We start from the raw sequence: 115343 nt of genomic DNA, 5'->3' as shown, positions 1-115343 counted from the left end.
GCTGGAGCCGGAGGAGATGGCGACGCTGATCAATGCCGACTCGCCGGAGCTCGCCGAGGAAATCTTCGAGGGTGCGCGCAGGTTGAAGGAGCTGGTCTACGGCAACCGCATCGTGCTCTTCGCGCCGCTATACATCGGAAACGACTGCGTAAACAACTGCCAATACTGCGGCTTCCGCTGCACCAACAAGGAAGTGGCACGCAAGACGCTGACCATGCCGGAGCTCGATAGCGAGATCAAGGCGCTGGTCAACAAGGGGCACAAACGCCTGATCCTGGTCTACGGCGAACATCCGCAATACGACGCGCAGTTCATCCACGACACCGTGATGGAGGTCTATGCCCAGAAGCACGGCAACGGCGAGATCCGCCGCGTGAACATCAATGCCGCACCGCTGGATATCGAAGGCTTCAAGTTGGTCAAGTCGGCGGGCATCGGAACGTATCAGATTTTCCAGGAAACCTACCATCGCGAAACCTATGCCAAGGTGCATCCTTCAGGCCCCAAGAGCGATTTTCTCTGGCGGCTCCACGGCCTCGACCGCGCGCAGGAGGCGGGCATCGACGACGTGGGCATCGGCGCGCTGATGGGGCTGGGCGACTGGCGCTTCGAAACGATGGCGCTGCTCTACCATACGATCCACCTCGAGGAGCGTTTCAAGGTTGGGCCGCATACGATTTCGTTCCCGCGCATCGAGCCCGCCATCGGAACGGATACCGGGCAGTATCCGGGCGTTAACGATTTTGACTTCAAGCGGTTGGTTGCAATTCTGCGCTTGGCGGTTCCGTACACGGGGCTGATCCTGACGTGCCGCGAGTCGGTCGAACTGCGCAACGATATCATCAAGTTTGGCGTGTCGCAGATCGATGCCGGCTCGGATATCGGCGTCGGGGCCTATTCGACGCAGGACGAGGAGTCGTACAAGAAGAGCCAGTTCGTCCTCAACGACGGACGCTCGCTCGACCAGGTGATCCGTGAACTGTGCGAGGCCGACTTTATCCCGTCGTTCTGCACCGGGTGCTACCGCCTCGGCCGGACGGGCGAGCATTTCATGGAGTTCGCCGTGCCGGGCTTCGTCAAACGTTTTTGCACGCCCAATGCGATCCTGACCTTCCTCGAATACATGGAGGACTATTCCTCGCCCGAAACCAAAAAGGCGGGCATGATCCAGATCGAACGCGAACTCGAACGCATGCCCCAAAGCGACCAAAAAGCAAAGCTGACCGAGCGCATCCAGCAGGTGAAGCAGGGCGCCCGCGATCTTTATTTTTAAACGGAAACTTCGAACATTAGGTCCTGAACATCGGAGGAAAAGGTGAGTAAAATGGTTTTGAATATATTGGAGAAGGCGAAGCGGAAAGAAAATCTTTGCGTGGAGGAAATCGAGGCGCTGCTGACAATCTCCGACCCGGACGAGCTGCAGGCGCTATACGATGCGGCCTACTACATCAAGGAGCAGTATGTCGGGAAGATCGCCTATTTCCGCGGGCTGATCGAGTGCAGCAACCTGTGCATGAAGGATTGCTACTATTGCGGCATCCGCAAAAGCAACAAGAACGTTGAGCGCTTCCTGATGGACGAGGAGGAAATCTTCAAGGAAGCCTTGTGGGCCTACGAAGCGGAATATGGCTCCTGCGTTATCCAGTCCGGCGAGCGCCAGGATACCGCCTACATCGAAATGATCGAGCGGGTCGTGAAGCGGATCCATGAAGCATCCAACCGCGAACTCGGCATTACGCTTTCGCTAGGGGAACAGACGGAAGAGGTTTACCGCCGCTGGCGCAAGGCCGGAGCAAGCCGCTACCTGCTGCGCATCGAAACCACCAATCCGGAACTCTATGCCCGGATTCATCCGGAAGACCATTCGATGGAAACCCGCAAGGAATGCCTGGCCGCATTGCGCCGCACGGGCTACCAGGTTGGAACGGGCGTCATGATGGGATTGCCTGGGCAGACGATGCGCGATCTGGCGAACGACATTCTTTTCCTGAAGGAGATCGATATCGACATGGTCGGAATGGGGCCCTACATCCCGCATTCCGACACGCCGATGGGCGAGGAGGTTCCGCCCTATACCGACGAGCAGAAAAAGGATGCCCTCACGCTGGGCCTAAAGATGATTGCCGTAACCCGCATCGTGCTGAAGGATATCAATATTGCAGCAGCGACGGCGCTGCAGGCGTTGGAATACACGGGCCGTGAGCAAGGCCTCAAATGCGGCGCCAACGTCATTATGCCCAATGTGACCGAAACCGAATTCCGCCCGAAATACCAGCTTTACGACAACAAGCCGTGCACCGATGAAAACTCGTCCATGTGCCGGGGTTGCCTGAGTGGCCGGATCTCGGGGATTGGCGAGGAGGTTGGCTTCAACGAACGCGGCGATTCGCCGCATTTCCATAAGCGGGTAAAGGGGGCGTAGTTGCGCCCTTTATTCCGTCTTTTCCCAAACGATCATGCCGGGTGCGGGCTCCGCTTCCTTCCCGGCTTCCGCCTTCTTGGGTGCGGCCTTGGCCCTTGGTGACTCTCGGGGGTCGAGCAGGTGGCTGATGCCATCGATGGTAATCCCAAGCAGAATGACGATCATTGAATAAAGGAACAGGGTCGAGCTTCCGCCGGGTTCAAGGAACTTGAAGAAGCTGAGCGGGGCGAGGCCCAGAATCAGCGAAAGGCGCGTGAAGGGGAAGCTTCTGGCCATCCGTTGGAGAACGAGCGAAAGAATTCCGCCGACCGCCACTAGGGAAAATACGGCAAAGAGTCCACTCAGGAACTCGCTAATCATACTGTCGCTCAAAGAAATCTGCATCACTCCCTATGACTTCCCGGTCATCTCCCTTGACCGATATGCAAGCTAGCACCTGGCAGTCGACCAATCCAGCCAAAAGCTTTCCAAGGACCAGCGGAATAGGCATAGTAGGGATTCTTTGGAGGATTGCATGCTGACGACGCTGTTACTTGTTGCGGTTCTGGTGGTTTTGGGGGTTGTTTTATTGCTCCAGCTGACCGGGGCCACCCGAATAAACACCCGGATGGACGAATCCTCCCGGCAGGGCGAAGAACGCTTCCTGCGCCTGGAAAACTTTTTCCAAACCTTGGAAAAGGAGCTTCGCGAGGATGTCGAGGGTGTGCGCAGGAAGGTGGACGAATCGTTGGAGCGCAACAACCGCCAGTTGGGCGAGCGCGTCAAGGAGCTGATCGAGACCAACGAACGCCGCCTGGGCGAAATCAGCGGCAAGGTTGAGGAGCGTCTCGATAAGGGTTTCGAAAGAACCACCTCCGTCTTCAGCGATGTGCTCAAGCGGTTGGCCTTGATCGACAAGGCGCAGGAAAAGATTGCGGAGCTTTCCGGCAACGTGGTTTCGCTGCAGGAAGTACTTTCCGACAAGCGCTCGCGCGGGGCCTTTGGCGAGGTGCAGCTGAATGCGCTCATCTCCAACATCATGCCGGAAAACAGCTATTCGCTGCAGCATACGTTCGAAAACGGCGTGCGTGCGGACTGTGTGCTTTTCCTTCCCGAACCCACCGGCACCATCTGCATCGACTCCAAGTTTCCACTCGAAAGCTACCAGCGCATGGTCGATTTCGAACTGGGCGATGCCGACCGTAAATCGGCCGAGCAGCAGTTCCGCCAGGATATCAAGAAACACATCCGGGACATCGCCGGCAAATACATCATCCCGGGGGTAACCTCCGATGGCGCCATGATGTTTATTCCGGCGGAGGCCGTCTTTGCCGAAATCCACGGCCACTATCCGGAACTGGTCGAGGAGGCGCAGCGGGCTCGCGTTTGGCTGGCATCGCCGACCACGATGATGGCCGTGCTCACCACCTCCCGCGCCGTGCTCAAGGATGCGGCGACACGCAAGCAGGTGCACATTATCCAGGAGCACCTCGTGGCGCTCTCGAAGGATTTCGAACGGTTCCAGGGTCGCATGGATTCCTTGGCCAACCGCATCCGCATGGCCCACGATGATGTCGACAAGGTCAATGTTTCGGCCCGCAAGATCTCAAACCGTTTTTCTAAGATTGAAAAGGTGGAACTCGAAGGCGAGGAGGATCTCCAGGCGTTGGCGATTGGGGAAGAGCCCGAAGATTAGCCAAGGTCTGCTGCATAAAAAAAAGCCCGGCGGATGCCGGGCAGGTGAATTTCGGTTTGGGGTTGGCTAAATTCCGAAGTCGTCGGCCAGCACCATCTCGGGCTCGACGCCCAGTTCGTGCACCATGTCCTTCACGCATTTGAGCATGATGGGCGGCCCGCAGAGATAATATTCAATCTCGGTCGGGTCTTCGTGCTTGTCGAGGTATTCGTTGAGCACGACGTTGTGGATGAATCCGGTCGGGCCGTCCCAGTTGTCCTCGGGCAGCGGATCGCTGAGGGCGACGTGCAGGGTGAAGTTGGGGAACTGCTTTTCGAGTTCCTTGAATTCATCCATGTAGAACAGTTCGGTTACGGAGCGCCCGCCATACCAGAAGGTAATCTTGCGCTTGGTGCCGATGCGCTTGAGCTGGTCGTAAATGTGCGAGCGCATCGGGGCCATGCCGGCGCCGCCGCCGATGAAGCACATTTCGCGTTCGGTTTCCTGGGCGAAAAATTCACCGTAGGGGCCGGAGATCGTAATCTTGTCGCCCGGCTTCAGGTTGAACACATAGCTCGAACAGACGCCCGGCGGATAGCTGGTGCCCGGCGGCGGGGAAGCAATGCGGATGTTCAGCATGATGATGTCGTCTTCCAGCGGGAAGTTCGCCATGGAATAGGCGCGGAAGCACGACTCGTCGTTGTTGGCCACATATTGCCATTGGTCGAATTTGTCCCAGTCGCCGCGGTACTCCTGTGCGATGTCGAAGTCCTTGTAGGAAAGCCCCTTGTAGGCCGGGACATCGATCTGGATGTAGCCGCCGGCACGGAAGTCGAGCTTTTCGCCCTTGGGTAGCTCAACCACGAGTTCCTTGATGAAGGTGGCCACGTTGTCGTTGGATCGTACGGTGCATTCGTATTTTTTGATGTCGAGGATTTCCGGCTCGATATCCAGCACCATGTCTTCCTTGACCTTCAGCTGACAGGCCAGGCGGACGCCTTCCTTGGCTTCGGCCTTGGTGACCTGTCCGGCTTCGGTCGGCAAAAGCTCACCGCCCCCTTCGAGCACCTTGCATTTGCACATGGCGCAGGTTCCGCCGCCGCCGCAGGCGGAGGGCAGGAAAATCTTTTCGTTGGAGAGGGCGGACAGCAGGGACGATCCCGGCTTGACCTCCAGTTCGCGACTGCCTTCGTTGATGCTCAGCTTGGCGAGTCCCTGCGGAACCAGCTTCTTGGCCGCAACCATCAGCATGATCACCAGTAACATGATGACGAAGCTGAAAACAACGACGCTCGATACAATATAAGTTACGTTATCCATTTTTTCAGTCCCTTGGTAGGGGCGGGATGCATCCCGCCCTTACAGATTGATTCCCGAGAAGCACATGAAGGCCATGGCCATGAGGCCGGTCATGATCATCGTGATGCCAAGCCCCTTGAGGCCGTCCGGCAGGTGCGAGTAGCGCAGCTTCTTGCGGATGGCCGCCATGGCGGCGATGGCCAGCAGCCAGCCCACGCCGGAGGCGAAGCCGAAAACCGCCGATTCCGCGGCGCCGTATTCGCGTTCCACCATGAAGAGCGATCCGCCGAGGATGGCGCAGTTCACCGTGATGAGCGGCAGGAAGATGCCGAGCGCGTGGTAGAGTGCCGGGAAGAATTTATCGAGAATCATCTCAACGAGCTGCACCATGGAGGCGATCGTTGCAATGAAGCAGATAAAGTTCAGGAAGCTCAGGTCCAGATCGGCAAACTTGGGGTTCAGCCACACCAGCGCGCCTTCGCGCAGCAGGAAGTGGTGGATGGCCCAGTTGGCCGGCAGGGTAATCGTTAGAACGAAGATCACGGCGAATCCGAGGCCGATGGCCGTGTCGACCTTCTTCGAACAGGCGAGGAAGGAGCACATGCCCAGGAAGTAGGCCAGCAGAATGTTTTCAACGAAGATCGCTTTGATCGATAGACTTAACAGTTCCATGGTTCTACTCCTCTACGTACTTGCTAACGGTGCGTTGGGCCCAGATCAGCAATCCGAGAATAATGAAGGCGCCCGGGGCGAGCAGCGCGAGTCCGTTGCCCATGAAGTTTTCGGGCATCAGGTTGAATCCCAGCCAGGAGCCGAAACCGAGCACTTCGCGGATCGAGGCCACGGCGATCAGGATGATGCCGTAGCCCAGGCCGTTGCCGAGACCGTCGAGGAGCGACTCCTTCGGCGGGTTCTGCAGGGCGAAGGCTTCCGCGCGTCCCATCACGATACAGTTGGTAATGATCAAGCCAACGAATACCGAAAGCTGTTTGCTGATATCGAACAGGAAGGCTCGCAGCAGCTGGTCGGCGATAATCACGAGCGAAGCGATGACCGCCATTTCAACGATCATGCGGATTCCGCTTGGAATCACGTTCCGCAACATGGAGATCACCACGTTCGAGAGCGTGACCACCGATGTGAGGGCGAGCGTCATGACGATCGCCGTGTCGACCTTGACCGTAACCGCGAGTGCTGAGCAGATGCCGAGTACCTGCACGGTGATCGGATTGTTGTCCGAAAACGGATCCATCAATAGTTTCTTTGCAGCAGAAGCCATGATTAGTTCCCCTTGATTGATTTGAAGTATTCAGCGTAGGCCGCGGCATCCTTCTGGATCAGCGCCTGCACACCCTTGCCCGTTAGCGTTGCCCCCGAGATGCCGTCGACCGACGTGTCGGTGAGCGGCGTGCCGGGCTTGACCACCAGGAACTCCGTGGCGGCACCATCCTTGTAGAGCTTCTTGCCCGCGAACTGCGAGAGGAACCATGCCTTCTCGATTTCCGCGCCCAGGCCGGGGGTTTCCCCGTGCTTGTAGAAGCTGATGCCGGCGATGGTTTCGAGGTCGGCCTCCAGCGAGAGGTAGCCATAGAGCATGCTCCAAAGCCCTTTGCCCGAAATGGGGAAGGCATATTTGGAAGGTTGGTCGGCCCCGTCGTCCGTCCAGGTGAACAGCGCCAGCTCGCCGGCCTTTTCCTCCTGCACGTGTTTTTCGAAGGTGGACTCGATCGTCGGGCGGTCCATCGCACCGATATCGATGCCGAACGCTTTCACGATGTTCCGCTTCACGTCGAATGCCTCGTTGGCCTGCTGTCGGCTCTTGAGCCCGGCGGCGGTGCCGGAGAGCAGCAGGCTGCAGGTCACGCAGACCACGGCTGCGAAAACCAAGGTTCTAGTATCTTCACGCATTGTTCAAAGCCCTCGCATAAGCAGTTCTCTTTTTAATGTGCGACTGCACAACAAAGTGGTCGATCAGCGGTGCCATCACGTTCATGAACAGGATGGCGAGCATGGCGCCCTCGGGATAGGCCGGGTTGGCCACGCGGATCAGCACGGTCAGCGCGCCGATCAGGAAGCCGTAGATCAGCTTGCCGGTGTTCGTGGCCGAGGCCGAAACCGGGTCGGTGGCCATGAAGACGATGCCGAACAGGAAGCCGCCCATCACCAGGTGGTAGACAAACGGAAGGGCCGCGAACGAATTTTCCAGCGGAAGCACATTGAACAGCCAGCCCATCGCCACGCAGCCCACCACGCCGGAGACCATCACGCGCCAGGAGGCGATCCCGGTGGCAATCAGGAAGAGGGCGCCCAGGACAATGGCGACCGCCGAGGTGGAGCCAATGCATCCCGAAATGTTGCCCATCGTCATGTTGAAGAGGGTGAAGCCCGCATCGTTCAGCGCGGCGACCGCATCGGTGCCGGCTTCGGCCGCGGACGCAACGGCCAGCGGAGTGGCCATCGTTACGCCATCGACATTCTCGGCAACCGTTCCGAAGAAGATGTTGTTGTCGAATGCGGTGTGGGCCGTGCCGACCCAAACCTTGTCGCCCGAAATCTGCGCCGGGTAGGCGAAGAAGAGGAACGCGCGCGCGGTCAGCGCCGGGTTCAGGATGTTGTATCCCACCCCGCCGAAGATTTCCTTGCCGATCACGATGCCGAACGAGATGCCGATCGCCACCTGCCACAGCGGAAGGGTGGGGGGAAGCACCAGCGGGAACAGCATGCCCGTAACCAGGAAGCCTTCGTTGATCTCGTGGCGGCGGGTGATCGCGAAGAGCACCTCCCAAAGTCCGCCGACGAGGTAGGAAACGAAGATGATCGGAAGCACCATGGCCGCGCCGCGGACCAGATCGGTCATCAGCGTGGCATCCTCAACCTTGTTGGCAAGGTTGAACTGGTTGCCCGCGTTCCAGATCCCGAACAGGATGCAGGGGATCAGCGCATAGATCACGAAGATCATCAACCGCTTCTGGTCGATCGAGTCGCGAACGTGTGGAGCGCTCGGCGTAACATCCCCGGGCGTCCGGTTAAAGGTGTCGCCGGCTTCCCAGAGCGGGTAGAGCCGCTCGAACTTGCCGCCCTTTTCAAAAAGGGGGCCAATTTTGTTATCCATGAAGTCGAATAAAGCTTTCATTAAATTCCTTCCTCCTCGATCTCCTCAAGCCCGCGCTTGATGATGCCGCAGACATCGGTCTTGTGCGGATCGACAAACGAGGCCAGCGCAAAATCCTCAGGATCCGTTTCCAGGATGCCGAGCTGGACCATCTCGTCGGTATCGTGGGCGAGGCAGGCGCGCATGAGAAAGTCGGTCATGATGTTGAGCGGTTGGTGTTTGTCCATCCACCCGGTCACGACCATCGCGCGCTTGCTGCCATGCATGCTGGTGCCCAGTTTCCACTCGTGGGCGAAGCCCATGACCGACGACAGGTTGACGCGATGCGAGCTGTATTGGAACAGCCCGGGCATCGTCCAGCCCATCAGGTGGCGGGAGCGGTCTTCCTCGAGGGCGAACAGTTCGGAGCCATAGTAGGGCACGCAGGTGTCGGCCTGGACCTTTTCTCCCCAGAGAATGTTTCCGTTGATGATGCGGACTTCTTCGCCCTCGAGGGTCTTTTCAAGCAACGGCTGGAGGCTGGCGCCAAGCTGCACCTTGTAATACTGGCGGAACTCCTCCTTGACCGCGGGGCCCGCAAGGGCGATCACCTTGGTTTTCGGAAGCTCGCCGGTGGTGAGCAGCTTGCCGATCAGAATCACGTCCTGTGCCGCCAGGGTATAAACCGTGTCGTGCGGCAGGATGGGGCTGATGCGGTTGATGTGAACGCTGGTGTTGCCCGACGGATGCTTGCCGGCAAAGGTGTGGCTTTCCGCATGCTGGAAATCCGGAATATCCGAACCCGCCGATTTGCACAGGTGCACCTTGCCTTCGGTGAGTCGGGCCAGTGCGTTGATGCCGGTCTGGAAGGCGTCTTCGTCGCCTTTCAACACCACGCTGAAGTCCGCCTGGAAGGGGGCGGAATTGGCGGCGTTGATGAAGACGGCCTTCGGGGCCGTGTCCGGATCGGCGATCTTGCTGAACGGGCGCTGCTTGATCAGCGGCCAGAGCCCGGCATTCAGCAGATGGTCGGCCATCTGTTCGCGGGAGAGCTGGCCAACGGAATCCTGGGTGTAGGTTTCGAAGGTGACGTTCTCGGTGCTTTGCAGATCGCGGTCGATCAGGATCTCGACCGGGAAGCGGCGCGCGCCCAGGTTGACGGCCCGGATGGTGCCGCTGCACGGGGAACGGAAGACCATCTTCTCGTTCTTCTTGTTTTCGAACAACACGTCGCCGCGCTTCACGGTGTCGCCTGCCTTAACCAAAAGGCGGGGCTTCAGCCCTTCGAACTCGGAAGGGTAGACCGCGAAAAGCTGCTGGCTCGCATATTCCTCAACGGTGGTTTTCGGTCGGCCGATCACCTTCACGTCGAAGCCTTTTTTTATTTTGAAGTTAGCCACTCTGTTTTCACTCCTCGATTTCTTGTACAAAACCCACTCTTTTCAGTTCATTGAAAAGCCCGTGATCCTATTCGTTTCAAGTTAGCTTGTCTTGTAGCAAATGGTCTCGAATTTGTACAATTTCATCACTCGTTTGTGCAGTACGCATCGTTCATGGAGAGCTTTGGACTGCTTAATGGGTATCTCTATACCGATTCATTTCCATCGTTAAAAGCAGAAATTGTTATAAAGTAGCTCATGTATGCTTTTTTCGCTTAAAACCGATTCCTTGAACCGCTTAGCTAGCGGCAAGATGTTTACTAAGCACGGGTTTCATTGTCACGTTTAAAAACGTATCCCAGGCTCCCTGTATTTCCGGCCAGGCCGCGAGCTGGGCGGAAGAGGCATCCAGCAGCGCATGGATATAGTCGACCGGGTCGGCCGGCGCATGTTCCGTGGCGGTGATGGCCGTTGTTTTTCCGCGATCGTGGTCGGTGCCCAGGGTCTTGCCGGAAACCGCTTCGTTTCCGGAGGCGTCCAGCACATCGTCCGCCAGCTGGTAGGCTGTTCCCAGAATAAAGCCCGCCTCGCGCAAGGCTTCCACTTGGCCGGGATCGTCCCGTCCGCCGGCCACGGCCGCAAAGGCGAAGAGCGATCCGGTTTTATAGCGGGCCACCCGCTCGCAATTCCCCCAGGTGCCCGGTGAACCGCGCAGGATCAATTCCTGCTCGACTTCCGAGCGGCAAACCTCGCCCGTGCGGTCGATCAGCTCCTGCAGCAAATCCGCGCGCCCCACCGTGGTCAGCAACGACAGCGCCTTGAACATGAGCAGGTCGCCGAAAAGAATCGCTCCGTTCACCCCGTATTTTTTCCAGAAGGTCGGCGCGCCCCGGCGCAGGATGCCGCCGTCGATCACATCGTCGTGCAAAAGACTTGCGCCATGGATAATGTCTATGGCCGCCGCCGCGTTCACCATGACCCGCTCTTCGATCGCGTTGGCATTGCCCAAGGCGAGCGTCAACCGGGAGCGCAGCATTTTTCCATTGCCAATGAGGCTCTTCTTCGCGGGGAGGAGTTTTGAAATGCTGGTATCATTCAGGCAATCGGCCATCACCTGCTTAACGAGCCTTAATTGCTTCTCAATCTGTTTTTCTTCCGTAGACATCCGCGTATAATGCCGACCAATATTCTCATGTCAATCGTCGGCAACCATGAAAGGGTGCCCGACGTATTTTTTTGGATTCGGCCATATATGAACATGCACGATTGGAAATGGCAGATTGCCAACCGCATCTCGACCCGTGGGCAGCTTGAAGAAGTCGTCGAGCTGACCGATGCCGAGCGCGCCGCCTTCGAGGGCGATGTTCCGCTCGCCTTCGCCATTACCCCGCACTATGCGTCCTTGCTGGGGAGCGATGCCCTGCGCCGGACGGTGGTTCCGACCGCGGCCGAAAACCAGGTTGGCACCGGCGAGCTGGCCGACCCCCTGGGCGAGGAGGGCCACCGCGCCACGCCGCACCTGATCCACACCTATGCCGACAAGGTGCTTTTTCTCGTCACGACCTTTTGCTCCACCTATTGCCGCTACTGCACCCGCTCCCGCATGGTCGGGAAGCCGCAGAAGGTAGCCGCGTCCACCTTCGGGCAGACCTTTGAATACATCGAATCCCATCCCGAAATCCGCGATGTGCTCATCTCCGGCGGCGACCCGCTGACCCTGACCGACTCCGTGCTCGACGACTTGCTTGGCCGGCTCCGGGGCATCCCGCATGTGCGCACGGTGCGCATCGGCTCCAAGGTACCGGTGGTGCTGCCCATGCGCATTACCGATGAACTTTGCGCCATTCTTCAAAAACACCGCGTTTGGTTGAGCCTGCACTTCATCCATGCCGACGAGCTTTCGCCCGAAACACAGGCCGCCTGCCGGCGCCTGTCCGGCCACGGCATCGGGATGGTCAGCCAGACCGTTTTGCTCAAAGGCATCAACGACGACGCCCGAACGCTGATCGACCTTTTCTACGGCCTCCTGGAAATCAACGTCAAACCCTACTACCTGTTGCAGTGCGATCCCGTCCGCGGCTCGGAACACTTCCGCACATCGGTGGCGAGGGGGATCGAGCTCATCCAATCGCTGCACGGGAGCATTTCCGGCCTCGCCGTTCCGCAATATGTCATCGATGCCCCCGGCGGAGGCGGCAAGGTGCCGATCCTTTCGCACGACCAGATTCGTCGCGTTGGGAACCGCATCGTTTTCCAGAACCACGAGGGCCGGGAATATGCCTACCCCGATCCAGGATAAGGGCTATTTTTGTGGCGATTCGTCGTCAAGGTTGGGCGCTAGGCAGCGTTCATTGGTTTTAACTAGGAGCGGGATTCATGAATCGTAGGTTTTTCATCGGTGCTTTGGGCGCGGCGACCACATCGCTGTGCATGGGGGGCGGCCAGCCCGGCAAACCCAGGTATGTTTTCTTAATGATTGGCGATGGCATGGGCGTTGCCCAGCGCGAGGTTGCCGAACGCTATGCCCGGATGAAATATCCGGCGCGAAAGGGGGGGCTGGCGATGAACCAGCTTCCGGTCAAGGCGCTCACCACGACGAGCGAAATCGAGGGCAAGGTGACCGATTCGGCCGCGGCCGGAACGGCGCTGGCCTGCGGTGCAAAGACCGTCAATGGCGCATTGGGCGTCGGTGCCGACTTAACCACGCCGCTCCGTTCCGTGGCCTTCGACGCCAAGGATGCCGGCATGAAGGTCGGTATTGTGACGTCGGTTCCGATCGACCACGCCACGCCGGCCGCGTTCTATGCCCAGGTGCCCAAGCGCTCCATGTATTACGAGATCGGTGAATTCCTGGTGAAGTCGGAGTTCGACTATTTTGCGGGCGAGACCATGTTGGGGCGGAAGAAGGCCAAGGACAAGGTTCCGCAGGATACCCTGGTGAAGGACGCGGGATACACCCATGTGCGCGACCGTGCCGGGTTCGACCGGCTGAAAAAGGGTGCCGTCAAGGTTTTGGTCGAGCACGATCTGGGCTATGCCATTGAGGGGAAGCCGTCCATCTCGTTGGCCGACTACACCCGCAAGGGGATCGAGCTGATGATGGGCGATGCCGGATTCTTCATGATGGTCGAAGGCGGAAAGATCGACTGGAGCGGGCACGCCAACGATCTCGCCACCAATATCCACGAAACCCTCGCTTTCGACGAAGCGGTCGCCGTGGTCTTGGAATTCTGCAAAAAGCATCCGGCGGAATCGGTGCTCGTCGTCACGGCCGACCATGAGACCGGTGGGCTTGAGCTGGCGGGGAACGCCCCGAAAAAGATGGTTGCTGCGCTTGATCGGCAGGAATACCAGTCGGCGCATTACGACACCCAGGTGAAGCAATGGAAAAAGGGCGGGGCGGTTGCGCCGGAGGTGGCCTTTGATCGCCTGGTGGATGCATTTGGGTTTGCACCCCTGGAGAACGATGCCCGGACGCGGCTGAAGGATGCGGTCGCTGCAAGCCTGGCCGACGATGCAACCGATGAACGTAGCCTTGAAATCCAGAAAATGTATGGAAAAAAGAACGCCGCAGTGGTGAGCTGCCTGCATGAGCTGGCCGATCGTGCCGGTGCGAAGTGGACGAGTTTTGGCCACACCGACACGCGGGTGTCCACCACGGCCGTGGGCCGCTGGGCGGATCGGTTCGCCGGCGAAAACGACAATACGGATATTGGGAAGCATCTTAGGGAATTGATTACGAAAGGCTAGGTAGGGGAATTGCGATGAATAAATATGGATTGTTTGCGGTGGGTTGTTTGGTGGTGTCGGCTTCGATGGCGGATGTTCGTCTAGGGGCGTTGTTTTCGGATGGAATGGTGATCCAGCGTGAGACGCTGGCCTCGATGTGGGGCTGGGCGGAACCGGGCGAAAAGGTGCAGGTCTCGGCGTCGTGGGGCGCGAAGGCCGCAACCACCACCGGCACCGATGGGTCGTGGCAGGTCGTGCTCAAGACACCGGAAGCCGGAACCGGGCTCTCCATCACGGTCGTGGGCAACAACACGGTCGAGATCAAGGATGTGGCATCGGGCGAAGTGTGGTTTTGCGGCGGGCAGTCGAACATGGATTTCACCATGCAGCAGATTGCCGGCAATGCCAGGGAGCCTCAATACCAGCCGGTTTCCGACTATGTGAAAAACGAGATTGCCACCGCCAACGATCCGCTGCTCAGGCATATCGAGGTGCCCCACAAAACATCGGCCCACGAAAAGCTGTACGATTTCGAAGGTTCGTGGAAACCGGTTGCCCCGGCCAACACGCCGGCCATCACCGCGACGGGCTATTTCTTTGGCCGGGAGCTGCGCAAGCATTTGAAGGAGGTGCCGATTGGGCTGCTGGAGTGTTCCTGGGGCGGCACCCGCGTTGAACCTTGGATTTCCAAGGCGACCTACATGGCCGATCCGGAGCTTGCCGAATATTATCAGGGCGAAATGGTCGAGTTGAAAAAGCAGTCCTCGGCCTGGAGTCCGGAAAAGGCGGCCGAAAAGCATCAGGCCGCCTTGGCCAAGTGGGAGGCCGGTGGAAAGAAGGGGCGCAAGCCGCAGCGGCAGGCTGATCCGGCCATGGGCAACAAGTGGCCATCCACCCTGCACAACGGCATGGTTTCCGCGGTGGTGCCCTACGCCATCAAAGGCGCCATCTGGTACCAGGGCGAATCCAATGCCGGCTACATGAAAGAATCCTACGAAAACCATTTCAGCACGCTTATTCGTGGCTGGCGCCAGGAGTGGGGCCGGGGCGACTTCCCGTTCTACTGGGTGCAGCTCGCCGCCTTCAAGGCCCCGAACGCCGAACCGCTGGAAAGCGACGACTGGGCCAGCATCTGCGACCAGCAGCGCCGCTGCCTCAAGCTTCCGAACACAGGCATGGCCGTCATAACCGACATCGGCGAAGCCAAGGATATCCATCCGCGCAACAAGGTGGATGTGGGCAAGCGCCTCGCCTTTTGGGCGCTGGCGAACGATTACAACATCAAGCTTCCCGTCCATAGCGGCCCGCTCTACCAAAGCCACGAAGTGGTTGGCGGCAAGGTGGTGGTCAAGTTCAGCCAGGTCGGCTCCGGCCTGATGGTGGGCCACAAGAACCTGCTCGACGATACCCTGGCGGTGGATGAAGCCCTGAAGCGCTTCCAGATTTGCGGCGAGGATCGCGCATGGAAATGGGCCGACGCCAAAATCGTCTCCAAGGACACCATCGAGGTTTCCCATGGCGAGATTCCGCATCCGGCGGTGGTTCGCTATGCCTGGTCGGCCAACCCGGAAGGCGCCAACCTCTACAACAAGGAAGGCCTGCCGGCCTCCCTCTTCACCACCGAATAGGGTTCCCGCCCCGCCTGAAACCGGGCGGGCTTTGTCCAATGAATCCACCGTATTGCGTCCCTTCCCTAAGGGAATCATATCGAAAAAACCATAGGGAAGGACGGATTCATGACGGAACAGGAAAGACTTGAAAAACGAAAGGCCCAGGCGGGCTTCACCCTGCTCGAAATCCTCATTGCCATTGCGCTATTGGCGGCGATCGCCGGCCTGCTGGTAACCAACCTCGACCGTATTCTTGGCGGCGGCCGCGAACAGGTGGCCCGTTTGTTTGTTGAGGAAACCCTCGAAACCCCGCTCACGGCCTACCGCGTGAACATGGGGCGCTACCCTTCCACCGAGGAAGGGCTTGAAGCGCTAGTGAAAAAACCGTCCGACGAAGCCGTTAACTGGCGCGGACCCTATGTGAAGAAGCTCAATCCCGATCCGTGGGGCACGCCCTATCAATACGCCTATCCGGGGGAGCGCAATGCATCGGGCTTCGACCTCTGGTCGCTTGGGCCGGATGGCATCGAGAGCGAAGACGACATCGGCAACTGGGTGGCCGGTTCCGGTGAAGAACTCTGATTAATGAAGAATTAAGAATCCGGATTGAAGAATGAATTGCCTGTGGGGAGGGGAGACCGTTCTTAATTCTTAGATCTTCCTTCTTAATTCCGTTGGATGAACCTAATGCATCGGTCTCATAAAACGGGTTTTACGGTCGTCGAGGTGTTTCTTGTGATCACCTTGCTGGCCATTGTTGCCGCCCTGATGGTGGTGCCGGTGCAGCGGCTGGTGGAGGCCATGCACGTACGGCCCTTGGGCGAAGTGTTGCTTTCGACCGTGCGCAAGGCCCACATGGAAGCGCGGCAGCGCAACGAAACGGTGTTCATGAGCTATTATGGGGAAAGCAATGTCTTGGAGCTGAGCACCAGCGATGGCACGTTCCTCGGGCAGGTGGTATTGGCGCCGCAAGCGGATGGGGATGGGCAGGAAGCCCTGTTGGAATTCTACCGGCTGGTTCCCGAAGACCCGGAAGCCGACGCCAACGCCTATGAACCCGAAGAGGAGCCGGTCGATTCAATCGCATTCCACCCGAGCGGGGCCTCGACCCCCTTTTCCGTTGGCTTGCTCGATAGCAAGGATTCGGTGCGCCTGGTCATGGATCCGTTTTCCAGCGAGCCGGTCCTGCGCGAAGACGAAGGCGGTGAATCATGAGGCGCGCCGGATTCACCCTGCCCGAAACCGTGGTGGCCATGAGTTTGTTCGCCGCCGCGGCCGCTGCGCTCTGCCAGGCGGCCATCAACGCGCGCCATGGCTTGTTGCGGCTGGAGCGCAAGGATGCCGCCCACCTGCGGATCGAATGGTTGCGCGACGATATTCTTTCCATCACCGACCGGGCAACGCTGGAAGAGGGCGGCGAAATGGTGTTCCCCCAGCACATTCGGAAAAACCCGAAGGAAGACGAGGAGGGGGACGGGGACGCGAAGGACGATGTCCGCGCGCAATGGGAAGTCGAGATCTTCCCGACGCCGTTGTTGGACGTGCACCAGCTGGTGATTACGCTCAGCGTGGAGCAGGGCGAGGAAATGAAGGAACCGCAGGTGGCTTCCTACTATGTCTACCGCCCCGGTTGGTATGAGGAAGAGGACGGGCGCGGCAGCCTCATGACCGACAAGCAGGATGCCTGGGACCGCGAGCAAATGGGCAAGGGGCTTTGATGGGAAAGCGGACTCCAAAGGCCGGTTTGACGTTCCTGGAGCTCTTGCTGGCGGTTGCCGTTTCCGGGCTGATCCTGACGGCCGCCGCGCAGCTCATGTTCACGTTTGCCCACTTTTGGCAACAGTCCGAAAAGGAACCGCGGTTCATCCACCACGTCGATGGCGTTGTTTCGTTCATCCAATATTGCCTCGACCAGTCCGAAAACCTATCCGGCGACAGCATCAGTCCATTCAGTTGGGGGCCGCCACCGGGAGAAACCGCGCCCGCCATCCATTTCCGCCTGGAGAGCGCCACCCCCTTTTTCGTGACCGGGATCCTCCCGTCGCCACAGGTCGATGGCTGGCTTGTTTTCGATGGCGACAAGGGGCTTTCCATGCTCTGGCATGTTCCCCGCAAGCTGACCAAGGGCAAGCTGGAACTGCATCAGTCGCCGGTGTCGCCCTGGGTGGAGGATTTTGAACTGGGCTATTTCGATGCGGAGAAAAACGTGTGGGAATACGAATCCTACGCCGAGGAAGGCGAAGGCGAAAAACGCGCCGAGCCACAGGCGCTTCGCATCCTATTCAACCAAAACGGACGTAGGCAGGTGCGGCATATCCGTATGCGCCGCCATGATCGCCATGTGCTTGTATATTGAACAGAAACAGGATGCTGAAGCGCGGAACCCGGACCGGAAGCACGGCGCGGTGCTGCTGATTGTGCTCGGGGTGATCCTGCTCGCCAGCTGGATGCTGGTGCAGATTATCGGGCGCGTCACCGAGGAGGTCGCCCTGCGCGGGGTCGACGATCAAAACGATGCCATCCGGGCCGCCGCGTTCCAATCCTTGGAAATCACGATCGGGGTGCTGGCCGAAATCCAGCTGCTCGACGGCGGGCTGTACAGTCCGGCGCAAGGGTGGGCCAGCCCCTTGGGATATGCCGGCTTCCCGATGGCCGCCGTTTCGAACGAGCTGGCCCTGGGCAGCGGCGGGGAATCCGAAATCCGGGGCGTGGATGAAATGGCGGAATTCGCCTTCCCGCCCGGCATCGAGGTCGATGTCGAGATTCGCGATGAATCCGGCCGCCTCCCGCTGAACCAAACCTCCGGGGAGCGCTGGAAGCTGTTGTTCGAGGAGATGGAGATCCAGCCGGCCGACGCCGCCACCCTGGCCGACTGCCTGCTGGATTGGATCGACCGCGACAACGAAACCCGGCTCAACGGTGCGGAGGCGGGCGTCTACCAGCGGCGCGATCCCGCCTACCTGCCGGCCAATGCCCCGATCGAGGATTTGCTGGAGCTGCGGCTGGTGGAAGGGTTCGACCGGCTCTTTTTCGATGAACACGGGGTTCCGAACGATCTGTTCCGGACGTTCCGCAACTGCGTCTCCATGATGGAAGCCGGCAAGGTGAACCTGAACACCGTTCATCCGCTGGTGCTCGAAGTGCTGGCCGAAGAGCTGGATTTCGAGGCGCAGCGCGTGGCCGACTTCGTGAGGGGCGTCGACCTCGAAGCCGGAACCTCCGACGACCTGGTGCTGCGCCCGGGCCTCGACGATCCCGATGTACCGACGGACAACGATGGCGAACCGCTCGACTTCAGCGCCACCTGCCGCTACCTCACCGTGCACATCGCCTCGCGCTCCGCCGGAACCGTTTTCAACCTGTCGGCGCGGCTCGATACGGAAACCCCCTCCGGGGAACAGATCTATCCCATGACCATCCTTGACCTGCAGACGAAAGGGTCGACCCTGTGACCGAAAAAAACATAACCGAAGAACCCGCCGTGAACCGCACGGGGAAAAGGAAGAAGGCGCGGACCGCTCCGCCACTGCCCCCCGATCCGGTGCGCCTGGTTGCATCCGCCCGCTTCTACGCCGAATCCATCATGGTTCCGCCGGGCATCTCATCGCGCGACAAGTCCGGCTTCCTGGAAGGCGAGGTGGAGGAGCTTTCCCTCTTTCCGCTGGAATCGACCTCGTGGGGCTATATGGAAAACCCGCGCAAGCTCTCCGGGGCGCAGGTGCTGCTCTATGCCGCGTTTCGCGAGCATGTGAACGGGGCAACCGATCCCGACCATGCGCGCCGTTTCGCCGTCTTGCCCGGGTTTGCCGTTTTGCTGGGGCGCCAGTGGCGGAAGCCCACCTGGCTGGTGCTGCTCGAACCCGAATGCGTGACCCTGGTGCGGATGCAGCCCAAGGCCAACCTGCCCGATTTCGTGCGTAGCCGCTACGGAACCCGGCTCGACGAGGATTCCGAAGCCGCCTGGGAACTCCGCGAACGGTTGCTCGACGAGGTGGCCATCGACGAAGACGGCGAGCGGATCGAGGAGGGGCTGGTGCGCGCGGGCCGGCCGGCCATCGATCGCCGCGGCGCGGTGGTCTTTCCGCTGGAGCGCCAGCGCACGCCGCAAGCGGGGTGGAAGCGTTTCGGGTGCGGGAAGCTGGCCTCGGAGGCGGCGCTGCTGGCGGCCGATGTCCGCGACATGCATTTTCTGGCGGACGAGCGCAAGCGCCGCCGCGCCGTTCGCCAGCTGCGCGCCTTCCTGCGGATTGCCGCGGTGGTGCTAGTTTTGTTGGGTGTCTTTCAATATCTCTACCTCAAGCGGGTCGGCGCAACCGAGGCCCTGGCGGCCCAGTCCAAGGCGCAGCGTCCGGCGGTCAAGGCCTTGCAGGAGCAGGAATCCCTGGCCAAGTCGGCGTCCAGGCTGGCCAACCCCCCGTTGGAAATCTTTGAATGGCTCTCCGTGGTGAACGATCCGCGCCCGGACACCCTGTTCTACACCACGGCCTATGCCGATCGCGAAGCCAACCTCGGTTTCAGCGGCGAGGCGCCCAGCGTTGCGGTGGTCAACCAATACCGCGAGGCGCTCGAAAAGACCGGCCGTTTTTCCATGGTCGAGGTCAAGGAGCTCAACAGCGCCAAGCAAGGGGTCAAGTTCACGATCCAGGTGAAGGTCAAGCCCGCCGCCGAGGTGGAGCCGCCCCCTGCCGAACCGCAAGCGGAGGTGGGCGCATGAACCTGGTTAACGCATTGTCGCGCGTCTCCGCACGGGAGCGCACCATGCTGGCGGCGCTGGTGCTGGTGGGCACCTTGATTTGGCTGAGTGCCTTGTGGCGGAACTGGGAGGCCGTATCGGTGAGCCATCGCAAGGTCCGGCACGAGCTGGCCCGGCAGGCCGTTTGGCTGGCCGATGCCGACCGCTTCCAGCGCGAACTCGACGATACGCTGGCACAGCTCGATCCCGCTCGGACCTACGATGCCTCCGAGCTCATTGCGCTGATCGACGAGATGGCGCGCAAGGGCGGGCTCAAACACGATCTTGGAACCCCGGTGACGGTGGAGCAGGAGGTGTTTTTGCAGCATACGCTCAAGGTCAGCATCAAGAATGCCCAGCTGGCCAAGCTGATCGCTTTCGAACGCGGCATCGGCACCAACCATCCCTATGCCGCCATCGAGGATTTCACCATCACCGCCAACAAGGCCGACCCCCGGTTGCTGAATGCCCGCATGACGGTTACCGCATACCAGCTCGCATCCGAAGTCGATGAAATGGAACCCTGGTACGACTAGCTTTTTTTACGAAGGAATAACTATGAAAATCAAACACACCCTCTTGCTTCCCGCCCTCCTGCTTGCTGCCTTCGCCGCGCAGGCGCAGACCAACGGCACCGCGACGGTTCCGCCCCGCATTGTGTCGGAACCGGTGGGGGCGCTCGATCCCGCCGAACAGGTGGGGCCGATCGTGCTGCGGAAAATGGCGATGAACCAGGTGTTCGACCTGCTGCAAACCTACAGCGGCCGGATCGTGATTCCCGCCGCCGGCCTGCCTTCGGTCACCTTCACGTTCCAAAGCAGCGGCACGCTGCGGCGCGACGAAGCCATCCTGGCGCTCGAAACCCTGCTCAACCTCAACGGCGTCATGCTGGTGCAGCAGGAAAACGGCTTTGTCCAGGCCATCCCGCACACGCAGGCGCTGCGCCGCGGGCCGGCCATGCTGGATCCCGATACGCCCGTCGGCGATGCCGAGCAACAGGTCTACGGGCGCGTGTTCGAACTCAAGCACCTGGATTCGAGAACCATGTATTACCAGGTGCGCAACCTGCTTTCGACCGGCGGACTCGCCACCGCGCTCGACCTCGAATGGCGCAATTCGTTGCTGATCTTCGACACCGACCACAACCTGGACTCCATCGGCAAGGTGATAGACATGCTCGACCAGCCGCCGGGGCATCGCGCCGAGGTGTTCGTGGTTCCCATCAAGAACGGCCGCGTGCACAACGTCTTCTATGCGCTCGTCCACGCGCAGCGCTACCGCGCCAATGCGGCGCTCTTCCGCGCGCGCTTCCACATCGATACCTCCGCCAACCACCTGGTCGTGGTTTCGCCGCCGGAAAGCAAGGCCTACATCGAGGAGCTCGTCGAAGCGCTCGACCGCGAGATTGCCCCGCTCACCACCAGCCAGGTGTTCACCATCAAGAAGGGCAACATCCGCACCATCTATTCCATTCTGGTCAGCATGATCCGCCACCAGCAGATCCACTTTTCCAAGCGCGGGTTCCAGAGTTCGGAAACCTATCGCCTCACGCAGCAGCTGCAAACCACGCCGCCTCCCGCCGAGGAGGGCGCCGAACCGCCCACCTCCACGCCGTCGGTCGATCAGGTCGTGGCCGATCTCGCGGAAACCGGCGCGGATGCCGAGCTGCAGTTCAGTCCCTACACCGGCGTTTGGCTCGACCACCAAAACAATGCGCTCGTGGTCTACGGCACCCCCGCCGACATGAAAAGCGCCGGCGAACTGATTGAAAAACTCGACACCGAAACCACGCCCTACACCGGTAGCGAAATCATCCGCCTCAAGCATGCCCATGCGCCGGGCATCGGCAAGTTGCTCAACCACATGGTGCAGGTGCAGCGCAGCCTGTTTGCGCGGCAGGGGCTGGCCAGCGGCGAGGCGCGCGAGGGGCAGGGCACCGAAAGCGCGGAGGATGCCTTCGAGTTCAGTCCCTACATGTATATCTGGACCGAGCGCGCCAACAATGCGGTCGTGGTCTATGGCACGAAGGACGATATCGCACGCATCAAGTCGCTCATCGCCAAGCTCGACATCGAACAGGTTCCGGTCACGCAGAGCAAGACGGTCGAGGTGAAGAATACGCAGGCCACCACCGTGGCCAGCTTGATCGCGCGCATTATCTATCTGCAACGCTACGCCTATTTGCGCGAGGGGATCTATGCCGGCGAAACCCGCGAAAACACCGCCGCGGCCGAAGGCGGCAACATGGAGGTCGGCTTTGAATTCACCCCGTATGCCATGGTGACCGCCGACCGCACCGGCAACTCGCTCTTCATCTATGGCACCGCGCGCGATATCCAGCGCGTCGAGGAGCTGCTGGTGGATCTCGACCGCGAAACCGCTCCCATCACCAAGAGCAAGGTCTACTATCTCAAGCACGCCGATGCCTACAGCCTGAGCCGGATCGTGGGGCAGGTGATCGACTCCCAACGCCGGATTTTCCAGAAGCGCGGCCTGCGTTCGGGCGAAGAGGAAGAGGGCCTCGAACCCGAAATCACGATGGGCTTCGAGTTCAGCGATTTCGCCACCGTGGTGGCCGACCGCCGCAGCAACAGCCTGCTGTTGTATGGAACCGATTCCGACATTGTCCGCGTCGATGCCATCATCGCCGAGACCGATATCCCGGTCGACCCGATCACCAGCAGCCGGGTCTTCGCCCTCAAGCATGCGGAAGCCAACAGCCTGTCGCGCGTGCTGCAGATCATCGTCAGCAGCCAGCGGGCCGCCATCCGCGCGGTGGAATCGGCCAGCGATAAGGTGAAGAATCCCGACGAGTCGGTCGGGGCGGTGGAGGGCGACCCCGCCGTGCAGTTCAGCCAGTTCCTGTCGATTGTGGCCGATGCCCGCAACAATGCGCTGATTGTCTATGGCACGCATGCGGACGTGGAGCACGTTGCCGCGCTCATTGAACAGACCGATGTCGAGGTGGCGCCCATGACGCGCAGCGAAGTGTTCTTCCTCGAAAATGCGCAGGCCCGCACGCTCTCGGCGATCCTGACGCGCATGATCCGTAGCCAGCAGACCGCGATGCGCCGGGTGCAGTCGAGTTTCCATGCGGTGCAATACCGCTCCGGCAACGAGGAGGAGGAACCGCTCAACGCCATGATGTTCGATCCGAACCAGCCCATGCAGTTCAGCCCCTATGTCTCCGTGGTGGCCAACGACCGCAACAACTCGCTGCTCGTCTACGGCACCGATTCGGATATCGGCCAGCTCGGCGAGATCATCGCCCAGAACGATATCGCCGTGGCGCCGCGCACGCAGAGCCGCATCTTCTACATCAAGCATGCGGATGCCAACGACGTGGTGCGCACCATCAACCCGCTCATCACTTCCCAGCAGCGCGTGCGCGAACGCGAGTCCACCCTGCGCCGCTTCTTCCGCCGCCGCGATGGCGAGATGGATGAGGCCGCCGCCGGCGCGGCCGGCCTGCCGGACGAACCGGCGTTGGAACCCTTGGACCTCGACATGGCGGAGACCGGGATGGAGTTCGACGAAGATCTCCAGTTCAGCCCCTATGTCACGCTTTCGGCCGACGACCGCAGCAATGCGATCATCGTCTATGGAACGCCCTTCGATCTCCAGCAGGTCGAAGGCCTGATCGAGCAGGTCGACCGGGTGCTGCCGCAGGTGCAGATCGAGGTGGTGATTGCCGAGGTCATGTTGATCAAGGGGCAGGTCTCCGGGCTCGACACCTTCGGCATCAGCTACGACAACCCGTTCCCGTTCCAGGTGGATGGCGCCAACAACGGGGGGGTGCAAAGCCGGGGCGGCATCCTGGGGGCTGCGCCGAATCTCGACAGCACCTCCGGTTCGGCGGGCGACATCGGGATTGGCCTGAACCCTTTCAGCCTGCAGGCCGTCTTCCGCGTGGCCAAGGAGGATAGCAATGTGCGCGTCCTCTCCGCTCCGACCATCACCACCTCGCACAACCGCCCGGCCAGCATCAACGTGGGCGAGGCGCGCCCGATCATCACCGCCTCCACGTCCAGCCTCAACAGCAACAACCTCAACACCAAGTCCGAAGTCGAATACCGCGACATCGGCATCAACCTCCAGGTGCGCCCCTTGGTCAGCGATGCCGGTTTCATCCAGATGGAGATCGAGCAGACCGTCGAGACGGTCATCGATTCGCAAACCATCGATGGCAACGAGCAGCCGATCATCGGCACCCGCCGGGCCAATTCCTTCGTAAGCGTCCGCGACGAGGAAATTATTGTGATGGGCGGCCTGCAATCCGAGGCCACCATCGTGTCCGACGGCAAGGTCTGGATTCTGGGCGACATCCCGTTGGTCGGCCGCCTGTTCCGCCCGAAGAAGCGCACCACGACCGTTCGCGAGCTGATCATCTTCGTTCGCCCGAACCTGGTGGAGGGCATGCACCCGAACAAATTGATCCAGCGGCAGGTCGAGAATCCCGGCATGGGCACCGAGGATGTGGTGACCTACCTCGAAACCGGGCGCTTCGCCGGGCAACTCAATGAGCCGCCGCCGCAAATCCCGGAAGAGGGCGAGCCCATGCCCGGAACCACCAACGCCGTGCGGGAGGTCTCCAATGAACAGTAGATGGTTGGTTGCCGCCACCTTGATTGCCTCGGTGGCCGGGGCGGAAAAAAGCAGCCCCTACGCCTCGCTGGTCGAAAACTCGCCGTTTTTGACGCCGGCGTTCAAGGCGCGGCTGGGCAAGCGCGATACGGTTTCCATGATGTTTGCCGGCTATACCAAGATCGGCTCCGAATGGCATTTTGCCTTGGTGGAAAAAAAGACCGGCAAGTCCACCTGGATGAAGATGAACGTCGAGCAGGACGGCATCCGGATTGAAAGCTTCGATGAAAAGACGGAGCAGATCCATTTGACCGTGGGCGGGCTCGGCATGGACCTGACCTTGGTGAAGGAGAAATAAGCGGATGCAAATCGACTCGGTTTCAAACGCCTCGGGCTTGGGCAAGATTATCCGCGATCTCGATCCGGAAGCGGAGCGCATCGTCGAAACGGCTTCGCGCGAAGACAAGCTCAACAGCCTATCGGCGGCGACGGGCATCGAGGCCCGCGAGCTGCTGGCCATGCTGGCGCACGGGTGCGGCCTGCCGCTGCTCACGACCTTCGAGCCGGACCTGGAGGGTTCCACGCGGTTCCCCGACCGGCTGATCCATAGTTGCAGCGCACTGCCGATCCGCCCGCCGGAAGGGCATGGGCAGGGCCGGTTATGCCTGGCCACGCTATGGCCGCCGAGCGCGCGGATGGAGCGCTGGGTCTATGCCGTCTGCGGGCGGGAAGTCGACTGGTTCCTGGTGGAGCCCCAGCGTCTCACCGCCGTCATCACCAAGAGCTTCGGCGTCGGGGCCGCCAGCCTCGACGAGTCCGACACCGACGGGCTCGATGGGGGTGCCGAGGATGAACAGGAAGACGAAAACGCCGCCATCATCCGCTTCGTCAACGAGGTGATCCAGCAGGCCATGCGCGACCGCGCAACGGACATCCATTTCGAGCCGCGCAAGGAGCACCTCGACATTCGCTACCGCATCGACGGGCGCCTGGTTCCGGTCAACGTGCCGCCCAACCTGGTCAATTTCCAAAGCGCCATCATTTCGCGCATCAAAATTATGTCGCGCATGAACATTTCCGAAAAGCGGCGGCCGCAGGATGGCCGCATCACCTACGGCAAGGGGCGGCAGGAGGTCGATGTGCGCGTATCGACGCTGCCCACCATGTATGGCGAGAGCGTTAGCATGCGCCTGCTCAACGAGCAGAGCCAGCCGACCTCGATCCAGGAACTCGGGTTCCTGCCCGACGACGAGGCGCGCATTGCCAAGGTGCTGGATTTGCCGCACGGCATCATGCTGATTACCGGCCCGACGGGGTCGGGCAAAAGCACGACGCTCGCCTCGTTCATGCGGCAGATCGGCACGCCCGACCGCCGCATCATCACGGTGGAGGATCCGATCGAATACGAGATTCCGCAGATCAACCAAACCCAGGTCAACTCCGACATCGGACTGACCTTCGCCAGTGCGCTACGTAGTGTCCTGCGGCAGGATCCGGACGTGATCATGGTGGGGGAAATCCGCGATCGCGAGACGGCCGATATCGCCGTGCGCGCCTCGCTGACCGGCCATCTGGTGCTGAGCACCTTGCACACGAACGACGCGCCGGGGGCCATTGTGCGTCTCGTGGACATGGGCATCGAACCCTTCCTGATTGCATCGTCGGTCAAGATGGTGATTGCCCAGCGGCTCATCCGCCGGCTGTGCCCGCATTGCGCCATCCCCGACGATTCCCCGAAGGAGGTCATCGCTTCCTGCCTGATGACGCTTGGCATGGATCAGTCGCTGGCGGCCGCGGCGGACGGATTGCGCCTGCCGGCCGGTTGCGATGCCTGTGCAGGGCTGGGCTTCCGGGGCCGCGTGGGCATGTTTGAATTGCTGCAGGTCGATGAAACCATCCATGGCTTGATTGTGCAGCGTGCATCGGCGCACGAAATCAGGCGGCAGGCGCTGTTGCGCGGCATGCGCAGCCTGCAGGCCTGCGGATGGGAGCATGCGGCGAACGGGCGGTCGGCGCTTTCGGAAGTGATGCGCTATGCCGATATGTCGGAAAGTGCGGAAGGATAGGCCATGCCACGTTTTTTCTATAGGGCGGTCAACGCACAGGGGCATTCGAGCACGGGCGCGGTCGAGGCGGCCGATGCCGCCGGCGCACGCCGGAAGCTCCGGACGGATGGGCTGACGCCGGTCGATATCCGGCCCGCCAATCCGGCGGACCATGCCCATGCCGCCAGCCGCGAAAAATCCAAGCCGGTGACCTCGGCCGAGATGGAGAAGCTCAACAGCGCCCAGGTCGGTGCGGGCGAGGCCAACAAGATTGCGCTGGAGCTGTTCACCCGCGTGCATCAGCTGGTGGATAACGGAATGCCGCTGGGCGATGCCGTCAAGGCACTGGGGCAGCGCCTGACCGTGCCGCGCCAGAAGGCGCTGTGCTCCGGGCTCTGGCACGAACTCAGCAAGGGTTCCAACATGGCCGGCGCCATGCGCCGCTTCCCGAAGATTTTCGACGCCACCACCATTGCCATGGTCGAGGCCGGCGAGGCGACGGGTAACCTCGGGCCGATTCTGGAAAACCTGATCGAGATGCTTGAGACGCGGCGCGAGATGCGTAAAGAGATTGCGTCGGGCCTGGCCTATCCGGCCTTTATCCTAATCGTCGTTTTTCTGGTGATGCTTTTCGTGCTCTTCTACCTCATGCCCAACATACAGACCATGATGGATTCGATGGGGGGCGAGCTGACGTTGCCAACGCGGATCGTGATGGGCTTTGCCAAGTTTAGCCTGACGGGCGGGCCGTTCATTCTCGGTGCGTTCGGGGGGATCTTCCTGCTGTTTCGGCAGTGGCGCAAGACCGAGGGTGGACGGCTGGCAAGCGACCGCTGGTTATTGCGCCTACCCGTGGTGAAGGGCATAGCGCAAAATGCGGAGCTGAGCCGCGTCTGCAATCTTTCTGCCGTGCTGCTCGATAGCGGGGTCGACACCACCGATGCCCTGCGCCTGATCGAGCGGTCGATGCAGAACCGCTACCTGCGCGGACTCTTTTCCGCCAGCCGCACACTGATCAGCGATGGTGCGTCGTTTGCCAACGCCCTGCGCCATAACAAGGTGATGCCGGACATGGATCTGGACATCCTCGGTATCAGTGAGGACGCGGGCGATCTTGTGGCCGGCTTCCGCAGCATCTACAAAGCGCGGAACGAAGAACTTCGCGACCAAATGAAACGGCTGACGGTTTGGATCGGAACCGGGGCCATGTTCTTTGTGTTCGCGCTCGTCTTCCTGCTCGTCTTCGGCATCGTCAGCAGCATCCTCCAGCTCAGCAGCAGTGTGTTGGGGTAGGCTTCACGACTAAACCTAAAAGATTAAACTTCATTGGCCACAAAGAGGCTCAAGATGCACGAAGACCGCAGGTTCGATGTCTTCGTACTACTATCCGTCAATTTCTTGTTTTCCTGGCAAATTTTTTTACCACCCGCTGCGCTAGAGGACTCTGAGGCACAGAGGGTTAGGATGCTCTGTGTCTCTGAGATCTCTGTGGTAAAAAATCCGTGTCTTCGGTGTTCATCTGTAGCTTCAAATAATTTGGTTGCGGCACCGCTGCTCCAGGTTTTTTGTGGCCATCCGCTCGAAAAATATTATTCTTCTGCGTCGTCGCAGAAAACACTCCCCGGGGAAACGATCAGGCAGACGATGGCGCCAAGAAAGGGAAGCAGGAGAATCAAGAGAACCCATAGGAACTTTGCGATTTCGTTCATCGGCCGGTTCCTGAGGCTAAGCAGGGCAATGACCGGAAGCAGCAGGATAAACAAACCAAATATGATGAGGATTCCAATCGGAATGACGGTCAAAACTGAATCGATATCCATCTTTTTCCTTTACGTTGCGAGTGACTCGCCAGGGAACCAGACTCGAGGTAGGTTCCACTCGCTTGCTTTATTATCCGGCTGCAGTTTCTAGTGCGTCATGCACCCAGGCATTGAGACTCTTGTGTTCAATTTTTGCACGCATTGCCACGGCTTTATGGAGTTCTGGCTCAACTCGAACCATGAATTTACCAGAGTAGGGTTTTTCTGGTGACTCGCCACGGTCTTCACAAAACTCAAGATAATCATCTACTGAACCTTTGAATGCTTCTCGAAGCTCTCCAACTGTTTCACCCTGAAACGTGACAACATCCCTGAGGTTGATGACTTCGCCATGAAAGATGTTTGCTTCGTCGTCGAATTCAACTTTTCCAATATATCCTTTGTATTCCATCATTTGATCACCTCTGCCTCTTTCAAGAATCTACGCATTGAACTGACTGCTCCTTTATCTGTCACTCTTTTGGGATGAGGTCTGTGAAACACGGCCCGCACATCATTTAAATAAATTCTGACCCGAGAGCCTCTTCCTTCGGTTATTTCTCCTCCCAAGGCGATGATGAGTGCTTCAATATCCTTCCATGGGATATCTGAACGCTCTGGCTTCTCCATGATCTTTTCGAGTGTGCGCGTATGTTTCTTGTTCATCGCGAATGCATAGTATCAAGTTTTGGTATCATGGCAAGGGTGGTTTTTTTGTTTTTCACAAAACGATGTGTGTGTGGGCATTTCAATGGACACAACATCTTTGGCGCTACCCATCTTGACCCGTTCGACCCAAGGTAGCCTTTGGCAACCTTGGGCTGATGACGTAATCCCTTTGGGATATCAACTCTAGGAACTAAAGTCGCGGACGCGGCGGCGTTCTTCTTCCTCGGTGCGGAACTGGATGTTTTTCCAGTCGCGCGATTCGGCGGCGGAGAGTCCGCTGAAGTGCTTGCGGTATTCGGACGGCGTTGCGCCGATGGCCTGCTTGAAGGTGTTGGCGAAATATTGGCTGGTGCCGTAGCCGCACTCGAAGGCGATGTCGATAATCTTGATGTCGGTTTCGCGCAGCAGGGTTTTGGCGCGTTCCATCCGGATGCGGAAGAGATATTCCATGGGGGTGCTGCCGGTGAGTTTCTGGAACACCTTGTTGAGCTGGGTGCGCTGGATGCCGCAATGCTCCGCCATTTCGGCCAGCGTCCATTGTTGGTCGCAGCTCGACGGCAGGCTGGCGATGAGGGCCTGCACGCGCTGTTCGGAATAGGTGTTTTGGCCGGTATCGACCACCTCGCCGGAAATGATTCGCTTGAGCTCGACGAGGATGGCCCGGATAAGGGTTTTGGTGTGGGCGTCGCGCAGGGCATGGGTGCTTTGCAGCTCGCCGATGAGCGTGGGCATCAGGCTTCGCATGGCCGGGGTGGCCGGAAAGCAATGCTGCCGTGTGCCGGCGAAGGTTTGGCTCAGGATTTCCATCTCCTCCTTGCTGAACCCAAACGATTTTGGAAACTGGAAGTGGGTGTGCGGGGTGGGGTAGTCCTTTTCCAGGTGGAACAGCACGTGCCAGATCGTGTTGTCCGGTTCCTTGGGGTTGACGCTGCCGTGCACCTGCCAGGGCAGGGTGAAATAGATCGAGCCCGACTTCACCTTTTCCAGTTCGCCCTCGACCATCCATTCCATCAAGCCCCTCTCGATGTAGGTGATTTCCATACCGCGGTTCTTGTGCGGCGTGAGTTCCGTGCACTGGAAGCGTCCGTAGCTAATGATCTCGTTCATGGTTTTTCCTTAAATGTATAAAATATACCACCCCGAAATCCGACCGACAAGTTTGACGTTTAAGTGTTTATTGATGCCATCAATAGACAACCAAGGAGAGCTATATGGCAACGTCAAACACATGGATTACCAAACTTCCGAAAATCGGCATCCGCCCGACCATCGATGGCCGCTACGGCGGCGTCCGCGAATCGCTCGAAGACCAGGTCATGAACATGGCCAAGGCCGCGGCGAAGCACATCAGCGAAAATCTCAAATACCCGAACGGCGAGCCGGTCGAGTGTGTCATTGCCGACACTTGCATCGGGGGCGTGGCCGAAGCGGCCGCCTGTGCCGAAAAGTTCGATGCCGAAAACGTGGGCGTCTCCCTCACGGTCACCCCGTGCTGGTGCTATGGCTCCGAAACGATGGACATGGATCCGATGCGCCCGAAGGCCGTCTGGGGCTTCAACGGCACCGAGCGTCCCGGCGCGGTCTACCTCGCAGCGGTACTGGCTGCCCACGCCCAGAAGGGCCTTCCGGCCTTCGGCATTTATGGCCGCGATGTGCAGGATGCGGGCGACACCTCCATCCCCGCCGATGTTTCCGAAAAGCTGTTGCGCTTTGCCAAGGCCGGTCTGGCCGCGGCCATGATGAAGGGCAAGTCCTACCTCTCCATGGGCGGCGTTTCCATGGGGATTGCCGGTTCCATCGTCGACCAGCAATTCTTCGAAGACTATCTCGGCATGCGCGTCGAAGCGATCGACCTGACCGAAATGCACCGCCGCATCCGCGATGAGATCTACGATGCCGCGGAATATGAAACGGCGCTGTCCTGGGTGAAGGAAAACTGCCCGGAAGGCGACGACCCGAATTCGCCGGAAACCACCCGTTCGCGTGAAAAGCTCGATGCCGAGTGGGAAATGTCGGTCAAGATGGCGCTGATCACCCGCGACCTGATGTATGGCAACGAAGCACTCATCGATATGGGCTATAAGGAAGAGGCGCGCGGCCACAATGCCATCGTCTCCGGTTTCCAGGGGCAGCGCCACTGGACGGACACCTATGCCAACGGCGACTTCCTCGAAGCCATCTCCAACAGCTCGTTCGACTGGAGCGGCATCCGCATGCCGCGCCTGGTGGCCACCGAAAACGACGCGTTCAACGGCGTGCCGATGCTCTTCGGGCATCTGCTCACCAACACCGCGCAGGTCTTCGCCGATGTGCGCACCTACTGGAGCCCGGACGCCGTTAAGCGCGTTACCGGCCACCAGCTCGACGGCGTTGCCGCCGATGGCATCATCCACCTGATCAACTCCGGTTCCGCCGCGCTCGACGGCTGCGGACAGCAGAGTGTGGATGGCGAGCCGGCCATGAAGCCCTTCTGGGAAATCAGCGAAGCCGAAAAAGACGCCTGCCTGAAAGCAACCACCTGGCATCCGTCCGTCACGGAATATTTCCCCGGCGGTGGCTGGTCGTCCAAATTCGTAACCAAGGCCGGCATGCCGATCACCATGAGCCGCGTCAACATGGTCAAGGGCCTTGGCCCGGTGTTGCAGATTGCCGAAGGTTGGACGGTTGAGCTTCCGGACGACGTCCACAAGGTGCTCGACAACCGCACCAACAGCACCTGGCCGACCACCTGGTTCGCGCCGCGGATTACCGGCAAGGGGGCCTTTGTTGATACCTATTCCGTGATGGCCAACTGGGGCGCCAACCACGGCGCGTTCAGCTATGGCCACATTGGGGCCGACCTGATCTCGCTCGCCGCGATCCTGCGCATTCCGGTCTTCATGCACAACGTTGAAGACGGCGATGTCTTCCGTCCGGCGGCCTGGAGCTCGTTCGGTACGGAAAACCGCGAAGGCGCCGATTTCCGCGCCTGCGAAACTTACGGCCCGGTCTACGGATGAACAACGTGATGCTCACCTTGGTGGCGGCTGCGTGCAACGTGGGCACCATCGCCTGCATTAAGAAATGCAAGTATGCCGTCGCAGGTGGGCAATCCGCGTTGTACTGGGTGCTGGGTATTGCCGGAACCATTCTGGCAACCCAGTATCTCGTGCTGTGGGCGGACATCAAGGGGGCATCGCTAGGGCTGGCCATTTCGTTCGTCATCGTTTCCGTCATGATTGCTGCCGCAATCATGGGGGTCGATGGCGAGAGCGGCCGGTTGATCGTGCTTCCCCTGAAACATATTCCAGTTCTCGAATCGACCGGCTATGTGCTGGCGGTCGTTGGTGTATTGCTGGTCGGCGTTTCGCAACAGCGGCAGTCCGTATCCCCGCAAGGGGCCAAGCATCATCCAGAAGCCGGACAAGACATTTAGCCCGGCAACCCGTCTACAACGTTTCTTCAATGTACCGCAGGCGGCCCGCCTGCCCCGTCGAACGGGAAATGTGCCAACGGCACTACACCTCTAGCATGGGGCAAAGCCCCTTTCTTTTATCCCAGCCGCTTCAGGATTTCCGCGGCGGCACGTTCTGCGCCGCCGCGAGGCATGGCCTCGCGCGGTGCGGGCGCGGTTTCAATCGCGACAAGGGCCCGTTCCAATTCTCCTGCGTACAACTCCGCATTGGGAATGAACGCCTGTTTGCAGTAGCGCTCGATCGCATCCACCAGAATGGGGTATTCCAGGAAATTCTTCCGGTCCGAATAGATGATCGGCTTGGTGTTGGCGATGCATTCGGAGACGATCCCGAATCCGGGCTTGGTGACCACCACGTCGCAGGAGGCAAGAATGTCGGCAAAGGGGGCAAGCGAACGGGATAGGCAACGGATGTTGGAATCCGGCCATTCCAGGGGGTCGACGGTGAAAATATCATACTTATGCAAGTATGATAATCGGGCCAGGGCCTCTTGGTTCAAGTCCAGGGTGGTGAAGGAAAGCAGGATCCATTGTTTGGTGGGATCGGCTCCGGTGGCTTCGGCAATGCGGGCGCGGCATTCGGTGCCGGGTTTGGCCAGCAACGGCAGGTCGATCTGGTTCGGGAAGGCTTCCATCGGCTCGGCGAAGGGCTGGCGCAGCAGCAGGTCGGTCTGAGCGTAGACCTGGCGGAACTTTTCGACATAGGTTTTCCAGCGTGGATCGTGGCCGATGAATTCGGAATAGATCCAGTTCCAGCCAAAGTTGCTGGTGGCCACGTTGGGGATTCCGGCCCGTTGCGCGGCGGCCAGCGGAATGGCGGGAATATCGGCCACGACCACGCCGATGTTTTCGCGCTGCATGAAGTCCGCTTCCTGGGCAATCAGTTCCTCTTCGCGGGAATAGAGTTTTTCGAGGGTATCGATGGAGGCTTCGAGGTCAACCTGGATGGAATCTTTTTGGATCAGGCCGAGGTCGAAGGCGCCGGGCCGGACGTCGATGGTGTCGGGTAGGCGGCTGGCCATGAAGTCGGTGGGCAGGTCGGTCTTGACCATGATCGGGACATTGGGGGCGGCTGTGCGTAGGGCATTGAGGATGTCGCAGGAGCGGGTTCCATGCCCATAGCCGTGGGCGGTGATGTAGTAGGCGATCTTTGACTGCGTATTGCGTACTGCGTATTGCGTATCAGGTTTCTTTTTCATGTGGTTTGTTTCGTCAGGACGCAGCCGAGCGCCAGGGCGGCGCTCATGGCGAGGGTGATTCCGACCTTGAGGAAGATGACGCCCAGACGGGCGAGTACGGCGCCGGTTGCAACATGCGCGGCATGGTCGGCCTTTTTCATTTTCGAATGCTCAACAACAAAGGCGAGTCCGAAGCTGCCGGCAATCATGCCAACGAGATTCCCTATGATGGGTATTGGAATGAAGCCGCCTAGGATCATGCCGATGAAACCGCCGGCCAAGGCGGCCATGCCGGCGGCCTTTGAGCCGCCGCGTCGTTGCACGCCCCAGGTGCCGGCCATGGTTTCGATGGCTTCAACCCCGATGCAGAGCAGCAGGAAAACGATGAGGGTTGCGAGCCCCGGGAAGGCCGGCCAGCGGTGCCACGCCACCAGTCCGGTTGCGGCCAAAACCACCCAGGTGCCGGAAAGCGATAGGCACGAGAGGATGAATCCGGCGATGCAGAGCACTCCTGCCAGCGTGTAGATGCCAAACGTTCCGACCGATTGCCAGTCGAGTTCCATGGGTTAGTCCTGCGACGCGACCCATTGGGCGAGGGTGCGGGCACCGAAGAGCGTTGCGCCGGGGGCCTGGTGGGGCTTGGGCGATTCGAGCCAGGCGGTGCCTGCGATGTCGATGTGCGCCCACGGAATATCCTCGGGAACGAATTCTTGCAGGAAGGCCGCCGCGGTTGCCGTTCCGGCGCCGGGGGTTTTGCTGATGTTGGAGAGGTCGGCGAAGTCGGACTTCATGTTGTCGGAATAATCCTTGAAGATCGGCAGTTGCCAAAGGCGTTCGCCGGCGGTCAGGCCCGCGTCGATCAGTTCGTTGACGATCTGCGGTTGGTTGCCGAGCACGGCTGCGGCTGAGCCGCCGAGTGCCATGATGACGGCGCCCGTGAGCGTGGCGATGTCGACGATCGCGCGCGGCTTCATGTCGACCGCGAGCCCCAGTGCATCCATGAGGGCCAAGCGACCTTCGGCATCGGTGTTGCACACTTCGACGGTTTTTCCTTTGTAGGCGGTAACGATGTCGCCGGGGCGGGTGGCTTTGGATCCGGGCATGTTTTCGGCGGCGCAAAGGATGCCGACCACGGGCACCTCAACGTTCATGCGGGCAATCATCTGCATGGCGGTGAGCACGGCCATGCCGCCACTCTTGTCGTAGCGCATCCATTCCATGCCCTTGCCGGGCTTGAGCGAGATGCCGCCGGAATCGAACGTGAGGGTTTTCCCGACGAGTACGATGGGTTTGGCTTTCGGGTCGGTTCCCTTGTGCTTGAGGATGATCATTCGGGCTTCTTCCGCGCCGCCGCTGGCAACGGAGAGGATGCCGCCGCACCCTTTTTTGGCCAGCTCGGTTTCGCCCATCACCTTGCAGGTGAGTCCGTTTTCCTTGGCCATCGTTTTGGCCCAGTCGGCGATGGCGGTTGGGGTGGCCTTGTTGCCGGGCATGTTGGCGAGGTCGGCGGTGCCGACCAGTGCGGCTCCCTGCGCCTCGGCATCCTTGATGACCCCTCTGTCCTCGACCGGTCCGGCGAAGGTTAGCGTTGCCGCCGCACTCTTTTTCGCGGAGGTTTTGAAGGTGGCGTATTCGTAGGTTCCCCACGCCGCGCCGCGTCCTGCGAGGAGCTGGTAGTCCGTTTCGGAAACGCCTTCGAGCGTGAGGGTCGAGGCCATGGCGAAGGTTTTGAGCCCGGCGGCCCGCCCGGCCTTGATGGCGGCGGCGGCGGCTTGCTCGAGCAGGCCGTTGTGGAAATATTTCGCGGCACCGATTCCGGTGAGAAGGACTTGTTTCCCATTGAGCGGGAGCTGGGCCACCTGGCCCGGTTCGCCCTTGAATGCCGAGTTCTTCAGGAGTGCGGCAAGTTGCTTCCTAAGCCCTGCGCTGCCCGATGGGAGCAGGATTTCCCCTCCTTGGCAAAAAACCACGAGGGCCTCTTTTTTCTGTTCGGCCAGCGGGGCGGGGGATATGGAAAACTTCATGCTATTTCACTCCTTCGGGAATTTTGGCTTTGGGATCCGCAGGGCGCAGGTTGACGGGGAATCCGGCCTCGGCAATGGCTTCCTCGAAGTTCATTTTCCGAACGGTGCTGCTTTTGTAGCTGACGGTCAGGATGTTTTTTTCGAGGTCGTAGGAGCTGTCGTCGTAGCCGGGCACGGCCTTCATTTTGTTCTGCAGGTATTGCGCGGCGGCGGCGGTCCGCATGTCGGGCACGTGGTAGTTGTCGGATACGATTTCCTTGCGGAAGCACCAGAACATGAAGGTGGTGTTGGCCTTCTTTTCCTTGGCGCGGGCCTCACGGTCGCCGCATCCGGTTGCCGCGAGGGCAAGGACGGCGAGGGCAAACAACAGTGTTTTTTTCATGCGAACCTTTCTGGAATTTCAATAATGCGCGCTACTCTAGCTCGTGCATCAGCTGATATCGATAAATTTCCTGCCACTTTGGCGGCGACTTGAATCCCTCCTGCATGAGCTGGCGGAAGTGGTTGATCCTGCCGGTGAGCTCGGGGAAGATTTCGTCGAAGATGTAGCAGAATTCGTGATAGTTCGATTCCGCCTCTTCGAAGCGGCCCAGCAACTGGTAGGTGAGTCCCAGCGCAATCATCGGGCCCGGGCTGTCGGGATAGTCCTTGCGGATGTCCTCGAAGAGCGTGCCGGCTTGCGGTAGATTGTTCTGCAACAGGGAGATGTTGCCGGCCAGCAACCGGGCCGTCGCGGCGTCGTGGGGGTAGTGCCTGATGATCTGCATGCAGTTCCGAAGCGTTTGCCCGGCATCCTTGTTGGCGTAGGCCGCATTCATCTGGGCTTCGAGCATTTGAAGGGGCGGGGGGGCCTGGAGGATGGTGTAGACCGTGTGGACGCTGAACACGGTGAAAATGGTTGCGGCGATGACCGCCAGATCGAAACGGTCGGCCTTGGCCTTGCGCATTAGTTTGAACATATAGCCGGTGAACCCGCCCTTTGCATGGTAGCGGTATTGCCGGATGGCCTGGACGTTCATGATGAAGGCGGCCATGACCGGATTGATTTGCAGCCGCTTATCCTCCTCCAGCGACAACGTATGCCACTCCACGAAGCCTTGGAGGGTGATGCGGGAGAAGTCGTACATCAGCGTGCCGTGGGGATCGGATTGTTTCAAGGCATGGAAGGTGAGCAACTGCTGGAGGATCGGGAACGAGTCGTCGTCCATGGCGGACTTGCGCCAGCTGAGCACGCTTAGGCCGCCCGGCAGGGTTCCGGATTCGTGGACCCGGTCGAGCATGGCGTTCTTGCGCAAAACGGGAAGGCCATGCCAAAGCAAAGGCATGAAGGCAGGGAAGCCGCGGAGTGTCGTTTCGTTATCGCGAAGGTAGGCCTTGGTGAAGGCGGATTCCGGTTCGTTCCAGAACATTTCGTTCAGGTTGTGTTCCAGCTGGGTGCGCTCTTCTTCAAAGGTTTCGGGGTCGTCCTGGTAGATCGGGCAATTGCGCCGCAGGCGGTTTAGGGCATCGATTTCGGTGAGCAGGAGCACGGTCAGATCCACCGTGGCCAAATCCGTTTCGTAGAGGGCTGGAACCACGCATTCGGCGCTGTTTTTCCAGCAGTGGATCCCTTTGCGCTTGGGATCGAAATGGTGAAGCATCCATTGGATATGGCGCCGGAGCAATGGAAGCACGGTGGTCAGAAAGGCCTCGTCCCGCCGGGCTTCCCACACCGACTCGATGGTTTTTGCCATGAGCGGTTTAGGTGCTTCCATGAGGGAATGGGTGGCGTGGGGCGAGTAGAAGATGGGGATGGCACCCGCGTTGTTCTGGAGTTTGAGCGCGCAGGTGACGAGCTCCTCGGCCATTTCCGGATCAATCAGTTTCCAGGCCTGCGCCAGCGGGAAGAGTTCGTTGATGTCGAGGCCGACTGTGCCGGAGGTCGAGGATTGGCACCAGGATAGCGGGATGCCGCCCTCCGGTGGACGCAGGGCCTTCATCATGGATTCGGCGCAGATTACGGCCAGCGAATCGTGGTGGGCCATGTCTTCGAACAGGTTGCTTGCCCCTTTTCGGTAGGCCAGTTCCTGCTCCATGACCCTGTCCAGGTTTTTTTCCAGATAGCCCTCCGCAATGCGGATGGCCTCCGATTTGAGGTGGGTTTTGGTTACCAGGCAGAAGGTGCCGCCGCGGGAGGCGAGAAGGGCCGGGCAGTCGTCGTGGTCAATCCACTGGTATCCTTCCGCCTCCTCCATCGGCTGGTCGGTCGCCAGGATAGCATTCGGGATTCCGGCCGTTTGCCCCCAGAGGACGCCGGGTTCCGGGACGATTGTTTCCGCGCCCAGCAGTTCTTTCCTGCGGGTGAAATAGGCGCAAAAGCCGTTGAAGAGGACGGTGATGCCACTATTTTGCGGGACGGGGACCTGGAGTATCCACGCCGGTTCGGCCATGCTCGGGGCGATCCTTCCAACGGTTTCCCGGGCCTGGAAAAAAAGCCCGGGGCTGTTTTCCCTGAACGAGGCGTTGCATCCGCGCGGCTCGAAGGTCCAGTCGGCGATCCACGGATGGGACGGGTAGGGGCGGAAGATGGAATTCATTTGAAAATAGTGTTTGTTGAGCAGGGATGTTTCAAGCGAATATTCGCATTTGGGGCCTTAAAGAATTAGTTGCAACTTTACGTTGACGTGGAGGGGAAACTTGCTATTAATTACCGGCTTTCTTCACTATAATAGGTGAACTGTATACTTTTATAAACAAGGAGTCCCATGGCTGTCTCGAAAAAGAAGTCTTCCGCAAAGAAGGCCGCAAGCAAGAAAACCTCTAAGCCCGACACTGAAAAAGCCACCACGATTACCGTCGCAAAGAAAGCCGCCGCTCCTGGTCAAAAAATAGAACCTGCAAAAAAAGTTGTAAAAAAGGCACCGGCCCGGAAAAAGGCCGCAGTCAAGAAAGCCCCCGCGAAAAAGGCGGAAACCTCCGCCGAAGCAAAAACGCAGGAAGACAAGGTCGCCGCAACCGTGGCTGCCGTTGATGAGGCAACGTCCGGCGGTGTTTCCCTGATGGATCGCGAAGAGCGCAACGATCGCATCAAGGAACTGATGGCGCTGGCGTCCGACCACGGGTTCCTGACCTACGAGGACATCAACGAAGCCTTCCCGGAAGACATGGTTGTTGTCGAGGACATCGACAAGATCGTGGGGCTGCTGCAGAGCATGGAAATCGATATTATCCGGCAGGACGATGTCGAGGAGTACCAGGCGCGACTCGAAAAGGAGCAGGCCGACAAGCAGAGCGCGCGTTCCGATGTTCTGGACGACCCGGTTCGCATGTACCTGAAGCAAATGGGCCAGGTGCCGCTGCTGACCCGCGAGCAGGAGGTGGAAATCTCCATGCGTATCGAAGAGGCGGAGATCGCCACCACCAAGATGTTCAACCGCCTTGGCTGCGCAACCGACGCCTACCTCGGCGTGATTGAGCGCCTTGAGCTGGGCAAGGAACGTTTCGACCGCATCATCTCCGACAAGCATGTCGAGTGTCGCGAGGACTATTTCAACGACCTGCCGAAAGTGCTCAAGGGCATCGAGCGCAACCGCGAGCTGAAACTCAAATACTATCTCGAATATTCCTCGGCCAAGAAAGGCAGCGAGGAAGAAGGCAAGGCCCTGAAAATGTTCGACAAGGCGGAGCAGCGCCTTTCCGAATATTATAAGCAGCTTCATTTCAAGCAGAAGGCCATCGAGGATATCGTTCCGGAGGTCGATAAATCCTACTACAAGATGAAGCACTTGCTCGAGGAGGTGGATCGTCTGAAGAAAAGCCGCGCCAAGAGCGCCAATACCGATCTGCGCGGCATCCGCAAGGAGATCAAGGAGCTGGAAACCTATCTCCATATGGAACAGAAGGAGTTCATGGCGCACTTTGCCGATCTGCGCGTCTGGCTCCGCAAGGGACTCAAGGCCAAAACCGAGATGATCGAGGCCAACCTGCGCCTGGTGATTTCGATTGCCAAGAAATACACCAACCGCGGCCTCTCCTTCCTGGATTTGATCCAGGAGGGCAACATGGGCCTGATGAAAGCGGTCGAAAAGTTTGAATACCGACGCGGCTATAAATTCTCGACCTACGCCACCTGGTGGATCCGGCAGGCGATTACCCGTTCGATCGCCGACCAGGCGCGTACGATCCGTATTCCGGTGCACATGATCGAAACGATCAATAAACTGATGCGCATCCAGAAGCAGCTGCTTCAGGAATTCGGTCGCGAAGCGACCCCCGAGGAGCTGGCCGACGAGATGGAGCTGCCGGTCGAGCGCGTCCGCGCCATCCTGAAGATTGCCCAGCAGCCGATCTCGTTGCAGAGCCCGATCGGCGATTCCGACGATACGCACTTCGGCGACTTCATTGAGGATAAGTCGGCCGAGAAGCCCGACGAAATGACCGCATTCAGCCTGCTGAAGGAAAAGATTGGCGACGTTCTCCAGACGCTCACCGACCGCGAGCAGGAGGTGCTTACGCTCCGCTTCGGGCTGGTGGATGGCTATCCGCGCACGCTGGAGGAGGTGGGTCGCAAGTTCAACGTCACCCGCGAGCGTATTCGCCAGATCGAGGCGAAGGCCCTGCGCAAGATGCGCCACCCGACCCGTATCCGCAAGCTCGAGGGCTTCCTCGACGGCGAATAGGCCCAGATCTCTCCCCAATTTGAGGGGAAGATGAAGCAAGCGTCCTGAATTCGAGCAGGGCGCTTTTTTGTGGAGTGATGAGGGCGGAAGGTTTGTGTGCAACACGCTTTTCCGACGCAGCTTGAAAGGCGCAGGAGGGGCGCCGCTTTGAAAGGCGCAGGAGGGGGGAACGGCGTCGAGCTGCCTGTTTTAAGCGCGATCAAGCTCGCGCACTGCAAATTGCTGTCTCTCGGCTGGAAAGGTGCGGGCAGGCGGGAGGTGGCGGTTTCGCGAGTGGGGAAGGGGTGTTCATAAGCGGGATATCCCGAAAGTGGATCTGGAGTGCGCTGGCTCGACAGCGCTTTTAAATCTACTCCACCAAGCCAATGCCAATCCTATAATAACCCGCGTTAAAGTTATTTGTATCAACAACATAACCCGCATTATTTGTAACAGTCTCAAGGTTTTGCCAGCCAGCCCCTTCAACTAAGTTGGTATTAAACTCAACACCAAATGCTCTATTGGTAATGTTTGGGGTCCAATAAATTCTATTCTCAAGATTTGGATAAGGTTTCTCCCCAATCACACGATTGATTGTAGATTCAATCTCCGCTCTGAAGTAATCATTGGCATTGGTTGGGTTTGTACCAGCAATATACTCTTGCCAATTAAGAAGCCCATCACCATCTGGGTCCTCAAGATCTGCAGCTTCGAAAGTTGCAGAACTATTCACCAACCCATTTGCATCTTTTGGAACTAAATCATGATCATATAACCAACCAAAACTAACTCCATTTGTTGTTTGTTTCAAACGTGTGATTGGCACCTTAAATCCACCATCTAAATTTGCAGTATCTCCATTATTCGCAGTAAATGTTGCTGGAACGAAGTGCCAGCCGATTACTGAGTTTGTTGGGACTTCGTAGGTGTAATCCCTATTCGCACTGGGCCTATGCCAATTTACAGAGTTTGTAGTATATCCCAATTTACTTAAATTATTGGGGACTAAACTATGTTCCCAATCTAAGGCAGGAGTCTGAAATCCGAAACATCCACTATTTAAAAGATTTTCACTAATCACTATTTGGTTATATGACTTGCTAACATCTCCAGGACTTCCAGGAGTACTATTCTTCAAGGTTTGATTAATTTCATAATTTTCTCCCACAACTACAGGTTCTAAATTAACTGAAAGATTTGTAGCCGAAGCTTGTCCCTTAGCCATGGGAAAAACACTCCCCAAAGCCAATCCTGCTGTCAATAAACACTTCAATTCTTTTCTCATATCTAAAATACTTCAATTTAGTTTTTAAACCTTTTGTTTGTTATCCCCTACTAGTTACAACTGCTAACTACAATCTGCCGAATCATAAACATAGACAACTGAGTCTGTACAAGTGTTACTCTCATTTGAAACTGTCCAAGTTTATGGGCTCAGGTCAGTTGTCTTATATCCGGTTCCATTAATGTGCTGCTTGAGAATCATAATGCTTCATATACAACGATATAAATCGGGGTTCGAGACTATACGTATAAAATGTATGAGAACGGCGACCAGTGGGGCGGCTACAGAAGATCGACTTCGTTTTTAGATTGCAGACCGTTAGCGTTTGAAAGCGGTGTCTGCGAAGCGGGTCTGAGCAATTGCAAAACACCCGCCACACTATAGTGCTTTACTGGTTTGTTTTAAAGCGGTCTCAAGCGCCCGCACTCCATATGCTTTTACGGCTTAAAGCTATAAAAGTCCTCGCCATCAAACCAGGCGCAGCGCATGCGATCCATCGGCACTCCCGCCCGCACTGAGAGCGCCATCGCATACAGACTCAACTGACTGGCCACTTTCTGTTTGTTTTCTTTTCTGGTGTTGGGCTTGAAGTCGAGGATGTAGAGGGTGTTGAACTTCCATTGAAGGAGGTCGATGTGGCCGGAAACTGTTTCGGAGTGCGGTGGGCCGAAGGCCCGCGATAGCCGCTCGACACCGCTTTTCGAAGATTGCGGTGCGGGGGTGTTTGAAAGCGCAGTCGAGCCTGCGCACTCCATATTTTGCGGTGCGGATGTGTCGGGCGTCGAGCCGCCCTGGTTTGAAAGCGCAGTCGAGCCTGCGCACTCCGAAAGGCTCATCCAAACAGGCACTTCGCTGGCAATCGTATAGCAGTCGCAGTTGAGCATGAACTGTTCAACAACATCATGCCGCTGATAATTGGTTTTGGCGAACTGGAGGGCTTTGAGGGCGTCCTTGCAGGCCTGGGTGTTTTGGGAGTGCTTCACGTTAATGTTCAGGCTGGGGTTGAGCCATTGCGAGCATCGGCTTGCGGTTTCAAAGGTGTGGTGGTCGATGGATCCGGGCAGCTTGACCAAGTATTCCTTCAATTCTTTCAATGGGCAATCCGCGAGCTTGGGAACATGAATCTGGAAGTTGTAGTTGAGGTCGCGGTGGGTGAAGACGTTGGAGATGACGATTTTGGAGACGGCATTATTTTTTGCCCGCTTTTTGAGATAGGGCGGATTGTATTCCTTGACCCATTTGGAAATGGCACTGGTGGAAATGCTTCTTTGGTATCGACGTTCGATGAAGCGCCGGATCTCTTCGTAGCTGGCGGAGCGGCAGGCGGCAATGAGGGATTTGAGGATGATTTCGGGATCGGTCTGTTTGGCATTGCGATGCAGGCTGGAAAACTTTCGCAGGCAGTCATTGCATTTGTAGAGTTGCTTGATGCCGGATTTAAGCTTGCGGGTACCTGCTTTTACGATGGCGGTAGAGTTGCAGTATTTGCAGCGCAGCTGCTTTGGAGTGCGCTCGCTTGAGACCGCTTTGGAGTCCTGCGGGTTGTCTTGCAGGTGTTCAGACTCGCTTCGCGTGACGGCGCTTTTAAATTGAGGCGAAGCCTCTTTGGAGTGCGCTCGCTTGAGAGCGCTGTTAGATTGCTTTGCGGGCGTATTTAAAAGCGGTGTCGAGCCACCGCACTCCATATCTTCGGGCATCGAGCTGCCCGATCTTAAAGCGCCATCAAGCTGGCGCACTCCGAAATCATCATAGACCTTAACCTGATCAATTTTGAAGCTGTTGACGGTTTTGACGAAGGCGTTCGGCGATTCGCGGGCGAACCAGGCGGCGGAGCACCATTCATACAGCTCGGCGTTTTCTACGACTCCATGGTGCACCGGATTGTGGTGGACATATTTGAGGCGGGCGAGCCATGATTTTTCGTAGGTGATGCGGGAGTCGTAATAGTTGTACCAGACTTTGCGGCCTTGCGTGTTGTCTATGCGATTGATGTCGCGAGCGGACAGGGTGTGGAGAGTGGAAAGCATTTTTTTGAGCGTGGTGGTATCATCGGGGGAGCCGGCCACAAAATGGTAGTGGTTGGATAGGATGGCCCAGGCTTGAAGCTGCCAGTCATATTTGTTCGCCAGCTCAAACAGCAGATCGCGGACGAGGGTGAGTTTTTGCGAGGTATTGAGGATGTGCTGTTTCTGATGGGTGCCGCAGGTGACGATATAGGTTCCTTTTTCGAGGAGTCGATGCGGTGGGGCATGGGGCCAGGAAATGTGTGTTTTCATAGAGTCACTTTACGATGCCGTGTCGGCAAGGGCGAGAAAGTACAGGAAAGAAGGTTGGGTGGAAAAATGAAGCCCGGTTGATCCGTTTTAAACTGTTTTGTTGATATTTGAGGGGATTGGTTTCATGTTAGGTGTTTGGTTTTGATTTGATGTCGGAGGGCAGGTATGGGTTCCGTAAAGACTATTATAAAGCGGGACGGCCAGGTTGCCATGTACGACCGTGGCCGGATCACCAACGCCATCTTCAAAGCCGCCGCTGCCTCCAGTGGTGGCTTTGGCTTTGATGAGGCCGAACGGTTGGCCCGGTTGGTGGAGCAGCGCACCGCCGACAGCTATGCGGAACAGGTGCCGACCGTGGAAGACCTGCAGGACATCGTCGAGGCGGTGCTGATGGAAAACGGGCATATCAAGACCGCCCGCGCCTACATCATCTACCGCCAGAAGCGCACCGAGGTCCGCGAAGCCAGGCAAGGGGCCATCGAGGCGACCGACAATATTCCCTACAAGTTGATCTACGAAGTCCTGCGTTGGAACATCGAGCATGGCTGCGAATCCATCGAAGGCATCAACCGGATCATCGAGCAGGGGAACTATCCCGATCTGGTGATGGCCTGCGAGGAGCGCTATGCCAACGAGTGCCGCATGGCGGGGCAGCGGGTGCTTGACCATGGCGACGGCGTGCGCCTGGTGATTGTTGCCGGCCCTTCTTCATCGGGCAAGACCACCACCACCATGAAGATGGAGCAGCAACTCTCCGGCCAGGGAAAAAAGCTCAAGGCTTTCCATGTGGACCACTATTTCTTCAATCTCGAAGACCACCCCATGGATGAATTCGGCGACTACGACTACGAAACGCCCCAGGCGCTCGACATCGGGCTGATCAACGAGCATCTCGAACAGTTGCTCTCGGGCAGGACCATCAAGACGCCGCACTATGATTTCCATACCGGCCAGCGAACCCTCGATGTTCATGAAATGACGCTTGGCGACGATGAAATCCTTTTGATGGATTGTTTGCACGGGCTCTATTCGGACATGACGAAAAGCGTGCCCGACAGCCATAAGTTCCGGCTCTACATCGAAACCCTCGGCCAGCTCCGCAAGGGGAACGACGAGTTCATGCGCTGGACGGACCACCGCCTGATGCGCCGCATGGTGCGCGATAGCTGGAGCCGCAACCATTCCGTGATGGATACGCTGACCCATTGGCACTACGTGCGCAAGAGCGAGCTGCAATACATTATCCCGTTCATCGGCAATGTGGATTTCGTGGTGAACAGTGCCATGCCCTACGAGTTCCCCGTTTTAAAGAGCAAGCTCTTCCACCATTTCCCGCAGGCCATTGAGCACTATCGCACCGACTTCAAGCGCCAGGATGCCTATTTGCGCGCCCGGCGCGTGATGCAGTTCCTTGAGCCGCTGCACGATTATGTGGACCACGGGTGCATTCCGGAGCAAGCGCTGTTCCGCGAGTTCATCGGCGGAAGCTCCTATTCCTATTAATCCAGGCTAAGGTCGCCGTGGATTCTCAGGTGCCGCAGCTCGCGGTCTACGTGGATCTTTTTCCCGGGAAACGCAAAGGGCAGTTTCTTCACGATCAACTCCCGCACTTTTTTGCGCAACTCGTGTTTCAGCTCGCGCGGGACGTGCTTGAGGGTGGAAAGGTGGATTTCAACCACATAGCCCGGCCCGAACTTCGAGCCGAATCCCGCGGAATAGGAGGCTCCCACGTTGAAGAGCCCGTCCGATTCCGGATTGCTGGTCGTGCCCAGGGGGGCGCGTGCCGGATGGAGCGGAAAGCGTTCCCCGTAGGCTTTCTCGAGTTCGGCATCGATTTCGTCGAACACCCTTTTGAGCTTCCGCTCCCAGGCTATGGCTTTTCCATGTCGCATACGTCCCACACAAAAGAAAGGATTGTCTCCGGGAACTCAAGCCGGATGTTGCAAATTGTTTCAATTTCATTGGGTTCAAAGCATTCCATTGGCGGGAAACCCCATCGGGTATCCCGTGCTTTCGGGGGTGGGAAACCATCCCTTTTTTTATCCGGCAAGGTTTGACATCTTACGGCGAATCCCTATCCTTTCGCGAAATTTCACGTAAATGGGTCTATTAAACTAAATGGAGGTTTAAGCATAATGAGTGCTCCCACAACAAATCAGAAGCTGCTCGACTGGGTGGCTGAAGTTGCAGAAATGACTACGCCGGATAACATCGTATGGTGTGACGGTTCAAAAGAAGAATATGACCGTCTGATGGTACAGATGTGTGAATCCGGAATGGCGATCAAACTGAACGAAGAAAAGCGTCCGAACAGCTTCGCGTTCAACTCCGATCCGTCCGACGTTGCCCGCGTTGAAAACCGCACCTACATCGCTTCCCTCAAGGAAGAGGATGCCGGCCCGACCAACAACTGGATTGATCCGGTTGCGCTCAAGGAAACCATGAAGGGACTGTACAAGGGCTGCATGAAAGGCCGCACCATGTACGTGATCCCGTTCTCCATGGGGCCGATCGGCTCCCCGATCGCCAAAAACTCCATCGAGCTGACCGATTCTCCCTACGTTGTGGTCAACATGCACATCATGGCTCGCGTATCGACGGATGTTCTTCGTCTGATCGAAAAAGAAGACACCTTCATTCCTTGCCTGCACTCCGTTGGTGCTCCGCTGGCCGAAGGTCAGGCCGACAGCCGCTGGCCGTGTGCTCCGATCGAAGACAAATACATTGCCCACTTCCCGGAAGAAAACCTGATCTGGTCGTACGGTTCCGGTTACGGCGGAAACGCCCTGCTCGGCAAGAAATGTCTGGCGCTGCGTATCGCATCCGCCATGGCCGGCCGCGAAGGCTGGATGGCCGAGCACATGCTCATCCTGCGCTTCACCAATCCGGAAGGCAAGCAGTTCCACATCGCGGCGGCGTTCCCGTCCGCTTGTGGCAAGACCAACCTCGCCATGCTGCAGTCCACCGTACCGGGCTGGAAAGTCGAAACCATCGGCGACGACATTGCCTGGATGAAGCCGGGTGCCGACGGACGTCTCTACGCCATCAATCCGGAAGCCGGATTCTTCGGCGTTGCCCCGGGAACTTCCGAAGGCTCCAACCCGATGGCCCTCGCGTCCATCGAAGAAAACGCCATCTTCACCAACGTTGTTGTCACTGAAGACAAAGATGTTTGGTGGGAAGACATGGGTTATGACTGCCCCGGCGGCGGTGGAATCGACTGGAAGAACAACCCCTGGAAACAGGCTGACGGCGAAAAGGGTGCACACCCGAACAGCCGCTTCACGGCTCCGGCCGCCCAGTGCCCGGTCATCTGCGATGCGTGGGAAGATCCGGCCGGTGTTCCGATCGATATCTTCGTATTCGGTGGCAAGCGCACCAACACCATGCCGCTCGTTCACGAAGCATTCGACTTCGAACAGGGTGTATACATGGGCGCAACCGCTTCCTCCGAGCCGACTGCAGCCGCTCTCGACCTCGGCAACGTTTCCCTGCGTTTCGACCCCTTCGCCATGACCCCGTTCATCGGCTACCACGCTGGCGACTACATGCAGCATTGGTTCGACATGGGCGAAACCCTTGGCGACAAGGCTCCGCGTTGCTTCTACGTCAACTGGTTCCGCAAGACCGACGACGGAAAGTGGCTGTGGCCTGGCTTCGGCGAAAACTCCCGCGTCCTCAAATGGATGTGCGACCGCGTCGAAGGCAAAGTCGAAGCCCGCGAAACCCCGATCGGCCTGATGCCGATCGACGGCGACCTGACCCTCGACGGCCTGGACATCCCGGCTGAAGATTGGGCGGAACTGATGAAGGTCGACAACGGCCTCTTCAAGGCTACCCTGGAAGATGCCAAGGCTTACCTCGCCAAGTTCGGCGACAAGCTCCCGGCCAAGATGACCGAGCAGATGGCTAAGCTTGAAGCTCGTCTCAACGCCTAGTTTAATCTCCGGATTAAATATTAAAAGCGTCCCGCTCGCGGGGCGCTTTTTTTTGTGCCCGGAAGAAATGGTCCCCTAGTGAAGTTGCATGGAGCAATATACATTTAAAAAGAAACGAAAGACTCGCTTTTATGAATTAAATGCTTATTATCTACCCGTATTTTGGCTGGGATAAAATAAGAAACCCCGCCGAGGCGGGGTAGTAGGTCAAAGACCTTCGGCATATAGCCTTATTGTGAAAAGACAGTTCTTAATGTTTTTTCAGAACCATTTGTAGGTGTTTTTAGAAAACGGGTCAATACGAAGCTGAAAGGAAAATAAAATGGGAAAGCGCATTCTGGGTTTGGATCTGGGCACCAACAGCATCGGCTGGGCGGTGGTAGATGAAGTCGATGGCGGATTTGAAATCGTAAAGCGTGATGATGGGTTTGAATATCGCGGGGTTCATATTTTTCAGGAAGGGGTGAAGACGGAAAAAGGAGTGGAGTCTTCGAAGGCATCTGAGCGGACGGGCCATCGCGCGGCTCGGCGAATCAAGTTTCGCCGCAAGTTGCGCAAAATCCAGACATTGAAGGCACTTTCTGAGGCAGGATATTGTCCTGCATTGTCAATTGACGAACTTAAGGATTGGCAGTCGAAAAAGATTTATCCTGAAAATCCAGCGTTTCGGGCGTGGTGCAAGACGTCGGAGGCGGACTCTAAGAATCCTTATTATTTCCGATGGTTGGCGGCGTCAGAAGTCCTGAATTTGGATAAGGAGGAGGATCGTTTTAAAATTGGCCGCGTTTTCTACCACATGGCACAACGCCGCGGTTTCAAGAGCAATCGGCTGGACTCGACGCCCGATGAGGAAAGCGGTGTTGTGAAAACTGAAATTGCTGAGCTGTCCAAAAAGATGGGTGAGCGGACGCTGGGGCAATATTTCTGGGAGGATTGCTATCGAGAAGGAAAGCCGACCCGAAAAGTGCATACGTCTCGCGATGACCACTATTTGGCTGAGTTTGAAGTAATCTGTGAGAAGCAATCAATTCCTGCTGACTTGAAAGAGAAGTTGCTGAAGGCGATTTTTTTCCAACGCCCTTTGAAGTCGCAAAAGGGTTCTGTTGCAAATTGTCCTTTTGAGCCAAATAAAAAACGCTGCCCGGTTTCGCATCCTCTGTTTGAAGAGTTCCGCATGTTGCAGGTGCTAAACAATATCAAGATAAAATTCAGCGAGTCAGAGGAGTTTCGGGTTCTTTCGGAAGAGGAGTTTGAAAAAGCAAAGGCGAAGTTTTTCCGTGTGAGCAAAGCCAATTTTGATTTTAAGGATATTTCCAAGGAGTTATCTAAGGGGAAAAACAAGGGCGCAATTTTTAATTATAAAGATTACCAGTCGTTGGCGGGCTGTCCTACGATTTCTAGGTTGAAAACTATTTTTGGAGAGGATTACCAGTCGGCTATATCAGAGAGATATACGGGCAATCGTGAAAATAAATCCGCGCAGGATATTTTGAATGAAGTTTGGAATGTCCTGTTTTCGTTCAATGATGAGGAAAATGTAGTTTCCTGGGCAACGGTGAATCTCGGGCTGGACGCTGAAATGGCGAAGAAGTTTGCGATGATTCAGTTGAAGCAGGGATATGCCTCGTTAAGCCTGAAGGCTATCAGTAAGATATTGCCGTATTTGGAACAAGGGTTGATTTATTCCCATGCGGTCTTCTTTGCGAATTTAAAGAAGGTTGTTGGAACGACGATCGAAGAAGATCCTGGGTTGAAGGCTGACATTGAAGGACTTATTGACACGCATACCCAACTGACCCGTGCTTTGAGATCAGCAAATGAATTGCTGAGAGAATTTAAACAAAGCCCGTATCAGTTTGAGCAGAAATATGATCTGCGTGACCGAACGGAGTTTTCTGATTCGGTTGCCGCCGTTGTTCAATGCCAAATTAACGAACATAACGGCGAATTTGTTCCTGTTCCCCGCCTAGAGGAGCGCGTTGCTGGCTATTTGGTGGATCGCTTTGGGGTACCTGAAGGTCGTACAAAATCTCTGTATCACCCTTCAAAGGAGGAGACGTATAAGCCCGCAAAGCGGGCTGACGATGGGAAGCTGTATCTAGAGAGTCCTTGCATTTCTTCTATCAAGAATCCTGTGTTCATGCGGGCGATGCACCGGCTCAAGGCGGTTGTTAACGAGTTGCTCAAGCAAGGCGTGATAAACGATCAAACCATTGTCCATGTCGAAATGGCTCGCGAAATGAATGATGCCAACAAGCGCACCGCGTTGCGTCGCTGGAATAAAAAGAATGAAAACAAGCGAAAGGGTTATGCTGAACAAATAGAAAAAGATTTGGAGCGGAAAGCCGGCGATGATGAGATTTTGAAATATAAGCTTTGGGAGGAGCAAAGCCATCGGTGCATCTATTGCGGGAATGAAATTTCTGCAAGCCAGATGCTCTCTGCCGAGACGGAAATCGAGCATACGATTCCTCGAAGCCTGTGTTGTGATAATTCGCAGGAAAATAAAACCATAACTCATCGAGAATGTAATCGGAAAAAGAAAAACCGGATACCTTTTGATTGCGAGGACTATGATCAGATTCTAAGTCGAGTTCAGCATTGGAAAGATGAGGCAGACAGGCTTCATTTTCAGGTGGAAAAGAAGGTGGGCGCCAGCCGGGCGGCTGCGACAAAAGAGGCAAAAGACAGCGCCATCCAAGCCCGGTTGTTGTTGCAGTATGAGCGCGACTATTTGCGCGAAAAATATCGCCGCTTTACGATGGAGGAAGTGAAGGCTGGGTTTAAAAACAGCCAACTGGTGGATACACGCATCATCACGAAGTACGCGCGGCTTTATCTGAACTCCCTGTTCAAAACCGTCCATAGCGTGAGTGGGAAAACAACGGATGCCTGCCGTAAAGAGTGGGGGCTGGAAGAAAAATCCCGCGACAATCATACGCACCACACCGTCGATGCAATTGTTTGCGCATGTTTAACGCGAAACCAGTACGACAAACTTGCGGCATTTTATCATGACTATGAGAGTTATGAGCAAAATGATCCGTCTGTCCCTCGCAAGCCGCACCTGAAAAAGCCATGGGAAACGTTTGCGGAAGATATGAAGGTGCTCAAAAACGAGATTCTTGTTTCGCACTACGTACCCAACCACTTGCTAAAACAGACCAAAAAGCTTTTGAGGAAACGCGGGAAGGTTGTAACTGGTAAAAATGGGAACCCCATTGTGATGCAGGGTAAAACCGCGCGCGGATCGTTGCATCAAGACACCTTCTATGGGGCGATTAAGCGGTTGGATAAAGAGTCGGGAAAAGAAAGCACTAAATATGTGGTGCGAAAATCACTTGCCGATCTTTCCGAGTCCGATTTGAAAAAGATTGTGGATGATCGGGTGCGGGAAATAGCGCAAGCAGGTCGAGAGAAAGAAACGTGTATTATAAAGGCTATTGAGAAGCTGAAGAAGCAGCGGGCTACTTCTACAGAAGAGCGGGAGGCTGAGTTGGATGCGGAAATTGCAGAGATGGAATCGCAACTAAACGGTCTCTACTGTCTGCCAAATAAAAACGGTGCTCCGGTTCCAATCAAGAAAGTGCGAGTTTACTCTCCGCTTACTAATCCGATTGAATTGAAGGGTCAAAGAGATGTTTCGCAGAAAAAGGGGCGAGAGCATAAGCAAAAATATTATGTTGGAAATGATGGGAATCACCAGCTTGCTATTTATGAGGGCAAGAATGAGAAAGGGAAGTTTGGGCGTACATACAGGATTGCTAATAATTTGATGGCTTCAACTGGGTACGTCTTTCCTGACAAGTTTGGTGAGATGGATTTAATTTCTGTTGTTCATAATGGGCAATTGGTTCTGTTATTTAAGGAGTCAAAAGAAGAGTTGATTTGCGCCTACCCCCAATCTTAAACCACGGATCGGTGAACTTAAGGTGGAACCTGCGGTTCCCTGTTCCGTGTTCTGGCGGCCAACGAGCCGCCCTTCCATGATGCCGTCGCGGAGCGGAGCCCGTCCCCGAAGGGGCGGCCCGGAGGGCCGAGGGCGGAGCGCAGCGACGGCATCACTTGCGATCATGTTCTGACTGCTCCTTCCATGAATACCTCGGCGGGGGTGCGTTTGTCCAGAGCGCTGTGCTTCCTCTCGTGGTTGTAATATTTAAAATAGCTGTCAAGGCCCCGATGCAACGCATGCCCGTCGGCATAGCATGCGGGATAGATTTTCTCATACTTCACCGACCACCACAGTCGTTCGATGAATACGTTGTCCAACGCCCGGCCTCGCCCGTCCATGCTGATGGTGATGTTCTCGTTTAACAGGACACCGGTGAAGGCGTTCGAGGTGAACTGGCTTCCTTGGTCGGTGTTGAATATCTCCGGATTCCCCTGCGTCAGCGCACGCTCCAGCGCATCAACGCAGAACGTGCTCTCCATGGTGCTTGAGAGCTCCCAGGCGAGCACATAGCGGCTGTACCAGTCGATTACGGCGGTCAGGTACATGTATCCATGCCGCATCGGGATGTAGGTGATGTCCGTACTCCAAACCTGGTTCACCCGTTCGATGTCCACATTGCGCAGCAAATAAGGGTAGATCTTGTGCCTCGGGGCGGGCTTGCTCGTGTGCGGACCGGGCGTGATGGCCTGAATCCCCATCAGCTGCATGAGGCGGGCGACCCGCTTGTGATTGACATCATAGTCTTGATCACGCAACCAGTCCGTCATGCGTGGATAGCCGAACTCCGGATGCCGGAGATACTGCTCGTCGATCAAACGCATCAGAAGCAGGTTCTCCGGCGTTTCCGGGGCGGGGTCGTAGTAGAAGCCCGATCTGGGGACGCCTGCGAGCCTACACTGCCGCCGAACCGAATAATCGGTGCCGGGCTCCACCCAGCTGCGGCGCGTTGAAAGCGGCAGGCTCATAGCTTTTTTTCGAGCCACTTCACGTCCATCTTCAGACGCCCGATCTCTTCGTAAAGTGGAGCCGTAAGCTCTTCTTCCGTTTGAGCCTGCTTCTTTTTCCCCGATGCAAAAAGATCCGGCGCATTCGAAAGCAACTGCTTCTTCCAATCCGAAATCTGGTTCGGATGGACCTGATATTCCGATGCCAGCTCCGCCAATGTCTTCACGCCCTTGATGGCCTCAATCGCCACCTTGGCCTTGAACTTGTCCGTGAATGTTCTTCGTTTTCTTCCCATTTCCATGCGTCCTTTTGTACCATGTTGAGGACGCAGGTTCCACTTAAGCCGGTGGTCCGAAAATCGGGGTTAAGCGCAATTCATTTATCAAAAAGTCGGCTCGGAGAGCGATTGTTCATAATCAAGGGTATTGATGATGACGGAATAAAGCTTTATTTCCATCAGGAAGCTCGAATGACAACGCAGGTGATTGCTTACATGAATGACGTAATAACTGAACAAAACCGAGAGAATGGAATTGTTGACAAGAATGGTGAGGTTAAACAGTCGAAGTTGACGACTCCCAAAGGTGGAGATGTTGTTGGGAGACAGGTAGAGTTTCCGTATGTGAAGTTTAAGCCCTCAAATTTCAATGCGTTCCTTGACGGTCGTGATTTTTGTCTGAATGCCCTTGGCGAAGTCGAGTGGCTGAACAGGGAGGCAGAATGTTAAAGCGAACGGTCTATTTCGAGTCGGCGGCGCATCTTTCATTCAAGAACGGGCAGTTGCTTTATACGCCGAAGCCGGAGGGCGAGGTGCGGACGGTGCCGATTGAAGACATCGGTTTTGTGGTGCTGGACAATCACAGCATTACGCTATCACTCCGATTGATTGAGGAGCTGACGGCTAATAATGCGGCGATTGTCTTTTGCGATAAACTACACCATCCAACAGCCATGAGTGTTCCGTTCGATGGCAACACGACCCATGCCGAAACGCTGGCCGCGCAGTTGGAAATGTCGGAGCCGTTGAAGAAGCAACTGTGGAAGCAGACGGTTGAGATAAAGATTAAAAATCAGGCCGCTATGTTGGAGCGGAAGAAGTCCGGCGGCGTCGAGGCGTTGCGCCGCCATGCGGCCAGTGTGAAGAGCGGCGACACGGACAACCGCGAGGGAGCCGCTGCCAGGATCTATTGGCAAAACCTGTTTGGCGAGGATTTCCGGCGCGAACGGTTTGGCGGTGCGCCCAACCACCTGCTGAACTATGCCTATGCCATCCTGCGCGCGGCGGTCGCCCGGTCGCTGGTGGGCTCGGGGCTTTATCCTGCTATTGGAATCCATCATCACAATAAATACAACGCCTTCGCCTTGGCGGACGATGTGATGGAGCCGTACCGCCCCTATGCCGATGAAGTGGTTTATGGAATATGGTCTGCAGCCGACGAGCCCATTGAAGAACTTTCGCGGGAACATAAACAGCAGCTGCTGAAACTGCTCGCCGTAGATGTTCATTTAACGAATACGCTGCGGCCGTTGATGGTGGGGTTATCGTACACAACGGCCTCGCTGGCGCGTTGCATCGCCGGCGAACAGAAGAAGGTGGATTATCCCGTAATGAAGGCGGTAGAAAATGTCGGAGGTGCGGCTTAACGCGTATAAGATCATGTGGCTGTTTGTATTCTTCGACCTGCCGACGAACACGAAAAAGGAGCGTCACGACGCTGCTGTGTTCCGCAAGCGGTTGTTGGGCGACGGCTTCACCATGATGCAGTACTCTGTTTATACTCGGCACTGCGGAAGTTCAGAGAGTGCCGACGTGCATACGAAGCGGGTCAAAGGACTCGTTCCCTCCAAAGGGCAAGTCAGTATTATGCGGATCACGGACAAGCAATACGGCAACATTATTAATTTCTGGGGGAAGGCGGCTATCCAGGTTCCTCCGAAACCCAGCCAGTTGGAGTTTTTCTGACTGGTGCTAAATGAAACGAACGATAGAATGCAGAATATGAACTGTAAATTTACTTCATGGTTAGAACCGTGCCGGTTTTCTTTAGCGCTGGCAGATGCTAGTTCCTTGGAAAACAGCGGCTTATGGCGGCTATGTTGTGGATTGACAGTTCTTTGAAATCAGAAGCAACCCAGACGATCTACATCTTAGGTGGTGGCCCGTTGTGGATTGACAGTTCTTTGAAATCAGAAGCAACAGTAACAAGCATGTCGCCGGTACCGGCAGCGTTGTGGATTGACAGTTCTTTGAAATCAGAAGCAACTTCTTGACCAGACGGGGCCGGCGGAGGTGAGTTGTGGATTGACAGTTCTTTGAAATCAGAAGCAACCTGATTGCGAACAACAAGAGGCCCCCGGCTGTTGTGGATTGACAGTTCTTTGAAATCAGAAGCAACATCATGCTCCTTGCATGCTGCAGGACCTGTGTTGTGGATTGACAGTTCTTTGAAATCAGAAGCAACCGTTGTCTGGTTTTCTGGCTCATGATTCGAGTTGTGGATTGACAGTTCTTTGAAATCAGAAGCAACAGTTTAAGAAATCAAGATTACCCAAGTCATGTTGTGGATTGACAGTTCTTTGAAATCAGAAGCAACGGCTTTGCAATGGAAAGTGTATGGAAACTTACGTGTCATGAATGCGGGGTATTTCTGTTGCTAGTAAAACCATAATGATATAAGGAATATGCTCTTGTGAGCGGAGAGCCTGATCATGAGAAGCGTTGTTGCCTGTGTCGTCATCATTTTAGGCGCCATGTCTTATCACCGAATCGTGGATTTGCTGAGCAACCCCCGCTCCCTAATGCAGCGCACGTATGAGATGACACTCTAATTTTTGAAGGACAGAACATATGATCAACAGCAGGCAATCCCGGCGACAGTTTTTCAATCATACTGCAGCGTCTTTCGTGGCTCTGCTATCCATTCCTCCATGTGCTACCGGCGAAGGTTCTTTAACTGCTTCCGAGGCGATGCCGCCGAGATGGAAAAACCGGCAGGAAGGGATGAGGTATCGCCGCCTTGGGAAGACCGCGATGATGGTGTCGGAGCTGGCGATGGGAACCTTTCCTTTCGAGTCCGAGGACAGCTTTCCATTGTTCGATGCAGCGATAGATAGAGGGATCAACTATTTTGACTGTGCTTCGGCCTATTCGGGCGGAAAGGTTGAGGCCAACCTCGGCCGCTATTTCAAGGCGTCGGGGAACCGGGAAAAGGTGTTCCTCTCCACAAAGCTGAGTGGATATTATTGGGAGCTCGACCGCTGGTTGATGACGGAAGTCGGAAAGAAGTCCAAGGCCGTGCAGCATGAAATCGAGGCAAAGGCCGAATCGTTGCTCGAGCAGCGACGGGTGAAGCTACCCGGATATCACATTCAGTATTTCGGCGGGCAGGCTAATCAGTTTGATAAGACCTATTATCGCTATTTTGCCATGCAGGAGATCGGAATTTCTGATGAATGGCGCGGCAAAATAAAGCAAAACGCCTATCGGTTGTTGGAGGAGGGTATGACCCGTTTGCAAACCGATTACCTCGATGTGCTTCATATTCCGCACGGTGTAGCCATGCCCGAGATGATGGATGACCTGCTGAAGGAAATCTTTCAGGAGTTCAAGCAGAAGGGACTGGTCAAAGCCTCGGCTGTGTCCTTCCACAATGACGTGACCGGCAATCTGCTGCAGGCTGCGAAAGTTGGTTATTATGATGTGGCCATGTTTGCGTACAACATTGCCAACCATGCCGGACTGGAACATGCGATGTATAAAGCACACCAATCCGGGATGGGGTTGATTGCCATGAAGGTCGCCAAGCTTTTTTCCATGGGCAACCAGCCCGCCTGGCGTTTGTCCAAGCTGAATGCCGCGATCCCCGACGAAGGCTTGTCGCCTTTTGCCAAGTCATACCTATGGGCGCTTCAAAACCCGAACCTGTCGTGTTGTGTGTCGCAAATGGAAACGATCGAACAGTTGAATGACAACCTGCAGGTCGTTGGCCGGAAACTCGATCTTGAGCCCAGCTAACGCGGCTCCGCAGCAGGGAATAGGTGGCAACGAATGTATGAAACACGAAGTGAGGCTGGTGCGGAGCGCCGGCAGCGAAGCGGCAACCAACGAATCCGAACATCCGAAGCATTCGTTGCTTTTCATGAATTCGTTGCTTGAAAATCTATGCTATTGACTGGAAGCAAACAGGTAAAGGGTCATTCATTATGACACGCAAGATGGTAAGAAGTTTGGATGTAAGGAACTAAATAGAAAACCCCGCGGTCAGCTTCGCGGGGTTTTCTGTTTCCAATGTTTAGACGTTAAACCTATCTTAGGCATCGAAATCAAAGGCCAAAAGGAATCCTATGAAAAAGATGATATCCGTACTGTTTGCCGGGGGGATTGTTTCCTGCCTGCTCGCTTCCTGCATGTCGGCAAGGAATGCTTCCTGGAGCAATCCCGAGTTTCCTGAACGAAAATTGGGAAAGACTATTGTCATGGCCATTGGTGAAAGCGAGTATCGCGTCAATCAGTTTGAAGCTCTGCTGGTGAGGGAGTTGGCGACGTATGGAGTTGCTGCCCAAGCGATGCATCAGCTGTGTCCTACGGTTGGCGATATGGAGAGAGAACAGATTTCGGCGCTGGTGCAGAGCAATCGCTTTGACAGCATTGTTGTGACGCACGTGCTATCCGAAGACGACCGGCAACAGCTGGTTGCGACCGGGTATACCTCGTCGCCGAACATGGGATATTCCGGTGTCGGGTATTGGGGCTACGGAATGAGCTATTCCCTGAATCCAGAGTTCGCCACCGTGAGCAATACGACGACGTATGATCTCGAAACCAATCTCTTTGACGTCCCGTCGAAAAAGCTCGTCTGGTCTGGGCGAAAAGAAGTTTTCGACGGGGACTCCGACATTAAGAACATCCAAAAGGTGGTCATCAGCGTGATCCGGGGTTTTAAATCCAACAAGATGCTCTAAGCCAAACAGGTTGCCGTTCAAATGAAAAACCCCGCGATGTTCATCGCGGGGTTTTCTAATGGTAGGGAAGGCTGTCCTCAGCCGTCCGCTCGGCGGGGCGGCGCGCTCGGAGAGCACGCCCTACCTGTTTTACCTCACCCGCAGGATGCGGAGCATCCTGCGCAGCGGTTCGGCGGCGCCCCAGAGGAGCTGGTCGCCTACGGTGAAGGCGGAGAGGTATTCGCCACCCATCTTAATTTTGCGGAAGCGGTCGACCGGCACGGTCATCTAAGCATGCCGCACCCCCGCATCCGTTAGGGCTAATCCTCGAAGTAGGCCGGGGCCTGCTGTTCAATCGTTTTGGTGGCCCCCATTTGAAGCGCACCGAATGCGAGCGTCAGCAGGGTCAAGAGGTGCCAAACGTTCATCTCAAAGTCCAACCATCTCATTTTTGATATTTTCACGTTATACTCCTTATGTTGAAAGGAGTTCGTGATTGGTTGGAGAACCTTACATCCGAAGATGAGAAATTGTCTGTGGCTTGCTGAATGCAGGCAGTAACTAGAGGGAACGGCAATCCGCTCCCACAAAAAAACCGCGATCTGCATCGCGGTTTTTTTAGTGTAGACGAAGCATCTTGCTTCGTTATGTCCGAGTTGTTCGTGTGCAACGGAGCAAGTGATTATGCCGAGTAGAGGTAATCTTCCATCTAGGTTAGCCTACTTCTCCTGCAGGATGCGGAGCATCCGGCGCAGCGGTTCGGCGGCGCCCCAGAGGAGCTGGTCGCCGACGGTGAAGGCGTTGAGGTATTCCGGCCCCATCTTCATCTTGCGCAGGCGGCCGACCGGTACGGTCAGCGTACCGCTGATGGCTGCCGGGGTCAGACGGGCGAGGGTGTCTTCCTTGTTGTTGGGCACCACGTCGATCCAGTCGTTGTCGCCGCGCAGGATATCTTCGATCTGCTGAATGGAAACATCCTGGTTCAGTTTGATGGTCAGTGCCTGGCTGTGCGAGCGCATTGCGCCGATACGGACGCAGGTGCCGTCGATCGGGATCTGCGGATCGTTGCCGAGAATTTTGTTGGTTTCAACAAAGCCTTTCCACTCTTCCTTGGTCTGGCCGTCATCCACAGCTTTGTCGATCCAGGGAATCAGCGAGCCGGCCAGCGGGGCGCCGAACTGCTCCTTCGGGAAGCTGTCGCTACGCAGGGCTTCGCTGACCTTGCGGTCGATGTCCAGAATGGCGGAGGCCGGATTCTTCAGCTCCTCGACTGCGGCGTTGAACAGGTGGCCTTTCTGCGAAAGCAGCTCGCGCATGTTCTGTGCGCCCGCGCCGGAGGCGGCCTGGTAGGTCATGGAGGAAACCCACTCGACAAGTCCGGCCTTGAAGAGGCCGCCGACGGCCATCAGCATGAGCGAAACCGTGCAGTTGCCGCCGATGAAGTCCTTCTTGCCGTCCGCCAGCGCCTGGTCGATGACCGGGCGGTTGACCGGGTCGAGAATGATGGTGGCGTCGGGAACCATGCGCAGGGTGGAGGCCGCGTCGATCCAGTAGCCGTTCCAGCCGTTGGAGCGAAGCTGCGGATGCACCTCCGAGGTATAGTCGCCGCCCTGGCAGGTAATGATGGCGTCCATTTGCATAAGCGCATCGAGGTCGAACGCATCAAGGAGGGTGGAGTCGCCCTTGCCGACGTTCGGTGCCGCCTGTCCCGCCTGCGAGGTGGTGAAAAAGACCGGATCAATGTTTTTAAAATCGTTTTCGGCCTGCATGCGTTCCATCAGCACCGAGCCGACCATGCCGCGCCATCCAATAAGTCCAGTTTTCATTTGTTCGCTCTCCTTGGCTTCGTGAAGCCAGGATCACGAAGCAGTTATCAGTTGTTCGTTATTGGTTATTCGTGGGGGAGGGATCCGGGAGATGTTTTCCTGTTAACCCGTAACTAATAACCATTAACTGAAACGGCAAGGCCGTTTCTCTTCAAAGGGCAGGGACGGTATTTGATTTGAAATCGGGATGCAAGCCGGTATTGCTTTTGCCCGCTGGAAACGGCGCGGAGCACTATTGGCATTGGCTTACGGTTTTTTCCTGAGACAACCCGTTCGGCAGAGCAGGCGGGACGCCTGCGCAGACTGTTGACCAACCTTAGGTGTAGGGCGTGCCTCTCGAAGAGGGCGCGCTATCCTCCAGAATAACACGGCCTTTGCTGCGCAAAGAACCGCGTTCTACACCCGTTGCATAAATGCCGGACTTTATCAACAAACTCAGCAGGCGGGACGCCTTCGGTACAATTGCCGTTACGCCCGGTATCTGACTACGGGCAGTGCGGTCAGCGGCGCCTACCAGTTCGATGCCACCGGCACGACCCTGCTGGCGGTCGACCGCGATGCCGCGGTTACGGCCTACGGCACGGTCTATGTGCTGCCGACGGAGGACGAGTGGTACAAGGCGGCCTACCTCAAGTCGGATGGCAGCGCCTACTCGCTCTATGCCACCGGGGATTCGGTTCCCGGCGTAGAGACGGATGCAAACTATGACGGTTACAACGGAACCTACTCCACACCGTGGGATGTCGGCACGGGAGGAGTCGCCGAAAACAACGGCACGTTCTATATGAACGGCAACGTCTGGGAATGGAACGAGAGCGCGTATGACGGAACACTCGACGACATGGCTGAGCTTCGTGTGGTTCGTGGCGGGGCGTTCAGTGTTTCTGAGCTCGGCCTGCGTTCATCGACTCGCCACTCTTACAGCCCAGAGTCTGAGAGCTACCTTTTCGGGTTTCGCGTCGCGGCAATTCCAGAGCCGTCGAGCATCATGCTGGTGGGGGTGGCTGGCGGCTTCGCGTTGTTTATCCGCAGAAGGTTGATGGTGTAACCTTTCCGCCGCCGCCCTTTGGGCTTCCTCCTTCGCTAAAGCTACGACGGATAAAACGGCGGACAAGGTGTCTTTTTTGGAGGGGTGGATGCTGTCCGCCCGGGAGCTGAGGCCACGCCCCTCCACGAGCGGGAGAACCTGGGGCGCGGAGCGACCCGGTTTTTTTTATGGTTCATGTCCCATTTTCGGGGAGAATGTTGATTCGTGTTGTAGGACGTGGCTCTTTACGAAGTAAAGGCCGCGTTTCCCTGAGGTGGATTGCAAGCCCGTTGCAAGCAAAGAGGCTCGCCCTACACCATCCATTGCGGAAATCAATCCTCGATTTTTTAGTTGTGAATTAACTCTGTTGCTTTGTGTCCCTTCCTCTGGCTGGGGAAACGTACACTATACCGGGTGGGGGGGGGCTGCCTGGTGTAGAGATCGCTTGCCCGCCATCGCCCCGAGGCGATTTAATTTGTAAAGCAACCGGAAGCAGCTAATGTCCGCGGCTCTTAGAAGCGAGAAGGACAGTTTATGTGGATTTGGATGGGGTTGGTTTCGTTGGTTTTTCTGGGGGTGTACGACCTCTGCAAGAAACAGTCGCTGAACCACAATGCGGTTTTGCCGACCTTGTTCGTCTCGAACATGGCCAGCGTGTTGCTCGTGCTTCCCGTCGTGTTGCTTTCCCGTTTCGCGCCGGCCCTGCTGGAGGGATCGGTTTTCCAGGTCGCCCCGATGCCGCTGGAGTGGCACGGGCTCATCGTGATCAAATCCCTGATTGTGGGGACTTCGTGGACGTGTGCCTATTTTGCGCTGAAGCATCTGCCGATTTCGATCGTGTCGCCGATCCGCGCCTCGGGCCCGGTCTGGACGCTGTTCGGGGCCATCCTGATTTTCCATGAGCAACCCTCGGCGATGCAGTGGGCGGGGATGGTCCTGATCTTTTTCTGCTACTTTGTCTTTTCGCTGCTCGGTCGGGAGGAGGGGATCCATTTCCATCGCGACAAATGGGTGGGGATGATCTTTTTCGCCACGCTGGTCGGCACCTGCAGCACGCTCTATGATAAATGGTTGCTGCAACAGGTTGGCATGAGTTCCATCCAGGTGCTGGCCTGGTATTTCATCTATCTCGCTGTGTTTTTCACCCTGCTCAACGGACTGCTCTGGTGGCCGAACCGCAAAAAGACCACCCCGTTCCAGTGGCGCTGGACGATGCCGTTGATCGGGATTTTCCTGCTGGTCGCCGACTTTGTCTACTTCATCGGAGTGGAGGATCCGGATGCGCTGATTATTGTGATGTCGGTGCTGCGGCGCTGCAGCGTGTTGATTTCGTTTGCGGCCGGTGCGCTGATCTTCAAGGAGCGGAACAAGCGCAAGAAGGGTTGGGTGCTGTTCGGAATCCTGCTCGGTGTGCTTTTAATTATCCTTTCAGAGCGGTAGGCGGCGGTCTCGCCGACGCGCGCTGAGGCCAGCGCCCCTCCACGAGTTGCGCAAGCCGGTTCGCTCGCGCAGCCAGGGAAACGATGGCGTTTCTCCAAACTGGCTCTGGAACGTTCGTGCGTCCTGGGCATAATTATCCTCGCGGGTTGGTTGGATTCGTTCCAGATTTTGTGTAGTTTGCGGGACAGTCATGGAAGAGGAAGTCCAAAGAATCATAAAAGCGCTCAACGCCGCTGGCGTCCGGTATGTTTTCGCTGGCGGGTTGGCTGTCATCGCCCACGGTTATTTGCGGATAACCCAGGACATTGATCTGGTTATCGATCTTGAAAGGGAAAACCTACTGGCAGGACTGAAGACTTTGGAGGGACTCGGTTATCGACCACGGCTTCCGGTCAGTCTTGAACAATTTGCAGATGCAGAAACCCGGCTAGGTTGGATTCGGGAAAAGAACATGCTGGTTTTCCCTTTCTGTCAGCCTTCCCTGGCGCATGGGTTGACGGTGGATGTTTTTGTCGAGTGCCCCTTCGATTTCGATGAAGAGTACGAAAATGCCAAATGGATGGATTTTAAGGCTGGAGAAAAGGCTCCCTTTGTCGGGTTGGAGTGCCTGGTTCGCATGAAAAAGGCGGCCGCTCGCCCGAAGGATTTTGCCGATATTGATCAATTGAGGAAGGTTCAGGATGAAACCGGAAATCAATGATGATCCGTGGCGGTATGCAACGTTTGAAGGTGTTGAGCGGTTGCAGTTTCAGCAGACCGCGAAAATGAGTATGCCTGAGCGACTCGCTGTACTTGACGGTATGTTGGCACTTGCTCGTTCAATGAAACCCTCAAAACCTTTGGCGCTTGCTGAAGAGTCTCCAGAGTATGGATCTGACACCGAGTGAAGGTTGTGCTCAAACATGCGGGGCGCTGGTTGCATTTCCAATGCCCGGAAAAGGTGCTGGTGGCCGAGCGGGTCGAGGACGTGGTTCCGATGCTCGAAGAGGCGGAGCAGTCCGGACTCTTTGTCGCCGGATTCATTTCCTACGAAGCCGCCCCGGCGTTTGACCATGCGCTGAAAACGCATCCAGCTAATGGGTTTCCCCTCCTTTGCCTTGGCCTGTTCCATGCGCCGGATGTTTTGGAAGAGATTGAAGTGTCTGGAGGGCGAGGCGCTGTCCGAGCTGAAGGCGTGCAGGGTGGCTCGGACAGCGCCTCGCTCTCGAGTTATGCGATAGGTGGGTTGAAGCCGTCGGTTTCCCGAGAAGAATTCACCGAGGCGATCGGGACGATCAAGGAGCGGATTGCGGAAGGTGCAACCTACCAGGTCAACTATACCTATCGGTTGACGGCGGATTTTTCCGGCGACGCCTGGGCGTTTTTCCATGAGCTGGTGAACGGTCAGAAAACGGAATATGCTGCGTTCATCGAAACCGACGAGTTTTCAATCTGCTCCGCCTCGCCTGAATTGTTTTTCAGTTTCAACCATGGGCGGATTGTTTCCCGGCCGATGAAGGGGACTGCCCGGCGCGGCCGAACCTTCACCGAAGACTGGAACCAGGCGGAGGCCCTGCGGCACTCGGAGAAGGATCGTGCGGAAAACATTATGATCGTCGATATGGTCCGCAACGATATCGGTCGGGTGGCGGTGCCGGGGAGCGTTGAGACGGTCAGTACATTCGATGTCGAAAAATACCCAACCGTTTGGCAAATGACCTCAACCGTGAAGGGAATCCTCTCGCCAAGACGCCAAGACGCAAAGAACAAAGAGTCGGAGCTTACGGACTCTGCGCCTTTGCGCCTTTGCGAGATATTTAAAGCGCTGTTCCCCTGCGCGTCGATCACGGGCGCACCGAAGGCCAAGACGATGGAAATCATCCGTGGGCTGGAAACCTCCCCTCGCAAGATCTACACCGGTTCCGTGGGTTTCATCACGCCGCAGGGCGAAGCCTGCTTCAATGTCGCGATCCGGACGGCGTTGATCCAAAAGGGCAAACTCGAGTTTGGGATTGGCGGCGGGATTGTGTGGGATTCGGACGCTGAGGCGGAATATGAGGAAACCCTGACCAAGGCGAGGGTGCTCACCCAGCCGCGGCCGGATTTCCAGTTGTTGGAAACCATGCTTTGGGAACCGGAGTTCGGCGTCTTTCTGCTGGACGAACACGTGCAACGGTTGGGTAAGTCGGCCGCCTATTTTGATATTCCTCTGGATATGCACGCGGTCATGCAGTCGCTGGAGGAGCTGGCGCACACTTGCGCAAGTGTGCGGACCCGGATACGCCTATTGGTTTCCCGCGACGGGAATTCCGAGATCCAGGCGTTCCCATTGGATGGAGAGGAGCAGGCCTCTGCACCCCTCCAGGTTGCCATGGCCAAGGAACCGGTCGATTCGAGCGATGTTTTCCTCTACCATAAAACGACACACCGCGAAGTGTATGGGCAGGCGAAGGCCGGTTTCCCCGACCATGACGAGGTGATCCTGTGGAATGAAAAGGGCGAGGTGACGGAAGGTTGCATTGCCAATGTTGTGGTTTCGAAGGACGGAAAGCTGGTCACGCCGCCGATTGGTTGTGGCTTGCTGGCGGGGACGTTCCGCGACCATTTGTTGAAGAGCGGCGAAGTCGAGGAAGGCGTCGTCATGGTGCGCGACCTCTTGGATGCGGATGAGGTTTTTCTGGTTAATTCAGTGAGAAAGTGGCAAAAGGCTGTTGTTGAACAACAGGAGAATTAAACATGAAAGTCATTGTGGATTTAACGATTGTTCCGATTGGTGTAGGCGTGTCGCTCTCAAGCTATGTGGCCGCCTGCGAGGCGGTGCTTTCCCGCCCGGGCCTGAAAACCTCCCTCCATGCCAACGGAACCAATATCGAAGGCGAATGGGATGATGTGTTTGCCGCGATCAAGGCGTGCCACGAAAAAGTACACGGCATGGGCGCGCCAAGGATCCATACCAACATTAAGCTGGGAACCCGAACCGACCGGGAGCAGTCGCTTGAAGACAAGGTCAACAGCGTGGTGGCCAAGCAACAGAATTGATCGCCACAAAAGAACGCAGAGGAACGCAAAGCTTCTTTTCTATTGTGTTCTTTGTGCTCATTCGTGGCTAAACATTTCCTGTTCCGGCAAGGAGGAATCCATGGAGGCGGAACGCAAGGCGATGGTGGCCGTGGTTAAGGCCCATGGGGTTCAGGATGATCGTGTGCTGGCGGCCATGGGCAAGGTTCGGCGGCATGTCTACATTCCAGAAGCGCATCGCGGTCGCGATTCATACGGCGACCACCCATGCCCGATCGGCCATGGGCAGACGATTTCCCAACCGTTCATCGTGGCCTACATGACGCAGCGCATCGGAGTGAAGCCCGGCATGCGTATTTTGGAGATCGGCACCGGATCCGGCTACCAGGCCGCCGTGCTCGCCGAGCTGGAGGCGGAGGTTTTCAGCATCGAAATTGTTCCCGCGTTGGCGGATCACGCGCGCGGGGTGTTGGCGGCGGAAGGCTATTCAACGGTGAAGGTCAAGACGGGCGACGGCTACAAGGGCTGGCCGGAGCATGCGCCGTTCGATGCCATCATCGTCACCTGCGCACCGGCCGACATTCCGAAAAAACTGGTGGAGCAGTTGAAGGATGGCGGCCGTATGATCCTGCCGGTCGGCACCGGCATCCAGCAACTGGTGATCCTCGAAAAGGCGGGCGACTCCTTCAAGGAAATCCCCGACCTGCATGTGCGCTTTGTTCCGATGGTGAAGGGGAGCGAGGAGTGACGATGGAGTCGTGAGGCGCGATTAATCGTCTTCGCAAACCTTCAGCCGGACAACGAACACCAAGCCGATCAGCAGGATGATTCCGCCAATGCCGCGGATCCAGATGTTTTCGATGGCAATGCCAACGGCGTAGGAGCCGAAGAGCAGGATGGAGGCAACGGCAACGAGCTTGGCCTTGCGGGGGATGCAACGATGCTCGTGCCAGTTGCGGATGGTTGCCCCGAACACCTTGTGTTCCAGCAGCCAGCGGTGGCACCGTTCCGAAGATTTGGCAAAGCAGGTGGCGGCCAGCAGGAGCAGGGGCGTGGTGGGCAGCAGGGGCAAAAACAGGCCTAGGGTCGCCAGTCCAACCAGGACGAATCCCATTGCCATGTATAGCCAGTTCGCTTTCGTTGCCATTGCCGGAGGAGGTTGGGGAAACCGGCTTTGCGAGTAAAGCTAAATGGTGGAGTGTTGAAAAATATCTGGATATTTGGGCTTTTCTGCCGGATAGTCATTCATGGAAAGGGAGCAGGCATGGGTATAGGTATCAAGAGGTTCGGTGGTCTTGTCTCGGGCGTTCTATTGGCCGGTTCGGCCTTTGGCTTGGATAATCCGATGGCCACGGCGCTGGACGGTGCCATTGTGAACTACAATGGGCTTTACTATGGCATGGGAGCCGGGACGAATGGCCAGATGCTGGTGTCCGGCAATCTGGTCGATTGGGGAACCCCCGTTTCCGTTTTGCCCGAAAACGTGGAAGGCCCTTACGAAAGCCTCTATCGGAACGGGGTCTTCTACCTGTTTGCCCAGGGCAAGGGGTACGCGGTGTCATCCGCTCCGCAAGGGCCCTATTCGAGCCTCCGCAAGGGCGACCTTCCGGGCGAAGAGATGCGGCTTTTCCAGGATGACGGCGGCGCCTTGTTATCGGTGAACCGGCGTGCGGGCAGCAAGGGGGAAGGCGAGATCATTCTGCAGCGCCATTCGACTCCTTGGAAAACATCCGGCAAGCCGGATCTGCTGCTGGATGGCCGGCGCGGCATGTGGGATTCGCTGGATAGCGCCGACCTGGGCGAACCGGATATCTTGTGCTACCGGGGAAACTATTATCTCCTCTATGCGGCCAACAACCCTAGCCCCCGCACCGGCCTGCGCGAAATCGGGTTGGCGGTCAGCGAGAATCCCCTGCGACTCACCAATGTCGACAAGGTATCGAACCCGGTGCTGGTTCGCAACGCCGAGCGTTTGGCAAGGTCTTACAACGTGGTGCTTCCCTCGGGCGAATACAGTGGTTGGGAAGGGCGCTTCATCACAAAGCCGCCTCAGGAAGACTGGAAACAGCCGGGCGTCAAGCTTTCCGGTTGGCGGACGGGGCAGGGCGGATTCGGCTATCCCTTGCTCATCGGCGATACCCAGCTGCACGCCTGCCGGACCAAATGGCAGGACGAGCAAATCTGGGTTCGGCGGGAATTCGAGCTGCTGCGGGGAACACCGAAAACGCCGGTGCTGAATATCCGCCACGAAGGCGCGGTGCAGGTTTTCCTGAACGGGAAACTCGTTTATCAATCGGCAACGCCGTCCATCGCATACAGCAACTTCGATATATCGGAAGCCGCAGAAGGAGTGTTCCGCGATCAGGACAACGTGATCGCTGTCCAGGCTAAGGCGCCGAAGAACGCGAAATACCGCTTCCTGGATTTTGGCATCTTCGATGCCGACGATCTGCCGGTTGAGCCGACCATCTACGGATTGAACGCCCCGCGCATCGTTCCGGGGCCGAACGGGTTTGAAACATGGGTGGCCTATCAGGCGTGGTGGAACGGGGTGCCGGGCACAGGCCTCGACCGTGTTTTCTTTTTCGACAAGGAACTCGTGATTGACGGGCCGACCACCAAGGATTCCCCTGGCTACCACCCGCCGCCTGCCCGTCCGACCTTCAGCGATTCGTTCCCCGAGGACGAAAGCATCGAGTGGGCGGAGCGCTGGGATTTCGACGGCGGCGGATGGATGTCGATGGATGGCTCCATGCGGCAAAATGCATCGAAGGGAGTGGCCAAGGCCTATCTCAAGCGGGAGCCGCAGGAAAACTACCTGTTCGAAACCTTCGTGCGGTTTCCGGCCAAGTCCAAGGGCGATGCCGGCGTGGTGGCCTGGAGCGATGGCGAACACGATCTGGTCGTGAGCGTCAATCCCTATAAGAAGACGTGGGAGTACCATATCGAGCCGGGTTCGACCATGCCCAAGCGCTATAAGTTGCCGACGGCGTTCAAGGCGCTTGAAAAGGCACCGGGCATGGGCACCACCCCGGCACCGTTCCACCGGCTCCGGATTACGAAGAACGGTGGGCATTTCGGGGTGGAGCTCAACGGAATCAATTTGTTGCCGGGCAAACCGATCGTCACCAAGATCAGTGGCGCCGGGGTTCCGGGATTCTACTGCAAGGATTCCGGGGCCGAGTTCGACGGCGTAACCTATACCGCCGGTTGGGACGAGCACAACGAATACATCACGGGGTGGGGTTCTGCCGCGGATGGCACTTCGTCTGCCGGTCAATGGAGCCACTTCAAGGATATGGGCCTGGAGCAAAGTAGGCATTCCGAGCCCGGCCGTGCCTTCAAGGGCGACTTGCTGGATCAATACGAATTCACGGTCAATGTCCAGACCGAGGAGCTCCGGGAGCGCGAAGGCCGACTCTACGGCGTTTTCCCGGTCTTTGCCGATCGCGACAACTATCTGCAGGCCATGATCGATGCCCACTCCCGGGAGCTGGTGGTGACCGGAAAGCTGCGGGGCAGGGAAATCAAACCCATCCGCAGACCCTTGAAGTGCCGCATTGCCCGTCGCCATCTCTACGACAAGTCGACCGCCTATAGCGATGTTACCTCGTGGGTCTATGAGCTACGCTCCGAATCCATCATCTCCGGACTCGACCTCCGTTGGTTGGAAGGGGATTTCGACCATCTTCAACAGGAATTCTTCGTGCCGCCGGACGACATGGTGATCCGCTACGCCAAGCTGGACCGCGGGCGCAAGCCAAACCTGTGGGACGACGGCCGCTTCTACGATGCCGACGAACCCAAACCCCGCGAACAGCACCCCGGGATCCTCAACCATGTAGCCATCCGCGAGGTCGTCGGAAATTTTGTGGGCTTCGGCCTCTATGTTTCATCCGCCATCGTGATCGACTCCCGCACCGGGCGCTACATTCGCGACTATGTCCCCGGCGAGGATCTGGGAGCCAATGAGGAGATCGGAGACGACACCTCCGAAACCGATACCGAGTCGCGCCCCCGGGAGGCCTTGATTACCCTGGAGGTGGAGTCGTCCTACTTTTTCCGCTGCGTGAAACTCGAAGACAAGGTCATCATCGAACTCAATGGCCGTCCCATGGTTGAGGTTGAAGGGGAATGGCCGGCCTCCCAGGTCGGGCTCGTGACCGAAGGCGAACCCTGTTTCTTCAACGGCATAACCCTCATGCATCTGCCCTCCGAGGAATAATCCGGTTCTCTTTTCCTGCATTCGTTGTAAACATTTGCCTTGTCAGTCGGGGTTTGTTTTGTTCATATCTCAAACCTTTGAGGATTAAAATTAGGAGCCAGGATGAACAATCTTTTCAATATTGGGGACAAGGTGATTGCAATCACCGGTGCCGCCGGCGTGCTGGCGGGCGGAACGGCGAACTATCTGCAGGAACAGGGGGCCTTTGTGGTCTATCTCGACCTTTTCCAGGACAAGGTCGATGAAACGGTTGCCGAGGCAAAAAAGATTTCGGACAAGTGCTGCGGTTTTGCCTGCAACGTGCTCGACCAGGATGCGCTCGACAAGGTCTACGACCAAATTCTTGAAACCTGCGGCCGGATCGATGTGCTGATCAACGGTGCCGGCGGCAACATGCCCGGCGCCACCATCGGCCCCGACCAGGATGTGTTCGACCTCAAGCTGGAAGACTACTCCAAGGTATTGGATCTGAACCTGAAGGGCACGGTGCTGCCCACCATGACGTTTGCCAAGGCCTTCAAGGAGCAGGGGCACGGGGTGGTGATCAATTTTTCATCGATGTCCTCGCCCCAGGCACTGACCCGTGTGCTGGGCTATTCCAACGCCAAGGCCGCCATCGACAACTTTACCCGTTGGATGGCCACCGAGATGGCGCTGAAATATGGCGACAAGATCCGCGTCAACGCCATCGCCCCCGGATTCTTCATTAGCAACCAGAACCGTGCGCTGCTCACGAACGAAGACGGTTCCTATACCACACGCGGACAGCAGGTGATCAACAAGACCCCGTTCCGTCGCTTCGGCGAACAGGAGGAGGTCTACGGCACCATCCACTACCTGATCTCGGGCGCCGCCTCCTTCGTGAGCGGGATCGTCGTTCCGGTCGATGGCGCCTTCTCCGCCTTCAGTGGCGTCTAGCGGGCCGCCTTTCCCCAAGCGAATGCCGCGTTCCATTTGGTTGGAGCGCGGCTTTTTCTTTTTCCGTTCGAAGGAATAGGGCATAAACCGCCCATGAAGATTTGCATATTGCTCCCGGGAAAAATCAAGCCGAAGGCCTTGGCCGCCGCGCAGGATGAATATATCAGGCGGCTGAAAACGTTTGGGGTCGAGGTGGCGGAATACAAGGATGAAAAGGTTTCCTCGCATTCGCCGGAGCAGACGAAGCAGGCCGAGGCCGACCGGATCTTCAAGCTCTTGAAGCAGGGCGATTTTCTTGTGGCCTGCGATGAGCGCGGCAAGACAATCCAGACCCTCGAAATGGCGGAGCTGCTCAAAGCCGGGCGGCAGGGCAACCATCCCATGGCGGGCAAGCGCCGCATGGTTGTGGTGGTTGGCGGCGCGCTTGGGCTTGCGGAATCGGTTCGGCAAAAAGCGGATGCGGTTTGGTCGCTCTCTTCGTTGGTCATGGCGGGGGGTATTGCGCGCGTGGTTTTGCTTGAAGGTTTGTATCGGGCGTTTACAGTCGTTGAGAACCATCCGTACCACAATGAATAGAGGAGATATGAAATGAGTCGTTTGAGCAAGACCCTATTTGCTCTGGTTGTATCCACTTCAATATCCGTTTCCGTATCGGCCGATAAGGAGGCCTGGAGCAACTTTGCCCCGCCGGAGGACAAGAAATTCGACTGGATTCAGTTGAATTCCGGCGAATGGTTAAAGGGCAAGATCAAGGTGATGTACAACTATACCTTGGAGTTCGATAGCGACGAACTCGATCTGCTGGAGCTGGATATGGACGATGTGAAACAGATCCGCTCCAGCGGGGTGCAGCGGATCATGGTTGAAAAAAGACGACGTGATGTGGAAATCCTGCGGGGCAAGCTGGTGGTTGATGGCGAGACGGTCAAGCTGATCAACGGCGAGGATGTCCAGGAGATCAATCGCCATCGGCTGGTTTCGATTGCCGGGGGTGCTCAACGTGAGCGCGACCAATGGTCGGGTAGCTTTTCGGTCGGCCTTACGGCCCGCGGCGGAAACACCGAAACAACCGACGTGACCAGCATGGCCAATATTAAGCGGCGTACGGCCATGACCCGCATGAGCATCGATTATATCGCGAACTATAGCAAAGCGAAGGATACCCAAACCGCAAAAAACCAGCGCTTGAATGGCTATTTCGATTGGTTCCTGACCGGCCGGCTCTATTGGAAAATCCTTGGGGCGGAATATTACCACGATCCATTCGTCAACATCGAAAGCCAGTATTCCATCTTCTCTTCGTTGGGTTACGACCTGGCCCGCACGTCCAAAACCGAGTGGACGGCAAATGCGGGTGGAGGTTACCAGGAAACCAAATTCGATTCGGTGCAGGTAGGAAATGATGACCAATCCAATTCAGGATTCGCTACCATCGGTACGCGGCTCGACCATGAAATCAGTGGCGATCTGGATTTTCTCTACGACTACAGCGCACGTTTCCTTAATGCGTCCAGCGGGGAATACACGCACCATATGGTCGCCACCTTGTCCTATGAACTGATTGCCGACCTGGATCTCGATGTCTCATTCATCTGGGACCGGATCGGAAACCCGACCCCTATCGAGTCGACCGATGATTCCGGTGTCGTGACGGTTTCCGTTCCCGAGCAGGACGACTATCAGATCGTTGTTGGTGTTGCGTACGACTTTTAATCTTCCTCCGGCTTCTCCTTGGGCTCGTCTTCCTTTGCTGCTTCGGCCGGTTCTTCCTCGGGTTGCTCGGGGACATCCCAGGGGAACTTTTTCATGACACTCTCGGGGGAGGCGATGTCGCGGACGAGCTTTTCGCCGTTCGGTCCCCGCATGGAGAGTTGGATCCAGGCACCGGAAAGTTCGGCTTTCAGGTCGATCTTGTCGCCCCATGTCCGGTTGGCCGAACGCTTGGTCAACGTGATGGTGTCGGTGGAAATGGTTGCCGGTTTCTTCGGCTCGAGGGGCTTCAGCCGCTTCTGGCCTTCCTTGGCCTTCTGCTGGTCAACGGCCATGTAACGTTCAGGCCGGGTATCATCCTCCGCGCGGCCCTTGTTGGCCTTCTCGTCCTTGATCGCTTTCTGCTGCTCGTAGTAGATGCGGTATTCCATGATGACGTTCTTGAGCGGGACGCCGCTCTTGTTTTCCATCGAGAGGATATATTTGTATTTCGTAATCTTGTCGGTCGCGACGATGATCACCCCGGTGTCGCCACCCCCGCCGCGCCGTCCGCCGCCACCGGAAAACTCGTCGCCAACATCCACTTCATGCTCCTTCTTGGTGCTTCCGACTTCCTCGCGCTGGATTTCGAGTTTGAATTTGGACGGCGACATGAACGCATCCGCCACGTTCCAATTTTCAATATAGGTCTGGTCTTGTTCGGAAAAGGCCGTGGCAGCCACCGTGATTCGCTTCCGGTCTTTCCGTTCGATCATGACCTTGCCGGTAGCGCTGTCGAAGCGAATGATCTTCGCTTCCAGCGTGCGGCCGTCCGTTGAGGTGAACGTTCGGTAGTCGTCGGCCAGTGCGACGGTTGCAATGAATACGAACAGTCCGATGAGTTTCTTCATTCATTTTCTCCAGGTTCAATGACACCACATAACGCTTTGCTTGGCATCTTATTGCATTTCCAATGATTGGAAAATTCTACGGGATCGGGTAGGGTTTTTTATCCAATGAAGATTTCAAGCCATGCCGATCGATCCGAGCAACTGGTGGGCGTCCGTGCCGAGGACATCCACAAGTGGATCGATGGTTTTTTCGATGCCGAAAGCTTCAACCATTTCCTGCGCACCGGAAGCCGGCGCGGGTTCGATCCATACAACCACCGCAAATACCGCCATTGCGCCGAGGCGCTGGAGGATGCCTATCGCGAGTTCGAAAGCAAATATACCCGCGAGCAGATCAAGGCCGTTTTCGAGAGCCACCTGCGCGACGACTACGACGGATTCATCCCGCTGCAGGAAGATTTCGAGAGCGGCATGTTCACCGAAAAATACCACGAGTCCGACGAGCGGGAGCTGGAAAAAATCCTGAGCGAGGCCGAGCTTTCGGAATATTTCAAAGGCAGTGCCTATCCCGGCTACGGGAAAAAGCAAAAGTTGCTCTCCGCCGGGTTCTACTGGCGCATTGTCTGGCCGACCGTGATTGCGGCCATCCTGTTCGGCTCCTCCGCCTTCACCATCATCGTGCCGGTCTTCCGCAATAGCATGATGAAGCAGAAGAAGGGCATGATCAAGGAGCTCACCTCCATCGCCGCCAACGCCGTCGAATTCTACCTCCACCAGGAGCAGTCCGGCGAGCTCACCCGCAGCGAGGCGCAAGCGCAGGCCGCCGCCGAGGTTTCCGAAATGCGCTACGGCATCGGAAACAAGGACTATTTCTGGATCACCGACATGCAGCCGCGAATGGTGATGCATCCCTACCGCCCGGAGCTGGTCGGCCACGATTTGGCGGACTATTCCGACAGCGAAAACAAGAGCGGCAAAAAGCTCTTCGCCGAATCCGTCGAACTCGTCAAGGCCGACAACGAGGGCTATCTCGAATACCTCTGGCAATGGATGGACGATCCCTCGCGCGCCGAACCCAAGCTCTCGTTCGTCCGCGGTATCCCGGAATGGGGTTGGGTGATCGGAACCGGCATCTATATCCACGATGTCGAGGATGAGATCGCACGCCTCTCCCGGAACCTGCTCATTGCCGACGGCGTCATTGCCGTGGCCATGCTCGCGCTAATGAGCAACGTGCTCTACCAGAGCCGCCGCATCGAGATCGACCGCAAGCGCGCCGAAACCGGTTTGCGCGAGGCGAAGGACCGCTACCGCGCGCTGGTCGAAGGCTCCAACGAAGGCTATGTGCTCGAAGTCGGCGGCGAGACGGTCTATTCCAACCACACCCTGCGCCGCATGACCGGCTACAACGATGCCGAGCTGGCCGGCCGTAAAATCTGGGAACTGCTCGAACCCGGCAACGAGATCAACGCTTTTGCCGCGCAGCACCTCCAGGAACTCTACGCCCATACAACCTCGTCGGCCGAATTCGAGGCGCGCATCCTCACCAAGGCCGGCGACGCCCTCGACGTCCTCGTCTCCACCTCGCGCATCTTTTTCTCCGAGAAAAACGGCCATGTCATCTCCTTCACCGAAATCCGGCGCGGGCAGCAGCATACGCTGCAGGCATTCTATGGAAGCGACGACACCCCCGAACTGCCGTTGCCCGAAATCCGGAAAAAAATCGAAGAGGCCAAGACCGCCGGACAGGTCGTCCAGGCACTCAAGGAGGTGCCCGAACTCGTGCGCGCCATGTCCGACCAAGGCGTCAAGCCCGGCATCCTGCGCGAAACCGTCGGCTCTTCATACGATGCCGCCATCCATCGCTTCATCGTCCAGTCGCTCCAGGAAAACGGCTCTCCGCCCGTGCCCTTCGCCTTCCTCTCCCTCGGCAGCAACGCACGCAATGAGATGACCATGTTTTCCGATCAGGACAACGGACTCGTTTTCGCCGATGTTGATCCGGACATCCTGCCCGAAACCCGCCGCGCTTTCCTGGCATTGGCCGACGATGTCTGCGGCAAGCTGCGGCAGGCCGGCTATCCCTATTGCTCCGGCGGCATCATGGCCGCCAACCCCAAGTGGTGCTTGTCGCTGTCCGAATGGAAACGGCAGTTCGGCAAATGGATCCTCAAGGCCACGCCGCAGACCATCCTGGAGGTCAATATCTTTTTCGACGTCCGCTGCGCCTACGGCGATGAGCCGCTCATGCGCGAATTGCGCGGGCATGTGCAGGAGCTCACCCAGCGGAATCCGGAGTTCTATATCCACTTCGCCAAGAACTGCCTGGGCTACAAGGCGCCGCTCGGCCTGCTTGGCCGCATCCGCACCGAACGCAAGGGGTCCGAAAAAAACATCGACGTCAAGGAGTGCCTCAAGCCCATCGAAACCTTCGCCCGCATCTATGCCCTCCGGCACAATGTCCTGGCCCCGGGAACGCTGGAGCGGCTGCAGGCCTTGTTCGAGGCCGGTGCCATTCCCGAAGACACCTATCGGGAGATGGTCTTTGTCTTCGACTATCTCTGGCAACTGCGCTTCTTCAACCAGATCGCCGCCCACGCCGCCCTCAGCACCAACATCGACGATCTCGATATTTCCACGCTGACCGATGTCGAGCGCGACAACCTCCAGAATGTCCTCGCCCGCATCCCCGCCTTCCAGACCCGCCTCTCCTACGACTTCCTCGGCGTCGCCGCCCCGTAGTGGGTGGAGGGGCAAGTTCCACCTTGCCCGATCATGATCGGATGGCGGACGGGGTGGAACCCGTCCCTCCAAGCTAAGGCCGGGCGCCGGCCTCGATGAGGACATCGAGAATGGCTTGGTTGCCGTTGGTCTTGGCGCGGCGGTAGGCGGTGGCGATCTCGTCGTAGTTGCCGATTTCGCGCAGGTCGATCTGGTTGATGCTGGGATTCATCTGGGCGTTCACGTGCGCCTTGAGCGCGATCAGGGTCTTGGCGGCATCGAAGTGGTTGGCGCTCACGGCATGCATGAGCGGCGTGGTTCCGAAGTTGGAACGGGCGTTGATGTCCGCCCCCCGCGAGCGAAGGTATTTAATGAGCTGGCTGTTGCCGCCTTTGGCGGCGAAGAAGATCGGGGTAAGCTTGCCCTCGGTGGGGCGGGAGCTGCCGAAGATGGTGATCTGCAGTTCACTGTAGCCGGTGGTGGCGTGGATCTCTTCGCCTCGCTGTTCAATCAGATAGCGGGCCGCCTCCAGGTTGCCCGCCTCGCAAACATCCATCAGCAGTGTTTGCCCTTCGGTGACCCCGACCCAGGCTTTCGACAGGTTGTATTTCTGCACGAGGAAGAGCCCTGCCTTTTCGTTCTTGCTGGCGAAGGCCTGCTTGATCCGCCCCAGGGTGGTTCCGTCCTTGCGCGGGTGGACATCCATGGTTTGGTAGATGTTGGCGAGGATTTTCGGAGCAAAGGTCTCAAAGAGTTCCTGGTTGTTGGCCAGCTTGCCGATGTCGATGTTGTAGATGTTGACTTCTCCGCTGTTCTTGAAGACAAAGTCGATCATGGGCTTGTCGCCATATTGCAACGCCAGGTTCAGCAACTCGGTGTAGGCGCCCTGGTTCAGGGGGTTCCTTGCCGAGCGGAGTTCAACAAACTGCAACGCCGCTTCGGATTCGCCGATTTCCAGGCAACGCTCGATGGCCTCTTCGATGTGTAGTTTGTGCAATGCATCCCAGGCGTCCGTCGGCAACGTCAGCAGCAATTCCGCTTCGGTTTTCGACATCGGGCCCATCCACTCGTCAAGATGCAGGGCGCGCACGGCATACGCCGGGTCTGCCCGCAAGGCCTCGGTGAAGGCCGGGCCGAAGGGGAGGGCGGCCAGATCGATCTTGTTGCAGTCGTAGCCCAGGGCAACCAGCTTGCAGGCGAGCGTTTCGTTGGTCTGTTGGCCGTAGACAAAGTCGCCCGCGTCGCGCAGGTAGGCTTCGGTTTGGCGGTCGATCACCGCCACGCTTGTGCGGCGCGGCATTTGATCGAGCAGGAATTCGATCTTGCCGGCATCGTTTTGCTGGAGGGCGTCGTCGATCTGGTCGGCGACAAACCGGCAATACTTGACGTTGAACGCATTTTTTTCGAGCGGGCTATGCACCTTGAAACCGGTCGCGGTGAAGGCCTCGGCATGCTGGGTGAAGAAGCGGGTGTCATATTTGTCGATCGCCCGATCCATGAAAACCGGTAGGGCCTTGGCATGCCTATCCAGGGTGATGTCCCGCCACTCGGCCCCGTTATCCCATATTTCCACCAGCTCGTTGTAGTGCGTCCCGGGCTGGGCGCCCTGGGCAACCGACCATTTGAACGTGCCGAGATCTTCGGTCATCACCGAAATCGAACAGGTCAGGTCGGGGATCTTCGCCACGTCGCCCGGAAGGGGATCACCCATGGCCTGGGCATGCTCGTAGGCTTCCTGCAGCCAATGCGAGCGTTCCTGGGGGATTTTGGCTTTGCCGGCCTTCTTTTGGCAATAGGCGATCCACTTGGCCGAGGCCTTGGGATCGGATGTGTCGGAAGGTTTTTCCGCACTGCAACCGGCCAGTGCGGCAACCAATGCGATTGAGAGTAAAAATACTAAATGGTTTTTCAAAACAATATTCCAGTCCCGTTAGAAAGCCGACGTTTGTATCACAAGGGGAAGCCGGTTCCAATCTTTCGGGGCAACAAAGCCATGGCAACGATGCCTTGCTCCCGCCCATTCCACTCCTTGCCATTTCACACCTTTAAAGGTGTGAAATGGGGCCAGCGACGCTGGACTGTCAGTCGGAAACCTTTCGCTCGCGGGTTCCAAACCTTGGAATGCGCCATGCAACGCGCTACATTTTCCCGATGAACATACCCGAATCGAACCGAACCAACCTCGCTGGCCTAGGGGCCGTTGCCCTCGGCTGCGCGCTCGCTTGGATATGGCTTGGGTTTCCGGCCCCGGGGATCGACGACGCCGACATCTTTTTTGTTTATGCCCGCAACGTTGCCGCCGGGCATGGGTTTGTCTACAACGTGGGCGGCGAGGCGGTCGAAGGCTTCACCTCGTTGCTATGGACGCTGGTCTGTTCCGGGCTCCGGGCATCGGAACCGTTGTTGCTCGTTGTGAACGTGTTGCTGGGGGGCTTCGCCGTTGGCGCCTGCCTGCGCCGGGTTGAACGCCCCGGCCTGTTCCTCGTGCTGCTGGCCGCGGCCCCGGCCTGGTTTGCCTGGTGCCAGCTGACCTTGATGGAGACCGGGTTGTGGTGCCTATTGATCACGCTGCTGGGTTTGGCCGTTGCCGAAGGGCGGCGGATGGCCGCCCTGGTGTTGCTGCCCCTGCTGGTGGTCACCCGGCCCGAGTCGATGCTCTGGGGGGCCTGGGCCCTGCTCTTGCTCTTCGCCCGGGCCGGGAAGGGGGAGCGGTTGAGGATGGTTCTCTTTCCGGCAGCGGCCTTTGGTTTGGCTTTGGCGGGGTTGGTGGGCTTCCGCCTCTGGTATTTCGGCTATCCCGTTCCCAACACCTACTACGCCAAGGTATCGCCGGGGCTGTTTTCCAACCTGTGGAACGGGCTGGTCTATCTCCGGAACTATCTGGTGGGCAGCCCGGCCGTGGCCCTGCTCGCGGCGACCGCCGCCTATGCGCTATTCCGCCGAAGGCCGGCCGGGCGCGGACTCTCCTTCTGGCTCGTCCTATACCTCCTCCCCGGCATCGCGATCCCGGTGCTGGTTGGCGGCGACCACTTTGGTGCGTTCCGCTTCTATCAGCCGCTCTGGCCGCTGCTGTGCCTGGTCGCCGCGCTCGAATGGCCCGCGCCGATCCAAGCCGTGCGGCCCGGGCTCGTGAAAATTTTCCTCATTCTGGTCCTCGTTTCGGGATGGGTCCTGTTCCCGCTAACCGCCAACCTCAAGCACGAGTTCCTGATTGCCCGCGAAGGACGCGCCAACGGCACGGCCCTCGTGCGAATGTTCGGCGACCTGGATGCCTGGCCAACCGTCGCCACCATCACCGCCGGAGGCAACAAGCTAACCTATCCCGGCCATGTGCATGATCTGATGGGCCTCAACTCCACCCTCATGGCGCACGCGCCCGGCGAACGTGCCGCATATAAAAACCATACCGGCTTCAACCGGGGCGTGTTCTACCGCTGGCAGCCCGACATCCTGCTCTGCGGCGATTCCGCCGAATTCGATGCCCTCGTCCTCAACGGCCTGCACGACGATCCCCGCTTCCGCGCGCTATACGTCAAATGCACCCTCCACCGCAACGGGGCGCAGCTCGGCGCCTGGTACCGCAACGATTTCCTCATGGCCCTCCCCGGAACCGGCCGCCCCGTGGCGCCGCCGGAGGAATAGGGGGGTAAAGTATCCCCCTGGTTCCACGAACCTTCACATCCATATATCTTTATTTTCAGATAAAAAAAGAAACGAATCCCTTGCTGTCCCCATCTAAACACCTATAATCCATTACGTGTTTTTGCGCGTGCTAGTCGGGCCATTGAGGTCAGTGGCCATGTTTTGCAATCGACGATGATTTTGGGGTGCCATGGAATACTATGCCCACAGCAAAGAGGGAGCGGAGCCCAAAGACTGGCAGCCGCTCGGGCAGCATTTGGGAAACGTCGCCACCCGCGCCGCCCGATTCGCTGGGATCTTTGAGACGCACTTCCGAGAAGAACCGGATTTCCAGCGGATGTTCACTAAACCAACAGATTGGGGGGGCATATTTTTAAGGGATTCAATTTGCAGAGGCATGCCATGTATTTAGCGCATCAAAATCAAAGCTTGCAGGATCATCTCCGGCAAGTTGCAGAATTGTCGGGACGAAATGCTGAAAAAATTGGACTGACTGACTTGGGGACGTTGCTTGGTTTGCTTCATGATACCGGAAAATACAGTTCTGATTTTCAAGTTTATATTCGGTCTGCTATTGGATTGCTCAATCAGGACGTTGATGAGGAATATGTCGATGCGGGTCAGTTGAGGGGTACAATTGACCATTCCACGGCAGGGGCTCAAATACTATGGAATCGGTGTGCTCTGGATAATTCCCATCAACTTTTTGCTCAAATATTGGCGCTCTGCCTTGTTTCACATCATTCTGGACTCATTGATTGTCTTTCCAGTGGAGACGATGGAATTAAGGATTCCTTTACAGGTCGAATAAATAAACCCGACAACAAAACCCATCGCACAGAAGTAATGGATCGTTCTGAGGTTAGAGCGGAGGTTTCTAAGTTTTTGGAAAAGGAAGGATTGCTGCAGTCGTTTCAGCAGACCGTAAAAAAAATATATGCCCACATTCCGGAAAAACGTCAGGATTCCACTGTCTTTCATTTCCAACTCGGACTTCTGGTTCGTTTCCTTTTTAGCTGTTTAATTGATGCTGACCGTCAGGATACGGCTGATTCAGAGAAAGTTCATGCCGCTCAATTTCGACAAAATGGCAGTTATGTTGGTTGGAATGTTTTGATTGAGCGTTTGGAGCAACATCTGAAACGATTCGGTATACCGGATGTTGGAAGTGTGAACTGGATTCGTTCCAATGTCTCTCGGCATTGTCTGGAATCAGCCGGAAGGGATACCGGATTGTTCTCGTTAACCGTTCCGACCGGAGGAGGAAAAACGCTGGCCAGTTTGCGCTTTGCTCTGCATCACGCACAAGAGCATGAAATGGATCGGATTATCTATGTGATCCCATTCACATCAATCATCGATCAAAATGCGTGTGAAGTGCGTAAGATCCTTGAAGTAGATGAAGGAGATTCCGGGCGTATAGTTTTGGAGCATCATTCAAATGTCGGGGCCGAGCGGCAGAGCTGGAAGGAAAAGCTGCTTTGTGACAATTGGGACGCTCCGATTGTTTACACCACCATGGTTCAGTTTCTGGAAGCATTGTTCGGAGGGGGAACGCGTGGGGCCCGGCGCATGCATCAGTTGGCACGTTCCGTCATTGTTTTTGATGAAATCCAGACGCTTCCGATTCGGTGCGTGCACATGTTCTGTAATTCAGTGAATTTTCTCGTTCAGTCCTGCGGCAGTAGCGTGGTTCTTTGCACGGCCACACAGCCTCTGTTGGGAGATCAGCACATCGATCGTCTGAAAGGAGCATTAGCGTTGTCATCTGAGAATGAAATGATGCCGGATGTGCAGCAGTTGTTTGATCAGTTAAAACGGGTAGAGGTGCGGGATGAGCGAAAACCAAAAGGCTGGGCCGTGGATGAAATTGCTGAACTGACTGTCAATGAAGTGACGGAGTCAGGGAGCTGTCTGGTGGTGGTGAATACAAAAAAATCCGCCCGTGAATTGTATGGTAAGCTGTCGGAGTCGCTGGGGGAATCCTGCTTCCATTTGAGTACCGGAATGTGCCCGGCTCATCGCAGAGAAGTTTTAGATAAAGTCAAAAGTCGATTGGATAAAGCGCCGGTCGCGTGTGTCAGCACCCAATTGATTGAGGCTGGAGTGGATATTGATTTCGCATCGGTCATTCGCTATCTGGCGGGGCTGGATTCAATCGCCCAAGCTGCTGGGCGCTGCAATCGGCATGGAGCTCGAGCGGAGGGGCGCGTTTTTGTGGTGAATCCTGCTGAGGAAAATATTGATTGTCTGAAGGATATTGCGGTGGGCAGGGACAAGGCAAACACTGTGCTGGATGATTATGCCGAAGATCCTGCGAAGTATGGCAATGATCGGATCGGTCCGCCTTTGTTGGAGTGGTATTACCAAAACTATTTTTATGATCGATCCGCCGATATGGTTTATCCGGTTTCGTTGGGGAACTCGGGGCAAAAAGACAATCTTTTGAATCTGCTATCCACTAATCCGCTAGCGGTTTCTGAATATCAGCGTGTGCACAGGGAGTCTCCCTCCATTTACCTTCGACAATCCTTCAAGGAAGCCGGACGGCTTTTCAAATCCATCGATGCACCCACCCAAAGCGTCATCGTGCCGTTTGGAAAAGAAGGAAAGGATTTGATTGGCGAGTTATGCGGGGCCTTTGATGTCGAAAAACAGTTTCCGCTCTTACGCAAAGCCCAGCAGTTTTCAGTAAACCTATTTCCGCATGAATTCCGGAAGCTACAGGAAGAGCAGGCCATCTTCCGGATTCAAGAGGAGACGGAGATTTTTTATTTGGATCAGAAATATTACAGCAATCGGTTCGGTGTTTCACTTGAACCCATTAACGAGGAGGAACTCCTATATGTATGATACAGCAAAAAACACAATCGAATTCCGATTATGGGGGAAATATGCACTTTTCAGCGATCCCTTAACCAAAATGGGTGGAGAAAAATGCTCCTATCATGTCCCAACCTATGAAGCGTTGAAAGGTGTGTGCAAATCCATTTACTGGAAGCCGACGCTGATCTGGATTGTGGATGAGGTTCGGGTGATGAAACAGGTCCGAACTCAGAGCAAAGGAACGAAGCTGCATCGGTATCAAAATGAAACTCCGGAGCTTTCCTACTTCACCTTCCTTCACGATGTTGAATATCAGGTGAGGGCGCATTTTGAATTCAATCAGCACCAACCTAATCTGAAAGAGGATTGGGTGGACGGAAAGCATTTCGCTATCTGCAACCGAGTGCTCAAAACTGGTGGACGGCAGGACATATTTCTCGGAACGCGCGATTGTCAAGGCTACGTCGAGCCGTGCGCATTTGGTGAAGGAATCGGAGCCTATGATGGCCTCGATGAAATGGCATACGGGCTAATGTTTCACGGGTTCGATTATCCCGATGAAACCGGAAAGCATGAGCTGTGGGCGCGATTTTGGCGGCCGGTATTGCGCAACGGCATCGTTCGCTTTGAGCGTCCGGAATCCATCTCGCAGGACCAGCGCAAGTTTGTTCGGCCAATGACTCCGAAAACCTTCGGCATCAACCAAAATGTAAAACCGAACCAGAAGGAAGCGGAAGAAATGGGGGTGATCGAATGAGCTGGATGCAGAAACTTTACGAGACCGCCAATGAAATCGAGAAAATGAATCCTGATGAAAAGCAACCTTGGCCCATTGCACATATGGCAAAAGTTGCCCATGTTGAAATCATCTTAAATCATGAAGGAAAGTTGCGGAATATTCGCCAATTATCATCGTCTGAGTCCGTAACCATTATTCCTGTCACAGAGGAGTCTGCTAATAGAACGAGAAATGTTGACCCACACCCGCTCTGTGAGGAGCTGGGATATTGCGCCAAAGATTTACCTGACCGAGACCCTGAACGATATGGACTAATGAAATCCTTGATGGAGGGTTGGCTGGCTTCATTTCCTCATCCAAAGGTTGCGGCGGTATTCAATTATCTGGAAGGCGGAACAATCTATTCAGATATTGAAAAACATGGGCTGATTCCACTGAAAACAAAAAAAGAGAAGGGGAGCGCGACAAAAATTGATTCTAAAAAAGTTTTTGTCCGTTGGCGGGTCGAGTCCAGTGACGATTTGTGTAGCGGAACCTGGGAGGATGAGACCTTGATAAATTCCTGGCAGAGATATGACGCGAGTACAAATGCTCAACAGTCATTTTGCATGTTGTCTGGTGAAATGGTTCGAGTAGCCACGAAACACTCCAGATTTTTGCGAGCACCGGATGACGGTGCAAAATTAATCTCTTCTAATGATAACGATGGGTACACATACCTTGGGCGGTTTACAGACTCAAAGGATGATGCGGGGAAGCAGTGTTGCACAGTCGGTTATGTGGAAAGTCAGAAAGCGCACAATGCTCTAAGGTGGCTGATTTCTCGCCAAGGCTACCGGATAAGTCTAAGTGAACTTGGGCTTACATTTCTTGCTTGGGCAGTTTCCGGAAAAGAGATTCCTGATCCTACGGCCAATTCGCTGGATTTTCTCGGTGTTCCAGATGAAGCCGATATTTCAGAGAAACCATTGGCGACAGATGTCGGCCAAAATTTTGCGTTGCGACTGCGGCGAAAGATGGCTGGCTATGCCGCAGGAATCCGCGACTCCGAAGACATTGTGGTCATGGGGCTGGACTCGGCCTCAAAAGGGCGCTTGGCCATTATCTATTACCGCGAGCTGACCGGCTCCGAATTTCTAAGACGGGTTGAGCAGTGGCACCACTCATTTGCCTGGACGCAGAATTTCGGCAAAGACCGCCATTTTATCGGTGCTCCGGCACCGAAGGAAATTGCATGGGCGGCCTTCGGTAGAAAAGTCGAAGGGAAAAATGGAGTCAAGCTGCTGGGTTCAACCGTGGAACGGTTGTTCCCGTGCATTATTGACGGCGCTCCGTTGCCGCGTGATTTGATGGTGTCATCCGTGCGGCGGGTTTCGAATCGCCCGGGGTTGGAGCATTGGGAGTGGGAAAAATGTCTGGGGATCGCGTGTTCGCTGTTTAAGGGAATTCACAAGGATAGGAGCTATAAGATGGAACTGGAAGATGACAGAAATACAAAAGATTACCTGTATGGCCGTTTATTGGCGGTCGCGGAAAGAATCGAATCAACAGCCCTGTGGATGGCCAAGGAAAGCCGCGACACCACCGCGGCCCGGTTGATGCAGCGGTTTGCGGATCGCCCGTTTTCTACTTGGCGAACTATTGAAACAGCGCTGGTTCCCTATATGTCGCGTATTCAGACCCGAATGCCCGGTTTGCGAAAAGGCTACGACGAGTTGCTGGATGAAATTCATGTGAAGCTGAACGGAAACGGATACACCGAGGACACCCGGCTTACCGGCGAATACCTGCTGGGTTACCACTGTCAGCGGGCCTGGTTTAAAACGCACAAGCGCGATCATGGGAAATGGGTGGAAAAAAATCCGGATGAACCGGAAGTAAACGATGTGGAAACTGAATTAGCAAACTAACAGCGGAGGATAGAAATATGTCAGCACTAACAAAGAAAATTGATTTTGCCATTATCATGGAAGTGAAGAATGCCAATCCGAACGGCGATCCCCTCAACGGGAACCGTCCTCGTACCGATTACGAAGGACTGGGGGAAATTACAGACGTTTGCCTAAAGCGAAAAATCCGGGATCGATTGGTCGAACGATACATGCATCTGTCCGACGAGGAAAAAGACGGGCAGGCTGTTTTTGTCCAATCGGATGATCGCAAGACGGACTCGCACAAAAGCCTGAAAGCTCGTGCTGAAGATTCGAAAGATGGCTTAGGGAAAGATACATTCAAAAAAGGGGCAGATAAAGACAAGGCAATTGAAGCCGCTTGCAAAAAATGGATTGATGTACGAGCTTTTGGTCAGTTGTTTGCCTTTGGGAAAAGCGAAGGAGCAGACGGTGTTTCGATTCCTGTTCGCGGGCCGGTTACGATCCAGTCGGCGTTCAGCTTGGAACCTGTTGGAATTACCAGCACACAAATTACAAAAAGCACAAACAGTGAGCCGCCGAAAAAAAGCGGCGATGAAAACAGTATGTCTTCAGACAGAATGGGCATGAAACATCGTGTCGATAAAGGCATCTATGTGACATATGGAAGCATGAATCCACAGTTGGCGGAGAAAACCCAATTCAGTGATGACGATGTTGAAATCATTAAAAAAATTCTACCCCGCCTTTTCGAAAACGACGCATCTTCCGCCCGACCAGAAGGAAGCATGCGGGTACGCACCGTTCTTTGGTGGGAACATGGAAGCAAATGCGGTCAATACTCGTCGGCAAAGGTTCATGGTAGCTTGAAGGTTGAGCCTGATGGTTCTTTTGACTTCGATGAACTCGATGGCTTGACTCCTGAACCAATCGATGGATTCTAGGCACAGCGCCGGACGGGGTGGAGCTGATTGAGATGCTGTAGGCACGTTGATGGAGCGGAATCCTCTGCTCCAGCAATGTGAGTTGAAATTTGAGATCTGAGATTTGAAATCCCGCAAAGCGGAAGGAGCGAACCATGAAATACGAGAACTTCGAGGATGTTCCGGTTTGGAACGATGGCGTCGATTTGACGGTTGCGGTTTTCGAGGCGACGGAGGATCCGGCGTTCCGGGGGCGGGGGGATATCGCAAACCAGATTCAACGCGCGGCGTTGTCGGTGCCGAACAATATTGCGGAGGGCTTCGAGCGGGGAACCACGCCGGAGCTGCTTCAATTCCTGTATTATGCGAAAGGCTCTGCCGGGGAGGTGCGATCCATTTGTCATGTGATTGAACGGATTAAGGCCTTTGGCCATCTCAAATCTCAAATTTCAAATCTCAGATCGCTGGCGCGCAGCATTTCGCGCCAGCTCGGAGGCTGGGCGTTTTCGTTGCAGGAATCGGACATCAAGGGAACACGGCACCTGACTTCAACGTCGAAGGCATCCTATCAGCAAAAGGGGAAAGCCGAGGCGTTTATGGAAGAGCTGAAGAAGCAGCACGAAGAACGATTGAAGCAGATGAAGCGGGAACGGGGACAGCAGTGATGTTTCCCGACTCCGACCTGCTGCCGCTCTCGGCGTTGCAGCATTTTATCTACTGCCCGCGCCAGTGCGCGCTGATCCATCTGGAACAGCAATGGACGGAAAACCGCTTCACCGCCGAGGGCCGGGCGCAGCACGACCGCGTCGACCGGCCGGAGCACGAAACGCGCGACGGCATTCGCTATGAATATGCCGTGTTGCTTCGGTCGCTGAAACTCGGCCTGATCGGCAAGGCCGACGTGGTGGAATTCCATGGGGATGGAATTCCGCAACATTTCAGATCTCGAATTTCAGATTTGAAATCCACGGGAAATACGTTCCGCGTTTTTCCCGTGGAGCACAAGCGCGGCCGGCCCAAGCCGACGCACTGCGACTGGGTGCAGCTCTGCGCCCAGGCGCTTTGTCTGGAGGAGATGCTCGGGATTGAAATTGAAGAGGGGGCCATCTTCTATGGCCAGCCGCGCCGCCGGCAACCGGTGGAATTCTCGCCGGAGCTCCGCGCTGAAACCGTGGCGACAGCCAACGCACTGCACGCGCTGATGGCATCCGGAAAAACCCCGCCCGCCGAGTTCGACCAAAAGAAATGCGCCGCCTGCTCGTTGCTCGAAACCTGCATGCCCCAAAAGCACCGGCCGGTAGCTAGCTACATGGCCGATGCGCTATCTGAAATTTCAGATCTCAAATTTGAAATCGAGCGGAGCGAGCTATGAAGAAACACCTTAACACCCTCTATGTCACCACCCAGAACGCCTACCTTCACAAAGAAGGGCAGTCTGTCGTCGTCAACGTCGAAAAGGAGACCCGCCTGCGCGTACCCGTCCACACGCTCGACGGCATCGTCTGTTTCGGCGCCGTCTCCATGAGTCCGTTCCTGATGCACCACTGCGCCGAAAGTAATGTTGCCGTCTCCTTCCTCTCCCAATACGGCAAGTTCCTCGCCCGCATCCAGGGGCCCGTCTCCGGCAACGTGCTGCTGCGGCGCGGACAATACCGAATCGCGGACGACCCCGACGCCACTGCGGCCATCGCCCGCAACATGCTCGTCGGCAAACTCGCCAACGCCCGCGCCGTCCTGCGCCGCGCCCTGCGCGACCACGGCGAAAACGATCCACTGAAAAAGGCCGAATCGCGGCTCACCCAATATCTCCGCCGCTTGGAAACCCCCATGCCCATCGATGAGCTGCGCGGCAACGAAGGCGAAGCCGCCGCCTCCTACTTCGCCGCCTTCCCCCAGCTTGTAACCGTGAATGAAGAGGCCTTCGCCTTCACCGGCCGCAACCGGCGCCCGCCCACCGATCCCGTCAACGCCATGCTCTCCTTCGCCTACACCCTGCTCGTGCACGACTGCCGATCCGCCCTCGAAGGCGTCGGCCTCGATCCACAGGTCGGTTATTTGCATGCGTTGCGCCCCGGCCGCCCGTCCCTCGCCCTCGACCTCATGGAAGAGTTCCGCGCCCTCCTCGCCGACCGGCTCGTCCTCTCGCTCATCAATCGTCGGCAGATCCAGCCCAAGGACTTCAACGACTCCGCCGGCGGGGCCGTCGCCATGACCGACTCCGCCCGCAAGACCCTCCTCGCCACCTGGCAAAAGCGCAAACAGGAGGAGATCACCCATCCCTACCTCGAAGAAAAATGCAAGGTCGGCCTTCTTCCGCATCTCCAGGCCCAACTCCTCGCCCGCCATCTCCGCGGCGACCTCGAAGCCTATCCCCCATTTATCTGGCGATAAATGGATTTGAAATAATGGATCTCAAAATAGAAATAGTCCGGAGGGCACCATGCTTGTTCTGATAACCTACGACGTATCCACCATCAACAAACCCGGGCAGCGACGCCTGGTCCGCATCGCAAAGACCTGCCTGAACTACGGACAGCGCGTCCAGAACTCCGTCTTCGAATGCCTCGTCGACCCCGCCCAATGGACGACCCTCCGCGCCGAGCTCCTCCGCCTCTACAAGCCCGAAGAAGATTCCCTTCGTTTCTACTTCCTCGGTGCCAACTGGGAATCCAAGGTCGAGCACCACGGCACAAAAGACACCCCCAATCTCGAAACCGGGACACTGATTGTGTAGCGACGCCGCAGCGCGGGCGCGGCAACGTATCGCAGGGATTCAACCTGCTCCGCGAACCTCCAGCCCCCGTCCAGCTCCCGGCAGGTTCGCGCCCGACGCAAACACCGCCCAGCACGCGGCTTGCAAGGGCCGACGTTCTTTGAAAACTGAATAGCACGCAAACACCCGAGAGGTTCGCGCAAAAGAAAGCATCGACTCCCTCCGCGCAACGGTTTACAAAACCACCGTCGCGCCCCACACGGGGCGCGCGGATTGAAACATTTTGCGGCAACATGCCCTTGTATACCACCGTGTCGCGCCCCACACGGGGCGCGCGGATTGAAACAGGGATCAGGCTCCGACTTCGACGGTGAAGAAGGTCGCGCCCCACACGGGGCGCGCGGATTGAAACATGTCGACCGCGTTGGTGGCCGTGAGGTTGTTATGTCGCGCCCCACACGGGGCGCGCGGATTGAAACATCCGCCGGCCCTCCTTGGCCAGCGCCGCCGCCGGTCGCGCCCCACACGGGGCGCGCGGATTGAAACTCATACTTCATCAGGCCAGCGCAGGATGATATAAGTCGCGCCCCACACGGGGCGCGCGGATTGAAACTTGGGCTGCTTGAGGATGCCCCAGTCGAAGTAGGTCGCGCCCCACACGGGGCGCGCGGATTGAAACCTGGAGATCGACGATGTCCCGTTCGTTGCGCCGGGTCGCGCCCCACACGGGGCGCGCGGATTGAAACTGGCAGCTGGCGGTTGAATATGTGGCCGGCTCGTCGCGCCCCACACGGGGCGCGCGGATTGAAACGTTTCTGGCAACCTCGAAAGCAACGTCGATGTGGTCGCGCCCCACACGGGGCGCGCGGATTGAAACCAGCGTGGCGCTGAACACCCAGAAAGCCATGTTGTCGCGCCCCACACGGGGCGCGCGGATTGAAACCGGCAATGGGGGTGAACGTTACGCATGAGCTTCGTCGCGCCCCACACGGGGCGCGCGGATTGAAACTTGCGCTCAAGGCCTGCCGCTATGTGGCATGGGGTCGCGCCCCACACGGGGCGCGCGGATTGAAACAGCCGATCGATGCACCGCGGCAACCCCGTCCCGTCGCGCCCCACACGGGGCGCGCGGATTGAAACTGCCACCGCCGGCGCGTCTTCGGGTGCGCGTTGTCGCGCCCCACACGGGGCGCGCGGATTGAAACATCGGCACAACGTTGCCGAGTGCGACCTGCTCCGTCGCGCCCCACACGGGGCGCGCGGATTGAAACGCTGATTGCCTCGGCGGCCTATTGGATTTCGGCGTCGCGCCCCACACGGGGCGCGCGGATTGAAACCGATGGATGGCGAGGTCGTATTCGATAAAAAAGTCGCGCCCCACACGGGGCGCGCGGATTGAAACCCATGGCGGCATTTTCCGCCGACCTCTCGCCGGGTCGCGCCCCACACGGGGCGCGCGGATTGAAACATCCCCTGCCATGTGCAATTGCTGCCCGCCGGAGTCGCGCCCCACACGGGGCGCGCGGATTGAAACAACCCTCGCCCTTTGTCCAACCCATCACTACACGTCGCGCCCCACACGGGGCGCGCGGATTGAAACCGCTGCGGCAGATACCTCGACCACGGCGGTCAGGTCGCGCCCCACACGGGGCGCGCGGATTGAAACTGGATAGTCGTCGGCCAGTTCGGCCATTTTTTCCGTCGCGCCCCACACGGGGCGCGCGGATTGAAACATTTCCTGATCCGCATTGATGGCGGCAATCTGCGTCGCGCCCCACACGGGGCGCGCGGATTGAAACAGGAATAGATGGCGCCTGGTCTTCAAAGTCGGCGTCGCGCCCCACACGGGGCGCGCGGATTGAAACAAGCTGCGAGGGATCCGGATTATAGAGCGACTCGTCGCGCCCCACACGGGGCGCGCGGATTGAAACTCAAAGCTCTCCGCAATCACGCGCGGCACGTAAGTCGCGCCCCACACGGGGCGCGCGGATTGAAACGAGTAAAAGGATTACTCGAACACATATCGCAACGTCGCGCCCCACACGGGGCGCGCGGATTGAAACCTTTCCGGGGGCGAACCATTCGCCCCCAAATCGTCGCGCCCCACACGGGGCGCGCGGATTGAAACCTCCTGGGTCCACTCGCAGAGTGTCATCAAATCGTCGCGCCCCACACGGGGCGCGCGGATTGAAACGTGCTGCCAGAATGGGCAATAGTGACAATCCAGTCGCGCCCCACACGGGGCGCGCGGATTGAAACGCTAGTAAGAGTTATCGACGCGGATACCGTCGTGTCGCGCCCCACACGGGGCGCGCGGATTGAAACATCATAAACTTTGCAGGGTGCGGTCATCGTTACGTCGCGCCCCACACGGGGCGCGCGGATTGAAACTTTTGGCCTGCCAGAATTGCGGCCACCATCAATGTCGCGCCCCACACGGGGCGCGCGGATTGAAACCCGCGTGAGCGGATTTTTTACTCGACATTGCAGGTCGCGCCCCACACGGGGCGCGCGGATTGAAACACATCCACATGCACGTCATCCTTGATTGCCCATGTCGCGCCCCACACGGGGCGCGCGGATTGAAACCTGGGTGCCCAACAAAGGCGCCGCCATGGAAGGTCGCGCCCCACACGGGGCGCGCGGATTGAAACACCGAGGCCGGCCAATTTCCGCAGGCGAACAACGTCGCGCCCCACACGGGGCGCGCGGATTGAAACGAGCTCTCCGTCTCCCCCGGCGCGAACCCCAAGGTCGCGCCCCACACGGGGCGCGCGGATTGAAACGCGTGCGTTGCCGTCCTCTGGCCGTACGCCGACGTCGCGCCCCACACGGGGCGCGCGGATTGAAACACATCCGCCAAATAATGCTCATGACCCGTCGCCCGTCGCGCCCCACACGGGGCGCGCGGATTGAAACAAGGAAATTCCCCTCCGCCGGGATGGCGAGCTGAGTCGCGCCCCACACGGGGCGCGCGGATTGAAACGTTTCAACAATTTCGAGACAGCCGGCTTTGAGGTCGCGCCCCACACGGGGCGCGCGGATTGAAACTTCCCACTGCAATTCTTGCCACGAACGCGGCGGTCGCGCCCCACACGGGGCGCGCGGATTGAAACATCTATTCTCCCGGCACCGGATAACGGTCGTTTTGTCGCGCCCCACACGGGGCGCGCGGATTGAAACCGGATATTCAAGCCCTGTGTCGAAAAAGACGAGGGTCGCGCCCCACACGGGGCGCGCGGATTGAAACCTGAACCAGCCCGTAATCTCAAACTTGGCGGGTGTCGCGCCCCACACGGGGCGCGCGGATTGAAGCCGGCAGGTAGGTCAGCGAGGCCGATGTCCCTCCAGAGGGGGGCGGGGGGCGGCTATTTTTTTGTCATGAATTTCATGAGGAAGCCCATGAGGATGAGGAGGATGATGGCGCCGATGGTGGACATGGCGAGGAGGCCGAGGTGGGGGTTGGCGAAGCGGATGCCGAGGGTTTGGAAGAGGGCGGTCCCGATGTAGGCGCCGATGACGCCGATGATGATGTTGCCGAAAATGTTGAAGCCGCCTTTTCTGACAATCAGGCTTGCGAGCCAACCGGCGATTGCTCCGGTTGCAATGAGGATGACGAGTTCCTGGATTTCCATGGGGTGCTCCTTTTGCTGTTCCACGAGGCCATGAAAATATGACGGTGCGTGGGCTTAGGCAATCTTTGCTTACGCGAATCCGGCGTTCCGGTGGGGAGGCAAAAGCTTGATGTGCGCTTGATGCGCCGTTCCCGGGGGTGTATTAATTGTCGCTTTTGAAGGGGAAACGATATGGATATTAAAGCTTGGTTGAAAACCCAGATGGTTGCGGCGGATGCGTATGATGCGGATGAATTGCTGGCGCATTTTCTGGATGAGATGGAGAAGGGGCTGAATGGCGAGTCGAGCTCGTTGGCGATGATTCCGGCCTATGTCGGGACGGAGGGGCTGGTTCCTTCCAACAAACCGGTTGCGGTGATCGACGCCGGGGGCACGAACCTGCGCATCTGCCTGGCTCGGTTCGATGATGCGGGCGCGATCCAGCTTTCGAATTTCAGCAAGCAACCGATGCCGGGGCGCGACGAGGAGATTTCGGCGGCGGAGTTCTACCGGGTTTTGGTTGATGCGCTGGAGCCCATCGAGGGCGAGTTTGAAAGCATTGGCTTTTGTTTCTCCTATCCGGCGACCATCCTGCCGGATTTCGATGGGCGCCTGCTGCATTGGACCAAGGAGATCAAGATTCCGGAGCTGGTTGGCAAGCATATCGGCGCCGGGCTGATTGCGGCCTTGGAGGCGCGGGGTGTTTTGGGGAAGCGCATTGTGATTCTCAACGATACGGTGGCTTGTCTGCTGGCGGGGCTTGCGCAGGGGCAGGCGTTCGATGCCTCGTCCTATATCGGGTTCATTCTGGGGACGGGAACGAATACCGCCTATGTGGAAAACAACGATCGGATCGGCAAGCTCGAAGGCTATCTCGGGGCGGGCTCGCAGGTGATCAATGTGGAGTCCGGCGGTTTCGGCGCCTTCAAGCGGGGCGCGCTGGATTTGAAGCTGGATGGACAAAGCGAGAATCCGGGCGGGCATGTTTTCGAGAAAACCATTTCGGGCGTCTACATGGGCGCGCTTACGTTGGAGCTGCTGCAGTCGCTGGCCGATGAAGGGGTCTTTTCGGATGAAGGGGCGGCCTCGCTCTCGATCATGAAGGAACTTTCGACCATCGATATCGACAATCTGGTGGCCGACAACGGCCGCGATACGGGCGTGCTGGGAACGGAAGCGTTTACCGATGGCGACCGCGCGATCATGAAGACGGTTTTCGGGGCGGTGGTGGACCGAGCGGCGTTGCTGACGGCGGTGAATATTCTTGCGGCGGTGGTGAAGGGTGGCGCGGGGCAGGATGCCGCCCGCCCGGTGTGCGTCAACATCGATGGCTCCACCTACTACAAGACCTTCCAGATGCCGGAGAAGGTGCAGGCGCATCTTCAGCGCATGCTGGCTGCGCGAGGCCTGCATATCCGCTGCATCCAGGTGGAGGATGCCCCGGTGGTCGGCGCGGCGATTGCGGGCCTCACGACCTTTTGATGAACTTCGAACGTTGAACGTAGAACTTCGAAGTTCAGCGTTCGCTTCTCGCGGTTTCTATCCAACCATGTTGAGCGTATAGAGCGTGACGCCGTTGAAGATGGCGTGCATGCCGATGCTGGTCCAGAGTGAGCCGGTGCGCCAGTAGGCCAGGCTGACCCCGGACGACAGGATCATCAGCGATACAAACGAATGGAAGCTCCCGTTGGCGAAGGTGATGCCGGCCGACGAGAGCAGCACCAGGCCGAAGGCGACCCGGGCCAAGCCCCGCAGCCACGGTTTTTGCGAGGGCCACAACAGAATGCAGACGATGGCCGCCGGCGTGAAGGCGATCAGCAGGAGCAGGAAGTTGAAGTGCATCAGTGCGAACAGGCACGAGACCAGCAGGGTGGAGCAGGCCAGTCCCATGCGCTTGAGCAGGGCCGGGAGGAGAATGCCGCGAAACAGCAGCTCCTCGAAGAACGGTGCGGCGACGATGGCCATGACGGCAAACAGAATGCGTTGGGCGGGGTTGGATTCGACAAACTGCTGGGCATTCTCCTGCAGGGGGAGTTCGTAGCCGAGCCATTTCAGGAGGGCGCCCGAGACGAGCAGCAGGGGTACGATGGCGAGGTAGAAGAACGGCGCCAGCCCCGCGTAGCGAAGCTGCGCAAGGCCCATTCCGAATCCGGAGGCCATGGTTTTTTTCCGGCGCCGGTTGTTGGTGAAGATCGCGAGGGAGACCAGGGTGTAGATCAGCAGCGCGATGCCCAGCTTGGCCGTCGGGATCTGTTCTTCATAGAAGAGGCGGCCGCTGAACATGGCGAGGAACAGGAGCACGAGGTAGAGCTGGACAATGCTGAAGATTTCAACGGCTCCGAGGGCGCGGTTGGCCAGTTGCCGGTTCAGGGTGGGGGTGTCCGGCGGATTCCGCCGACGGTGCAGGGCAAACAGCAACAAGGTGAACAGTCCGCAAACGAGCAGTACATATTCGATGGATCTGAAGAGTTCCCGGATTCCGCTTTCGGTGTTGGCTAGCAGTTCTTCCATTCGACCCATCTTATTCGGACCGGTGGTTAAATCAATTGCGAAAGCGCTTCACGGTCCCTATGGTGTTCCTATGATTACGGCTGAAAAATGGGAAAAGCTGCTGGCCTGGATGGAAAAGCTCGGAATCGCCGAAAGCGATCTGGAAGAGCATTTCATCCGCGGATCGGGCAAGGGCGGGCAGAAGATCAACAAGACCTCTTCGTGCGTCCAGCTCCACCACGCGCCGACGGGCACCGAGATCCGCTGCCATAAAACGCGTTCGCAGGCCGACAACCGCTATTGGGCCCGGCGCGATTTGTGCGAGAAGATCGAGGAGGAGCTGCTCGGCGAGCAGAGCAAGAAGCAGCAGGCGTTCGAAAAGATTCGCCGTCAAAAGCGCCGCCGCTCCCGCCGCGCCAAGGCGCGGATGCTCGACGACAAATCGAAGCAGGGCCAGAAGAAGCGTATGCGGGGCCGCGTTGGCCCGGATGAGTAGGGGCTGACTGAAGCCGGCTAGTCGTAGATCTGGATGTAGCTGTTTTCCTTCAGGCGGTCGATCCAGCGCTCGTGGAGGCGCTGGCGTTCCTTGGCGGTCAGGGCGTTCTTGAGGTCGAGGCGGACTTCGTCGAACGTTTTATAGCCCGGCTGCCGGCGGGCCTCGACCTTGACGATGTAGAGCTGCTGCTCGGTTTCGATGATTTCGCTAATCTCGCCGGCGGGGAGGGTTCTCAGGGTATCCTGCAGCTCGGGGCGCACATCCTTCGGTTGCATCCACGGGAACGCGCCCCCATCGGCCGCCCGGCTGCCTTCGGAAACTTCCGTGGCGGTTTCGCCAAAATCGGCGCCGTCGAGCAGGCGTCGGCGTATCGTGTCGGCTTCCTCGCGCTTCACGGCCTGGTCGTCGGGGGTGGTGCCCTTGTTGAGGACGATGATGCTGTATTTCACCTTCTCGGGAATATAATACATTTCCCTGTTTTGCTCATAGGCCTCGCGGACTTGTTCGGGCGTAACGCGGGCGCGGCGGCCGACCTCTTCGTTGGTCAACATGCCCACGGCCATCTGCTCGCGCACGTTTTCCATATATTCGGCCCGCGTCTTTTTCTGCTGGGCGAGCATTTGCTCGAACAGGGCTTCGTCGCCTTTGTAGCGCTGGTTGATTTCGCTTTTGATATTCTCGTTCACATACTGGTCGGGAATCTGGCCGCCCTTGGCCGTGAAGGCCTCCATGATCAGCGCCCGTTCGATCAGCTGGTCGCGCGCCTTGTCGAACGCCTTGTCGAGCTCTTCCTTCAGCTGGTCGCCCTTGAACTGGCGGTAGAGTTCCGGCAGCAGCGGTGTCAGCGCATCGTTCACTTCGCCGATCGTGATCACCCGGTTGTTCACCTTGGCGGCATAGCCGTCGATCTCGATCGAAACCGGTTTCCGGAGCGCGTTCGTCATTTGCCCAAAAGCGAAAATGGGCGCGGTCAGTATCATCAAAATGGAAAGTGCAAATTTCATAAGGCAAATACCATAGATAATGGGTCGAAGCGGCGCAACGCCGAAAAGCGAATCCGAGAGAATTCTTTACGCTTTAGGGGGGGAATGTGGTACAACCCGCGCCCATGACTGAAGAACACACAGAATTCACTGGTTCCGGCCGGGCGGGCATCGTTGCCATCGTCGGGCGCACCAACGTTGGCAAGTCCACGCTCGTCAACCACCTGCTCGGCGAAAAGGTCAGCATTGTGAGCGATACGGTGCAGACGACCCGCAACCTGATCCGCGCCATCCTCACCGAGGAGCGCGGGCAGATGGTTTTCCTCGACACCCCCGGCGTGCACAAGGCGCAGGGGGAGCTGGGCAAGAACCTGAACAAGGCCGCGCGCTCCGCCGTGCAGGGCGTCGATGCCATCCTGCTGGTGCTTGATGGTTCCTCCAAGCCGGAGCTGGAGGACGATGGCTGGTTCCGCCGCATCTGCCGCGAGGAGGTGCCGTGCATCATTGCGCTCAACAAGAGCGACCGCGGCACCAACTTTGTGAATGCCTACCAGGCGTTGTGGGAAGAGATCAAGGCCGAGAAGGAGTCGGCCGTGCAGCCCGTCTGGGCATCCGTTTCCGCGTTGCAGGGCACCGGCATGGCCGGGCTGCTCGATACGCTCTTCGGCCATATCCCCGAGGGGCCGCCGCTGTTCCCCGACGACATCCTCACCGACTATCCGCGGAAGCTCAACATTGCCGACGTCGTCCGCGAAAAGTTTTTCCACCGGTTGGAAAAGGAGCTGCCGCACGCCCTGGCCATCTGGGTGGAGGATATCGACGAGCAGGAAAAAAAGTGGACGGTGGATGTCTCCGTCATGGTCGAGCGCCATTCCCAGAAGGGGATTGTCATCGGCGAAAAAGGCCGCCTGATCAAATGGGTGCGGGAGCAGGCCGAGAAAGAGCTGTACGAAATGTACGGCGTCCGCTTCAAACTCAATCTTTGGGTGAAGGTGGAAAAAAACTGGCGCAAGAATTTCTGGATCCTCAAAAAGCTCGGCTACGCCTGATCGGGCAACTGCATTTTCTCCATGCGCAAATGCAATGATTGCATTGCGCAAAATGTCCATTGTATCCGGGGCAGCCATGCGGTTCACTTCACCTCTGAACGATCAGATGTGTAAGGAGAGATGGCATGGCCTACAATTTAAAGAGCCGCGAAATTATCGATGGAACCGAATCCACCTGGATGGAGGGAACCCCGTATGCGTTTTCGGTTGAAAACCCCAACACGGCCCTGAGTCCGTTCACCGGCATGACGCGCCAGCACTGGCTGGATGCGGCGCATTTCCTGACCGATGGTGTTTTCCAGCATGTGAACGGGATCGACGATCCGATCACATTGCCGAAGCAGAACGAAATCAGCTACCCGCAGCCCCATGATCCGAAGCACCGCTTCCAGGCGGCGGAATTCGAGGGGTTGGTGCGCACTATGATGGCGGCTTCGCCGGTGCTGGTGGACAACCCGGAGACGGTCTGCAACGGCCTCAACATCCGCGACTACTACGGCAACCAGATCCTGCTCGCCACCGACCCGAAGTCGCCGCGCTACTGGGGGCGCATCACCGACTTCACGAAGGAGACCGGGCGCATGCAATACCAGCAGACGGTCGAAGGCGCCGCGCTGGTGATTAACCTGATGAACACCAAGTCGCAGATTTGGGACCACTATTCCGGCAAGGAAAAGCAGCAGGTTGCCGATCTCGTTTCGGACTATGCCCACAGCCTGACCATCGGCCACAACTGGCGCTTCTTCAACGTGCTGATGCTCACCTTCCTGAAGGTGAACGGGTTCGCCATCGACGAGGCGGCGCTGACCGACCACCTGCAGCACCTGCTCAGCAACCATGTCGGCGACGGCTGGTACATCGATGACACCAACTATGATTTCTACAACCCGTGGGGGTTCCATTTCTACGGCCCGCTCTGGTGCAAGTGGTATGGCTACGAGCACGAGCCGGAGATCGCGGCGATCATTGAGAGGCGCAACCGCGAATTCATCCTGAACTGGCCGCGCTTCTTTTCGCGCGACGGCAAGCAGCTGATGTGGGGGCGGAGCATCATCTACCGCTTCGCCGCCTCCACCGCGTTCGGCGCCCACTTCCTGATGAACGATCCGGTGCTCGATCCCGGCTTCGCCCGGCGGATTGCCTCGGCCAACATGATGCAGTTCATGGGCCGTGAAGATCTCTATGTGAACGGGCTGCCGTGCCTCGGCTACTATGGCCCGTTCGAGCCGCTCATCCAATTCTACAGCTGCGCCGCCAGCCCGTTCTGGTGCGCCAAGACCTTCGTGGCGCTCACGCTGCCCGAAGATTCGCCGTTCTGGACCGCCCCCGAAAACGAAGGATTCTGGCCGGAGTTGGGCAACCGTTCCGAAACCATCGAGCTTTCCGGCCCCGGCATGCAGGTGGTCAACCACGGCTCCACCGGCACCACCGAGCTGCGCACCGGCAAGGTGCTGCTGCACGATACCTACTACAACCAGCTCCAGTTCAATCCCGACTTCCCGCTCGAGACCGAAACCCCGCTCGGCACCAACGCCGCCAGCTATTCCATCCGCGAAAAGGACATGGGGCACGACTTCCGCATTCCGCTCAACTTCGCCTTCAACAAGATCGAGGACGGCCTGCTCTACCGCCTGCAAAACACGCAGCCGCTCGGACTGGGCGACCCCAACAAGGGCGGCGTCAACCGCGGCCCCGAGCGGATCGACCTGTGCGACATCCCGTTGCCCGGCGGCGTCATCCGCGTCGACCGCGTGCGCGTGCCGTACCGCAACGAGCTGCAGCTCGGCCACTTTGCATTGCCGGGAGCCGCCCTGGTCGAAAAGGTGGGGGGCGGCCTGGTTGCTTCGATTGAGGACGGGCGCAAGCTGGCGATGATGCCCGTGCATGGCTGGGACAGGATTGATGTTGCGCAACACCAAGGACTCAACCCCGAGGCCGACGAAAGCACGGTGCTCTATGCCGAGCGCATCCGCGAAAAGGATTATTCCGGCATGGAGGTTTTCGTGACCGTCCTGCTGCACCGCCTCGATGGCGGCGACTGGACGGACGATGAACTCCATCCGATCGCCTCGCTCGAACTTCTTCCGTGGGCGCCTTCCGGCAATGCATGCGGCGTTAAGCTGGCCCTCAAGGACGGCCGCGAATATCTCATCGACTACGGCGATGCCGACGGTCGGAGAATCATCTAGGGCATCCCCATGGCGGATATGGATTTGCAGATCACGGCGGAGGCCGTGCAGGACGACCCGCTGTTACTGCCGCCGGAAAAACGGCAGTGGTATCGCGAGGCAAAGATTGGGCTCTACATTCACTGGGGGCTCTATTCCCTGACGCAGGATGGCGAGTGGACCATGTTCCTCAACGGCATCGACGTGGAGGTATATGCCGCGCGCGCGGCCGAATTCACCGGCGAAAACTTCGATGCGAACGAGCTGGCCGAGCTGGCGATTTCGCTGGGCGCGCGCTACAGCTATTTCACGACGCGCCACCACGACGGCTTTTGCCTGTACGACAGCGCCGCCTCGGATTTCACCTCCGTGAAGACGGCGGCGAAGCGCGACTTTGTCCGCGAATATCTCGACGCGTTCCGCGCGAAGGGGCTGCGCCCGGCGCTCTATTATTCACCGATGGACTGGCGCTTCCCCGGTTATTTTTTCCCGCACATGTACCACCGAAGCGCGCTGGCCATGAAGGAGCAGGGCTATGCGCAGGTGCGCGAGCTGATGGGCAACTATGGCGAGATCCCGGTGCTGTGGTACGACGGCGGCTGGTTGGCGCACGGCGGGTTGCACTTTTCGATGAAGACCGGCTGGCACGGCCGCGAACCCGGCACGCCCGGCGACCAGGGGCAGTGGCTGTGGGAACCCGAAAAGCTGAACGCGATGGTGCGCGGGCTGCAGCCGGATGCCATGATCAACCCGCGCTCCGGCTGGCAGGGCGATTTCGATACCTACGAGGCCGGCCAGCTCTACCGGTTCCTGGATGAAAACAAAATCCAGAACGACCGGCCGTGGGAGGGCTGCGACGCACTCAACGAATGGTGGAGCCATGTGCCGGGCATCCAGGAGGGGCGGGGAACCGACCACTGGATCCGCACGGTGTCGCGCGTGGTGTGCCGCGGCGGCAACATGATGGTCAACATCGGCCCCAAGGGCGATGGCTCGCTCGATCCCGAACATACGAAAATCTTCCACGAAACCGGCGAATGGATCCGCGCCAATGGCGAGGCGGTCTACGGGACGCAGGGCGGCCCCTTCGAACCGGGCGAGTGGGGCGGGGCCTCCTGCAAAGGCGATGAGGTGTTCCTCCACGTTCTGGAATGGCCGGAGGCGGGGCTGGTTCTGCCGGACGTGGGGTTGGAGTTCGCATCGGCTGAAAAGGTTGTGGATGGTTTGCAGGTCGAGCTGGTTCAGGACGACGGCTGTATGAGGCTCGTGCGGCCGGCGGGCGTGGAGCCGGTGGTGACCGTCGTTCGTATGCGCAAAAAAACTTGATGATTGCGCATGGTAAAGGGCAGTCTATGCCCTATGAAAGATGACATGGGCAGAAAACGCAGAAGCAGTTCAATGCAGTATAAGCGGGTGGCGCTGGCCATCGTTGCGCATGAATATGCCCATGGGCGTGAAAAGATCAAGGGCATCATCGATTACTACCGCAAGCATTCCGCCTGGGAAATCCACCGTAACGAGCTTGCCCAGCCCTACGTCATGCCGGAAAGTCTGGTTGGATGGGACGGCGACGGGGTGATTGGCGAAATCTATACCGGAACCGATGCGGCAAACCTAGGCTCGCTCAAGATACCCCTGGTCAACACATCGAGCAACGATGCCGCCCGGGAATTCCCGACCGTCGGGGTGGACAACCATGCCATCGGCCAAATGGCGGCCGAGCATCTGGTGGAGTGCAAGCTGGACCGGTTCGCGTTCGTTGGGCTGACCGGGCTTTGCCATGTGCGCGAACGCTATGAGGGGTTCAGCCAAATCCTGGAAAAAAACGGAGGCAATTGCACGTTGGTGCAGTATCAGCCGGAGGTGGTCCGCGGCGAGCATGTCTCCGAAGAGCTCGTCTCCCCCGAGCGATTGATGGATGCCTTGCGCGACCTTGAGCTACCCGTTGGAATCATGACTTCGAGCGACCGCGTTGGATTCGCCGTGCTCGAAGCCTGCCGCCGCCTGGGGCTTCGCTCGCCGGAGGATGTCGCCCTGATTGGCGTCGATAACGACGAGATGTATTGCAACCTGGCCTATTCCTCGATGACCTCCATTGCGCCGAATGCGCGGGCGGTCGGCTTCAAGGCCGCCGCCATGCTTGATAAGCTGATGAACGGGGAGGAGCTGGCCAGGTCGCGTATCCTGATTCCTCCGAAACGAATCATTTTCCGCAACTCGACCGACATGACGCGCTCCGAATATCCCGAGGTTGCGCGCGCCCTGCGCTTCATCCGCAACCATGCCAACGAGTTCATCGATGTGACGAATGTGCTCGACGTGGTGCCGGTTTCGCGCCGCTGGCTGGAGATGAAGTTCAAGGACGAGGTGGGGCACGGCATCTACCAGGAAATCCGCCGTGTCCATGTCGAGCGGGCCCGGGAGCTTTTGCTGACGACCGATTGGCCCGTCTCGCGCGTCGCCAAGGAGAGCGGCTTCAACAACACCGAGCGCTTCGAGTTCGCGTTCCAGAAACTCCTCGAAATGAGCGCCACCGAATTCCGCAGGCAGCAGGCGCAAGGCTAGGTTCGGGCAGCGCTGCCTTTGACGTATCCCCCCTTAAACGATCGATCCAATTCCGCATGCAACTGCGGAATGTTCTTATAGGCAATTAACTTGAAGAGTCTCACCACAGAGCGCACGGAGGCACAGAGCAACCAATATATCTGCCACCCTCGTGGCTCCTGCGCGCACCTTGCTTTCGCAGTTGGTCTGATTCAGTTTCTGCTCACTTCCTCCATGGCGATCTCCGCCCATTCCCAGAGGCGTTCGGGTTTGTAGCGCACGGTGGAGATGTCTTTCATGATGAATTCCATGTGGCCGCCTTGGCCGATGTCGAGCACGCGGCGGATCTCGGCGCGCGCGCGTTCGGGGTGCCAGGCGTCCTCGGCGAGGATGGCCGGGCTGGGCTTGATGCTGTACACCATGTCCGGCCCGAGCTCGTTCATGAATTTTTCCACGTTGCACCAGGCGCTGGTGGAAACCTTGCGCAGGTTGGGAATCCTTTTCATCAACGCGGCCTTGTTGTGCAGCGGTTCGCAGCAGCCGTAGTAGTTCATGCCCCAGCGCTGCATCCAGCGCATGTCGTGCTCGATGGCGAATTCCCAGTGCATGTCCGGCGACACCTCGGAAAAAATCTGCGCGTTGGAGCATCCCCACATATCCTTGGGATGCACGTGTTCCGGCGCGTTTTCGAAGGAGGGCAGTTCGGAGATGTAGCCGTAGCCCCCGGAGCCGACGCGCACGTTCCTGTTGTCGAGTTCAAGCACGTTGAGCGCTTCGAACTGGTCGAGTTCGACCATCCACGCATCCACCAGCCGATCGACGAGCGCATGGTAGAGGTCTGGGTCGTCGTAGAGCCCGATCATCGCGTTCTCGATCCCCGTCCAGCGGATCAGGAAATCCCAGGGCGTGAACCAGAGGTGGCTTTGGCCGACAACCTTCACCGGCAAGATGCCGCCGAAGACCTCGTTGAACACCTGCTCGCGCAACGCGGTTTGCCGCTCGTTGTGGGTGACGACCGGCATTTGGATTTTTTCGAGGTCGGCCAGCTCCTCGATCTGGATGTTGAAGTGGCGTGAGACCACCTGGTTGGAGGAATCGGTTTCGGAGATGTCGGTGTCCTCGACAATGCCGAAGTCGGTGCTGTGTATGGCTTTGGGGCATGCGATCCATGGATTGACAACCATGTCGGCGGGGAGGTGGTTCCACTGGTAGAGCTCCTTGCGCAGCAGCACTTCCTGCTCGCGTGCCCAGCTGCCTTCGCATTGAAGTTTCAGCTCATCGTTCACCTCCATTTCGTTCCAGCAGATCTCGTTGATCCAGACCATGGGGCGCTCGGATTTCAGGTCGTTCATGGCCGTCCATTGCCGGATCGTTTCCGTGCGTCGGGAATCGTTGCCGGCAACGGCTTTTTGTTCGGCGAGTCCGCGCAGGATATCGCGGTCTTTTCCGGAGACCTCGATTAATTCATCGGTGGCCAGCGGGGTGTAGTGGCTGGGATCGTGCAGCATGGTTGTATCTCCGGTTGGGTTGGGGGTCAGTTTCCGCCCACGGGCGTTATCCAGTCCTTAATCGTATCGCCCTTTGGTGGTGAATTTAAATTCCAGTGGGGCGCCGGGGCGTTGCCTCGGCAACGGATGGCTCCGGACGCCCAGTTGGATTCGAGCGGCCTTACTTCGGGGGGGCAATAGCGAAGGGTCAAGCCACAGCGCCGCCGCGGCGATGGGTTTGGGTCGGAGCCGTGTGCCAGCATGTCGGCGTGCAGGGAAAACTGACCGGCCTTGAGCTCGTTGTAAACCGGTTGCCCCATGTTCCCGATGCCTACAATCTCCTGGTCAAGCACCGCCTCCTTGTCCGTTTTCCTCCACTCAAGGTGGCCGGCATTGTGCGTGCGCGGCAAAAATTTCATGGCGGCGTTTTCCCGGTCGGCATCGTCGATCGCCAGCCAGACGGTTACGGTTCGGGAGGGGGTGAGCGGCCAGTAGGAAGCATCCTGATGCCACGGAACCGCCTTCGGATCGTGGGGCTCCTTGCAGAAATAGTGCGTTGCCCAGCAGATGATGTCCGGCCCCAGCAAATCTTCCACATGGTCGAGGATAACCGGGTTCGTGGCCAGCGTGTAGATGCTCTCGCAATGGGTCTGGAACCCGTTGATGGCATAGCTGTCGGCGTCGCCGCGAGCCTCTTTGATCCGAGCCAGCAGGCCGTCGAATGTTCGGCGGTTTTCGTCCGCTTCATCGGTGGTGAAGGCCTTGAAGGGCTTGAGATAACCCTCCCGGTTGTAAAAGGCAATCTGCTCCGGCGTCAGGGTTTTGGGGGCTGGATTGCGAACCTCCCGGAAGGAGAGGTCTCGCTGGTTCGTTGTATTCATCTTCATGCCTTTTTTTGGAAGGGTTGGATTCATGGAGATGGATATAACCGAAAACAGGCTTTGCCGGCCATGCACGATCCTGCTATGTATTTGCACGATCTTAACCAGGGGCCAAATCTATGATTGCGAACTTCACCTTGCGTTTCCTGGCCAGCGGTCTGCAGGAAGTCGGATCGAAATGGACACGCGCCCATAATCCGTTCGATGAATGCTTCAAGCTTTACCTGCCCCTGGAGGGGGAAGCATGTTGTGTGATGGAAGGGGGGCAATCCCTGCGCCTCGCCCCTGGATCGTTGTTTTTAATCAACGGCTACCGGATAAAACAAAGCGTATGTGAAAAGCGGATGAAGGTTGCCTGGTTGCACTTTGTTCCCGAGTCGTTGCCGCTCCGGCGCCTGCTGGATCATAGCGCCGATTTCCAGGTGTTGGAACACGCCGCCTTTCCGCGGATTTCTCCCGAGGCGATTGCTTCTTCAAGCCATCCTGCATCGGGGGTTTCCTCACTGCTCGGCATCCACGGGCTGCTGCTGGAAATGATCGGCAGTGTGCTTGAGCGAAGCGATGCGGAATCCCGCTTCCGGAACGACCCGGCCTATCTGCGCATCGCCCCGGTGCTGGATTATCTGAACCTGCATTATCTTGATAATCCGCCGTTGGAGGAAATGGCGGCGCTGGTTCACCTGGCCCCCAACTATTTCCACCGGATGTTCCGGCAGGTTTTCAATACGACCCCGTATCGCTACATGGAGTCCAAGCGCATGGAGCTGGCGCGCCAGCTCCTCTCAACCACGGAACTGCCGATCGGGGAGATTGCGGAAGAGTGCGGCTATGAAAATGGATTCTATTTCTCGCGCATCTTCAAAAAGTGCCTCGGCCGGGCGCCGCTCGTCTTCCGCAAGGAGATGCGGCATTCCACCGCCCTATAGCGAAACGCCTTATTGATACCGCTGGCGCAACAGATTCATCATGTGGACGTTGATTTCCCACTGGTCGGCGATGGGCTGCCGGGTGTAGGGCAGGGTGGGCATGTAGGGGAACGGGCCGAACTCGGAGGTGATCGTCAGCCGCTCGCCGGAAGCCTTCTTGGTTTCCGCAATGGCATCCCACCACGCGAGGTGGGCATGGAGGGCATCCTGCCATTCCGGGGCGCGGGGGTCGGTCACCTGCGGACCTTCCGGATGTCCGACGCGGGCGTGGATGTGGTCGGCGCGCGCAATGGCCTGTGCCACGGTCGCCTGCTGGTCTTCGAGCCACGATTCGGAGACCGTGCACCAATGGGAAAAGTCGGCCGTGATGCGCATGGAGGCCTCCGCTTCAAGGATTTCCATGGTCCGGGTGGCGCAGAAGAGGGACTTGCCTCGATGCGTTTCGTGCAGGACCCTTATCCCGGTTTCCTCCGAAAACCGAGCGGCGGCTTCGATGATGCGCAGGTTGTCTGCCACCGAAAACCAATCGCGTCCCGTTTGCGAATTGATGAACAACGGTTCGGTGTCCGCCAGCCAGTTGAGATGCGCAAGGAATTCTTCGATATGTTCAGCGATATTCGGATTGATGGTTTGCCAATGCTGCGCAATGAGAGCGAGGTTCCGTTCCTTCAGGATGCGCACGGCCTTTTCGCGCACCGCTTCGTCGTGCAGCGGGAACGACAGTTCAACCCCATCGTAGCCCGCCTCGGCAACCCGGTCGGCGAAGGTGGCGAAATCCATCTGTTCGGATCCCCATAAAGGTGCGAAAATTTTAAGGTCCATGTGCTGATCTCCGGTCGTAGGTTGTGCCATTTCGGCTGGCTGGTGCGTTTCTCCGCTAAACCTCCTAATGGTTTTGTTAATCGGATTCAATATCGATATGCGCCGTTTTCTTTCCCGGGAGGAATTCCGTAAGCGCATGGTGGATTGGTTCGGAGGGGAGTGCGGTCGAAATCAAGATCGATTGTTGCGCAAATGTTGGTGAGACATTGCGCATTATCGAAATTGCCCCTGGTCCACCAATGGATTACGTTTTGACCACGTTTGAAATCCGGGAATTATGGCAAAGGGATAGGTTGGGCATGGCGCTAGGTATGGTAAGGAATTGGATGCTGTGGGTTGCCTGCATTTCGGCGGTATCGCTTCAGGCGGTGCCGAAGCCGAATGTGCTGGTGGTTATGCTGGACGATTTCGGGACGGGGCATTTTGCGCCGGTGGCCCGGCAGCTGAAGCTGACGGAGGTTGATCCGGCGTTTCTGGACTATACGGCATCGCTGGAGGAAAGCTACGATCCGCAGGTGGCGCTGGAGGCCTCGCGCCGCGCCATGCCGTTCATGGAAACGCTCGCGGAACAGGGCGTGGTGTTTACCCGTGCGTTTTCCGCCAGCAGCCTGTGCGCGCCGGCGCGGCAGGGCGTGCTGACCGGGACGAGTCCAACGCGATGGGGGGCATACCGCAACATCGACATCAACGTCTGCGGCCTGCCGGAGGGGCGGTGCCTCGCGTCCGGCTTGCAGGATCAAGGATACAAAACCGGCTTTGTCGGCAAGTGGCATGTGGGTTCCAAGGACAGTGAACTCAGGAAAAAAATCCTGGCGGAGGGCGGAACGGAAGCGGAGGTCAACCAGGCCGGTTACCGCGGATCGGTCATTGAAAAGGATCATCCGCACAACAACGGTTTCGACTATGCCTATTTCTACAACTTCTACGAATGCCCGTTCTACAACTCGGAACTGATCTGGGACAACCGCACCTTCACGGGCAACCGCCATGGATACAACACCGACTTGTTCACGGATAAGGCGATCGATTTCATGGAGCAGTCGCTGGATGAAGGAAAACCGTTCTTCATGGATCTTGCGCTGCACGCGGTGCATATCCCGCTCGATGTCGATGCCCCGGCGGAATATGCGAAGCGCTTCGACACCGGCTACACATCCATCGACCAATTCTATGCCCACATCTATGCCGTCGACCGGTCGATCGAGCGCATGGTGGACATGCTCAAGCGCCGCGGCGCATGGGAAAACACCCTGCTCTTTTTCCTCTCCGACAACGGCGCCACCTGCAAGGTGGGCGATGGCGACCTGAGCCTCGTGCCGGGCAACGGGGCGCACAAGGGCCACAAGGGGCAGCTCTTTCTGGGCGGCACCCGCATTCCGATGATGATGGTTTGGCCGGAGCGGATCAAGCGAGCGGCCGTGATCGGACAGACGGTTTCGTCGATGGATGTGCTGCCCACCGCGTTGGCCGCCGCCGGGGCGCGGCTGCCGGACAATATCGACGGCAAGGATTTGATGCAGGTGGTGGACAACCCGGAGCAACCGCTGCACGCCCGGCTCTTCTGGACGGGCATCCACGCGCCGGCATGGGGCTTCTCCGGCAAGAAGACGATCGTCCATGCGCAGCAGGAGCGCGATCGGTGGCCCGGCGGTTGGGCCCTCGTTGAGGGCGACTATATCCTGCGCTACATCGGCACGCTCGATCCCGGCCTTGAACAGGCCTTCCCGGAAGGGCGCGCCGCGTTTTTCAGCCTGCACAACATGAAGGACGACCCGCTGGAGCAGAAGGATTTGATGCAGGCCAAGCCCGAAGTGGCCGAACGCATGAAAGCCGCCTACATGAAGGAGGCGGACACGCTTCCCGCGCCGTACCGCTTCCGCCACGAAGCCTGGGCGGAGCTCGTCCCCAACCCCGGAAAACATCTGCCAAGACAGAGATAAACCACGATCAAGAAAATTTAACAGGACGATGGATAACAGGACTATTTTTCGAGCAACTCGCAAGAGCCCAATAGTCCTGTTACCAATAGTCCTGTAGTATATTGGAGGAAAGGAACCATTATGATTTATCCAAAACGTACCCGCACCCGCGACCTGTTCGAGTTGAACGGCATCTGGGATTTTGCCCGCGAGCTAGCCCCCGGCGACTTCGCCAACGGCTTCGCCCCCGAAAAACAGGTTGCCGTTCCGAGCAGCTACAACGACCTCTTCACCGAAGAGGAGTTCCGCATGTGGGACAAGGGCGTGTGGTACCAACGCTCCTTCGACATGCCGAAGATGCTCAAGGACGAGCGCATCGTGCTGCGCTTCAATTCCGTCAGCTACCGCGGCGAAGCCTTCCTCAACGGCGTGCGGCTCGGCGACCACGAAACCGGCTACACCCCGTTCGAGTTCGACATCACCGACGTGGTGGATTTCGGAAAGGAAAACCGGCTCTGCGTCCGCGTGGAAAACCTGCTCTCCACCGACACCGTGCCGATGGGCAACCTTAACAATAATCCGGAACCGGGGCAGTTCGCCGGCCAGTATCCCGATATGCCGTTCGACTTTTTCCCCTACGCCGGCATCCACCGCCCGGTCATGGTCTACACCACCTCGAAGCAGGCCTGGCTCGATACGGTGGTGGTCACCACGCAGAACGACGGCACGGTAAACGTGGCCGGCCAGGTGGCCGGTTCGGCATCGGCGGTGGTGCTTTCCTGCGAAGGGGCATCCGTGGAAGCGTCCGTTGAAAGCGGTGCGTTCGAGGCCGCGTTCAAGATCGACGATGTGAAGCTGTGGAATGTGTGGGAGCCGAACCTGTACAACGTCACGATCCAGGTTGTGGACGATGGCGACGTGCTTGACGAATACACGCAGCGCTTCGGCGTGCGCGAGGTGAAGGTCGAGGGCGACCGCATCCTGCTCAACGGCAAGCCGGTCTATTTCCAGGGCTTCGGCCGCCACGAGGATTTCGCGGTGATTGGAAAAGGGCTCAACCACAGCGTCAACATCCGCGACCACGAGCTGCTGAAATGGATCAACGCCAACTCCTACCGCACCACGCACTATCCCTATTCCGAGGAGCTGATCCAGCTGTGCGACGAGCAAGGCATCCTGATCATCTCCGAGGCGCCGGCGGTGTCGATCAACTTCGAGTTCGTGACCGAACGCACGCTGGATGCCCATCTGAAGGTGCTGGCCGAGCTGATCGAGCGCGACCGCAACTATCCGTCGGTCGTCATGTGGTCGGTCGCCAACGAGGCCACCACCAACCGCCCGGAATCGATCCCGTATTTCAAGAAGCTCTCCGAGCTGGTGCGCTCGATGGATTCCACCCGCCCGGTCACGATGATCACCTGCAAGGCGGAAAACGACCTCGTGATGGAGTTCTTCGATGTCGTGGGCGTGAACCTCTACCCGGGGTGGTACCACCTGCCCGGCCAGGTGGCCGATGCCAAGGACGACCTGCGCAACACGCTCGAAAAAATGTATGCCGCCTTCAAGAAGCCGATCATGATCACGGAGTTCGGCGCCGACACCATCGCCGGCCTGCACAGCCTGCCGGCCGAGCAGTGGAGCGAGGAATACCAGACCGAGCTGATCCTCGGCCTGATCGAAGTGATGCGCGAACTCGACTTTGTCGTCGGCGAGCACATCTGGAATTTCGCCGACTTCCGTACCGCCCAGAATTTCGTGCGCGTCGGCGGAAACAAGAAGGGCGCCTTCACCCGCGACCGACAACCCAAGATGGTTTGCCATTTCGTGAAGAAGATTTGGGAAAAGCCTCGCTACTGATCATGGATTTCTTTACCACCCGCTTCGCTAGAGAGCACAGAGGCACGGAGTGTCAGGATCTCTATGCCTCCGTGTCCTCTGTGGTAAAAAACAATAAGGAGTGATTGGATGCCATCTACGTTTGATATGCCGCTGGAGGAGTTGTCCCGGTATCGGGGAACCAACCCGAGGCCGGACGATTTCGATGCCTATTGGGATGCCGCCGTGGCGGAAATGAACGCCGTCGATCCGCGGATCGAAATCATTCCCGACGAGGAATTCCAAACGCCGTTCGCGACCTGCTCGCATCTGTGGTTCACCGGTGCCGGCGGAGCCCGGATCCATGCCAAGCTCTTGCAACCGAAGCCGGTCGCAGTGCCGCATCCGGCGGTGCTGATGTTCCACGGCTACACCGGCGACTGCGGCGGATGGCTCGAGAAGCTGGGCTATGCCGCCGCCGGTTTCACGGTTGCCGCGCTCGACTGCCGGGGACAAGGCGGATGCTCCGAGGATGTTGGCGGCGTGAGGGGCAATACCCACCGCGGCCATATCATCCGGGGGCTCGGTGATGCGCCGGAAAAAATGCTCTACCGCTCCATCTTCCTCGACACCGCCCAGCTGGCAAAGATCGTGATGGCGATGGACGACGTGGATGAAAACCGGGTCGGCGCGATGGGCGGTAGCCAGGGCGGGGCGCTGGCCTTGGCTTGCGCGGCGCTGGAGCCGCGCGTTGCGCGCTGCGCCCCGGTGCATCCGTTCCTGTGCGACTACAAACGGGTTTACGACCTCGACCTCGCAAAGGATGCCTATGCCGAGTTGGAGGAATATTTCCGCAAGTTCGACCCGCAGCATCGGCGCGAGGACGAGATCTTCAGGCAATTGGGCTACATCGATGTGCAGCACCTCGCGCCGCGCATCAAGGCCGAGGTCCTGCTGGCCACCACCTTGCGCGACACCGTCTGCCCGCCCTCCACGCAGTTTGCGGCCTACAACAAGATTGCTTCAACCAAGTCGCTCGAGGTCTATCCCGACTTTGCGCACGAACCGCCGCCGGGCTTTGCCGAGCGGACCTACCAATTCATGATGGAGATGTGCTGATGAACTATGGTTTTCTCGCTTTGCTGGTTTTCGGGGGGGTGGCGCATGCCGCGACTTCCGAGGTGTGGAACGACTGGGATTCGGGCAAGCCCGTCATCCCCGACTATTCGTGGGCGGGCTACATGTATGGAGCCGAAGCCATTCCGGATGTGGAGTGGAAGGTGTTCGATGTTGCGCGGTTCGGTGCCCTCCCGGACGATGGCAAAGACGACTATGCGGCCATCCAGCGCGCCATCAAGGCCGCCGAGGCCAACGGTTCGGGCATCGTCTTTTTCCCGCCGGGAAAATTCCTGGTGGCGGAAAGGGAAGGCATTGCCGATCCCATCGAAATCAACGGCGCCAACATTGTGCTGCGCGGCAGCGGCAGCGGGGCGAACGGAACCGAGATTCACCAGAAGCACCATTTCCTGCCCGAGGATCCGGAGAAAAAATGGACGGTGCCCCCCGTCTTTGTTTTCCGGCATCCGACCAATGAGGCGCACCTTTCCCGATATCGCGATCAACAAACCAAACTCGCGAAGGTCGTGAAGCCCGCGGGGGCCGAAACCTTCTGCATCACCCTCGACGACGCATCGAAGATCAAACCGAACCAAACCGTGATGCTTTGCGCGCAAAGCACCAAGCTGAACGACTGGTATCTGAAAGGCCTGAAGCCTCGGGACATTTTCAAGGAGATCAACGAAAACGGCGTGTCGGTGGCCGAGAAGCATGTCGTGGCCAAGGTGGCCGGGAATGTGGTCACGTTCGTGGAGCCGATCCGTGCCGACATCGATCCGGTTGTCGAGTGGACGGTTTACGATTATCCGATGATTGAAGGGTGGGGGGTGGAGGATCTCCATTTTACGGGCAACTGTCCGGTGCCGTTTGTGCATCACAAGGATTTCATCCACGACAGCGGCTTCCAGGGGATCGGCATGAAGCAGGGGCGCAACTGCTGGATCCGCCGCTGCCGTTTCACCGATATGACCCAGGCGTTCCTAGCCTCCGGCTGCATTGCGTCATCCTTCATCATGAACACGATCGAGGGCCATCAAGGCCATGGCAACTTCAGCATGAACTGGGGCGGCGGCAACCTGATCGGCTTATGCCAGGATCTCACCGACAAGGGGTCGTTCCACGGCTGCGGCATCTCGCACGAGAATGTCGGCGGCGTGATCTGGCGCTACGAATCGGTCGGCGCCACCAAGCAGACGCCGCGCTGCGGCGGGCCCGATTTCCACGCGCAGTTCCCGTATTGCTCGCTGTGGGACATCAGCGTGGCCAACCTGCGCGACAATGGCGGAAGCTATGTGCTCCAGCCGAACCACCTGCGCGACCTCACCTTCTGGAACTTTGAGCAGATTGGCGAAAAGATCCACCACGACTATTGGAACATGCCGAAGACGGAGGAGGACGCGAAGAATAAATATTTCGGCAAGACCAAGGTGGCGTATCCCAACTACATCGGCTTCCACGGCGTGATGAGCACCTTCAACCGCGAGCACCTCGGCCTGTTCGAATCCTACGGCGCGCCGGTGGAACCAGCGTCCCTGTTCGAGGCGCAGCTGGCCAAGCGGTTGGGCGGGGCGCCCGCCTGGGTGGCCGAAGCCAAGGCCGAATGGGAACGGGTCAAGGCAACGCATCGGGCTGCCGCAACCCCCTCCCGGCTGTGGACCCAATTCCGCGAGGCCAAGCAGACCGGGGGCGAACCGGAACTGGCCGACTTTTCATTCGCCGGCTACCGCCATGGCGAGGAACCGCTTCCTACCGTGGAGGCCAAGGTGTTCGATGTCACCCGCTCCGGTGCGGTTCCCAACGATGGCAAGTCCGACAAGAAAGCCATTCTGCTTGCCATTGAGGCCGCCGAAAAACAGGGCTCGGGCATCGTCTTTTTCCCGCCCGGCCGCTTCCTGATCAACGAACCGACCGATCCGGTCAACCAGCCGATCCGCATCGGCGGAAGCGGGATCGTTTTACGCGGCAGCGGCAGCGGGGAAGGCGGAACCGAGTTGTTCATGAACCTGCACCTCGATCCGACCGACCCGAAAAAGCTCTATTCCTGCCCCTTCATGATCGAGTTCAAGGGCAAAGGCGAAAGCAAGACCAAGACGGCGGTCGTGGCGGATGCGCGGCGGGAAACCTTCTCGGTGCAGGTCAAGGATGCCGCTGCGTTCAAGGCGGGCGACTGGGTGCTGCTGAACCTGGAGAATAATTCGCCGCAGCTGGTCGCCGAGGCGGTTGCGCCGTACACGCCCGACCCGGCGTGGAAAAAAATCAATGGGCAGGGCGTGGTGATCGACGAGTTCCACTTGATCCAAAACATCGACGGCAACACGCTGGTGTTCAAGGAGCCGATCCATACGGAGGTGATAGCGGCGCAGGGGTGGATGGTCATCAACTATGAACCGCTCGAAGAAGTCGGTGTGGAGGGGATCGCCTTTCGCGGCAACTGGCATGGCGACTTTGTCCACCATCGCTCGTTCCAGGACGATAGCGGCTGGAGCGGCGTGGCCTTTTCGAAAACCGTCAACGGCTGGATCCGGAACTGCCGCTTCACCGACTGGAGCCGCGCCGTATCCATCAAGGCCTGCGCCGCCACGACGGTTCAAGACCTGGTGCTCGATGGCAACGCCGGGCACAATGCGATTTCGGTGCATAATTCTTCGCATGTGCTGGTGCGCGATGTCGAAGACACGTCGGGCCACTGGCACGCCAGCGGCGTGGCCGGGAAATGCTCCGGCAATGTGTTCCTGAATTGCGAATACCGCGCGGACACCTGCTTCGAATCGCACGCCTCCCAACCGCGCTGGACGCTGTTCGACAACATTTCCGGCGGCTGGAAATATGGCCGTTGGGGCGGGGCGCTGGGAAGCCTGCCGAACCATTTGCGCGGCCTCGTTTTATGGAACTACAACAACACCGGCGAAGGTGAACCCGGCGAATACGGCTTCATCCGTCCCGAGAGCGTCCATGGCCGCATCATCATGCCCTACGTCATTGGTTTCCACGGCAACCCGCAGGCGTTCGACGAATCGCAGGTGGAGGTGCTGGAGTCGAACGGCGCCCGCGTGTGGCCGGACTCGCTCTACGAGGCGCAGTTTGAGTTGCGGATGAAGAAGGGTTCCAAATGAATCGCGGTCTGCTACTCGCGCTAGGGCTGATGGCTGTCGCCGCGAATGCCTCTGAGTGGACACCGGTGTTCGCCGATGACGGCACCGGGGACTGGGAGCAAAACTGGTTCCTGGAAGGAAACAAGGCCTGGGTGACCAATGGTGCGGACGGCATGACCTATTCGGCCGGTCCGGTTCTCAAGGAAAACGCCAGCCACGCCGTGCTTTGGACGAAGCGCGTCTTTTCCGGCGATGTGAAGATTGAATACGACTACACCCGGCTCGATGCCAATCTGGATGCCGGCGTCAATATCCTCTACATCCAGGCAACCGGGCTCGGCACCGATGAATGGCCGACGGATATTTTCCAATCCACGGAAAAGCGTTGGGAACCCTGGATGAAATCCTATTTCCTCCACATGAACGCGCTGCATGTTTCCTACGCCACCGATGGCCGCTATGTCGCCGCCCGGCGCTACCCGGCCGCGGAACTGAAAAAGTTCCAGAAGGAGACGATGTTCGATCCGAAATATTCGGACATCGATCTCTTCAAACCCGGCGAGACGTGGCACATCACCGCCATCAAGGAAAACGGATGGTTGCGTTTCGTGGCCGAACGCAACGGGGAGCGGCACGAGTTCAAGTGGGAGCTCTGCCAGTTTCCTCCGGTCAACGAAGGGCGCATCGGCCTGCGCCACATGTGGACGCGCTGCAGCCGCTATCAAAACTTCAAGGTCTACGAAAAAGCCCGGAAGCCCAACGTGCTGACCATCATTCTCGATGACGCGGGGTGGAAGGATCTCGGCTACATGGGCGGCGACATTGCAACGCCCGCCATCGACCGCTATGCCAAGCAAGGCATCCGGTTGAACCGGTTCTATACGTATTCAACGTGCACCCCGACGCGCGCCGCGTTTTTCACCGGCCAGGCACCGAGCCGTTCCGGGATTGTCTATCCGATCCAGCACGACGACCACTACGGCATCCCGGCCGCTGCCGATACGTTGCCGGAGGTGTTCCGTCGCAACGGCTACAAGACCGCCCTGATCGGGAAATGGCACCTCGGCGTCCAGCCGGAGCTGGCGCCGCGCGCGCATGGTTTCGACTACCACTACGGCCTGCGCGGCGGTTGGTTCGACCAGTATACCCGCGAGAATCCCGAAACCGGCTACGACTGGTGGCGCAATGATGGCGTGGCTCCGAAGGAGGAAGGCCATACGACCGACCTGCTGACGGCCGATGCGATCCGCTATCTGAAAGGTGCCGGGAACGATCCGTTTTTCCTCTGCCTCAGCTACACCGCTCCGCATGTGCCGATCCAGGTCGATCCGAAATGGGCGGCGCCCTACGAGGGTAAATACGAAACCCAAACCCGCGTGGGCTATGCCGGCATGATGGCGCAGCTCGACGACTCCATCGGGCGCGTCATGGAAACCCTCGAAAAGCGCGGCCTGCTGGAAAATACGCTGGTGGTGCTCTTCTCCGACAACGGCCCGTCTTCGCCGGGCAAAAAATGGTATATCCCGGACGATTTCCACGAGACTAATTTTTACGGCAACGATGGGGTGTATGGCGATGTCGGCCCGCTGCGCGGATGGAAGGCGTTCCCCTACGATGGCGGCGTGCGCACCCCGGCGTTCCTCTATTGGAAGGGGCGGTTGCAAGCCGACGCGTGGGACCAGCCGGTCATTGTGCAGGACCTCTATCCAACGATCCTTTCGCTGGCAGGTCTTGAAGGGGCGTCGGAAGGGCGGGATTTCCTGCATGCCGCCGACCCGGAAACCTTCTATTGGCGCACGCCGAAAAACCTCGCGCTGCGGCATGGCGACTGGAAGCTGGTGGTCTACAACGCTTCGCCGTTCGAACCCGATCTGAAGATCGAGCTGTTCG

93 protein-coding genes, 1 pseudogene and 2 CRISPR repeat arrays (2 of these 96 only partly in view) are annotated in these 115343 nt (G+C 57.7%); of the genes and pseudogenes, 61 read left to right on the top strand and 33 right to left on the bottom strand.

The features are described 5' to 3' along the window. Nucleotides 1–1273: the 3' portion of a [FeFe] hydrogenase H-cluster radical SAM maturase HydG gene (gene hydG / locus E9954_RS14010; RefSeq protein WP_136079773.1), read on the top strand. 146 nt of this gene lie to the left of the window's left edge; 1273 of the gene's 1419 nt are visible here — the last part of the coding sequence; the start codon falls outside the window, past its left edge; it ends in the stop codon at nt 1271–1273. 51 nt (nt 1274–1324) lie between these two features. Then, on the top strand, nt 1325–2422 hold the full coding sequence (hydE, locus tag E9954_RS14005) for a [FeFe] hydrogenase H-cluster radical SAM maturase HydE (protein WP_136079772.1): 1098 nt from the start codon (nt 1325–1327) through the stop codon (nt 2420–2422). Nucleotides 2423–2431: 9 nt separating this feature from the next. Here hydE and E9954_RS14000 read toward each other — a convergent pair whose 3' ends face one another. After that, nucleotides 2432–2782 carry a hypothetical protein gene (locus E9954_RS14000; protein WP_136079771.1) on the bottom strand — a complete coding sequence of 117 codons (351 nt, stop codon included), beginning with the start codon at nt 2780–2782 and terminating at the stop codon, nt 2432–2434. A 154-nt stretch (nt 2783–2936) separates the two neighbouring features. On the opposite strand from E9954_RS14000, the gene E9954_RS13995 reads away from it, so the two are divergent. Then, complete coding sequence (locus E9954_RS13995) at nt 2937–4097, top strand: DNA recombination protein RmuC (protein ID WP_136079770.1); 1161 nt, start codon at nt 2937–2939, stop codon at nt 4095–4097. A 66-nt stretch (nt 4098–4163) separates the two neighbouring features. On the opposite strand, the gene nqrF is transcribed toward E9954_RS13995, so the two are convergent. The 7 genes from nqrF to E9954_RS13960 all read right to left on the bottom strand — a co-directional run bounded on the left by nqrF (nt 4164) and on the right by E9954_RS13960 (nt 11010). Continuing rightward, nucleotides 4164–5396: an NADH:ubiquinone reductase (Na(+)-transporting) subunit F gene (gene nqrF / locus E9954_RS13990; RefSeq protein WP_136079769.1), complete on the bottom strand. Its 1233-nt coding sequence runs from the start codon at nt 5394–5396 to the stop codon at nt 4164–4166. 39 nt (nt 5397–5435) lie between these two features. Beyond that, nucleotides 5436–6047 carry an NADH:ubiquinone reductase (Na(+)-transporting) subunit E gene (gene nqrE, locus E9954_RS13985; RefSeq protein ID WP_136079768.1) on the bottom strand — a complete coding sequence of 204 codons (612 nt, stop codon included), beginning with the start codon at nt 6045–6047 and terminating at the stop codon, nt 5436–5438. A 4-nt stretch (nt 6048–6051) separates the two neighbouring features. Next, complete coding sequence (locus E9954_RS13980; protein WP_136079767.1) at nt 6052–6654, bottom strand: NADH:ubiquinone reductase (Na(+)-transporting) subunit D; 603 nt, start codon at nt 6652–6654, stop codon at nt 6052–6054. Nucleotides 6655–6656: 2 nt separating this feature from the next. Then, a complete protein-coding gene (locus E9954_RS13975; RefSeq protein WP_136079766.1) occupies nt 6657–7283 on the bottom strand; it encodes an FMN-binding protein in 627 nt (208 codons plus the stop codon). Further along, nucleotides 7276–8508 (bottom strand): NADH:ubiquinone reductase (Na(+)-transporting) subunit B, encoded by a 1233-nt coding sequence (locus E9954_RS13970; protein WP_136079765.1) that lies wholly within the window; start codon nt 8506–8508, stop codon nt 7276–7278. Before E9954_RS13970 ends, E9954_RS13975 begins: the two co-directional genes overlap by 8 nt. Continuing rightward, nucleotides 8508–9866: a Na(+)-translocating NADH-quinone reductase subunit A gene (locus tag E9954_RS13965; RefSeq protein WP_168442251.1), complete on the bottom strand. Its 1359-nt coding sequence runs from the start codon at nt 9864–9866 to the stop codon at nt 8508–8510. Before E9954_RS13965 ends, E9954_RS13970 begins: the two co-directional genes overlap by 1 nt. 277 nt (nt 9867–10143) lie before the next feature. Continuing rightward, entirely contained in the window at nt 10144–11010 is an 867-nt protein-coding gene (locus tag E9954_RS13960; protein ID WP_136079763.1) for a polyprenyl synthetase family protein, read from the bottom strand. Nucleotides 11011–11097: 87 nt separating this feature from the next. On the opposite strand from E9954_RS13960, the gene E9954_RS13955 reads away from it, so the two are divergent. The 14 genes from E9954_RS13955 (at nt 11098) to E9954_RS13895 (ending at nt 27838) form a co-directional block, all read left to right on the top strand. After that, a complete protein-coding gene (locus E9954_RS13955; protein WP_168442250.1) occupies nt 11098–12144 on the top strand; it encodes a KamA family radical SAM protein in 1047 nt (348 codons plus the stop codon). Between the two features lie 77 nt (nt 12145–12221). Continuing rightward, nucleotides 12222–13595 carry an alkaline phosphatase gene (locus tag E9954_RS13950; protein ID WP_136079761.1) on the top strand — a complete coding sequence of 458 codons (1374 nt, stop codon included), beginning with the start codon at nt 12222–12224 and terminating at the stop codon, nt 13593–13595. A gap of 14 nt (nt 13596–13609) precedes the next feature. Then, nucleotides 13610–15202 (top strand): sialate O-acetylesterase, encoded by a 1593-nt coding sequence (locus E9954_RS13945; RefSeq protein ID WP_136079760.1) that lies wholly within the window; start codon nt 13610–13612, stop codon nt 15200–15202. Nucleotides 15203–15310: 108 nt separating this feature from the next. After that, nucleotides 15311–15766, top strand: coding sequence for a type II secretion system major pseudopilin GspG (gene gspG, locus E9954_RS13940; protein WP_136079759.1), 456 nt, complete (start codon nt 15311–15313; stop codon nt 15764–15766). Between the two features lie 105 nt (nt 15767–15871). Further along, on the top strand, nt 15872–16399 hold the full coding sequence (locus tag E9954_RS13935; protein WP_168442249.1) for a pilus assembly FimT family protein: 528 nt from the start codon (nt 15872–15874) through the stop codon (nt 16397–16399). Further along, the gene (locus tag E9954_RS13930; protein WP_136079757.1) at nt 16396–16902 is read left to right on the top strand and encodes a prepilin-type N-terminal cleavage/methylation domain-containing protein; all 507 of its coding nucleotides are present in this window, start codon (nt 16396–16398) and stop codon (nt 16900–16902) included. Before E9954_RS13935 ends, E9954_RS13930 begins: the two co-directional genes overlap by 4 nt. Further along, nucleotides 16902–17540 (top strand): PulJ/GspJ family protein, encoded by a 639-nt coding sequence (locus E9954_RS32495; RefSeq protein WP_168442248.1) that lies wholly within the window; start codon nt 16902–16904, stop codon nt 17538–17540. The genes E9954_RS13930 and E9954_RS32495 overlap by 1 nt, the downstream gene beginning before the upstream one ends. Beyond that, a complete protein-coding gene (locus E9954_RS13925; protein WP_168442247.1) occupies nt 17515–18636 on the top strand; it encodes a type II secretion system minor pseudopilin in 1122 nt (373 codons plus the stop codon). The genes E9954_RS32495 and E9954_RS13925 overlap by 26 nt, the downstream gene beginning before the upstream one ends. Continuing rightward, the gene (locus E9954_RS13920) at nt 18633–19898 is read left to right on the top strand and encodes a PilN domain-containing protein (protein ID WP_136079755.1); all 1266 of its coding nucleotides are present in this window, start codon (nt 18633–18635) and stop codon (nt 19896–19898) included. Before E9954_RS13925 ends, E9954_RS13920 begins: the two co-directional genes overlap by 4 nt. Continuing rightward, entirely contained in the window at nt 19895–20452 is a 558-nt protein-coding gene (locus E9954_RS13915; RefSeq protein WP_136079754.1) for a hypothetical protein, read from the top strand. Before E9954_RS13920 ends, E9954_RS13915 begins: the two co-directional genes overlap by 4 nt. A 22-nt stretch (nt 20453–20474) precedes the next feature. Next, nucleotides 20475–24521 carry a secretin N-terminal domain-containing protein gene (locus E9954_RS13910; protein ID WP_136079753.1) on the top strand — a complete coding sequence of 1349 codons (4047 nt, stop codon included), beginning with the start codon at nt 20475–20477 and terminating at the stop codon, nt 24519–24521. After that, the gene (locus E9954_RS13905) at nt 24511–24858 is read left to right on the top strand and encodes a hypothetical protein (protein ID WP_136079752.1); all 348 of its coding nucleotides are present in this window, start codon (nt 24511–24513) and stop codon (nt 24856–24858) included. The genes E9954_RS13910 and E9954_RS13905 overlap by 11 nt, the downstream gene beginning before the upstream one ends. Nucleotides 24859–24862: 4 nt before the next feature. Further along, a complete protein-coding gene (locus tag E9954_RS13900; RefSeq protein WP_136079751.1) occupies nt 24863–26566 on the top strand; it encodes a GspE/PulE family protein in 1704 nt (567 codons plus the stop codon). 3 nt (nt 26567–26569) lie between these two features. Next, on the top strand, nt 26570–27838 hold the full coding sequence (locus tag E9954_RS13895; protein ID WP_136079750.1) for a type II secretion system F family protein: 1269 nt from the start codon (nt 26570–26572) through the stop codon (nt 27836–27838). A 296-nt stretch (nt 27839–28134) separates the two neighbouring features. On the opposite strand, the gene E9954_RS13890 is transcribed toward E9954_RS13895, so the two are convergent. The 4 genes from E9954_RS13890 to E9954_RS13875 all read right to left on the bottom strand — a co-directional run bounded on the left by E9954_RS13890 (nt 28135) and on the right by E9954_RS13875 (nt 30120). Beyond that, nucleotides 28135–28365, bottom strand: a complete 231-nt coding sequence (locus tag E9954_RS13890; protein ID WP_136079749.1) for a PLDc N-terminal domain-containing protein — start codon at nt 28363–28365, stop codon at nt 28135–28137. 70 nt (nt 28366–28435) lie between these two features. Further along, the gene (locus E9954_RS13885) at nt 28436–28759 is read right to left on the bottom strand and encodes a type II toxin-antitoxin system HicB family antitoxin (RefSeq protein WP_136079748.1); all 324 of its coding nucleotides are present in this window, start codon (nt 28757–28759) and stop codon (nt 28436–28438) included. Further along, nucleotides 28756–29010, bottom strand: coding sequence for a type II toxin-antitoxin system HicA family toxin (locus tag E9954_RS13880; RefSeq protein WP_136079747.1), 255 nt, complete (start codon nt 29008–29010; stop codon nt 28756–28758). Before E9954_RS13880 ends, E9954_RS13885 begins: the two co-directional genes overlap by 4 nt. Before the next feature lie 186 nt (nt 29011–29196). Continuing rightward, nucleotides 29197–30120, bottom strand: a complete 924-nt coding sequence (locus tag E9954_RS13875; protein WP_136079746.1) for an AraC family transcriptional regulator — start codon at nt 30118–30120, stop codon at nt 29197–29199. 104 nt (nt 30121–30224) lie between these two features. Between E9954_RS13875 and E9954_RS13870 the strand changes: the two genes are divergently transcribed. Beyond that, on the top strand, nt 30225–32012 hold the full coding sequence (locus E9954_RS13870) for an L-fucose isomerase (protein WP_136079745.1): 1788 nt from the start codon (nt 30225–30227) through the stop codon (nt 32010–32012). Then, nucleotides 32009–32428, top strand: a complete 420-nt coding sequence (locus E9954_RS13865) for a hypothetical protein (protein ID WP_136079744.1) — start codon at nt 32009–32011, stop codon at nt 32426–32428. Before E9954_RS13870 ends, E9954_RS13865 begins: the two co-directional genes overlap by 4 nt. Before the next feature lie 116 nt (nt 32429–32544). Here the strand turns inward: E9954_RS13865 and E9954_RS13860 are convergent, their stop codons facing one another. From E9954_RS13860 to E9954_RS13840, 5 genes are read right to left on the bottom strand one after another with little or no spacing between them, the layout of a single operon-like run. Beyond that, a complete protein-coding gene (locus E9954_RS13860; RefSeq protein WP_136079743.1) occupies nt 32545–33666 on the bottom strand; it encodes a glycosyltransferase family protein in 1122 nt (373 codons plus the stop codon). Then, nucleotides 33663–34208 (bottom strand): DUF456 family protein, encoded by a 546-nt coding sequence (locus E9954_RS13855; protein ID WP_136079742.1) that lies wholly within the window; start codon nt 34206–34208, stop codon nt 33663–33665. The genes E9954_RS13860 and E9954_RS13855 overlap by 4 nt, the downstream gene beginning before the upstream one ends. Before the next feature lie 3 nt (nt 34209–34211). Next, a complete protein-coding gene (locus E9954_RS13850) occupies nt 34212–35669 on the bottom strand; it encodes a leucyl aminopeptidase family protein (protein ID WP_136079741.1) in 1458 nt (485 codons plus the stop codon). A gap of 1 nt (nt 35670) precedes the next feature. Further along, nucleotides 35671–36051: a heavy-metal-associated domain-containing protein gene (locus tag E9954_RS13845; RefSeq protein WP_136079740.1), complete on the bottom strand. Its 381-nt coding sequence runs from the start codon at nt 36049–36051 to the stop codon at nt 35671–35673. A gap of 31 nt (nt 36052–36082) precedes the next feature. After that, a complete protein-coding gene (locus E9954_RS13840; protein ID WP_136079739.1) occupies nt 36083–38245 on the bottom strand; it encodes a tetratricopeptide repeat protein in 2163 nt (720 codons plus the stop codon). A 168-nt stretch (nt 38246–38413) separates the two neighbouring features. On the opposite strand from E9954_RS13840, the gene rpoD reads away from it, so the two are divergent. After that, nucleotides 38414–40327, top strand: coding sequence for an RNA polymerase sigma factor RpoD (gene rpoD / locus E9954_RS33670; RefSeq protein WP_136079738.1), 1914 nt, complete (start codon nt 38414–38416; stop codon nt 40325–40327). A 349-nt stretch (nt 40328–40676) separates the two neighbouring features. Here the strand turns inward: rpoD and E9954_RS13830 are convergent, their stop codons facing one another. Both E9954_RS13830 and E9954_RS13825 read right to left on the bottom strand, forming a co-directional pair. Next, the gene (locus E9954_RS13830; RefSeq protein WP_136079737.1) at nt 40677–41591 is read right to left on the bottom strand and encodes a thrombospondin type 3 repeat-containing protein; all 915 of its coding nucleotides are present in this window, start codon (nt 41589–41591) and stop codon (nt 40677–40679) included. A gap of 437 nt (nt 41592–42028) precedes the next feature. Then, nucleotides 42029–43867 carry an REP-associated tyrosine transposase gene (locus E9954_RS13825; protein WP_136079736.1) on the bottom strand — a complete coding sequence of 613 codons (1839 nt, stop codon included), beginning with the start codon at nt 43865–43867 and terminating at the stop codon, nt 42029–42031. 165 nt (nt 43868–44032) lie between these two features. On the opposite strand from E9954_RS13825, the gene E9954_RS13820 reads away from it, so the two are divergent. Further along, entirely contained in the window at nt 44033–45370 is a 1338-nt protein-coding gene (locus tag E9954_RS13820) for a uridine kinase family protein (protein ID WP_136079735.1), read from the top strand. Here E9954_RS13820 and E9954_RS13815 read toward each other — a convergent pair. Further along, on the bottom strand, nt 45367–45759 hold the full coding sequence (locus tag E9954_RS13815; protein ID WP_136079734.1) for a hypothetical protein: 393 nt from the start codon (nt 45757–45759) through the stop codon (nt 45367–45369). The genes E9954_RS13820 and E9954_RS13815 overlap by 4 nt on opposite strands. A 243-nt stretch (nt 45760–46002) precedes the next feature. On the opposite strand from E9954_RS13815, the gene E9954_RS13810 reads away from it, so the two are divergent. Both E9954_RS13810 and cas9 read left to right on the top strand, forming a co-directional pair. Beyond that, nucleotides 46003–47805 carry a phosphoenolpyruvate carboxykinase (GTP) gene (locus E9954_RS13810; protein WP_136079733.1) on the top strand — a complete coding sequence of 601 codons (1803 nt, stop codon included), beginning with the start codon at nt 46003–46005 and terminating at the stop codon, nt 47803–47805. Nucleotides 47806–48127: 322 nt separating this feature from the next. Beyond that, the gene (gene cas9, locus E9954_RS13805; protein ID WP_136079732.1) at nt 48128–51715 is read left to right on the top strand and encodes a type II CRISPR RNA-guided endonuclease Cas9; all 3588 of its coding nucleotides are present in this window, start codon (nt 48128–48130) and stop codon (nt 51713–51715) included. A 161-nt stretch (nt 51716–51876) separates the two neighbouring features. On the opposite strand, the gene E9954_RS13800 is transcribed toward cas9, so the two are convergent. Further along, nucleotides 51877–52997, bottom strand: a protein-coding gene (locus E9954_RS13800) for an IS3 family transposase (protein WP_407947718.1) whose coding sequence is annotated in 2 segments (ribosomal slippage) — nt 51877–52731 and nt 52734–52997 — 1119 coding nt in all. Because the reading frame shifts where the segments join, the coding sequence is not laid out codon by codon here. A 174-nt stretch (nt 52998–53171) separates the two neighbouring features. Between E9954_RS13800 and E9954_RS13795 the strand changes: the two genes are divergently transcribed. From E9954_RS13795 to E9954_RS13775, 5 genes are all read left to right on the top strand, one after another. Next, a complete protein-coding gene (locus tag E9954_RS13795; RefSeq protein ID WP_136079731.1) occupies nt 53172–53429 on the top strand; it encodes a hypothetical protein in 258 nt (85 codons plus the stop codon). Beyond that, nucleotides 53423–54346 (top strand): type II CRISPR-associated endonuclease Cas1, encoded by a 924-nt coding sequence (cas1, locus tag E9954_RS13790; RefSeq protein ID WP_136079730.1) that lies wholly within the window; start codon nt 53423–53425, stop codon nt 54344–54346. The genes E9954_RS13795 and cas1 overlap by 7 nt, the downstream gene beginning before the upstream one ends. Continuing rightward, nucleotides 54327–54665, top strand: coding sequence for a CRISPR-associated endonuclease Cas2 (gene cas2, locus E9954_RS13785; RefSeq protein WP_136079729.1), 339 nt, complete (start codon nt 54327–54329; stop codon nt 54663–54665). Before cas1 ends, cas2 (E9954_RS13785) begins: the two co-directional genes overlap by 20 nt. A 133-nt stretch (nt 54666–54798) precedes the next feature. Then, nucleotides 54799–55296: direct repeats of the CRISPR family, unit length 36 nt; unit sequence GTTGTGGATTGACAGTTCTTTGAAATCAGAAGCAAC. A 407-nt stretch (nt 55297–55703) separates the two neighbouring features. After that, nucleotides 55704–56717 (top strand): aldo/keto reductase, encoded by a 1014-nt coding sequence (locus E9954_RS13780; protein ID WP_168442246.1) that lies wholly within the window; start codon nt 55704–55706, stop codon nt 56715–56717. Nucleotides 56718–57046: 329 nt separating this feature from the next. Further along, nucleotides 57047–57664 (top strand): DUF4136 domain-containing protein, encoded by a 618-nt coding sequence (locus tag E9954_RS13775; protein WP_136079727.1) that lies wholly within the window; start codon nt 57047–57049, stop codon nt 57662–57664. A gap of 129 nt (nt 57665–57793) precedes the next feature. On the opposite strand, the pseudogene E9954_RS13770 reads toward E9954_RS13775, so the two are convergent. The 3 genes and pseudogenes from E9954_RS13770 to asd all read right to left on the bottom strand — a co-directional run. Next, nucleotides 57794–57931 (bottom strand): annotated as a pseudogene (locus tag E9954_RS13770) (Asd/ArgC dimerization domain-containing protein); the annotation flags it as partial. 32 nt (nt 57932–57963) lie between these two features. Next, nucleotides 57964–58107 carry a hypothetical protein gene (locus E9954_RS32490; RefSeq protein ID WP_168442245.1) on the bottom strand — a complete coding sequence of 48 codons (144 nt, stop codon included), beginning with the start codon at nt 58105–58107 and terminating at the stop codon, nt 57964–57966. A 255-nt stretch (nt 58108–58362) separates the two neighbouring features. Further along, the gene (gene asd / locus E9954_RS13765; RefSeq protein WP_136079726.1) at nt 58363–59469 is read right to left on the bottom strand and encodes an aspartate-semialdehyde dehydrogenase; all 1107 of its coding nucleotides are present in this window, start codon (nt 59467–59469) and stop codon (nt 58363–58365) included. A 352-nt stretch (nt 59470–59821) separates the two neighbouring features. Here asd and E9954_RS13760 point away from each other — a divergent pair, with 352 nt between their 5' ends. The 7 genes from E9954_RS13760 (at nt 59822) to E9954_RS13730 (ending at nt 65681) form a co-directional block, all read left to right on the top strand. Continuing rightward, nucleotides 59822–60517: an SUMF1/EgtB/PvdO family nonheme iron enzyme gene (locus E9954_RS13760; RefSeq protein WP_342793764.1), complete on the top strand. Its 696-nt coding sequence runs from the start codon at nt 59822–59824 to the stop codon at nt 60515–60517. A gap of 513 nt (nt 60518–61030) precedes the next feature. Beyond that, nucleotides 61031–61936 carry an EamA family transporter gene (locus E9954_RS13755; protein ID WP_136079724.1) on the top strand — a complete coding sequence of 302 codons (906 nt, stop codon included), beginning with the start codon at nt 61031–61033 and terminating at the stop codon, nt 61934–61936. Nucleotides 61937–62126: 190 nt separating this feature from the next. Continuing rightward, complete coding sequence (locus E9954_RS13750; RefSeq protein WP_136079723.1) at nt 62127–62636, top strand: hypothetical protein; 510 nt, start codon at nt 62127–62129, stop codon at nt 62634–62636. After that, complete coding sequence (locus tag E9954_RS13745) at nt 62617–62823, top strand: hypothetical protein (RefSeq protein WP_136079722.1); 207 nt, start codon at nt 62617–62619, stop codon at nt 62821–62823. Before E9954_RS13750 ends, E9954_RS13745 begins: the two co-directional genes overlap by 20 nt. Continuing rightward, the gene (gene pabB / locus E9954_RS13740; protein ID WP_136079721.1) at nt 62820–64649 is read left to right on the top strand and encodes an aminodeoxychorismate synthase component I; all 1830 of its coding nucleotides are present in this window, start codon (nt 62820–62822) and stop codon (nt 64647–64649) included. The genes E9954_RS13745 and pabB overlap by 4 nt, the downstream gene beginning before the upstream one ends. Before the next feature lie 2 nt (nt 64650–64651). Further along, nucleotides 64652–64954, top strand: coding sequence for an MTH1187 family thiamine-binding protein (locus E9954_RS13735; RefSeq protein ID WP_136079720.1), 303 nt, complete (start codon nt 64652–64654; stop codon nt 64952–64954). Nucleotides 64955–65054: 100 nt separating this feature from the next. After that, complete coding sequence (locus E9954_RS13730) at nt 65055–65681, top strand: protein-L-isoaspartate(D-aspartate) O-methyltransferase (RefSeq protein WP_136079719.1); 627 nt, start codon at nt 65055–65057, stop codon at nt 65679–65681. Between the two features lie 21 nt (nt 65682–65702). Here E9954_RS13730 and E9954_RS13725 read toward each other — a convergent pair whose 3' ends face one another. Further along, nucleotides 65703–66053 (bottom strand): YbaN family protein, encoded by a 351-nt coding sequence (locus E9954_RS13725; protein ID WP_222847179.1) that lies wholly within the window; start codon nt 66051–66053, stop codon nt 65703–65705. Nucleotides 66054–66197: 144 nt separating this feature from the next. Between E9954_RS13725 and E9954_RS13720 the strand changes: the two genes are divergently transcribed. The 4 genes from E9954_RS13720 (at nt 66198) to E9954_RS13705 (ending at nt 71789) form a co-directional block, all read left to right on the top strand. Further along, a complete protein-coding gene (locus E9954_RS13720; protein WP_136079717.1) occupies nt 66198–69158 on the top strand; it encodes a glycoside hydrolase family protein in 2961 nt (986 codons plus the stop codon). Nucleotides 69159–69260: 102 nt separating this feature from the next. After that, on the top strand, nt 69261–70076 hold the full coding sequence (locus tag E9954_RS13715; protein ID WP_136079716.1) for an SDR family oxidoreductase: 816 nt from the start codon (nt 69261–69263) through the stop codon (nt 70074–70076). A 93-nt stretch (nt 70077–70169) separates the two neighbouring features. Further along, a complete protein-coding gene (locus E9954_RS13710; protein WP_136079715.1) occupies nt 70170–70652 on the top strand; it encodes a 23S rRNA (pseudouridine(1915)-N(3))-methyltransferase RlmH in 483 nt (160 codons plus the stop codon). A gap of 12 nt (nt 70653–70664) precedes the next feature. Further along, nucleotides 70665–71789 carry a DUF481 domain-containing protein gene (locus tag E9954_RS13705; protein WP_136079714.1) on the top strand — a complete coding sequence of 375 codons (1125 nt, stop codon included), beginning with the start codon at nt 70665–70667 and terminating at the stop codon, nt 71787–71789. On the opposite strand, the gene E9954_RS13700 is transcribed toward E9954_RS13705, so the two are convergent. Next, the gene (locus tag E9954_RS13700; protein WP_136079713.1) at nt 71786–72676 is read right to left on the bottom strand and encodes a hypothetical protein; all 891 of its coding nucleotides are present in this window, start codon (nt 72674–72676) and stop codon (nt 71786–71788) included. The genes E9954_RS13705 and E9954_RS13700 overlap by 4 nt on opposite strands. A 105-nt stretch (nt 72677–72781) precedes the next feature. Here E9954_RS13700 and E9954_RS13695 point away from each other — a divergent pair, with 105 nt between their 5' ends. Next, complete coding sequence (locus E9954_RS13695) at nt 72782–75358, top strand: DUF294 nucleotidyltransferase-like domain-containing protein (protein ID WP_136079712.1); 2577 nt, start codon at nt 72782–72784, stop codon at nt 75356–75358. Nucleotides 75359–75431: 73 nt separating this feature from the next. Here E9954_RS13695 and E9954_RS13690 read toward each other — a convergent pair whose 3' ends face one another. Continuing rightward, on the bottom strand, nt 75432–77249 hold the full coding sequence (locus E9954_RS13690; RefSeq protein WP_136079711.1) for an ankyrin repeat domain-containing protein: 1818 nt from the start codon (nt 77247–77249) through the stop codon (nt 75432–75434). A 146-nt stretch (nt 77250–77395) separates the two neighbouring features. On the opposite strand from E9954_RS13690, the gene E9954_RS13685 reads away from it, so the two are divergent. From E9954_RS13685 to cas2 (E9954_RS13645), 9 genes are all read left to right on the top strand, one after another. Continuing rightward, a complete protein-coding gene (locus E9954_RS13685) occupies nt 77396–78979 on the top strand; it encodes a hypothetical protein (RefSeq protein ID WP_136079710.1) in 1584 nt (527 codons plus the stop codon). A 402-nt stretch (nt 78980–79381) separates the two neighbouring features. Beyond that, nucleotides 79382–81832: a CRISPR-associated helicase Cas3' gene (gene cas3 / locus E9954_RS13680; RefSeq protein ID WP_136079709.1), complete on the top strand. Its 2451-nt coding sequence runs from the start codon at nt 79382–79384 to the stop codon at nt 81830–81832. Further along, nucleotides 81825–82562, top strand: coding sequence for a type I-C CRISPR-associated protein Cas5c (gene cas5c, locus E9954_RS13675; protein WP_136079708.1), 738 nt, complete (start codon nt 81825–81827; stop codon nt 82560–82562). Before cas3 ends, cas5c begins: the two co-directional genes overlap by 8 nt. Beyond that, nucleotides 82559–84454, top strand: coding sequence for a type I-C CRISPR-associated protein Cas8c/Csd1 (cas8c, locus tag E9954_RS13670; RefSeq protein WP_136079707.1), 1896 nt, complete (start codon nt 82559–82561; stop codon nt 84452–84454). Before cas5c ends, cas8c begins: the two co-directional genes overlap by 4 nt. A gap of 17 nt (nt 84455–84471) precedes the next feature. Continuing rightward, on the top strand, nt 84472–85359 hold the full coding sequence (gene cas7c, locus E9954_RS13665; protein ID WP_136079706.1) for a type I-C CRISPR-associated protein Cas7/Csd2: 888 nt from the start codon (nt 84472–84474) through the stop codon (nt 85357–85359). A gap of 134 nt (nt 85360–85493) precedes the next feature. Then, complete coding sequence (locus tag E9954_RS13660; protein WP_136079705.1) at nt 85494–86003, top strand: four helix bundle protein; 510 nt, start codon at nt 85494–85496, stop codon at nt 86001–86003. Next, the gene (cas4, locus tag E9954_RS13655; RefSeq protein WP_136080242.1) at nt 86003–86710 is read left to right on the top strand and encodes a CRISPR-associated protein Cas4; all 708 of its coding nucleotides are present in this window, start codon (nt 86003–86005) and stop codon (nt 86708–86710) included. Before E9954_RS13660 ends, cas4 begins: the two co-directional genes overlap by 1 nt. Continuing rightward, the gene (gene cas1c, locus E9954_RS13650) at nt 86707–87729 is read left to right on the top strand and encodes a type I-C CRISPR-associated endonuclease Cas1c (RefSeq protein ID WP_136079704.1); all 1023 of its coding nucleotides are present in this window, start codon (nt 86707–86709) and stop codon (nt 87727–87729) included. The genes cas4 and cas1c overlap by 4 nt, the downstream gene beginning before the upstream one ends. 49 nt (nt 87730–87778) lie before the next feature. Further along, entirely contained in the window at nt 87779–88072 is a 294-nt protein-coding gene (gene cas2, locus E9954_RS13645) for a CRISPR-associated endonuclease Cas2 (RefSeq protein WP_136079703.1), read from the top strand. Between the two features lie 226 nt (nt 88073–88298). Further along, nucleotides 88299–91367: direct repeats of the CRISPR family, unit length 33 nt; unit sequence GTCGCGCCCCACACGGGGCGCGCGGATTGAAAC. A gap of 52 nt (nt 91368–91419) precedes the next feature. Here cas2 (E9954_RS13645) and E9954_RS13640 read toward each other — a convergent pair. Further along, nucleotides 91420–91686, bottom strand: a complete 267-nt coding sequence (locus E9954_RS13640) for a GlsB/YeaQ/YmgE family stress response membrane protein (protein WP_136079702.1) — start codon at nt 91684–91686, stop codon at nt 91420–91422. 171 nt (nt 91687–91857) lie between these two features. Between E9954_RS13640 and E9954_RS13635 the strand changes: the two genes are divergently transcribed. Continuing rightward, a complete protein-coding gene (locus tag E9954_RS13635; protein WP_136079701.1) occupies nt 91858–93147 on the top strand; it encodes a hexokinase family protein in 1290 nt (429 codons plus the stop codon). 57 nt (nt 93148–93204) lie between these two features. Here E9954_RS13635 and E9954_RS13630 read toward each other — a convergent pair whose 3' ends face one another. Continuing rightward, nucleotides 93205–94176, bottom strand: coding sequence for a CPBP family intramembrane glutamic endopeptidase (locus E9954_RS13630; protein WP_168442244.1), 972 nt, complete (start codon nt 94174–94176; stop codon nt 93205–93207). Between the two features lie 70 nt (nt 94177–94246). On the opposite strand from E9954_RS13630, the gene E9954_RS13625 reads away from it, so the two are divergent. Next, complete coding sequence (locus E9954_RS13625) at nt 94247–94651, top strand: peptide chain release factor family protein (protein WP_136079699.1); 405 nt, start codon at nt 94247–94249, stop codon at nt 94649–94651. A 17-nt stretch (nt 94652–94668) separates the two neighbouring features. On the opposite strand, the gene E9954_RS13620 is transcribed toward E9954_RS13625, so the two are convergent. Continuing rightward, a complete protein-coding gene (locus E9954_RS13620; protein WP_136079698.1) occupies nt 94669–95655 on the bottom strand; it encodes a peptidylprolyl isomerase in 987 nt (328 codons plus the stop codon). A 104-nt stretch (nt 95656–95759) separates the two neighbouring features. On the opposite strand from E9954_RS13620, the gene era reads away from it, so the two are divergent. From era to E9954_RS13600, 4 genes are all read left to right on the top strand, one after another. Next, nucleotides 95760–96683, top strand: coding sequence for a GTPase Era (gene era, locus E9954_RS13615; RefSeq protein ID WP_136079697.1), 924 nt, complete (start codon nt 95760–95762; stop codon nt 96681–96683). A 125-nt stretch (nt 96684–96808) separates the two neighbouring features. Continuing rightward, the gene (locus E9954_RS13610; RefSeq protein ID WP_136079696.1) at nt 96809–98872 is read left to right on the top strand and encodes a DUF2264 domain-containing protein; all 2064 of its coding nucleotides are present in this window, start codon (nt 96809–96811) and stop codon (nt 98870–98872) included. A 9-nt stretch (nt 98873–98881) separates the two neighbouring features. Then, on the top strand, nt 98882–100177 hold the full coding sequence (locus E9954_RS13605) for an alpha-L-fucosidase (RefSeq protein ID WP_136079695.1): 1296 nt from the start codon (nt 98882–98884) through the stop codon (nt 100175–100177). Nucleotides 100178–100222: 45 nt separating this feature from the next. After that, on the top strand, nt 100223–101416 hold the full coding sequence (locus E9954_RS13600; RefSeq protein WP_168442243.1) for an AraC family transcriptional regulator: 1194 nt from the start codon (nt 100223–100225) through the stop codon (nt 101414–101416). 191 nt (nt 101417–101607) lie between these two features. Here E9954_RS13600 and E9954_RS13595 read toward each other — a convergent pair whose 3' ends face one another. Together E9954_RS13595 and E9954_RS13590 are read right to left on the bottom strand one after the other, a co-directional pair. After that, complete coding sequence (locus E9954_RS13595; RefSeq protein WP_136079693.1) at nt 101608–102903, bottom strand: hypothetical protein; 1296 nt, start codon at nt 102901–102903, stop codon at nt 101608–101610. Between the two features lie 26 nt (nt 102904–102929). After that, complete coding sequence (locus tag E9954_RS13590) at nt 102930–103763, bottom strand: phytanoyl-CoA dioxygenase family protein (protein ID WP_136079692.1); 834 nt, start codon at nt 103761–103763, stop codon at nt 102930–102932. 119 nt (nt 103764–103882) lie between these two features. On the opposite strand from E9954_RS13590, the gene E9954_RS13585 reads away from it, so the two are divergent. Further along, nucleotides 103883–104689 carry a helix-turn-helix transcriptional regulator gene (locus E9954_RS13585; protein ID WP_136079691.1) on the top strand — a complete coding sequence of 269 codons (807 nt, stop codon included), beginning with the start codon at nt 103883–103885 and terminating at the stop codon, nt 104687–104689. Between the two features lie 9 nt (nt 104690–104698). Here E9954_RS13585 and E9954_RS13580 read toward each other — a convergent pair whose 3' ends face one another. Next, nucleotides 104699–105511 (bottom strand): sugar phosphate isomerase/epimerase family protein, encoded by an 813-nt coding sequence (locus E9954_RS13580; RefSeq protein ID WP_136079690.1) that lies wholly within the window; start codon nt 105509–105511, stop codon nt 104699–104701. Nucleotides 105512–105822: 311 nt separating this feature from the next. On the opposite strand from E9954_RS13580, the gene E9954_RS13575 reads away from it, so the two are divergent. The 5 genes from E9954_RS13575 to E9954_RS13555 form a co-directional block, all read left to right on the top strand. Then, complete coding sequence (locus E9954_RS13575) at nt 105823–107451, top strand: sulfatase family protein (protein ID WP_168442242.1); 1629 nt, start codon at nt 105823–105825, stop codon at nt 107449–107451. A gap of 120 nt (nt 107452–107571) precedes the next feature. Continuing rightward, nucleotides 107572–109287, top strand: coding sequence for a beta-glucuronidase (gene uidA / locus E9954_RS13570; protein ID WP_136079688.1), 1716 nt, complete (start codon nt 107572–107574; stop codon nt 109285–109287). 108 nt (nt 109288–109395) lie between these two features. Continuing rightward, complete coding sequence (locus E9954_RS13565; protein ID WP_136079687.1) at nt 109396–110364, top strand: alpha/beta fold hydrolase; 969 nt, start codon at nt 109396–109398, stop codon at nt 110362–110364. Continuing rightward, nucleotides 110364–113474 (top strand): DUF4955 domain-containing protein, encoded by a 3111-nt coding sequence (locus E9954_RS13560; RefSeq protein ID WP_136079686.1) that lies wholly within the window; start codon nt 110364–110366, stop codon nt 113472–113474. Before E9954_RS13565 ends, E9954_RS13560 begins: the two co-directional genes overlap by 1 nt. Continuing rightward, nucleotides 113471–115343: the 5' portion of a DUF1961 family protein gene (locus tag E9954_RS13555; protein ID WP_136079685.1), read on the top strand. Its footprint extends 149 nt past the window's final position; 1873 of the gene's 2022 nt are visible here — the first part of the coding sequence; it begins with the start codon at nt 113471–113473; its stop codon lies off the right edge, out of view. The genes E9954_RS13560 and E9954_RS13555 overlap by 4 nt, the downstream gene beginning before the upstream one ends.

The sequence above is a fragment of the Pontiella desulfatans genome (assembly GCF_900890425.1).
GTDB lineage: Bacteria > Verrucomicrobiota > Kiritimatiellia > Kiritimatiellales > Pontiellaceae > Pontiella > Pontiella desulfatans.
Note: the sequence above shows the minus strand (reverse complement) of the source record. Positions and strands in the feature narration are given on the sequence as shown.

Bases quoted from the DNA above. Each gene is read 5' to 3' on its own strand.
- hydE (WP_136079772.1), top strand. From the start codon at position 1,325: ATGGTTTTGAATATATTGGAGAAGGCGAAGCGGAAAGAAAATCTTTGC.
- E9954_RS14000 (WP_136079771.1), bottom strand. From the start codon at position 2,782: ATGATTAGCGAGTTCCTGAGTGGACTCTTTGCCGTATTTTCCCTAGTG.
- E9954_RS13995 (WP_136079770.1), top strand. From the start codon at position 2,937: ATGCTGACGACGCTGTTACTTGTTGCGGTTCTGGTGGTTTTGGGGGTT.
- nqrF (WP_136079769.1), bottom strand. From the start codon at position 5,396: ATGGATAACGTAACTTATATTGTATCGAGCGTCGTTGTTTTCAGCTTC.
- nqrE (WP_136079768.1), bottom strand. From the start codon at position 6,047: ATGGAACTGTTAAGTCTATCGATCAAAGCGATCTTCGTTGAAAACATT.
- E9954_RS13980 (WP_136079767.1), bottom strand. From the start codon at position 6,654: ATGGCTTCTGCTGCAAAGAAACTATTGATGGATCCGTTTTCGGACAAC.
- E9954_RS13975 (WP_136079766.1), bottom strand. From the start codon at position 7,283: ATGCGTGAAGATACTAGAACCTTGGTTTTCGCAGCCGTGGTCTGCGTG.
- E9954_RS13970 (WP_136079765.1), bottom strand. From the start codon at position 8,508: ATGAAAGCTTTATTCGACTTCATGGATAACAAAATTGGCCCCCTTTTT.
- E9954_RS13960 (WP_136079763.1), bottom strand. From the start codon at position 11,010: ATGTCTACGGAAGAAAAACAGATTGAGAAGCAATTAAGGCTCGTTAAG.
- E9954_RS13955 (WP_168442250.1), top strand. From the start codon at position 11,098: ATGAACATGCACGATTGGAAATGGCAGATTGCCAACCGCATCTCGACC.
- E9954_RS13950 (WP_136079761.1), top strand. From the start codon at position 12,222: ATGAATCGTAGGTTTTTCATCGGTGCTTTGGGCGCGGCGACCACATCG.
- E9954_RS13945 (WP_136079760.1), top strand. From the start codon at position 13,610: ATGAATAAATATGGATTGTTTGCGGTGGGTTGTTTGGTGGTGTCGGCT.
- gspG (WP_136079759.1), top strand. From the start codon at position 15,311: ATGACGGAACAGGAAAGACTTGAAAAACGAAAGGCCCAGGCGGGCTTC.
- E9954_RS13935 (WP_168442249.1), top strand. From the start codon at position 15,872: ATGCATCGGTCTCATAAAACGGGTTTTACGGTCGTCGAGGTGTTTCTT.
- E9954_RS13930 (WP_136079757.1), top strand. From the start codon at position 16,396: ATGAGGCGCGCCGGATTCACCCTGCCCGAAACCGTGGTGGCCATGAGT.
- E9954_RS32495 (WP_168442248.1), top strand. From the start codon at position 16,902: ATGGGAAAGCGGACTCCAAAGGCCGGTTTGACGTTCCTGGAGCTCTTG.
- E9954_RS13925 (WP_168442247.1), top strand. From the start codon at position 17,515: ATGATCGCCATGTGCTTGTATATTGAACAGAAACAGGATGCTGAAGCG.
- E9954_RS13915 (WP_136079754.1), top strand. From the start codon at position 19,895: ATGAACCTGGTTAACGCATTGTCGCGCGTCTCCGCACGGGAGCGCACC.
- E9954_RS13910 (WP_136079753.1), top strand. From the start codon at position 20,475: ATGAAAATCAAACACACCCTCTTGCTTCCCGCCCTCCTGCTTGCTGCC.
- E9954_RS13905 (WP_136079752.1), top strand. From the start codon at position 24,511: ATGAACAGTAGATGGTTGGTTGCCGCCACCTTGATTGCCTCGGTGGCC.
- E9954_RS13900 (WP_136079751.1), top strand. From the start codon at position 24,863: ATGCAAATCGACTCGGTTTCAAACGCCTCGGGCTTGGGCAAGATTATC.
- E9954_RS13895 (WP_136079750.1), top strand. From the start codon at position 26,570: ATGCCACGTTTTTTCTATAGGGCGGTCAACGCACAGGGGCATTCGAGC.
- E9954_RS13890 (WP_136079749.1), bottom strand. From the start codon at position 28,365: ATGGATATCGATTCAGTTTTGACCGTCATTCCGATTGGAATCCTCATC.
- E9954_RS13885 (WP_136079748.1), bottom strand. From the start codon at position 28,759: ATGATGGAATACAAAGGATATATTGGAAAAGTTGAATTCGACGACGAA.
- E9954_RS13880 (WP_136079747.1), bottom strand. From the start codon at position 29,010: ATGAACAAGAAACATACGCGCACACTCGAAAAGATCATGGAGAAGCCA.
- E9954_RS13875 (WP_136079746.1), bottom strand. From the start codon at position 30,120: ATGAACGAGATCATTAGCTACGGACGCTTCCAGTGCACGGAACTCACG.
- E9954_RS13870 (WP_136079745.1), top strand. From the start codon at position 30,225: ATGGCAACGTCAAACACATGGATTACCAAACTTCCGAAAATCGGCATC.
- E9954_RS13865 (WP_136079744.1), top strand. From the start codon at position 32,009: ATGAACAACGTGATGCTCACCTTGGTGGCGGCTGCGTGCAACGTGGGC.
- E9954_RS13860 (WP_136079743.1), bottom strand. From the start codon at position 33,666: ATGAAAAAGAAACCTGATACGCAATACGCAGTACGCAATACGCAGTCA.
- E9954_RS13855 (WP_136079742.1), bottom strand. From the start codon at position 34,208: ATGGAACTCGACTGGCAATCGGTCGGAACGTTTGGCATCTACACGCTG.
- E9954_RS13850 (WP_136079741.1), bottom strand. From the start codon at position 35,669: ATGAAGTTTTCCATATCCCCCGCCCCGCTGGCCGAACAGAAAAAAGAG.
- E9954_RS13845 (WP_136079740.1), bottom strand. From the start codon at position 36,051: ATGAAAAAAACACTGTTGTTTGCCCTCGCCGTCCTTGCCCTCGCGGCA.
- E9954_RS13840 (WP_136079739.1), bottom strand. From the start codon at position 38,245: ATGAATTCCATCTTCCGCCCCTACCCGTCCCATCCGTGGATCGCCGAC.
- rpoD (WP_136079738.1), top strand. From the start codon at position 38,414: ATGGCTGTCTCGAAAAAGAAGTCTTCCGCAAAGAAGGCCGCAAGCAAG.
- E9954_RS13830 (WP_136079737.1), bottom strand. From the start codon at position 41,591: ATGAGAAAAGAATTGAAGTGTTTATTGACAGCAGGATTGGCTTTGGGG.
- E9954_RS13825 (WP_136079736.1), bottom strand. From the start codon at position 43,867: ATGAAAACACACATTTCCTGGCCCCATGCCCCACCGCATCGACTCCTC.
- E9954_RS13820 (WP_136079735.1), top strand. From the start codon at position 44,033: ATGGGTTCCGTAAAGACTATTATAAAGCGGGACGGCCAGGTTGCCATG.
- E9954_RS13815 (WP_136079734.1), bottom strand. From the start codon at position 45,759: ATGCGACATGGAAAAGCCATAGCCTGGGAGCGGAAGCTCAAAAGGGTG.
- E9954_RS13810 (WP_136079733.1), top strand. From the start codon at position 46,003: ATGAGTGCTCCCACAACAAATCAGAAGCTGCTCGACTGGGTGGCTGAA.
- cas9 (WP_136079732.1), top strand. From the start codon at position 48,128: ATGGGAAAGCGCATTCTGGGTTTGGATCTGGGCACCAACAGCATCGGC.
- E9954_RS13795 (WP_136079731.1), top strand. From the start codon at position 53,172: ATGACAACGCAGGTGATTGCTTACATGAATGACGTAATAACTGAACAA.
- cas1 (WP_136079730.1), top strand. From the start codon at position 53,423: ATGTTAAAGCGAACGGTCTATTTCGAGTCGGCGGCGCATCTTTCATTC.
- cas2 (WP_136079729.1), top strand. From the start codon at position 54,327: ATGTCGGAGGTGCGGCTTAACGCGTATAAGATCATGTGGCTGTTTGTA.
- E9954_RS13780 (WP_168442246.1), top strand. From the start codon at position 55,704: ATGAGGTATCGCCGCCTTGGGAAGACCGCGATGATGGTGTCGGAGCTG.
- E9954_RS13775 (WP_136079727.1), top strand. From the start codon at position 57,047: ATGAAAAAGATGATATCCGTACTGTTTGCCGGGGGGATTGTTTCCTGC.
- asd (WP_136079726.1), bottom strand. From the start codon at position 59,469: ATGAAAACTGGACTTATTGGATGGCGCGGCATGGTCGGCTCGGTGCTG.
- E9954_RS13755 (WP_136079724.1), top strand. From the start codon at position 61,031: ATGTGGATTTGGATGGGGTTGGTTTCGTTGGTTTTTCTGGGGGTGTAC.
- E9954_RS13750 (WP_136079723.1), top strand. From the start codon at position 62,127: ATGGAAGAGGAAGTCCAAAGAATCATAAAAGCGCTCAACGCCGCTGGC.
- E9954_RS13745 (WP_136079722.1), top strand. From the start codon at position 62,617: ATGAAACCGGAAATCAATGATGATCCGTGGCGGTATGCAACGTTTGAA.
- E9954_RS13735 (WP_136079720.1), top strand. From the start codon at position 64,652: ATGAAAGTCATTGTGGATTTAACGATTGTTCCGATTGGTGTAGGCGTG.
- E9954_RS13730 (WP_136079719.1), top strand. From the start codon at position 65,055: ATGGAGGCGGAACGCAAGGCGATGGTGGCCGTGGTTAAGGCCCATGGG.
- E9954_RS13725 (WP_222847179.1), bottom strand. From the start codon at position 66,053: ATGGCAATGGGATTCGTCCTGGTTGGACTGGCGACCCTAGGCCTGTTT.
- E9954_RS13720 (WP_136079717.1), top strand. From the start codon at position 66,198: ATGGGTATAGGTATCAAGAGGTTCGGTGGTCTTGTCTCGGGCGTTCTA.
- E9954_RS13715 (WP_136079716.1), top strand. From the start codon at position 69,261: ATGAACAATCTTTTCAATATTGGGGACAAGGTGATTGCAATCACCGGT.
- E9954_RS13710 (WP_136079715.1), top strand. From the start codon at position 70,170: ATGAAGATTTGCATATTGCTCCCGGGAAAAATCAAGCCGAAGGCCTTG.
- E9954_RS13705 (WP_136079714.1), top strand. From the start codon at position 70,665: ATGAGTCGTTTGAGCAAGACCCTATTTGCTCTGGTTGTATCCACTTCA.
- E9954_RS13700 (WP_136079713.1), bottom strand. From the start codon at position 72,676: ATGAAGAAACTCATCGGACTGTTCGTATTCATTGCAACCGTCGCACTG.
- E9954_RS13695 (WP_136079712.1), top strand. From the start codon at position 72,782: ATGAAGATTTCAAGCCATGCCGATCGATCCGAGCAACTGGTGGGCGTC.
- E9954_RS13685 (WP_136079710.1), top strand. From the start codon at position 77,396: ATGGGGCCAGCGACGCTGGACTGTCAGTCGGAAACCTTTCGCTCGCGG.
- cas3 (WP_136079709.1), top strand. From the start codon at position 79,382: ATGTATTTAGCGCATCAAAATCAAAGCTTGCAGGATCATCTCCGGCAA.
- cas5c (WP_136079708.1), top strand. From the start codon at position 81,825: ATGTATGATACAGCAAAAAACACAATCGAATTCCGATTATGGGGGAAA.
- cas8c (WP_136079707.1), top strand. From the start codon at position 82,559: ATGAGCTGGATGCAGAAACTTTACGAGACCGCCAATGAAATCGAGAAA.
- cas7c (WP_136079706.1), top strand. From the start codon at position 84,472: ATGTCAGCACTAACAAAGAAAATTGATTTTGCCATTATCATGGAAGTG.
- E9954_RS13660 (WP_136079705.1), top strand. From the start codon at position 85,494: ATGAAATACGAGAACTTCGAGGATGTTCCGGTTTGGAACGATGGCGTC.
- cas4 (WP_136080242.1), top strand. From the start codon at position 86,003: ATGTTTCCCGACTCCGACCTGCTGCCGCTCTCGGCGTTGCAGCATTTT.
- cas1c (WP_136079704.1), top strand. From the start codon at position 86,707: ATGAAGAAACACCTTAACACCCTCTATGTCACCACCCAGAACGCCTAC.
- cas2 (WP_136079703.1), top strand. From the start codon at position 87,779: ATGCTTGTTCTGATAACCTACGACGTATCCACCATCAACAAACCCGGG.
- E9954_RS13640 (WP_136079702.1), bottom strand. From the start codon at position 91,686: ATGGAAATCCAGGAACTCGTCATCCTCATTGCAACCGGAGCAATCGCC.
- E9954_RS13635 (WP_136079701.1), top strand. From the start codon at position 91,858: ATGGATATTAAAGCTTGGTTGAAAACCCAGATGGTTGCGGCGGATGCG.
- E9954_RS13630 (WP_168442244.1), bottom strand. From the start codon at position 94,176: ATGGAAGAACTGCTAGCCAACACCGAAAGCGGAATCCGGGAACTCTTC.
- E9954_RS13625 (WP_136079699.1), top strand. From the start codon at position 94,247: ATGATTACGGCTGAAAAATGGGAAAAGCTGCTGGCCTGGATGGAAAAG.
- E9954_RS13620 (WP_136079698.1), bottom strand. From the start codon at position 95,655: ATGAAATTTGCACTTTCCATTTTGATGATACTGACCGCGCCCATTTTC.
- era (WP_136079697.1), top strand. From the start codon at position 95,760: ATGACTGAAGAACACACAGAATTCACTGGTTCCGGCCGGGCGGGCATC.
- E9954_RS13610 (WP_136079696.1), top strand. From the start codon at position 96,809: ATGGCCTACAATTTAAAGAGCCGCGAAATTATCGATGGAACCGAATCC.
- E9954_RS13605 (WP_136079695.1), top strand. From the start codon at position 98,882: ATGGCGGATATGGATTTGCAGATCACGGCGGAGGCCGTGCAGGACGAC.
- E9954_RS13600 (WP_168442243.1), top strand. From the start codon at position 100,223: ATGGGCAGAAAACGCAGAAGCAGTTCAATGCAGTATAAGCGGGTGGCG.
- E9954_RS13595 (WP_136079693.1), bottom strand. From the start codon at position 102,903: ATGCTGCACGATCCCAGCCACTACACCCCGCTGGCCACCGATGAATTA.
- E9954_RS13590 (WP_136079692.1), bottom strand. From the start codon at position 103,763: ATGAATACAACGAACCAGCGAGACCTCTCCTTCCGGGAGGTTCGCAAT.
- E9954_RS13585 (WP_136079691.1), top strand. From the start codon at position 103,883: ATGATTGCGAACTTCACCTTGCGTTTCCTGGCCAGCGGTCTGCAGGAA.
- E9954_RS13580 (WP_136079690.1), bottom strand. From the start codon at position 105,511: ATGGACCTTAAAATTTTCGCACCTTTATGGGGATCCGAACAGATGGAT.
- E9954_RS13575 (WP_168442242.1), top strand. From the start codon at position 105,823: ATGGTAAGGAATTGGATGCTGTGGGTTGCCTGCATTTCGGCGGTATCG.
- uidA (WP_136079688.1), top strand. From the start codon at position 107,572: ATGATTTATCCAAAACGTACCCGCACCCGCGACCTGTTCGAGTTGAAC.
- E9954_RS13565 (WP_136079687.1), top strand. From the start codon at position 109,396: ATGCCATCTACGTTTGATATGCCGCTGGAGGAGTTGTCCCGGTATCGG.
- E9954_RS13560 (WP_136079686.1), top strand. From the start codon at position 110,364: ATGAACTATGGTTTTCTCGCTTTGCTGGTTTTCGGGGGGGTGGCGCAT.